Origin of the sequence: Streptosporangium sp. DT93 (assembly GCF_049844535.1) — a bacterium.
Taxonomy (GTDB): Bacteria; Actinomycetota; Actinomycetes; order Streptosporangiales; family Streptosporangiaceae; genus Streptosporangium.
Genome location: NZ_JBNCLF010000001.1, coordinates 465307 through 578822, shown reverse-complemented (window position 1 = coordinate 578822; position 113516 = coordinate 465307). Strand labels below are relative to the sequence as shown.

General features: G+C 72.0%; 98 protein-coding genes (1 of these 98 running past the window's edge). 43 read left to right on the top strand and 55 right to left on the bottom strand.

Translation table 11 applies throughout. From position 1 onward, the window contains the following. Together ACLQ2R_RS02685 and ACLQ2R_RS02680 are read right to left on the bottom strand one after the other, a co-directional pair. On the bottom strand, nt 1-666 hold the 5' portion of the coding sequence (locus tag ACLQ2R_RS02685) for a helix-turn-helix domain-containing protein (RefSeq protein ID WP_425957643.1). It extends 174 nt beyond the left edge of the window; 666 of the gene's 840 nt are visible here — the first part of the coding sequence; its start codon is at nt 664-666; its stop codon lies off the left edge, out of view. Between the two features lie 137 nt (nt 667-803). After that, nucleotides 804-2195: a PLP-dependent aminotransferase family protein gene (locus ACLQ2R_RS02680; protein WP_425957642.1), complete on the bottom strand. Its 1392-nt coding sequence runs from the start codon at nt 2193-2195 to the stop codon at nt 804-806. Between the two features lie 46 nt (nt 2196-2241). On the opposite strand from ACLQ2R_RS02680, the gene ACLQ2R_RS02675 reads away from it, so the two are divergent. After that, the gene (locus tag ACLQ2R_RS02675) at nt 2242-3384 is read left to right on the top strand and encodes an MFS transporter (protein WP_425957641.1); all 1143 of its coding nucleotides are present in this window, start codon (nt 2242-2244) and stop codon (nt 3382-3384) included. A 56-nt stretch (nt 3385-3440) separates the two neighbouring features. On the opposite strand, the gene ACLQ2R_RS02670 is transcribed toward ACLQ2R_RS02675, so the two are convergent. Both ACLQ2R_RS02670 and ACLQ2R_RS02665 read right to left on the bottom strand, forming a co-directional pair. After that, the gene (locus tag ACLQ2R_RS02670) at nt 3441-3644 is read right to left on the bottom strand and encodes a DUF397 domain-containing protein (RefSeq protein ID WP_425957640.1); all 204 of its coding nucleotides are present in this window, start codon (nt 3642-3644) and stop codon (nt 3441-3443) included. Then, a complete protein-coding gene (locus ACLQ2R_RS02665; protein WP_425958157.1) occupies nt 3631-4479 on the bottom strand; it encodes a helix-turn-helix domain-containing protein in 849 nt (282 codons plus the stop codon). Before ACLQ2R_RS02665 ends, ACLQ2R_RS02670 begins: the two co-directional genes overlap by 14 nt. A gap of 916 nt (nt 4480-5395) precedes the next feature. On the opposite strand from ACLQ2R_RS02665, the gene ACLQ2R_RS02660 reads away from it, so the two are divergent. Further along, nucleotides 5396-5716, top strand: coding sequence for a hypothetical protein (locus ACLQ2R_RS02660; protein WP_425957639.1), 321 nt, complete (start codon nt 5396-5398; stop codon nt 5714-5716). After that, nucleotides 5713-6030: a hypothetical protein gene (locus ACLQ2R_RS02655; protein ID WP_425957638.1), complete on the top strand. Its 318-nt coding sequence runs from the start codon at nt 5713-5715 to the stop codon at nt 6028-6030. Before ACLQ2R_RS02660 ends, ACLQ2R_RS02655 begins: the two co-directional genes overlap by 4 nt. Nucleotides 6031-6227: 197 nt before the next feature. Here ACLQ2R_RS02655 and ACLQ2R_RS02650 read toward each other — a convergent pair whose 3' ends face one another. Beyond that, nucleotides 6228-7175 (bottom strand): helix-turn-helix domain-containing protein, encoded by a 948-nt coding sequence (locus ACLQ2R_RS02650; RefSeq protein ID WP_425957637.1) that lies wholly within the window; start codon nt 7173-7175, stop codon nt 6228-6230. A 101-nt stretch (nt 7176-7276) separates the two neighbouring features. Between ACLQ2R_RS02650 and ACLQ2R_RS02645 the strand changes: the two genes are divergently transcribed. Continuing rightward, nucleotides 7277-8320, top strand: a complete 1044-nt coding sequence (locus ACLQ2R_RS02645; RefSeq protein WP_425957636.1) for a saccharopine dehydrogenase family protein — start codon at nt 7277-7279, stop codon at nt 8318-8320. Between the two features lie 98 nt (nt 8321-8418). Here ACLQ2R_RS02645 and ACLQ2R_RS02640 read toward each other — a convergent pair whose 3' ends face one another. Together ACLQ2R_RS02640 and ACLQ2R_RS02635 are read right to left on the bottom strand one after the other, a co-directional pair. Further along, nucleotides 8419-9324, bottom strand: a complete 906-nt coding sequence (locus tag ACLQ2R_RS02640; protein ID WP_425957635.1) for an alpha/beta hydrolase — start codon at nt 9322-9324, stop codon at nt 8419-8421. Continuing rightward, nucleotides 9321-10124 carry an alpha/beta fold hydrolase gene (locus tag ACLQ2R_RS02635; RefSeq protein ID WP_425957634.1) on the bottom strand — a complete coding sequence of 268 codons (804 nt, stop codon included), beginning with the start codon at nt 10122-10124 and terminating at the stop codon, nt 9321-9323. Before ACLQ2R_RS02635 ends, ACLQ2R_RS02640 begins: the two co-directional genes overlap by 4 nt. Before the next feature lie 92 nt (nt 10125-10216). Between ACLQ2R_RS02635 and ACLQ2R_RS02630 the strand changes: the two genes are divergently transcribed. Then, nucleotides 10217-10699, top strand: coding sequence for a MarR family winged helix-turn-helix transcriptional regulator (locus tag ACLQ2R_RS02630; RefSeq protein ID WP_425957633.1), 483 nt, complete (start codon nt 10217-10219; stop codon nt 10697-10699). Between the two features lie 127 nt (nt 10700-10826). Here the strand turns inward: ACLQ2R_RS02630 and ACLQ2R_RS02625 are convergent, their stop codons facing one another. The 6 genes from ACLQ2R_RS02625 to ACLQ2R_RS02600 all read right to left on the bottom strand — a co-directional run bounded on the left by ACLQ2R_RS02625 (nt 10827) and on the right by ACLQ2R_RS02600 (nt 16531). Beyond that, nucleotides 10827-11897 (bottom strand): VWA domain-containing protein, encoded by a 1071-nt coding sequence (locus ACLQ2R_RS02625; protein WP_425957632.1) that lies wholly within the window; start codon nt 11895-11897, stop codon nt 10827-10829. Continuing rightward, the gene (locus tag ACLQ2R_RS02620; protein ID WP_425957631.1) at nt 11898-12848 is read right to left on the bottom strand and encodes a VWA domain-containing protein; all 951 of its coding nucleotides are present in this window, start codon (nt 12846-12848) and stop codon (nt 11898-11900) included. Further along, nucleotides 12845-13843 carry a DUF58 domain-containing protein gene (locus tag ACLQ2R_RS02615; RefSeq protein WP_425957630.1) on the bottom strand — a complete coding sequence of 333 codons (999 nt, stop codon included), beginning with the start codon at nt 13841-13843 and terminating at the stop codon, nt 12845-12847. Before ACLQ2R_RS02615 ends, ACLQ2R_RS02620 begins: the two co-directional genes overlap by 4 nt. Nucleotides 13844-13848: 5 nt before the next feature. Next, the gene (locus tag ACLQ2R_RS02610) at nt 13849-14838 is read right to left on the bottom strand and encodes an AAA family ATPase (protein ID WP_425957629.1); all 990 of its coding nucleotides are present in this window, start codon (nt 14836-14838) and stop codon (nt 13849-13851) included. Between the two features lie 27 nt (nt 14839-14865). Continuing rightward, nucleotides 14866-15729: a S1C family serine protease gene (locus ACLQ2R_RS02605; protein ID WP_425957628.1), complete on the bottom strand. Its 864-nt coding sequence runs from the start codon at nt 15727-15729 to the stop codon at nt 14866-14868. A 211-nt stretch (nt 15730-15940) separates the two neighbouring features. Next, nucleotides 15941-16531 (bottom strand): hypothetical protein, encoded by a 591-nt coding sequence (locus ACLQ2R_RS02600; RefSeq protein WP_425957627.1) that lies wholly within the window; start codon nt 16529-16531, stop codon nt 15941-15943. A 168-nt stretch (nt 16532-16699) separates the two neighbouring features. Here ACLQ2R_RS02600 and ACLQ2R_RS02595 point away from each other — a divergent pair, with 168 nt between their 5' ends. The 3 genes from ACLQ2R_RS02595 to ACLQ2R_RS02585 all read left to right on the top strand — a co-directional run bounded on the left by ACLQ2R_RS02595 (nt 16700) and on the right by ACLQ2R_RS02585 (nt 19934). After that, nucleotides 16700-17800, top strand: a complete 1101-nt coding sequence (locus ACLQ2R_RS02595; protein ID WP_425957626.1) for an RDD family protein — start codon at nt 16700-16702, stop codon at nt 17798-17800. A gap of 170 nt (nt 17801-17970) precedes the next feature. Next, the gene (locus tag ACLQ2R_RS02590; RefSeq protein ID WP_425957625.1) at nt 17971-19101 is read left to right on the top strand and encodes an ATP-binding cassette domain-containing protein; all 1131 of its coding nucleotides are present in this window, start codon (nt 17971-17973) and stop codon (nt 19099-19101) included. Further along, a complete protein-coding gene (locus ACLQ2R_RS02585) occupies nt 19098-19934 on the top strand; it encodes an ABC transporter permease (protein WP_425957624.1) in 837 nt (278 codons plus the stop codon). The genes ACLQ2R_RS02590 and ACLQ2R_RS02585 overlap by 4 nt, the downstream gene beginning before the upstream one ends. A 47-nt stretch (nt 19935-19981) precedes the next feature. Here the strand turns inward: ACLQ2R_RS02585 and ACLQ2R_RS02580 are convergent, their stop codons facing one another. Further along, nucleotides 19982-20152, bottom strand: a complete 171-nt coding sequence (locus tag ACLQ2R_RS02580) for a hypothetical protein (RefSeq protein ID WP_425957623.1) — start codon at nt 20150-20152, stop codon at nt 19982-19984. A 34-nt stretch (nt 20153-20186) separates the two neighbouring features. On the opposite strand from ACLQ2R_RS02580, the gene ACLQ2R_RS02575 reads away from it, so the two are divergent. Next, nucleotides 20187-21383: an RNA-guided endonuclease InsQ/TnpB family protein gene (locus ACLQ2R_RS02575; RefSeq protein WP_425957622.1), complete on the top strand. Its 1197-nt coding sequence runs from the start codon at nt 20187-20189 to the stop codon at nt 21381-21383. A gap of 26 nt (nt 21384-21409) precedes the next feature. Here ACLQ2R_RS02575 and ACLQ2R_RS02570 read toward each other — a convergent pair whose 3' ends face one another. Further along, on the bottom strand, nt 21410-24622 hold the full coding sequence (locus tag ACLQ2R_RS02570; RefSeq protein ID WP_425957621.1) for an ATP-binding protein: 3213 nt from the start codon (nt 24620-24622) through the stop codon (nt 21410-21412). A gap of 488 nt (nt 24623-25110) precedes the next feature. Between ACLQ2R_RS02570 and ACLQ2R_RS02565 the strand changes: the two genes are divergently transcribed. Next, entirely contained in the window at nt 25111-26592 is a 1482-nt protein-coding gene (locus ACLQ2R_RS02565) for an MDR family MFS transporter (protein WP_425957620.1), read from the top strand. Nucleotides 26593-26702: 110 nt separating this feature from the next. On the opposite strand, the gene ACLQ2R_RS02560 is transcribed toward ACLQ2R_RS02565, so the two are convergent. The 8 genes from ACLQ2R_RS02560 to ACLQ2R_RS02525 form a co-directional block, all read right to left on the bottom strand. After that, nucleotides 26703-28331: an ABC-F family ATP-binding cassette domain-containing protein gene (locus tag ACLQ2R_RS02560; protein ID WP_425957619.1), complete on the bottom strand. Its 1629-nt coding sequence runs from the start codon at nt 28329-28331 to the stop codon at nt 26703-26705. Nucleotides 28332-28711: 380 nt separating this feature from the next. Beyond that, nucleotides 28712-30751 carry a cellulose binding domain-containing protein gene (locus ACLQ2R_RS02555; protein WP_425957618.1) on the bottom strand — a complete coding sequence of 680 codons (2040 nt, stop codon included), beginning with the start codon at nt 30749-30751 and terminating at the stop codon, nt 28712-28714. A 327-nt stretch (nt 30752-31078) separates the two neighbouring features. Continuing rightward, entirely contained in the window at nt 31079-32227 is a 1149-nt protein-coding gene (locus tag ACLQ2R_RS02550; protein WP_425957617.1) for a polysaccharide deacetylase family protein, read from the bottom strand. 453 nt (nt 32228-32680) lie between these two features. Further along, nucleotides 32681-33139 carry an SRPBCC family protein gene (locus tag ACLQ2R_RS02545; RefSeq protein WP_425957616.1) on the bottom strand — a complete coding sequence of 153 codons (459 nt, stop codon included), beginning with the start codon at nt 33137-33139 and terminating at the stop codon, nt 32681-32683. Then, entirely contained in the window at nt 33136-33471 is a 336-nt protein-coding gene (locus tag ACLQ2R_RS02540; protein WP_425957615.1) for an ArsR/SmtB family transcription factor, read from the bottom strand. Before ACLQ2R_RS02540 ends, ACLQ2R_RS02545 begins: the two co-directional genes overlap by 4 nt. Nucleotides 33472-33776: 305 nt before the next feature. Beyond that, nucleotides 33777-34349 (bottom strand): TetR/AcrR family transcriptional regulator, encoded by a 573-nt coding sequence (locus ACLQ2R_RS02535; RefSeq protein ID WP_425957614.1) that lies wholly within the window; start codon nt 34347-34349, stop codon nt 33777-33779. A 176-nt stretch (nt 34350-34525) separates the two neighbouring features. Beyond that, entirely contained in the window at nt 34526-35158 is a 633-nt protein-coding gene (locus ACLQ2R_RS02530) for a GNAT family N-acetyltransferase (RefSeq protein WP_425957613.1), read from the bottom strand. A gap of 11 nt (nt 35159-35169) precedes the next feature. Beyond that, nucleotides 35170-35712, bottom strand: a complete 543-nt coding sequence (locus ACLQ2R_RS02525) for a CGNR zinc finger domain-containing protein (RefSeq protein WP_425957612.1) — start codon at nt 35710-35712, stop codon at nt 35170-35172. Nucleotides 35713-35796: 84 nt separating this feature from the next. Between ACLQ2R_RS02525 and ACLQ2R_RS02520 the strand changes: the two genes are divergently transcribed. The 3 genes from ACLQ2R_RS02520 to ACLQ2R_RS02510 all read left to right on the top strand — a co-directional run bounded on the left by ACLQ2R_RS02520 (nt 35797) and on the right by ACLQ2R_RS02510 (nt 39979). Beyond that, nucleotides 35797-36693, top strand: coding sequence for an alpha/beta fold hydrolase (locus ACLQ2R_RS02520; protein WP_425957611.1), 897 nt, complete (start codon nt 35797-35799; stop codon nt 36691-36693). Between the two features lie 1186 nt (nt 36694-37879). Continuing rightward, the gene (locus ACLQ2R_RS02515; protein ID WP_425957610.1) at nt 37880-39055 is read left to right on the top strand and encodes an acyltransferase family protein; all 1176 of its coding nucleotides are present in this window, start codon (nt 37880-37882) and stop codon (nt 39053-39055) included. 102 nt (nt 39056-39157) lie between these two features. Beyond that, on the top strand, nt 39158-39979 hold the full coding sequence (locus tag ACLQ2R_RS02510) for an alpha/beta fold hydrolase (protein WP_425957609.1): 822 nt from the start codon (nt 39158-39160) through the stop codon (nt 39977-39979). Nucleotides 39980-39992: 13 nt separating this feature from the next. Here ACLQ2R_RS02510 and ACLQ2R_RS02505 read toward each other — a convergent pair whose 3' ends face one another. After that, complete coding sequence (locus tag ACLQ2R_RS02505; protein WP_425957608.1) at nt 39993-42434, bottom strand: SNF2-related protein; 2442 nt, start codon at nt 42432-42434, stop codon at nt 39993-39995. 510 nt (nt 42435-42944) lie between these two features. On the opposite strand from ACLQ2R_RS02505, the gene ACLQ2R_RS02500 reads away from it, so the two are divergent. Further along, nucleotides 42945-43418, top strand: coding sequence for a hypothetical protein (locus ACLQ2R_RS02500; protein WP_425957607.1), 474 nt, complete (start codon nt 42945-42947; stop codon nt 43416-43418). Between the two features lie 39 nt (nt 43419-43457). Here ACLQ2R_RS02500 and ACLQ2R_RS02495 read toward each other — a convergent pair whose 3' ends face one another. Continuing rightward, nucleotides 43458-44390 carry an NAD(P)-dependent oxidoreductase gene (locus ACLQ2R_RS02495; protein ID WP_425957606.1) on the bottom strand — a complete coding sequence of 311 codons (933 nt, stop codon included), beginning with the start codon at nt 44388-44390 and terminating at the stop codon, nt 43458-43460. A 166-nt stretch (nt 44391-44556) separates the two neighbouring features. Here ACLQ2R_RS02495 and ACLQ2R_RS02490 point away from each other — a divergent pair, with 166 nt between their 5' ends. Then, nucleotides 44557-44910, top strand: a complete 354-nt coding sequence (locus ACLQ2R_RS02490) for a winged helix-turn-helix transcriptional regulator (protein ID WP_425957605.1) — start codon at nt 44557-44559, stop codon at nt 44908-44910. 186 nt (nt 44911-45096) lie between these two features. Here ACLQ2R_RS02490 and ACLQ2R_RS02485 read toward each other — a convergent pair whose 3' ends face one another. After that, nucleotides 45097-48519 carry a BTAD domain-containing putative transcriptional regulator gene (locus ACLQ2R_RS02485; RefSeq protein ID WP_425957604.1) on the bottom strand — a complete coding sequence of 1141 codons (3423 nt, stop codon included), beginning with the start codon at nt 48517-48519 and terminating at the stop codon, nt 45097-45099. Between the two features lie 140 nt (nt 48520-48659). Here ACLQ2R_RS02485 and ACLQ2R_RS02480 point away from each other — a divergent pair, with 140 nt between their 5' ends. Both ACLQ2R_RS02480 and ACLQ2R_RS02475 read left to right on the top strand, forming a co-directional pair. Further along, a complete protein-coding gene (locus tag ACLQ2R_RS02480; RefSeq protein WP_425957603.1) occupies nt 48660-49256 on the top strand; it encodes an NADPH-dependent FMN reductase in 597 nt (198 codons plus the stop codon). A 154-nt stretch (nt 49257-49410) separates the two neighbouring features. Continuing rightward, nucleotides 49411-49986: a dihydrofolate reductase family protein gene (locus ACLQ2R_RS02475; RefSeq protein ID WP_425957602.1), complete on the top strand. Its 576-nt coding sequence runs from the start codon at nt 49411-49413 to the stop codon at nt 49984-49986. 139 nt (nt 49987-50125) lie between these two features. On the opposite strand, the gene ACLQ2R_RS02470 is transcribed toward ACLQ2R_RS02475, so the two are convergent. Continuing rightward, the gene (locus ACLQ2R_RS02470) at nt 50126-51667 is read right to left on the bottom strand and encodes an MFS transporter (protein ID WP_425957601.1); all 1542 of its coding nucleotides are present in this window, start codon (nt 51665-51667) and stop codon (nt 50126-50128) included. 105 nt (nt 51668-51772) lie between these two features. Between ACLQ2R_RS02470 and ACLQ2R_RS02465 the strand changes: the two genes are divergently transcribed. Together ACLQ2R_RS02465 and ACLQ2R_RS02460 are read left to right on the top strand one after the other, a co-directional pair. Then, complete coding sequence (locus tag ACLQ2R_RS02465) at nt 51773-52591, top strand: winged helix-turn-helix transcriptional regulator (protein WP_425957600.1); 819 nt, start codon at nt 51773-51775, stop codon at nt 52589-52591. Between the two features lie 250 nt (nt 52592-52841). Further along, nucleotides 52842-53351: a COG4315 family predicted lipoprotein gene (locus tag ACLQ2R_RS02460; RefSeq protein WP_425957599.1), complete on the top strand. Its 510-nt coding sequence runs from the start codon at nt 52842-52844 to the stop codon at nt 53349-53351. 206 nt (nt 53352-53557) lie between these two features. On the opposite strand, the gene ACLQ2R_RS02455 is transcribed toward ACLQ2R_RS02460, so the two are convergent. The 5 genes from ACLQ2R_RS02455 to ACLQ2R_RS02435 form a co-directional block, all read right to left on the bottom strand. Beyond that, nucleotides 53558-55966, bottom strand: a complete 2409-nt coding sequence (locus ACLQ2R_RS02455; RefSeq protein ID WP_425957598.1) for a GH1 family beta-glucosidase — start codon at nt 55964-55966, stop codon at nt 53558-53560. A gap of 373 nt (nt 55967-56339) precedes the next feature. Further along, a complete protein-coding gene (locus tag ACLQ2R_RS02450; RefSeq protein ID WP_425957597.1) occupies nt 56340-56969 on the bottom strand; it encodes a TetR/AcrR family transcriptional regulator in 630 nt (209 codons plus the stop codon). A gap of 109 nt (nt 56970-57078) precedes the next feature. Next, a complete protein-coding gene (locus tag ACLQ2R_RS02445) occupies nt 57079-57936 on the bottom strand; it encodes a DUF4097 family beta strand repeat-containing protein (RefSeq protein ID WP_425957596.1) in 858 nt (285 codons plus the stop codon). 6 nt (nt 57937-57942) lie between these two features. Continuing rightward, the gene (locus tag ACLQ2R_RS02440; RefSeq protein ID WP_386240066.1) at nt 57943-58584 is read right to left on the bottom strand and encodes a response regulator; all 642 of its coding nucleotides are present in this window, start codon (nt 58582-58584) and stop codon (nt 57943-57945) included. Continuing rightward, nucleotides 58575-59828: a histidine kinase gene (locus ACLQ2R_RS02435; RefSeq protein ID WP_425957595.1), complete on the bottom strand. Its 1254-nt coding sequence runs from the start codon at nt 59826-59828 to the stop codon at nt 58575-58577. The genes ACLQ2R_RS02440 and ACLQ2R_RS02435 overlap by 10 nt, the downstream gene beginning before the upstream one ends. Nucleotides 59829-60341: 513 nt before the next feature. Here ACLQ2R_RS02435 and ACLQ2R_RS02430 point away from each other — a divergent pair. Both ACLQ2R_RS02430 and ACLQ2R_RS02425 read left to right on the top strand, forming a co-directional pair. After that, nucleotides 60342-61124 carry a hypothetical protein gene (locus tag ACLQ2R_RS02430; protein WP_425957594.1) on the top strand — a complete coding sequence of 261 codons (783 nt, stop codon included), beginning with the start codon at nt 60342-60344 and terminating at the stop codon, nt 61122-61124. Nucleotides 61125-61439: 315 nt separating this feature from the next. Next, entirely contained in the window at nt 61440-62411 is a 972-nt protein-coding gene (locus tag ACLQ2R_RS02425; RefSeq protein ID WP_425957593.1) for an asparaginase, read from the top strand. A 176-nt stretch (nt 62412-62587) separates the two neighbouring features. On the opposite strand, the gene ACLQ2R_RS02420 is transcribed toward ACLQ2R_RS02425, so the two are convergent. Then, on the bottom strand, nt 62588-63097 hold the full coding sequence (locus ACLQ2R_RS02420; protein WP_425957592.1) for a VOC family protein: 510 nt from the start codon (nt 63095-63097) through the stop codon (nt 62588-62590). A gap of 70 nt (nt 63098-63167) precedes the next feature. Here ACLQ2R_RS02420 and ACLQ2R_RS02415 point away from each other — a divergent pair, with 70 nt between their 5' ends. Further along, nucleotides 63168-63638, top strand: a complete 471-nt coding sequence (locus ACLQ2R_RS02415; protein WP_425957591.1) for a MarR family winged helix-turn-helix transcriptional regulator — start codon at nt 63168-63170, stop codon at nt 63636-63638. Nucleotides 63639-63690: 52 nt separating this feature from the next. Then, the gene (locus ACLQ2R_RS02410) at nt 63691-64191 is read left to right on the top strand and encodes a GNAT family N-acetyltransferase (RefSeq protein WP_425958156.1); all 501 of its coding nucleotides are present in this window, start codon (nt 63691-63693) and stop codon (nt 64189-64191) included. A gap of 6 nt (nt 64192-64197) precedes the next feature. On the opposite strand, the gene ACLQ2R_RS02405 is transcribed toward ACLQ2R_RS02410, so the two are convergent. Next, nucleotides 64198-65349: an ROK family protein gene (locus ACLQ2R_RS02405; RefSeq protein WP_425957590.1), complete on the bottom strand. Its 1152-nt coding sequence runs from the start codon at nt 65347-65349 to the stop codon at nt 64198-64200. A gap of 79 nt (nt 65350-65428) precedes the next feature. Here ACLQ2R_RS02405 and xylA point away from each other — a divergent pair, with 79 nt between their 5' ends. The 6 genes from xylA to ACLQ2R_RS02375 all read left to right on the top strand — a co-directional run bounded on the left by xylA (nt 65429) and on the right by ACLQ2R_RS02375 (nt 72363). Further along, the gene (xylA, locus tag ACLQ2R_RS02400) at nt 65429-66580 is read left to right on the top strand and encodes a xylose isomerase (RefSeq protein WP_425957589.1); all 1152 of its coding nucleotides are present in this window, start codon (nt 65429-65431) and stop codon (nt 66578-66580) included. Beyond that, nucleotides 66577-67959, top strand: a complete 1383-nt coding sequence (gene xylB / locus ACLQ2R_RS02395) for a xylulokinase (protein WP_425957588.1) — start codon at nt 66577-66579, stop codon at nt 67957-67959. The genes xylA and xylB overlap by 4 nt, the downstream gene beginning before the upstream one ends. A 223-nt stretch (nt 67960-68182) precedes the next feature. After that, nucleotides 68183-68833, top strand: coding sequence for a DUF998 domain-containing protein (locus tag ACLQ2R_RS02390; protein ID WP_425957587.1), 651 nt, complete (start codon nt 68183-68185; stop codon nt 68831-68833). 288 nt (nt 68834-69121) lie between these two features. After that, nucleotides 69122-71437, top strand: a complete 2316-nt coding sequence (locus ACLQ2R_RS02385) for a nitrate- and nitrite sensing domain-containing protein (protein WP_425957586.1) — start codon at nt 69122-69124, stop codon at nt 71435-71437. A gap of 171 nt (nt 71438-71608) precedes the next feature. Further along, entirely contained in the window at nt 71609-71998 is a 390-nt protein-coding gene (locus ACLQ2R_RS02380; protein ID WP_386240055.1) for a roadblock/LC7 domain-containing protein, read from the top strand. Further along, the gene (locus ACLQ2R_RS02375; RefSeq protein ID WP_425957585.1) at nt 71995-72363 is read left to right on the top strand and encodes a DUF742 domain-containing protein; all 369 of its coding nucleotides are present in this window, start codon (nt 71995-71997) and stop codon (nt 72361-72363) included. The genes ACLQ2R_RS02380 and ACLQ2R_RS02375 overlap by 4 nt, the downstream gene beginning before the upstream one ends. A gap of 57 nt (nt 72364-72420) precedes the next feature. Here the strand turns inward: ACLQ2R_RS02375 and ACLQ2R_RS02370 are convergent, their stop codons facing one another. Genes ACLQ2R_RS02370 through ACLQ2R_RS02355 form a run of 4 tightly spaced genes read right to left on the bottom strand, consistent with a single transcriptional unit; the run spans nt 72421 to nt 76447 of the window. Then, on the bottom strand, nt 72421-72996 hold the full coding sequence (locus ACLQ2R_RS02370; RefSeq protein ID WP_386240053.1) for a GTP-binding protein: 576 nt from the start codon (nt 72994-72996) through the stop codon (nt 72421-72423). After that, nucleotides 72977-73324: a DUF742 domain-containing protein gene (locus ACLQ2R_RS02365; protein WP_425957584.1), complete on the bottom strand. Its 348-nt coding sequence runs from the start codon at nt 73322-73324 to the stop codon at nt 72977-72979. Before ACLQ2R_RS02365 ends, ACLQ2R_RS02370 begins: the two co-directional genes overlap by 20 nt. Before the next feature lie 58 nt (nt 73325-73382). Next, entirely contained in the window at nt 73383-73790 is a 408-nt protein-coding gene (locus ACLQ2R_RS02360) for a roadblock/LC7 domain-containing protein (RefSeq protein ID WP_425957583.1), read from the bottom strand. After that, nucleotides 73787-76447: a sensor histidine kinase gene (locus ACLQ2R_RS02355; RefSeq protein ID WP_425957582.1), complete on the bottom strand. Its 2661-nt coding sequence runs from the start codon at nt 76445-76447 to the stop codon at nt 73787-73789. The genes ACLQ2R_RS02360 and ACLQ2R_RS02355 overlap by 4 nt, the downstream gene beginning before the upstream one ends. Before the next feature lie 161 nt (nt 76448-76608). On the opposite strand from ACLQ2R_RS02355, the gene ACLQ2R_RS02350 reads away from it, so the two are divergent. After that, nucleotides 76609-77415, top strand: a complete 807-nt coding sequence (locus tag ACLQ2R_RS02350) for an SDR family NAD(P)-dependent oxidoreductase (protein WP_425957581.1) — start codon at nt 76609-76611, stop codon at nt 77413-77415. Nucleotides 77416-77567: 152 nt separating this feature from the next. Further along, nucleotides 77568-78596: an acyltransferase family protein gene (locus ACLQ2R_RS02345; protein WP_425957580.1), complete on the top strand. Its 1029-nt coding sequence runs from the start codon at nt 77568-77570 to the stop codon at nt 78594-78596. Between the two features lie 97 nt (nt 78597-78693). On the opposite strand, the gene ACLQ2R_RS02340 is transcribed toward ACLQ2R_RS02345, so the two are convergent. Beyond that, entirely contained in the window at nt 78694-80775 is a 2082-nt protein-coding gene (locus tag ACLQ2R_RS02340; RefSeq protein WP_425957579.1) for an NAD(P)-binding protein, read from the bottom strand. Nucleotides 80776-81158: 383 nt separating this feature from the next. Here ACLQ2R_RS02340 and ACLQ2R_RS02335 point away from each other — a divergent pair, with 383 nt between their 5' ends. Next, entirely contained in the window at nt 81159-81431 is a 273-nt protein-coding gene (locus ACLQ2R_RS02335; RefSeq protein WP_425957578.1) for a GlsB/YeaQ/YmgE family stress response membrane protein, read from the top strand. A 166-nt stretch (nt 81432-81597) separates the two neighbouring features. Here the strand turns inward: ACLQ2R_RS02335 and ACLQ2R_RS02330 are convergent, their stop codons facing one another. From ACLQ2R_RS02330 to ACLQ2R_RS02310, 5 genes are all read right to left on the bottom strand, one after another. Further along, a complete protein-coding gene (locus ACLQ2R_RS02330; protein ID WP_425957577.1) occupies nt 81598-82284 on the bottom strand; it encodes a hypothetical protein in 687 nt (228 codons plus the stop codon). Further along, nucleotides 82281-83012: an RNA polymerase sigma factor gene (locus tag ACLQ2R_RS02325; protein ID WP_425957576.1), complete on the bottom strand. Its 732-nt coding sequence runs from the start codon at nt 83010-83012 to the stop codon at nt 82281-82283. The genes ACLQ2R_RS02330 and ACLQ2R_RS02325 overlap by 4 nt, the downstream gene beginning before the upstream one ends. Nucleotides 83013-83218: 206 nt before the next feature. After that, nucleotides 83219-83842 carry an O-methyltransferase gene (locus tag ACLQ2R_RS02320; protein WP_425957575.1) on the bottom strand — a complete coding sequence of 208 codons (624 nt, stop codon included), beginning with the start codon at nt 83840-83842 and terminating at the stop codon, nt 83219-83221. Nucleotides 83843-83933: 91 nt separating this feature from the next. Next, the gene (locus tag ACLQ2R_RS02315) at nt 83934-84170 is read right to left on the bottom strand and encodes a DUF397 domain-containing protein (RefSeq protein WP_425957574.1); all 237 of its coding nucleotides are present in this window, start codon (nt 84168-84170) and stop codon (nt 83934-83936) included. Next, on the bottom strand, nt 84167-84982 hold the full coding sequence (locus ACLQ2R_RS02310; protein ID WP_425958155.1) for a helix-turn-helix domain-containing protein: 816 nt from the start codon (nt 84980-84982) through the stop codon (nt 84167-84169). Before ACLQ2R_RS02310 ends, ACLQ2R_RS02315 begins: the two co-directional genes overlap by 4 nt. Nucleotides 84983-85583: 601 nt before the next feature. Here ACLQ2R_RS02310 and ACLQ2R_RS02305 point away from each other — a divergent pair. The 5 genes from ACLQ2R_RS02305 to ACLQ2R_RS02285 all read left to right on the top strand — a co-directional run bounded on the left by ACLQ2R_RS02305 (nt 85584) and on the right by ACLQ2R_RS02285 (nt 91122). Next, nucleotides 85584-86009 (top strand): ATP-binding protein, encoded by a 426-nt coding sequence (locus ACLQ2R_RS02305; RefSeq protein WP_425957573.1) that lies wholly within the window; start codon nt 85584-85586, stop codon nt 86007-86009. A gap of 508 nt (nt 86010-86517) precedes the next feature. Continuing rightward, nucleotides 86518-87777, top strand: a complete 1260-nt coding sequence (locus ACLQ2R_RS02300; RefSeq protein WP_425957572.1) for an AAA family ATPase — start codon at nt 86518-86520, stop codon at nt 87775-87777. Further along, on the top strand, nt 87774-88439 hold the full coding sequence (locus tag ACLQ2R_RS02295; protein ID WP_425957571.1) for an RloB family protein: 666 nt from the start codon (nt 87774-87776) through the stop codon (nt 88437-88439). The genes ACLQ2R_RS02300 and ACLQ2R_RS02295 overlap by 4 nt, the downstream gene beginning before the upstream one ends. A gap of 468 nt (nt 88440-88907) precedes the next feature. Further along, a complete protein-coding gene (locus ACLQ2R_RS02290; protein ID WP_425957570.1) occupies nt 88908-90155 on the top strand; it encodes a hypothetical protein in 1248 nt (415 codons plus the stop codon). A gap of 649 nt (nt 90156-90804) precedes the next feature. Then, nucleotides 90805-91122, top strand: a complete 318-nt coding sequence (locus ACLQ2R_RS02285) for a helix-turn-helix domain-containing protein (RefSeq protein WP_425957569.1) — start codon at nt 90805-90807, stop codon at nt 91120-91122. A 101-nt stretch (nt 91123-91223) separates the two neighbouring features. On the opposite strand, the gene ACLQ2R_RS02280 is transcribed toward ACLQ2R_RS02285, so the two are convergent. Both ACLQ2R_RS02280 and wecB read right to left on the bottom strand, forming a co-directional pair. Then, nucleotides 91224-93281, bottom strand: a complete 2058-nt coding sequence (locus ACLQ2R_RS02280) for a glycosyltransferase family protein (protein WP_425957568.1) — start codon at nt 93279-93281, stop codon at nt 91224-91226. Between the two features lie 63 nt (nt 93282-93344). Beyond that, nucleotides 93345-94514 carry a non-hydrolyzing UDP-N-acetylglucosamine 2-epimerase gene (gene wecB / locus ACLQ2R_RS02275; RefSeq protein ID WP_425957567.1) on the bottom strand — a complete coding sequence of 390 codons (1170 nt, stop codon included), beginning with the start codon at nt 94512-94514 and terminating at the stop codon, nt 93345-93347. Nucleotides 94515-94681: 167 nt separating this feature from the next. On the opposite strand from wecB, the gene ACLQ2R_RS02270 reads away from it, so the two are divergent. The 3 genes from ACLQ2R_RS02270 (at nt 94682) to ACLQ2R_RS02260 (ending at nt 99200) form a co-directional block, all read left to right on the top strand. Beyond that, nucleotides 94682-96700, top strand: a complete 2019-nt coding sequence (locus ACLQ2R_RS02270; RefSeq protein WP_425957566.1) for a glycosyltransferase — start codon at nt 94682-94684, stop codon at nt 96698-96700. A 129-nt stretch (nt 96701-96829) separates the two neighbouring features. Further along, nucleotides 96830-98092 (top strand): nucleotide sugar dehydrogenase, encoded by a 1263-nt coding sequence (locus ACLQ2R_RS02265; RefSeq protein WP_425957565.1) that lies wholly within the window; start codon nt 96830-96832, stop codon nt 98090-98092. A gap of 19 nt (nt 98093-98111) precedes the next feature. Beyond that, nucleotides 98112-99200, top strand: coding sequence for a glycosyltransferase (locus tag ACLQ2R_RS02260; RefSeq protein WP_425957564.1), 1089 nt, complete (start codon nt 98112-98114; stop codon nt 99198-99200). Between the two features lie 38 nt (nt 99201-99238). Here ACLQ2R_RS02260 and ACLQ2R_RS02255 read toward each other — a convergent pair whose 3' ends face one another. After that, nucleotides 99239-99481 (bottom strand): hypothetical protein, encoded by a 243-nt coding sequence (locus ACLQ2R_RS02255; protein WP_425957563.1) that lies wholly within the window; start codon nt 99479-99481, stop codon nt 99239-99241. On the opposite strand from ACLQ2R_RS02255, the gene ACLQ2R_RS02250 reads away from it, so the two are divergent. Together ACLQ2R_RS02250 and ACLQ2R_RS02245 are read left to right on the top strand one after the other, a co-directional pair. Next, entirely contained in the window at nt 99459-101147 is a 1689-nt protein-coding gene (locus ACLQ2R_RS02250) for a DUF4434 domain-containing protein (protein WP_425957562.1), read from the top strand. The two genes, ACLQ2R_RS02255 and ACLQ2R_RS02250, sit on opposite strands and share 23 nt — an antisense overlap. Nucleotides 101148-101168: 21 nt before the next feature. Next, complete coding sequence (locus tag ACLQ2R_RS02245; RefSeq protein WP_425957561.1) at nt 101169-101837, top strand: NUDIX hydrolase; 669 nt, start codon at nt 101169-101171, stop codon at nt 101835-101837. A 234-nt stretch (nt 101838-102071) separates the two neighbouring features. On the opposite strand, the gene ACLQ2R_RS02240 is transcribed toward ACLQ2R_RS02245, so the two are convergent. After that, entirely contained in the window at nt 102072-102758 is a 687-nt protein-coding gene (locus tag ACLQ2R_RS02240) for a Uma2 family endonuclease (RefSeq protein WP_425957560.1), read from the bottom strand. 83 nt (nt 102759-102841) lie between these two features. Here ACLQ2R_RS02240 and hisC point away from each other — a divergent pair, with 83 nt between their 5' ends. Then, on the top strand, nt 102842-103903 hold the full coding sequence (hisC, locus tag ACLQ2R_RS02235; protein ID WP_425957559.1) for a histidinol-phosphate transaminase: 1062 nt from the start codon (nt 102842-102844) through the stop codon (nt 103901-103903). A 79-nt stretch (nt 103904-103982) separates the two neighbouring features. Here hisC and ACLQ2R_RS02230 read toward each other — a convergent pair whose 3' ends face one another. The 7 genes from ACLQ2R_RS02230 to purD all read right to left on the bottom strand — a co-directional run bounded on the left by ACLQ2R_RS02230 (nt 103983) and on the right by purD (nt 113369). Continuing rightward, the gene (locus ACLQ2R_RS02230; protein WP_425957558.1) at nt 103983-104939 is read right to left on the bottom strand and encodes an EamA family transporter; all 957 of its coding nucleotides are present in this window, start codon (nt 104937-104939) and stop codon (nt 103983-103985) included. Between the two features lie 144 nt (nt 104940-105083). Then, complete coding sequence (locus ACLQ2R_RS02225) at nt 105084-106316, bottom strand: GTP cyclohydrolase IIa (RefSeq protein WP_425958154.1); 1233 nt, start codon at nt 106314-106316, stop codon at nt 105084-105086. 282 nt (nt 106317-106598) lie between these two features. Next, entirely contained in the window at nt 106599-107867 is a 1269-nt protein-coding gene (gene murA, locus ACLQ2R_RS02220; RefSeq protein ID WP_425957557.1) for a UDP-N-acetylglucosamine 1-carboxyvinyltransferase, read from the bottom strand. 257 nt (nt 107868-108124) lie between these two features. Continuing rightward, on the bottom strand, nt 108125-109315 hold the full coding sequence (locus tag ACLQ2R_RS02215) for a type II toxin-antitoxin system HipA family toxin (protein WP_425957556.1): 1191 nt from the start codon (nt 109313-109315) through the stop codon (nt 108125-108127). Continuing rightward, nucleotides 109312-110925: a GmrSD restriction endonuclease domain-containing protein gene (locus tag ACLQ2R_RS02210; RefSeq protein ID WP_425957555.1), complete on the bottom strand. Its 1614-nt coding sequence runs from the start codon at nt 110923-110925 to the stop codon at nt 109312-109314. The genes ACLQ2R_RS02215 and ACLQ2R_RS02210 overlap by 4 nt, the downstream gene beginning before the upstream one ends. 57 nt (nt 110926-110982) lie before the next feature. Next, nucleotides 110983-112017, bottom strand: a complete 1035-nt coding sequence (locus ACLQ2R_RS02205; RefSeq protein WP_425957554.1) for a hypothetical protein — start codon at nt 112015-112017, stop codon at nt 110983-110985. Nucleotides 112018-112124: 107 nt separating this feature from the next. Next, nucleotides 112125-113369 carry a phosphoribosylamine--glycine ligase gene (gene purD, locus ACLQ2R_RS02200; RefSeq protein WP_425957553.1) on the bottom strand — a complete coding sequence of 415 codons (1245 nt, stop codon included), beginning with the start codon at nt 113367-113369 and terminating at the stop codon, nt 112125-112127. Between the last annotated feature and the right edge of the window lie 147 nt (nt 113370-113516).

Genomic DNA, 113516 nt, shown 5'->3' with positions numbered 1-113516 from the left:
CGGCCCGGCGGGGTCGATCCCGAACACGGTGGCGGTGAAGCGGTGGATGCGGGCCAGCCGCTTCGGCGTGACGCCGACGATCTCCTTGAACCGCTGCGCCAGATGAGTGCTGCTGACACCGGCCGCCACGCTCAGGTCGCCGATCGCCACCGCCCCGCCGGCCGCCGAGATGACGCCGCTGGTACGGCGGACCAGCCCCAGGCCGGCGGTCTCGCGCAGCCGTCGCATCAGCTCCTCCTCGAGCAGCGTCAGCATCTCCTGCGGCCCGGCCGCCGTGGCCAGCCGGTCCCGCAGCTCGGCGACGGCGGGCCGGCCCCAGACCTGCTCCACCGTCACCGGACGGTCACACAGCTCGGCCGCGGGCATCGGCAGGAACGACGCCGGCCCCCACGGCTTGAAGTGCACGCCGACGGACCGGGTCTCCGGCGGATAGCCGAACTCGAAGGCGCGGGTGGGCATGGTGACCACGCAGCCGTCGGCGTACTCGGCCGTCTCGATGCCGGTGCCGGCGCGGATGCGGAACGGCGCCCCGAGGTTGACGACGAGCAACGCCGACGGTGTCGGCGGCAGCGTCAGCCGGGCGTACGGCGACGCACCCTCCAGGTAGTAGAGGTCGTCGATCAGCCCGTCCAGCGGCGGTCGCGGCACTCTGGACACGTACTTCACGCGTCACAGCATCGCCGACACGCGGGCGGACCGCCAGGCCGCCGTACGCCGTCGGGGTCTTCCCCGATGCTCAGCTGTTCTCCCGGCCGCACGCGCCCGTGATCCCCATCGGAACCCGGACCGGCCGGGGAGGGGACTCAGCCGCCGATCAGGTCGGCGACGGTGGCGACGCCCTCGGAGATGGCGTCGGGGGTCACGTTCCCGAACCCCAGGACAAGCCGGGGACGACCGCTCCGGACCCGGTAGGGACCCATGCCGTACAGGCCGACCCCTCGATCCAGAGCCGTGTCGACGACGGATCGCTCGTCGGCTCCGGCGGGCAGGGGGACGACGGCGTGGAACCCGGCGGCGAGACCGAGGAGTTCCACCCCGGGCGCGTGACGCGCCAGGGCGCCCACGAGAGCCGCACGGCGGGCCGCGTACCGCTGCCGCATCCGGCGGAGGTGCCGGTCGTACTGCCCGGTCCGGACGAGGCTCGCCAGGGCCAGCTGGTCGAGGACCGGGGAGCCCAGGTCGGCGAGCCGCTTGTTCCGCGCGACCGCCGCGGACAGCCGGGGCGGAGCGACGATCCAGCCCAGCCGCAACGCCGGTGAGAGCGACTTGCTCACCGACCCCAGCAGCGCGACCCGATCGGGAGCGAGCCCCTGCAACGCGCCGACAGGCTCCCGGTCGTACCGGAACTCGGCGTCGTAGTCGTCCTCGACGATCGTCGCGTCACGGGCGGTCGCCCAGGTGATCAGCGCCTGCCGCCGGTCGGGTGCGAGGACCACGCCGGTCGGTGACTGGTGCGCGGGCGTGAGGACCACGGCACGCGCGCCGGTGGCGGCCAGGGCGCCGACGTCCATGCCGTGTTCGTCCACCGGTACGGGGACCACCTCCAGCCCGAGCATGTCCGCGATCGCGCGGTGGTCCGGGTCGCCGGGATCCTCGAAGGCCACGGTCCGCACGTCACACAGGGAGCCCAGGGAGCGCAGGACCAGCTGCAGGCCCTGCGTGTAGCCCGAGCTGACGATCGTGTGCGCCGGATCGGCGGCGGCACCCCTGACCCGTCGCAGGTAGGCGGCGAGGACCTCGCGAAGCGCCGGGCTGCCGTACGGGGACGAGTAGCCGAGCTCCTCGTTGGAGGCCTCCCGGCAGGCCCGGCGAAGCGCCCGGCTCCACTGTTCGCGGGGGAAGCTCGCCAGGTCGGGGACGCCGGGACGGAAGTCGACGCGGATCGCGGGCGGCACCGCCGGACGGGCGGGAGCCGCCGGGGACGCGTGCCCGGCTCCGGCGACCCGGGTGCCGGAGCCGGGCCGGGTGACCAGGTAGCTCTCGGCCTGGAGCTGCGCGTAGGACTCGACGACCAGGCCGCGCGAGACGCCGAGCACGCGGGCCAGCGCGCGGGACGAGGGCAGCTGCTCGCCCGCGGTCAGCCGGCCGGTGCGGATGCCCTCGCGCAGGGCCAGTTCGAGCTGTACGCGCAGCGGCCTGCCCCGGTCCAGCGGAACGAGGAGTTCGGGACCGGAACCGGTCCACTCGACAGGCATCGAACTGGACCTCCTCTCCGGACCGGTCGGATTCTAGGCTCACGCCATGACCACCGTCGAGACGCCGCGGCAACCGATCGTCACCCGCCCGATAGCCATGCTCCTGGTCTTCTCCGTCGGTTCCATGGCGGGCTTCTACCTGCTGATGCCCGTCGTCCCGCTGTACGCGGCGGGCGTCGGCGCGGGCGACGTCGGCGCGGGTCTGGCCACCGGCACCCTGATGCTGGGGACGGTGCTCGCCGAGTTCGCGGTCGTCCGGCTGCTGGCCAGGTTCGGCTACCGTACGGTCGTCGGGCTCGGCCTGCTGCTCCTCGGGGTGCCCGCCCTCCTGCTCGCGGCCCATCCACCGCTCGCCGTCGTCCTGGTCGTCTGCCTGTTCAGGGGTGCGGGGCTGGGGATCGTGGTCGTGTGCGGCGCCGCGCTGATCGGTGAACTCGTCCCGGCCGAGCGCAGAAGCGAGGGCCTGGGCCTGTACGGCCTGGCGGTCGGGATTCCGTCGATCGCCTGCCTGCCGACCGGGCTGTGGCTGCAGGAGCGGATCGGCTTCACGCCCGTGTTCCTCCTCGGCGCGGGGCTGGCCCTGGTCGTGCTGCCCGCGGTTACCGGCCTGCCCGCCAGGAGCGCGCGGCAGGAACGGCACGGCGGCATCCTCGCGGCCCTGCGTGACACCGATCTGGTCAGGCCCGCGTTCGTCTTCGCCACCATCACGATGGCGAGCGGGGTCCTGCTGACCTTCCTGCCGCTGGCGGCGGGCTCGGTGGCCACGGCCCTGCTCGTGCAGTCCTGCGTGACCCCCCTGGCCCGCTGGTGCGCGGGCTGGTTCGGTGACAGGTACGACCAGGGCGTCCTCCTCCTGCCGGCGGTCCTGTCCACCGCCGTCGGCACCGCCCTGATGGTCCTCGTCCCGCACCAGGGGGCCCTGCTCGCCGGGATGGTCCTGTTCGGGCTGGGCTTCGGCGCGGCCCAGAACGTCACGCTGTCGCTGATGTTCGCACGGGCCTCGCCCGCGAACTTCGGCCAGGTCAGCGTCGTGTGGAACCTCGCCTACGACGCCGGGATCGGGATCGGCGCCATCGGATTCGGCCTGCTGGTCCACCCGCTCGGCTACCCGGCGTCCTTCGCGCTCATGGCCGCCGTACTGTTCGTCTCGCTCGTTCCCGCCTTCAGGGACAGGAAGAGAAACCGATGACGGTCGTCACGCGGTGCCTGCCGGGAGATTCCGACCGTGGGGCATTCGTGGGCGGGTCAGATCTCTCCGCTGCGGATGCCTGTCAGGAAGGTGTTCCAGGTCGTCGGGGAGAAGGTCAGCATCGGGCCGGCGGGGTCCTTGCTGTCGCGTACAGCAATGAGGCCCGGCAGGTTCGTGGCTACTTCCACACAGTTGTCGCTGCTTCCGCCGCTGTAGCTGCTCTTACGCCACGCGGCGCCGTTCAGGTCAGAGGGAAGCATGATCACTCCTTGCCGCAGCAATGAACGCCGCAGACTTCTCGGGGGACAAGCACGCACCAGCAAGACGTTCGAATGTCAGCTTAAGGTTCTCCACCTGATCCGTCGCCTCCACATAGACGTCTCCGCCTGGACAGCCGATGTAGCCCACCTCTGGGTCTTCAGCATCGAACGCCAGCAGAGAGAAAGCGCCCTCCAGTCCACAATGTGCACCGACCTGAAGCGGAAGAACCTGAACGGTGATGTTGGACCAGTCCATGACCTGAAGAATGTCTTCGAGTTGGTGGGCCATGATGGTGGGTGAGCCGACAGGGCGGCGCAGTGCGCATTCGTCCATGAGGACGTGCAACGAAGGCGCCTGTGAGCTGAGAAGGCTGATTTTGCGTGCCATCCGAGCTGCCACATACCGCTTCAACTCTGTTGTGGCCAGTCCCGGACGTGATGTGCGGATAAGTTCACGCGCGTAATTTTCGTTCTGCAGAAGACCCGGCACCAGCAGCGGTTCCCAGGTGCGAATGGCCGTGGCCTCGGATTCCAGGCTGACGTAGGCGCCGGCGAACACATCGCTGTAGGCGGTCCACCAGCCACGTTGACCGGCATCCTGGCCGAGTTGGATCAGCCCGGCCTTCGTGGGCGGGTCTACCGCGTACAGATCGCAGAGGTCCGCGACGTCCGTGCTGCTGGGCATGGTCCGAGCGTTCTCGATGCGGCTCAGCTTGGCCGTGGACCAGCGGAGCGGTGTGGCAACGTCTTCCAGCGTGAGATCCGCTTTCTCTCGAAGTCTTCGCAGCTCACGGCCAAGACGGCGGTGTCGGACGGTAGGACTCGCGGAAGCCATGCCGACCAGCATGCCTGATCGCCGTCGCTGTACGCCGAGCAAATTTATACAAGGCACTTGTGATCATGTAACTTGCACATCACACTGCAAGGAGTCATTCAGCTACCGAGAGTGACAGAGTGGCGGGGTGTTCGACTGTCGCCGCACATCGGTAGTTGCCCACGGCCTGGTTCGTTGACTCAAGGTGAGGATGCCATGACATCTGCGGACCGATCCGTGCAACGGAGGCCGATAAAGCGGACCCGCCCGGTGCTGGAACACCGTGACGGGTCCTTGATCAGGAAGGTGATCCTGACCCGTGAGCAACCCTAGTGCTCCCGTTCTCGACCGGCAGGCGGTCGGTGAGTGCGGCTGTTTCGCCGACGCGCCGCCGATGCCGATGGGCTGTGCCGCCTGCGGGCACGCCCCGTACGCGCACGGTTGTCCCGACCGGTCCGCCGACCACGAGTACGCCCAGCCGTCCGCCGCCCTGCTGGATGTCCGGCTGCTGGTCCGCCGGACCGGGGATCGCTCGCTGCCCTGCTTCGAGCCGCTCGCTCCCGTGGAACCGGCCGAGGAAATCCCGCCGGTGCCCGTCCAGCGCGGTCCCGAGCAGGTACCGCCTGCCGTGCATGTGCCGCCGCCCGCGCGGGCGCACTGCCGCCCGCGATCGGCGCGCCCGTCCCGGTCCGCCCTCCACGGCAGGCCCCGGCCCGCTCGCACCGATCTGTCCCGGCTTGACCACCGGCGCCACCTCGCGTCCCGTCCGAGACGGGCGACCATCTGCGCACCGAACCGAGCCTCGCTCGCCCCGTCTCCGCACCGGCCTCCCGGCAGGTGCGGCGTACCCCTCCAGATCCTTCCCTGCTTCACAGAGCGGGCCCGTCCACCGCTACCAACGTCCGGACGGGCCCTTGATCGGATGGAGGTCCAATCAATGAACGATGGTAGGTCCATCGACCCGGAGCCGACCAGGCCCGAGACCACGATTCCCGGTTGGCGGCTGATCCTCAGTGACGCCGGGCGGCTGTGGGCCAGTCGCGAGGAGCCCTTCTCCGAGGCCGCCTGCGACGCCGGAGCCGACCGTACCGTCGACGGTGACAGCCTGGAGGAGCTGCGAGCCGCGACCGACCGGCAGGAGACCTTCGCCCGTGAGATCCAGGAACGGGAGGTTCAGGAACGGGAGGTTCAGGAACGGACGGCACGAGAGCGGGAGACTCCGGTCCGGCAGGAGCAGGCCGGGCAGGTGAGCTCGTGATCCGCCGCTGCCTGAGCGCCGCACGCGGGCGTCACCGCGACGGCCGGAGCGTCACCCCGGTCCCGAGCTACACCTGGGACCACGAGGCCCGCGCCGAGGCCGCGATGCTGGAGATCGCCCGGCCGGGATGGGCCGTCCTCTACGGCACCGGCAGCCGCCTCTTCCACGCCATCGCCACCTGGTCCACCCCCGAACCGCTGATCATCTGTGACCGGACCGTCGAGGGCCTGAAAGCACAGATGCGCGAGGCGGAGGAGACCGCGCTGTACCGCTGGTCGCTGACCTCCACCTCGGTCACCGTCGGCCACTTCTGAGCGAGCACGATGGTCTCGCCCCGCCCCTGGTCCGGGACCATCGTGCCGTCACGACAAGGCCGTCACACCGATCTGGCACCTCCGCCACCCACGGACGCGGGTGTACCAAATCCTCCCCCTCGGAGGGGGTGAGGGGGAGGATTTGGTACACGAGTCCTTGAGCGGGGGCGACGTGTCAGGCGCCTTGGGCCGCTGTCTCACGCACGGAACGTGCGGCGGTAGGTGTCCGGTGGGACGCCGATCGTGCGGTGGAAGTGGCGGCGGAGCGTCGTCGCCGTGCCCATGCCCGAGGCCGAGGCGATGGCCTCGACGCTGTCGTCGGTGGTCTCCAGCAGCTCCTGCGCGCGGCGGATCCGCTGCGTCAGCAGCCACTGCAGCGGGGTGGTTCCGGCGAACGAGCGGAAGTGGCGGGCCAGGTGGCGTGAGCTCATGTTCGCCTGGCGGGCCAGGTCCTCCACGGTGAGCGGCCGGTCCAGCCGCCGCATCGTCCAGGCGAGCAGTTCGGCCAGCGGGTGCCCGTCCTGCGCGGGGACCGGCGTGGTGACGAACTGGGCCTGGCCGCCGGCCCGGTGGGGCGGCACGACCAGGCGGCGGGCGACCACGTTGGCGACCGCCGAGCCGTGGTCGCGGCGTACCAGGTGCAGGCACAGGTCCATCGCCGCGGCCTTGCCCGCCGACGTGAGCACGCTGCCGTTGTCGACGTACAGCACGTCGGGGTCGACCCTCACCCGGGGATGACGCGCGGCCAGTTCGCCGGTGTGGGCCCAGTGCGTGGTCGCGCGCAGCCCGTCCAGCAGGCCGGCGGCGGCGAGCACGAACGCGCCCGTGCACAGGGAGACCACCCGCGCGCCCGCCTGGTGGGCCGCGCGCACCGCCTCGACCAGCTCGGCCGGCGGGTCCTCGTCGACGTCCGCCAGGGCGGGGACGATCACGGTGCCGGCGTGCGCCAGATGGTCGAGCCCGTGGTCGGGCTCCAGCAGGAACCGGCCGATCCGGACGGGGTGCGTGCCGCACACACCGACGTCGTACCAGGGGCCCGGAACGGCGGCCGGGGCGGAGCCGAAGACCTCGTAGGCCAGGGCCAGCTCGAAGTGCAGCATCCCGTCGACGGCGGCGACCGCGACGGAACGCGGGTCAGGGCTCATGTCGGAAATTGTACGAGGCATGTCGTTCCGGACACTGGGCGTGGGCGGGCCGGCGGGACAGGATTCACCCGGTGAAGCACTTCGAGCACACGGGGGCAGGCATGGGATCGGGTCCGATCGTGGCGGTGTTCGGCGCCTACGGGCACACCGGGCGGTTCGTGGTCGCGGAGTCGCGGGAGCGCGGGCACGTCCCGCTGCTCCTCGGCCGCGACCGGGAGAGGCTGGCGGCGCTGGCGGAGGCCCACCCCGGGCTGGAGGCGCGGCGGGCGTCGGTGGACGACCCGGCCTCGCTCGACCGCGCGCTGGACGGCGCGGACGCCGTGGTCAACTGTGCCGGGCCCTTCGCCGCGACCGCCGCCCCGCTGATCGAGGCGGCGCTGCGCGCCCGCATCCCGTACGTCGACGTGTCGGCCGAGATCGAGGCGAACGCCGACACGTTCGCGCAGTTCGCGGAGCGCGCCCGCTCCGCGGGCACTGTGGTGGTCCCGGCGATGGCCTTCTTCGGCGGCCTGGGCGACCTCCTGGTGACCGCCGCGATGGATGAGTGGACGACGGCGGACGAGGTGCACGTCGCCTACGGCCTGAGCGGCTGGCACCCCACCGCCGGAACGCTCGCCTCGGGCGCGGTCTCGGGGCGGCGGCGGGGTGGCCGCCGCGTCCGCTTCACCGGCGGGCGGCTGGAGTACCACGACGACGCCCTGCCGACCCTGGAGTGGCCCTTCCTCGCCCCGCTCGGCCCGCAGAGCGTCATCGGGGAGTTCACCATGGCCGACGTCGTCACCGTCCCCAGCCACCTGGCCGTCCCGGAGGTGCGCACCTACATGACCGCCACGGCGGCCGCGGACCTGTCGGCTCCCGGCACCCCGGCGCCGACCGCCGTCGACGAGCGCGGCCGCTCCGCGCAGACCTTCGTCGTCGACGTCCTCGTCCGCTCCGGCGGCACCGAACGCCGCGTGACCGCCGCCGGCCAGGACATCTACGCCGTCAGCGCGCCGCTCGCGGTGGAGGCCGCCGACCGCGTTCTCACCGGGCGGGCCAGGACCGTCGGCGTCGCCTCCGCCGGCGCGGCCTTCGACGCCCCGGACTTCCTGCGTGCCCTGTCCCGGCACCTGTCGCTGCACGTCCCGGACGGCACGCGCGGCTGAGCGCGTGTTCCGCACGGTACGCACGGATGAACGGCTCGATGACCGTCCGGCGCTGCGCGGCGTGCCGTTCGTGCCGCACGCCGGTGGCACTCTTCCGCTCAGGTCGTCGCCGACAGGTGCTCCACCAGGAACCCGATGGTGGCGTCGACGCACGCCTCGCGGACGGACGGCAGGTCGTACACGTCGTAATGCCCGCCGACGAGCTCGAGGAGTTGCTTGGGCTCTTTCGCGCGGTCATAGACCTCCCGGGCGACCTCGGACGGGGTCGTGGTGTCGGCGTCCATGAGGATCATCAGCAGCGGGACGGGGCTGATGTCCTCGACGAACGCGCCCGGGTCGTAGGGCACGATCCGGTCGAGCGAGTGCCCGGTGATCCAGTTGTGGAACGTGTCGTGCTCCCGCTCGTTGCGCCGGTGCCAGTCGAGCCCGTCCGGGCCGAGAATCGACTCGATGCCCTCCTCGGCTGTGATCGCCAGCGGGCGGGGCTCACCGGTGCGCGCGTATGCCAGCCGGTCGGCGAGGGCGGAGGCCAGGAAGCGTTCCCGTACCGCCGGCTCGTTCCGCCGGAAGTACCGCCACAGGCCGATCGCCGGCACCTGGGCCACCACCGCCGCGACCCGGCGGTCGAGAGCGGCCACGCGCATGGCGTGGCCGCCGCCGAACGAGGTGCCCCACAGCCCCATCCGTCCGGCGTCGACCTCGGGTCGCTCCGACAGCCACGTCAGGGCGTTACGCAGATCGTCACACTGGGCCTCGGGAAGTACCTGCTGGCGCGGACGGCCGCCTGACTCGCCGAGGTAGCGGTAATCGACGGTGAGCACGGACATCCCGGCCGCGGCGAACGCGGCGGCGTAGGCCGGTAGGTACATCCGGCGGACGTTGGCGAACCCGTTGCCCATCACCAGGCCGGGCAGCGGGCCGGTGGTGTCGGCCGGCATGAACAGGGTCCCGGCACAGTCGACGCCCTCGCTGCCGAAGACGACCTCCTCGACCCGTACGTTCATGCCGGCGTCCCGGCCTGTGCGGCGGTCTGCTGGGCGTCGACGAACCCGGTGATGATCGAGAAGAACCGGTCCGGATCCTCGAACGGCAACCCGTGCCCGCCCGGGACCTCCAGATACCGGCTGTCGTCGATCGCCTCCGCCAGCTCCCGCTGGTGGTGCGGTGGGACGATCTGGTCATCGGCGCCGGCGAGCACCAGCGTGGGCGCCACGACCCGCCCGACGCTGTCGCTCAGGTCGATCCGGCCGTCCAGGTCGATCTGCGGCAGGACACGCTCGTCGAGCGACGCCGTGAACCCGGCGGCCAACTCGGCGAACTGCTGGTCGTCGAGCGCGCCCAGCAGGCCGGGACCCATCGCGGTCAAGACCAGGTGCCGGGCCAGCAACGCCGGGTCGGTGCGCAGCAGCCGCGCCCACAGGTCGAACATGAACGCCTCCCGGGGGCCGGTCGTCACCCAGCCGGCGTGCAGCAGCAGGGAGTCGACCGCACTCGGTTCGCGAGCCGCGACGGCGGTGGCGATCACCGCGCCGATCGAGTGCCCGACCAGGTGGAACCGCTCCAGGCCGGCGGCACGGGCGGTGGCGAGGACCTGCCCGGCCAGCTCATCGAGATCGAGCGGGCCGTCCGGCGCGGGAGTGGCGCCCGCACCGGGCAGGTTCATCGCGACGACCGTGTACCGATCGCTCGCCGCCTCGACGAGGGGTCCCCAGTTCGACGCCGCGTCGGCGCCGGTGCCGTGGATCAGGACGAGTCCCGGACCGGTGCCGGCGGTGATGTGATCGAGAACGGTGGAATTGATCATGAGAGCCTCCATGGCCATCTAGTTGCCAGGGATCATATAGATGACAGAACTCTGTTAACAAGTGGAGGTCTGGCTGCTCGTAGAATCGGTACATGGACATGCCGCCTCAAGAACGCCTCGGTCTGCACATCAAGCGCGTCGAGCAGGAGTTGATGGCGGCCAAGCACGCGGCGCTACGCCCGATCGGCCTGACCGTGCCTCAATACGTGGTCCTGTACACGCTCGCCGGGCACCCGGGCATCTCCGCCGCGGCACTGGCCCGGACCTGCCTGGTCACCCCGCAGACCATCGCCACCGTGCTCACCAATCTCCAGGCCAAGGCGCTGATCACCCGCCGTCCCCATCCCTGGCACCGCAAGGTCGCCGAGGTGCAGCTCACCGACGAGGGGCGTCGTGTACTCGGGCGGGCCGACGCCGAGGCGGTGGCCATCGAGAGCGAGCTCGCCGACGCCTACACCCCCGAGGAGCGTGCGCGGCTCATCGAGTTGCTGGCCCGAGCGTCCGGCCGGTTGGCCGGATCGGACCGCTCATCGCCGGCGGACCCGTCCTCGCCGGCCGGGGAGGTGCCGGCCTAGCTTCGCCCTTGACCCGGTGACGGGTGGTTCTCGGCGCCGGAACGGCCACCGCGCGATGCCTCGAGTACGACCAGGTGCCCGGAGGCGTGTGGTGGCCGTCGTTTCGAGTTCCCGCCGTTCGTCCCCGTCAGCGGGCCGGGTTCCGGGGGCGGTTCCACCACAGGGACAGCGACAGGGCCGCGGCGACGAGGACGGCGCCGCCGGCGGCGAAGGCGGCGGCCGTGTCGACCCGCCGCTGGACGACGGTGAAGCTGGCGGGGAGGGCGTCGAGGGCGCTCTGGAGCTGGTCGGCGTTCTCGGCGCGGTGGTAGGAGCCGCCGGTGGTCTGGGCCATCTGCTTGAGCGCGGGCTCGTCGATGGTGCGGGGGCTGCGGCCCCTGTCGAACCCGCCGCGACCGCCGGAGCCGCCCCAGCGGCCGAAGCCCTGGCCGTCGAACTGCGAGTTCTCGCAGACCATCGGGGACGGGGTCGTGGTGCCGAAGCCGATGGGGAAGACGCGGACGCGGCGCAGGGCCGCCTCCTGGGCGGCGATCTTCGGGTCGACGCCCTGGGTGTTGGCGCCGTCGGTGAGCACGACGATCGCGGCACCGGCGTAACCGGGCCCGCCGCCGACGGGGCCGCCGCCGACGGGGTTCGCCCCGGTGGAGGCGACCGACGGGTCGACCTCCGCGATCGCGTCGATCGAGGTGAGCACGGCCTGTCCGATCGCGGTGCCGCGGGCGACGCTGAGGCCGTCCAGCGCCTTGATCAGCGCGTCGGTGTCGTCGGTGGGCGGGACGAGCAGTCCCGCGCTGCCCGCGAAGGTGACCAGGCCGATGCGCGGCCCGTCCCGCTGCGACTCGATGAACTCGGCGGCGGCCTTCCTCGCGGCGGTGAGACGGTTGGGGGCGACGTCCGTGGAGCACATGGAGCCGGAGGTGTCGAGCGCCAGCAGGATCGTCACCGCCGTCTGCGGCACCGGGACCGACGCCTGCGGTCGCGCGGCCCCGACCGCGAGCAGCGCGAGCCCGGCGACGAACAGCGCCGCGGGGATCCTCCGCGTCCAGCGCGTACGGCCGGGCAGGGCGACGCGTACGAGCGCGATCGAGGTGACGCGCACGGCGGCCCGCCGGCGGCGGCGCCGCGACCACTCGCGGACGGCGAGGATCAGCGGGACGACCAGGATGGACAGCAGGGCCCACGGCCATGAGAAGGACATTCAGATCACCCGTCCTGACCGGAGCACGGTGAGCACCGCGCCCGCGGTGAGCAGCGCCAGGGCGAGCCCGATCAGCCCGCCGGCGAGGGGCAGCGGCTCGTCGGAGACGGTGAGCCGCAGGTCGATCGTGTCGGCGACCCCGTCGAGCCGCGCGGTGTCGGAGGCGGGGTGGTAGGCGCCGCCGGTGGTGCGCGCGATCGAGGTGAGGGTGTCCTCCTCCAGGGCGGTCCGCAGGCGGTAGCCGTCGACCTTCACCGTCGCCCCGGCCGTGGTGCCGACCCCGACGGTGTGGACGTGGACGCCCGCCCGCTGGGCCACGCCGGCGGCCTCCTCGACGTCCGCGCCCTGGTTCTGGCCGTCGGAGAACATCACGATCGTCGCGGACGGCCAGTAGCCGATGTCGGGCGCGTTACCGTCGCGGCCGACGACCACCTGCCTGCCGGTGATCGCCGACAGGGAGGCCGTGATGGCCGTCCCCAGCGAGGTGCCGCCGGTGATCCTCAACCGGTCGATGGCCTTGAGCGCGACGGAGTGGTCGGCGTCGGGCCGCGCCGTGGTGAGCGCGCCCCGCTCGAACGCGACGACCCCGATGTCGACGCTGTCGGGCTGCGCCTCCACGAACGCGCGGGCCGCCCGCTGCGCGCCGGCCAGCCGGGTGGGCGCGACGTCGTCGGCACCCATGCTGTTGGAGACGTCGACGGCGAGGATGACGGTGCCCGCGGTGCGCGGGACCGGCACCATGGCCGCCGGTCCGGCGACGGCGACCGCGAGCACCCCGACTCCGGCGATCGTCAGGCCGACCCCGAGGTACGCCCGACGGCCCCCCGGCACGGCGACCCCGGCCGCGGTGAGGGCGGCCGTCCTGCGGCGCGCCGAGACGACGGCCGCCCAGGCGAGCACCGCCGTGACGAGCAGCCCGACGACCAGCAGAAACGGGGAGGACAGGGTCACGGCGACCGGTCCCGGGTCCGGGCGACGACCTCGACGAGCGCCTCGGCCACGTCGCGGCCGGTGTCGACGCGGTGGACGGGCACCCCGGCCCGGCGCATGCCCGCCTCGATCCGGGCGTCGCGGTCCTCGACGGCGGCGCGCAGGCGGGCCCGCAGCAGCGGGTCGGCGGAGTCGACGACGAGCTGCTCGCCGGTCTCGGCGTCCTCGACCACGATCAGCCCGGCCTCGGGCAGCACGTCGTCGGCCGTGTCCACGATCCGCAGGGCGACCACCTCGTGCCGCCGGGACAGGCGCTGCAGCGAGCGTTCCCAGTCGCCCTCGCCGATGAAGTCCGACAGCACGATGACGAGCGCGCGGCGGCGCGCGAGCCGTCCGGCCGCGTCCAGCATCTCCGCCAGGTCGGTGGTGGTGCCGCGTGCCCCGGAGGTGCGGCCGTCGCGTGCCCTGAAGAGGGCGCCGCGTGCCCCGAAGACACGGCCGCGGCGTGCTCCGGAGGGGGCGCCGCCGCGCGCTCCCGACACGGCGCCGTCGCGTGCTCCCGAGGTGCGTTCCAGCTCGGCGCCGATCCGCAGCGCGTGCCGCCGGGAGGTGCCGGGCGGCACGACGCGCGGCGTCCCGGTGTCGAACAGCAGGGCGCCGACGCGGTTGCCGCCCCGGCCGAACAGCCGGGCGAGGACGAGCGCGAGCTCGGAGAGCACGTCGTGCTTGCCGCGTCCCGGCCGGCCAGCCGTCATCGACGCCGACCGGTCGAGGACGAGCCACACCGTCAGCTCGCGGTCCTCGGTGAACACGCGCAGGTACGGCTCGTCCAGCCGCGCGGTGACGTTCCAGTCGATGTTCCGGGCGTCGTCGCCGTCGCCGTAGGCGCGCAATCCGGTGAAGTCGATCCCGGCGCCACGGTGCGCGGTGCGGTGGGCGCCCTGGAGCCGGCCGTCCAGCCTGCGGACGACCTTCCACTCCAGGCGGAGCAGCAGCCTCTCGGGGGTGGTGGCCACGGCGCTCAGCGTCTCTGCAGGACGACGTCGGGCACGCGGACGGCCCCGAGCACCCCGGCGACGATCGTGTCGGCGTCGACGTCGTCCGCGAGGGCCTCGTAGGACAGCACGAGACGGTGGCGCAACACGTCGAGCGCGAGCTCGGACAGGTCGTGCGGCAGGACGTAGTCGCGGCCGCGCAGGAACGCCAGCGCCTGGGCGCCCGTGACGAGCGCGATGGACGCCCGCGGGCTCGCCCCGTGGGTGACGTACCGCTCCAGCTCGCCCAGCCCGGCCGTCGCGGGGGAACGCGTCACGGAGACCAGCCGTACCGCGTAGTCGATGATCGCCGGGTCGACGTACACCTGCCGGGCGCGGGCCCGCATCGCGAGCAGGTCCTCGGCCGTCACCATCGGCTGCGGCGGCTCGGGCGGGCGCAGCGCCCGTGCGACGATCGCCTGCTCCTCGGTCTGCGTCGGGTAGCCGACGACCACCTTCATCATGAAACGGTCGACCTGCGCCTCGGGCAGCGGGTAGGTGCCCTCCGACTCGATCGGGTTCTCCGTCGCCATGACGAGGAACGGCTCGGGCACCCGGAACGTCTCGCGGCCGATCGTCACCTGGTGCTCCTGCATCACCTCCAGCAGGGCGCTCTGCACCTTGGCGGGAGCGCGGTTGATCTCGTCGGCCAGCAGCAGGTTCGCGAACACCGGGCCGAGCTCGGTCCTGAACTCCCCGGAGTGCTGGTGGTAGACCCGCGTGCCCACGAGGTCGGCGGGCACCAGGTCGGGGGTGAACTGGACGCGCTGGAAGCTCCCGTCGATCGCGGCGGCCAGCGACCTCACCGCGAGCGTCTTGGCCAGGCCGGGGACGCCCTCGACGAGCAGGTGGCCGTCGGCGACCAGCGCGACGGCCATGCGCTCCAGCAGGACGTCCTGCCCGACGATCGTGCGTTTGACCTCGAACAGCACCTGTTCGAGCGGGTGGGCCGACTCGGGGGACGTGGTCGAGGTCATGTGGTCTTCCTTCGCGTGGCGCTTCGGTCAGATCTGGGGTCCGTCGCCCGGTGGTCCGTCGCCGTCACCGCCGCCCAGGGCCGCGCCGATCGGCACCGCGAACGCGATGCCGGCGAACGCCTCGTCGCCCCCCGGGTCGGCGATCGAGACGACGATCCCGATGACCAGGCCGCGGGCGTCCAGGAGGGGGCCGCCGGAGCTGCCCGGGTTGGCGGAGGCGTCGAACTGGATGAGCCCGCTCAGGCCGCGGCCCTTGGCGGTACGGGTGGCGCTGCGGTTCAGGCCCGACACGACGCCGGTGGAGACGCTGTAGGTCAGGCCCAGCGGATTGCCGATCGCCACGACGGGCGCGCCCACGGTCGCGGCGCCGCCGAGCGTCGCCGGGACGAGGATCTCCGGCAGCTTCGCGGGCTTGAGGGTGGCGATGTCGCGCTCGGGGTCCGACGACGCCACGACGGCCTTGGCCCTGGTGCCGTCGGCGAACGTCACGGTGACGTCCTCCGCGTCCTTTGTGTCCTTCGCGTCCTTGTCCGACGTCCCCTTGCCCGGCGCGTCCTTGCCGGAGGCGCCTTCGACGACGTGGTGCGCCGTCAGGATCGTCCCGTCCTCGGCCGCGATGACCCCGGTCCCGAGGGACTTCCCGGCCTGGACGACCACCACCGACGGCCCGACCCTCTCGAAGACGTCGGGCACCGTGAGCGCCGCACTGGGCGTCGGCGTCGCGCTCGGCGCGGGCGCGGCCTCCCCGCCGTTCCCGCCCCCGCCTCCCAGCCAGTACGCGAGCAGCGCCACGACGACGAGCGCGCCACCCCCGGCGGCGAGGCGCCGGGCCTTCCCGGGCACGGCTTCCCGAACCTCGGCCGCCTCGGCCCCCTGCGGCGCGCCTTCCATCACCCCATACTCGTAAATCTAAGCCGAAAGTGCTACAAACTTCGCCTGAAAACTCCCTGAGAACCGGTTCCCGAAGCCCGCCCGCGCGACGGGCCGCTCATCAGGCATCGGCGGCCTGGTTCTTCCACGGACCGGGCGGTGTGCTCCCCGGCTTTTTGGTTCTCCGGTGTCGCGAGGCTCACCAGCTCCGTGGCTCCTCGGGGTCGCGCGGCTACTCGGGCTCACCGACGACGACGGCCGGATGAGGGCGCTCGAACCAGTCCTGGTCCAGGCGCGCACCGGTACGGCCCTCCACGATGGCCATGGCCATGGCCTGCGAGGCCGGCCAGGGCGCGTCGACGACCGACCCCAGGGCCGCCAGCTCGGCTTCGATGGCGGCGGGGTCCTCTCCCCTGACGTCGGCGGGATCCAGATGCGGGACCTCTGCCAGAACCTGCCCGTGCGCGGCGTGGATCAGCCGGGAGTTCCTCGTCACCTCCCACGCCAGATGCCAGACCCGCGCGTTCGCACTGAGACGCCCGAGAGCGTCCGATTCCCAGACGTGGTTCTTTCCGAAGGTCTGGACGATCATCGTCGCGTTCCCCGTCCGTTCCAGCAGGACGGTGCCCTCCTCGTACGCCTCCTCGTCCTCCATCTCGACCAACGGCGGCCGCTCGCCGCCGACCAGGCGGGACACCGTCTCCTCCAGCGACAGCGGGCCGCCGACCGGCAGGACGGCGGTCCAGGCCAGTCCTTCACCCAGCCAGGCCGAACGCGCCCGGAGGACCGTCTCGTAGTGCCGTGTCAGATGCTGGAATTCCACGTCGTTCTCCGTCGAGGTCGTGAACATGACACCGGTCGCCGCGGACGGCGCGCCCGTCACCCGCGACGACCGGTCGTCTCGGCCGCGGGGCCCGTGCGGCTTCGCTGGGCCCGTGCGGCTTCGCCGGGACGTCGGTAGGGTGTCGCTCCGCAGGGCGAAAGGATCATCGTGCCGCAGTTCTCCCGATTGTCGTGGTCGGTATGGGGGGCGGCCGCGGTCGTCGCGGCCTTCCCGACGTGGGAGATGCGGCGCGAACGGCTCGATCTCGACAAGCCCGGCCAGGCCGGTGGAGGGCCCGACCTGGTCTACGGGTACGTGTGCCGGTTCGACAGCGGAACGACGACGTCCCCGCTCGCCACGCTGCGCAGTGATCTCGAGACGGTCGGGGAGATCACCCTCGGGTGGGCGGTCCCGACGCTGGTGATCCTTCTCGGCCTCCTCGCGTGTCTTCGTCGCGGGGATCCCGGGGTGACGGGCCGGCGGGTGGCGGGCCTTGTCGTCCTGATCGCGGCCGTCGATCCCCTCGCGGCGTTGTACGGATATGGGGGAATCTGCTGGGAGACGATCCCGCTGTTCAGTGCCGAATGGTTCAGCGGGGCGGCCGAAGGGTGGGGGGTCACCCAGCTGTGCCTCCTGGCGGCCGCGGCGCTGGTGCTCGCCGCGTCACGGGCGACGCGGGTGACGCGGGCGACGCGGGTGACGCGGGTGACGCGGCCCGTCACCGCGGACGAGCCGGACGGGTCGCGGGCCGGGACGGCACGGCGTCGGCCGGAGCCGCCAGAATCGCAGGCCGGGATGACGTGGCGCCGGCCTGTGGCGGCCCTGGCCGACTATCTGATCATCGCCTCGGTTCCCGGTGCCGTCATGGGACTGGCATGGCTTCTCGGCCTCAGGATCGGCACCGGCTTCAGGATGGGTACGGGGGCCGGATTCCTGGAGCGGACCGAGGCACTGCTCTCCGGGGGCGCCATGAGGCCCGCGCCCCTGGTCACCGTGGCCGGGGTGTTCCTCTACTTCTGGGTGCAGCACACCCTGTGGGGACGGACTCCCGGCAAGCGGCTGCTGGGCGTCCGCGTCGTCGCCGCGCGAACGGGCGGGCGGCCGGGGGCGGGAAGGACGGCTCTTCGCACGCTGGCCTTCCCCGTGCTCGTCCTCGTTCCCGGTGCCGGGTTGTGGTGGCTTCTGGTGACCGGGGCGTGGACGCTCCTCGATCCGCAGGGCCGGGTTCTCCACGACCGCCTGCTGGGCGTCGCGGTGGTGCGCGCGTAGGGCCACTTCCTACCCTCGGGGACGGCGACCGGCTTGAGCGGTCCGGAGCGCAGTCGTCACGGCCGACGTCGATCGCCCGGAAGCGACCCGGCCGTACGCGCGCGGTCTCCCTGAAACCGGTGAAACCCGGTCGAGGGCAGCGTGAAACCCGTCTCACCGACAGTGAGGTCATGAGCATCACAGAACTCGGACGCCGCGAGGGTGGACCGATCACCGGCGGGGACACCCATCCGGCCGTACGCGCGCAAGGACTCGTGAAGACGTTCGGCGAGCACCGTGCCGTCGACGGGATCGACCTGGAGGTACGCCCGGGCGAGATCTTCGGTGTCCTCGGCCCGAACGGCGCCGGCAAGACCACCATGTTGCGGATGCTGGCCACCCTGTCGGGGATCGACGCGGGCCGCGCCGAGATCTTCGGGGTCGACGTGGCCCGCGACCCGCACGTGATCCGGCAACTGGTCGGCGTCACCGGGCAGTACGCGTCGGTCGACGAGAACCTGACCGCCCGCGAGAACCTCTGGCTCTTCAGCCGCCTGCAGGGCGTCGCCGCGCCGCGCGCCCGGCGCGTCTGCACGGAGCTGCTGGGCCGGTTCGGCCTGGAGGACGCCGCCGACAAGCCGATCGCGCAGTTCTCCGGCGGCATGCGCCGGCGCCTCGACCTGGCGGCCAGCCTGATCACCACGCCACCGCTGATCTTCCTCGACGAGCCGACCACCGGTCTCGATCCGCGCACGCGCGGTCAGATGTGGGACACCATCCGGGACCTGGTCGCCGACGGCTGCACGGTGCTGCTGACCACGCAGTACCTGGACGAGGCCGACCAGCTCGCCGATCGCGTCGCCGTCATCGACCACGGCCGCAAGGTCGCCGAGGGCACCCCCGACGAGCTGAAGACCGCGGTCGGCGACTCCACCCTCCAGGTGCTGCTCGCCGAACCGGACGAGGTGCCGGCCGCCGCGGAGGTCGTGCGGCGCGTCCTCGGCTCCGACCCGGTCCTCAGCCCGGAGCGGGGCCGCCTCACCGTCGCCCTCGACCGGGCCGACCTGGCCGCGGACGTACTGATCGCGCTGCGCACCGCCGGGGTGTCGATCTCCTCGGTGAGCGTGGCCAAGCCCAGCCTGGACGAGGTCTTCCTCGCCCTCACCGGCCACGGCACGGGCGGGAACGGGACCGGCGGGAACGGGACCGGTGCGAACCGAACCGGTGCGAACGGGGCCGGCGAGAACGGGACCGGTGTGAACGGGACCGGTGTGAACGGGACCCGCGGGAACGACGAGACCGGCACGAAGGAGAACCGATGAGCACCCTGACCGCACCCGCCCGCGAGGTGATCCGTACCGCCGACCGCGTGGCGGCCGCCCGGCGGCGCGTCTCCGCGGGGGAGACCCTGGGCCAGACCCTGATGATGGCGTGGCGGGCGCTCAAGAAGATGCGCCGCAACCCCGAGCAGTTCTTCGACGTGGCGCTGCAACCGCTCCTGTTCACCGCGATGTTCGCCTTCCTCTTCGGCGGCGCCATCTCCGGGGACGTGCAGAGCTACCTCCCCCTGATGATCCCCGGCATCCTCGCCCAGACCGTGCTGACGACGTGCATGGCCACGGGCATCCAGCTCCGCGAGGACCTGGAGAAGGGCGTCTTCGACCGGTTCAAGTCGCTGCCGATCGCCCGGGTCGCACCGCTCGCCGGCCCGATGGTGGCCGACCTGCTGCGGTACGCGATCGCGGCCACCCTGACCTTCGGCATGGGCCTGGTGATGGGCTACCGTCCCGGCGGCGGGGTGGGCGGCGTGCTCGCCGCGATCCTGCTGGCGATCTTCACGGGCTGGTCGCTGGCGTGGGTGTTCACCTGGGTCGGCACGATCGCCCGGAGCGCCCAGGCCGTGCAGGGCATCTCGATGATGATCCTGTTCCCGCTGACGTTCCTGTCGAACGCGTTCGTCCCCGTCGAGACCCTGCCCGGCTGGCTGGCCGCGTTCGTACGGGTCAACCCGGTCTCACACCTGGTCACGGCCGCCCGCGACCTCGCCAACGGGGGCGTCGTCAGCGGGGAGGTGGCCTGGACGCTCCTGGCGGGCCTGATCGTCATCGCGATCTTCGCGCCGCTGTCGGTGCGCAGCTACCGAAATGCGGGCTAGTGCTCCGGCCTTCAGGCCGGGGGTGAAGGCCCGCGCGGGAGTGCCCGCTAGGGCGCGAGCGTGCCGTGACCTTTCGGGTCTTGCCGTTCGGCCCACCAGATGTAGGACACCAGAACGGCGCGGGGGTCGCCGTGGCGTTCTGCGACGGTGGGTTCGCCGGTGAAGTGGGCGACGTCGATGCGGCGGCCCAGTTGGTCTCGGAGTTGTCGGACACTCATACGCTCAGCCATAAGGCAGGGCACCATTGGTGCCGTGCGGCTTCGTTACCGGTACCGGGTCTACCCCGACGCCATCCAGCGCCATGCGCTGGCACGGGCGTTCGGGTGCGCGCGGACGGTGTTCAACGACGGGCTGCGCGCACGCCGGGATGCCCACGAGGCGGGCCTGCCGTACATCTGCGACGGTGACCTGTCCAAGCAGGTCATCACACAAGCGAAACTGACGCCGGAACGGGCCTGGCTGGGCGAGGTGTCGGCCGTGGTGTTGCAGCAGGCGCTCGCGGACCTGCACACCGCTTACCGCACCTTCTTCGCCTCCCTGTCCGGGAAGCGAAGAGGCCGCAAGGTCGCTGCCCCCCGGTTCCGGTCGAAGAAGGACAACCAGCAGGCGGTTCGCTTCACCAAGAACGCCCGCTTCGCCGTCACAGCGAGCCGGAAGCTGCGCCTGCCGAAGATCGGGGACGTGCCGGTGCGCTGGTCACGCGCTCTGCCGTCGGACCCGTCGTCGGTCACCGTGATCAAGGACGCGGCCGGGCGGTACTTCGCGTCGTTCGTGGTCGAGACGGCCGACGAGCCTTTTGCGTCGGTCGCGTCCGAGGTCGGTATCGACCTGGGGCTCACGCACTTCGCGGTGCTGTCGGACGGCCGGAAGATCAGCAACCCGCGCATTCTGCGGCGCGCCGCGAAGAAGCTCCGCACAGCGCAAAAGGCGCTGAGCCGCACGCAGAAGGGTTCGGCGAACCGGGTCAAGGCGCGGGTGAGGGTCGCCCGCGCACACGCCCGCGTGGCCGATACGCGCCGGGACTGGGCACACAAGCTCTCCACCATGGTGATCAGCGACAACCAAGCTGTGTACGTGGAGAACCTGGCCGTGTCGGGCCTGGCCCGCACGAAGCTGGCCAAGAGTGTGCACGACGCGGGCTGGTCGCAGTTCGTCGCGATGCTGGAGTACAAGGCCGTCCGGTATGGGCGGATCTTCGCGAAGATCGACCGGTGGTTCCCGTCGTCGAAGCTGTGCTCGGCGTGCGGCACCGTCGCCGGGTCGATGCCGTTGAACGTCCGGTCGTGGATCTGCGCCTGCGGCGCGTCCCACGACCGGGACGTCAACGCCGCGATCAACGTTCTCGCCGCCGGACGGGCGGAGAGGTTAAACGCCTGTGGAGGTGACGTAGGACCACCGCTCGCGGTGGCGGACACCGACGAAGCAGGAAGCCACAGAGGTGCCGCATGACGCGGCACGGGCTGAACCCCCGGCCTTCAGTCCGGGGAGCGCGTCAAAAGCGCCACCTGTGACCCCCGCCCGGCACGGCCGCGGACCCGTTCGACGAGGTCCCACGCCTCGTCGAGCAGGTCGGGGCCGTTACGGTCGCCGTACCCGGCCCGCAGGGCGGCGACCAGCCCGGGTGCGGCCCGCTCGGCGTGCGGTTCGATCCGCTCGAAGGTCATGCTGGGAAGACTGTTGTGGTACGCGAACCGCTCGGCCAGCACCAGCAGCCCGATCGCGTCACGAGGGGGCACGGCCCCGCGCAGCAGCCCCCAGGAACCGAGCGCGAACATGATCGAGCCGCACAGGGGGTAGTCCAGGACCGGGTTCTCCACGGCCAGCAGGTCGTGACCCAGGATGCCGGAGAACAGCTCCTCGCCGTACCGGGCGTCCTCGGGCGGGGCGTGGTGCGCGTACGCCGTCAGGGTGACCGACATCGCGGCGATCGACCACGGTGTGAGCTGCGTGTGCGGCACGCCCGGCAGGCGCAGGGCGTGCGCCCGCTGGACGGCCAGGCGGTACTGCGCGAGCGCGGCGGCCGTCTCGCCGCGGGCGAGGGCGATCTCGGCCGCGCACAGCGAGCCGATCGCCACCCCGCTGAGCACCGCCTCGTTGTCGTTGTTCCGCGTGATCTCGGCGAGCTCGGCCTCGGCGGTGGCGAGATCGCCGTCGGCGAGCGCGGAGATCAGCAGCACCGAGCGGAGCTGGGTCTCGTCGTCGCCGGCGCCGAGCCGGCTCAGCACCGGGAGGGCGGTCCGCGCGTGCCCGACCGCCCGGCGGCGGTCGCCGAGCTGCATGGTCAGGTGGGCCAGCACGGCGTGCGTGATCGCCGCGGCCCACGGCCCCTCGCCCTCGCGGAGCATCGTCAGGGTCCGCTCGGCGGCCTCGATCGCCCCGTTCACGTCCCCCGCGTTCTCCAGGACGTGGGTGCTCATCTGTACCGCCGCCAGGGCCACGTCACGGTCGGTGCTGCGGCACAGCTCCGCCAGCCGCCGGCGCATGTCGTCGCGGCCGGCCTCGTCGCACGCGAGCAGCACCGTGGCCATCGCCGTCACCCGGGTGTCCGCCGTGTCGTCGGCGGGCAGCCTTCGCAGGAGGTCGTACAGCGGGCCGGCACGGCGTTCGGTGGTGATCGTGACGTTCATGAGCGTGATGATCGCGGCGGCCCTGGTCGGCCCGACGAGATCCGGGGGCGGCGTCCAGCCGGTGATCACCTGGATGATCGCGTCCTGGTGGACGAGGACGCGGGAGTGGTCGCCCCGGATCGACCACAGCGCGCCGACGCCGGTCAGCAGCTGGACCGTGGTGACCGGATCGTTCTCGCCGAGAGCCTGGCGGAGCAGGTCGGCGAGGTTGCCCTCCTCGGCGCGCAGCGCGTCGGCCGCCGCGAACTGCTCCGGGCCGAACAGCGCGAAGGCGTGCCCGAGGACGTACGCCGTCGCCCAGGCCCGCTGCGCCTCCCGGGCGGCCTCCTCCTCCCCGGCCTCCCCCAGCCGCATCCGCCCGAACTCCCTGACGGTCTCCAGCATCCGGTAACGCAGTCCGTACGCCGTCTCGCGGACGCCCAGGATCGACTGCTCGGTCAGCGCGTCCACGGCGTGCGGGGCGTCCTGGCCGAGGACGTGCTCGGCCGCGGCCAGCGTGAAACCGTCGCCGAACAGCGACAGCCACCGCCACGCCCGCCGCTCCGGCTCCCGGAGCAGGTTCCACGACCAGTCGATGACCGCGAGCAGCGTCCGGTGCCGGTCGGGGGCCGTACGGTTCCCGCCGCGCAGCAGGGCGAACCGGTCCGCCAGGCGCCGCGCGATCTCCTCCACCGACATCGTCCGCACCTTGGCCGCGGCCAGCTCGATCGCGAGCGGCAGCCCGTCGAGGCGGGCGACGACCCTCTGAACCGCTCCCTCGTCGATCAGCGCGTCCGGGCGGGCGGCCGTGGCGCGCTGGCGGAACAACGCGGCCGCGTCGCCCGCGGGCAGCTCCCCGAGCGGGTAGACGCGCTCGGCGGGGATCGACAGCGGGGCGCGCGAGGTGACGAGCACCCGCAGGTCGCGGGTCGTCACGGTCAGGAACGACACCAGGGCGGCGACGGCCTCGATCACGTGCTCGCAGTTGTCCAGGATCAGCAGCGCCGGAGCCTGGTCGAGATGCTCGGCGATCCGGGCGCGCACGTCGGAGCGCCGCCCGGCGGTCATGACACGGCGCGCGCCGACCGAGTCCCGGACCCCGAGCGCCGAGCCCACCTCGCCCACCACGCTCTCCGGCGAGGAGACGCCGACGAGCTCGACGAAGTGGGCGACGGGCTGTGCGGCGTTCCTGCCGACGACGTGGGCCAGCCGCGTCTTGCCCAGCCCGCCGGGGCCGACGACGGAGACCACCCGGTTCGTCTGCAGCAGGGCGTGCACCGCGCGGATGTCGTCGTCGCGGCCGAGCAGCGGGGAGGCGTCGAACAGGATGCCCTCGCGCACCGGCCGGTCGGCGACCAGGAGTCCGGCGTGCACGCGGGTCAGCTCTGGCCCCGGCCCGGTGCCGAGCCGCGCGGCCACGCCCGTGCGGTAGCGCTCGTAGCGTTCCAGGGCGGTGGCGGCGCCTCGTACGGCGGCCTCGCTGCGCAGCAGGCAGGCGAGCAGTTCCTCGTCGTGCGGCCGGTCGGCCGCGACCTCCTCCAGCAGCGGCAGCGCGCTCTCGTGGGCGCCGCTCCGGCCTCGCGCGATCGCCGCCACCCGTCGCGCCTCGGCCGCCCACCCCGCCGCGGCGTCCCTCAGCTCGGCGAGCGGGCCCGTGGCGCCGTCCGGCCCGCCGCCCGAGCCGCCGTCCGGGCCGCCGGCCACCAGGCCCATCGCCTCCTCGGCGCGGCGGCGCGCGAGCGCCGTGTCGTCCTCGCCCAGCGCGGCCCGTGCCCGCTCCACCAGCGCGCCGAGCAGCAGCGCGTCCACCTGGTCGGCGGGCAGCCCCAGCCGGTAACCACGCGGGGTCCGCACCACGACGTCGCCGCGGGTCGCCGCCCTGGTCCGCGAGACGACCACCTGCAGCGCCTTCGCCGGGTTGGCCGGGGCCTCGTCGGGCCACAGCTCCTCGATCAGGTGCCCCTCACCGGCTCCCGCGCGCCCGTGCAGGGCGAGCACGGCCAGCAGGGTGCGCGCGCGATCGCCGACCACGCGCGCACCCTGCCAGCGGACGCCGTCGAGCAGGACCAGGGCGGGGGACACACCCCCAGCTTACGGACAGGTCGCGGCGGAACCCGGGAATCCCCCTGCGGCACCGTCCGCGGGGGCCGTCGTGGCCGGGGCGTCCTCCGCGCGGCTCGCCGCCTGCCCCCGGGCGGGGTGCCGCGGCCGGGCGGGGAGTCCTCCAGGTCCTCCCGGCGGCCGTACGCCCGAGCGCGGGCGGTCCCTCACCGTCGGAGTCCTTTTACCGGTTCGTGGCGCTCGTCACCGTGGCGATCCGTGCCCGGATGTGATGCGCGCGGTGTTCGCGCAGGTCACGGGACGATCCGGATCGCCTAGCGCGCGCCGGGGGTGTCGTCCGCCGGGAAAAACCTGATGACATTCCTCGCCGCCCACCGAAATGCTGAGGAAGGGCGATGAATTCTGTCGGTGCCGTCCGTCACTCTTACGGGACGACGACTTCTTCCGAGCCCCGCGGCTGGAACCCCGGCCATGACCGTGCCGTGATCGACGACCCCGATTGAGGAGCCGTGCACATCCCGCAGTCCGACTCACCCGCCACGCCCGCGACCGCCGTCCCGGGTCGCACCCCGCCCGTGATCCGGTTGCTGGTGCTCGCCACCTTCGTGGTCATCCTCAACGAGACGATCATGATCAACGCGATCCCACGGCTGATGGAAGCGTTGAAGATCACCGAGCAGACCGCGCAGTGGCTCTCGACCGCGTTCATGCTGACCATGGCCGCCGTCATCCCGATCACCGGGTGGTTCCTGCAGCGGGTGTCCACCCGCACCGCGTACGCCACCGCGATGGGCCTGTTCCTGGCCGGCACGGCGCTGGCCGGCGTCGCACCGTCGTTCGAGGTGCTGCTGGGCGCGCGCATCGTCCAGGCGTCCGGGACGGCCGTGATGATGCCGCTGCTGATGACCACGCTGATGCAGGTGGTGCCGGAGAGGGACCGGGGCCGCGTGATGGGCACCCTGTCGCTGGCCATCTCGGTCGCGCCCGCCATGGGCCCGACGGTCTCGGGGGTGATCCTGCAGTTCGGGTCCTGGCGGCTGCTGTTCGCCGTGGTGTTCCCCATCGCCGCCGTGATCACCTGGTTCGGCCTGAAGCAGCTCAAGAACGTCGGCGAGGCCAAGTACAGCACCGTCGACTGGCTGAGCGTGGTGACCGCCGCCGCGGGCTTCGGCGGCCTGGTCTACGGGCTCAGCCGGTTCGAGGGCGGCGACACCGGCACCGCCGTCGCGATCGTGGTGGCCGGCCTGGCCGCCATCGTCGTCTTCGTGCTGCGCCAGCTGTCGCTGCAGAAGCGCGACGTGCCGCTGCTGGACCTGCGCACCCTGCGGTACCGCACCTACACGGTCGCGCTGATCCTGATGTCGGTGGCCTTCATGGCGATGCTGGGATCCATGATCCTGCTGCCGCTGTACCTGCAGAACGTGCGCGGGCTCAGTGCCCTGCAGACCGGGCTCCTCGTGATGCCGGGCGGCCTCGCGATGGGACTGCTCGGGCCGACCATCGGCCGCCTGTTTGACCGGTTCGGCGGCCGCGTCCTGGTCGTCCCCGGCGCGATCGGCATCACGCTCGCGCTCACCGGCTTCACCCAGATCACGATGACCATGCCGATCTGGCAGCTCCTCGGCCTGCACGCGCTGCTGATGGTGAGCCTGGCCGCGACCTTCACCCCGGTGTTCACCCTCGGGCTCGGAGCGGTTCCCTCACCGCTCTACTCCCACGCCAGCTCGATCCTGAGCACGCTGCAGCAGGTCGCCGCCGCCATCGGCACCGCGCTCGTCGTCACCGTGATGAGCGCGCGATCCGAGACCCTGGCGTCCGCGGGGGTCACGAAGGTGCTCGCCGACCTCGACGGCATGCGGCTGGCCTTCATCATCGGCGCGGCGCTGTCCGTGATCGTGGTCGTCACCGCCCTCCTCCTGCCCGCCCGCGCGGCCGCCGCCGACGACGTGGAAGAGGACGAGGCGGAGACCCAGCCGATGGTGCCGGCCTGACGACGACACCACGAAAGCCCGAAGGCGCCTTTCCCGAGCCGGATCGGCCGGTGCGCCCACCCCGGTGAGCGGGCGGCCGGTCCTCCGGGGGAGGACCGGCCGTTCGGGGTTCAGAGGGTCAGGCGGCGGGTGATGCCGATCGAGTCCAGGAACGGCACGTCGTGGCTCGCGACGATCAGCGCGCCCTCGTACGCCTCCAGCGCCGCGGTGAGCCGTCTGACGCTCGCCAGATCCAGGTTGTTGGTCGGCTCGTCCAGCAGGAGCAGCTGTGGCGCGGGTTCCGCCAGCAGCAGCGCCGCCAGTGAGGCGCGGAAACGCTCCCCGCCCGAGAGCGTGCCGACCGGCCGGTCGGCGCCCGCCCCCCGGAAGAGGAAACGCGCGAGCCGGGCACGGATCGCGTTGTTCGTCGCCGCCGGCGCGAAACGGGCCACGTTCTCGACCACGCTCAGGGAGTCGTCCAGGATGTCGAGCCGCTGCGGCAGGAAACGCAGCGGGACGTGGACCCGCACCTCGCCGGAGAGCGGCTCCAGCTCTCCCGCGATCGTGCGCAGCAGGGTCGTCTTGCCCGAGCCGTTGCGCCCGGTCAGGGAGATCCGTTCCGGACCGTGGACGTCCAGCCCGCCGCCCGCCTTCTCGAAGGTTCCGCCGCCTGCCTCCCCCACGGTCGCGCCGGCCGCGGACCCGTACCGCAGGCGCGGGTCGCGCAGGGTCAGGACCGCCCGGTCCGCCGGGACGACGGTGCGCGGCAGCTCGATCCTGATCTCGTCGTCGTCGCGTACGGCCTCCACCGCCTCGTCGAGGCGCTCCCTGGCCTCCGCGAGCTTCTCGGTGTGCATGATCCTGTGCTTGCCCGCGGACACCTGCGCGGCACGCCTGCGCGCCTTCATGATGGTCCGCGGCTCCCGTTTCGTGTCGTACATCTTCTGGCCGTACCGCACCCGTCTGGCCAGTTTCACGTGGGCGTCGGCCAGTTCCCGCTTCTGCCGCTGCACGTCGGCCTCGGCGACCCGCACCATCCGCTCGGCGGCCTCCTGCTCCTGGGCCAGCGCCTCCTCGTAGGCGGAGTAGGTCCCGCCGTACCACCGCACCTCGCCGTCGCGCAGGTCGGCGATCCGGTCGACGCGCTCCAGCAGGGCGCGGTCGTGGCTCACCACGACCATCACGCCGGACCAGGATTCCACGGTCGCGTACAGCCGCTCCCTGGCGAACAGGTCGAGATCGTTGGTCGGCTCGTCCAGCAGGAGGACGGCGGGGCGCGCCAGCAGCAGCGCGGCGAGCCGGAGCAGGACGCACTCGCCGCCCGACAGCTCGCCGACGGTGCGGTCGAGGCCGATGTGCCCGAGCCCGAGCTGGTCGAGGGTGGCGCGGGCCCGTTCCTCGACGTCCCAGTCGTCGCCGACCGCGGCGAAGTGCTCCTCGCCCGGGTCACCCGCCTCGATGGCGAGCAGCCCGGCCCGTGCGGCGGCGACGCCGAGGACCTCGTCCACCCGCAGGCCGGTGTCGAGGACGACCGTCTGCGGGAGGTAGCCGATGTCGCCGGAGGCCCTGACCGTGCCCGCGGAGGGGGTGAGCTCACCGGCCAGCAGCCGCAACAGGGTCGACTTGCCCGAGCCGTTGAGCCCGATCAGGCCGGTCCTGCCGGGGCCGACGGCCAGCTGGAGATCGTCGAAGACGGTCGTCCCGTCGGGCCAGGCGAAGGAGAGGGACGCGCAGGTGAGAAAGGTGGGGGTATGAGACATGGGGGCCTCCGGTCGCTGCGAGGAGAACAGGGCGACGGATGGAGACACCGCGAAGGGAGGGATCCCTGCCGGGCGGACGGCGCTGCGGCCGAGGTCGCACACGGGCACGCGGACAGCGACGGACGGGCGCTGCGCGGCACGGTGTCTCAACCTCAGACGTACAACGTCCACTCCGATCGACGACGACAGGGACCTTTGAACGGTACGAGCGGGACGCGGGGGGTGTCAACACGATGACGCGGACGGGCGCGTGTCGTGACCGGCACGCGCGGGGGGTGCGGGTCTGCGGGAAGGGCGCCGGGGGCGTTCGGGAGGGTGCGGGGCCGGGGTTCGTGCGGAAAGGACGGGGCCGTCCGGGGGGAGGGACGGCCCCGTCGTCGTTAGCGGGTCGTGCAGACGGTTCCGTTGAGGGTGAAGACGGCGGGCAGCGTGTTCGGGCCGCTGTAGTTGCCGACGAAGCCGACCGTGGCCGTCGCGCCGGTGGCCAGCGAGCCGTTGCCGGGCTCGTTGACGACCTTGACGTTCTGCCCGGTCTGCGTCCAGACGGCGCTCCAGCCGCTGCCCAGGCTCTGCCACGTCCTGGGCCAGGCGAAGGCCAGGGTCCAGCCGTTGATCGGCGCGCCGTTGTTGGTGATGTCGATGGCGCCGACGTAGCCGCTGGACCAGTCGGACTGCTTGGTCAGGCGTACCGAGCACCCGCTGGAGGCGGGCGTGCCGGTCGTGAACGTCAGCGGCAGGGACGGCGCCGAGGTGCCGCCGCCGCCGTCACGCGCGATCACGTTGACCGTGTACCGCGTGCCCGGCTTCAGGTTGTGCACGGTGAGGGAGGTGCCGCCCGTCTCGCCGATCTGCTCGCTGACGGCCCCGTTCTGGCGGCTGACCTCGTACTTCACGACCGGGCGCGTGCCGGCGGAGGCGGCGGGCCAGGAGATCGTGGCGGTGGTGTCCGTCACGGCCGAGACCGCGGGCTGTCCCGGCGCGCCCGGCAGGCCGGGCTGGACCGAGGAGGGACGCAGGACGATCGTGGTCATCGACAGCGGCGGCAGCGTCTGGGCGGTCGCGCTGCCCGTGGTCGCGGTGGTGATGCTCGTGGCGCCGTTGGTGTGGGTCAGCACGGTGGGTGCCCCGGACGCCGGGCTGAAGCCGGTGTAGTCGATCTCGACCGGGTAGGACGTGTCGGACGAGGAGTTGATCAGCAGGACGGCCAGGTCGCCGTTGGGCCGGCGCACGGCGTGCGCGGCGACCTTCGCCTGGTCGGTCGCGGCCCGGACGAACCGGTCGTCGGGACGGGCGAACCTGCTCACCATCTGCAGCGCGTAGTACGGCGCGAAGGGCGTGTTCACCGCCGGTTCGCAGACGCTGTTGTCGGCGGTGCACGTCCCGCTCGACAGCAGGCCGAAGTCGCCGTAGTCGGTGTGCCCCTCGACCTGCGTGACGGTGCCGATGCCGTTGCGGACGTTCCACCAGTCGACCGTGAACACCCCGTTGGCGAGCAGCGTCGCGTAGGTGTCGGCGGCGGCCAGCGCGCCGGGCTGGGTCGTCGTGCCGCCGCTGTTCGACCCGGTGTTGAACTCGGTCATCGCGATGCCGATCCGCTCCGAGCCCGCCCCGACGTGCCTGGCGATCTGCCGGCGAGTGAGTTCGATCATGTCGGGGATGTGCCCGGCCTTGTCGAAGGCGGCGGGGTACCAGTGCAGGATCACGAAGTCGATCTTCGATCCGGCGGCGGCCAGGACGACGTCGTTCCAGCTCCCGGCGTCGCCGTCGGCGACGATGGCGTCGGGCCAGTTGGCCGGCGTGGTCAGCACGGCGCCGATCTTGATGGTCGGGTCGACGGCCTTCATCGCGTCGGAGTAGGCCACGACGTGGCGCGCGTACTCGGCGGGGCTCTTGTCGGCGTGGTTGTCGGCCTCCCAGGGCTCGCCGTAGCGGCCGTTGCCGTAGTTCTCGTTGCCGATCTCCCAGTACTTGACGCCGTAGTCCTTGGTGACGTTGGCGTACCGGACCCAGGCCGCGGCCTCCTGCGCCGTACCGGTGCCGTAGTTGGCGGTCACCATCGGCTGCGCCCCGGTGCGCCGGACGCCGCGCATGAAGGTGTCGAAGTCGGTGTTGGGGGCCACGTAGCCGCCGGGAGCGGTATGGTCGGCCCAGTGGTAGATGTCGGAGTACGAGCCGCCGGGGTAGCGCAGCACCTTCACGCCCGCGTCCTTGAGCAGGTCGGCGGTCGTGTCGTTGCCCAGTTGCGTGTCCCAGATCGCGTGGTTGGTGCCGATGCCGGTCTCGGGGACGGTGGCGAGCGCGGCACGGGCGTTGACGGTCACCTCGACCGGGGGGACATCTTCGGCATGCGCCGCGGGGACGTTCAGGGCGGCCAGCGTCAGCAGTACGGCGGACGCGGCTCGTAACAGGGTTCTTGGCATCGGTGCACCTCGGGCAACGGATAGTGGCATTCACACGACACCCCCTCCTGACCCGGAGGCAACATGATCATGAGCGGTCGCCTCACATCCGTCAACCGTCGGTGAAAGTTTCACATCGGCGGGTCGGTACGGGGAGAGGGTGCCGGTGCGGGCCTCGGCCGTTGCGGGCCTCAAGCGTTGCGGGCCTCAAGCGGTGCGGACCTGAGGCGGTGCGGGTCCCAAGTTTTGCGGGTCTCAGGGGTGCGGACCTGAGGCGGTGCGGGTCTCAGGTGGTGCGGGTCTCAGGGGTGCGGGTCTCAGAGGGCCGGGCCTGAGGTGGTGCGGGTCTCAGGCGACGCGGCAGGAGACGGAGGGCCAGGTCCGGTTCCCGCCGTGCTGGATCGTGAAGCCGAAGGTGTTGCCGTTGCCGTTCGGCCTCATCGTCATGACGTTGCCACTCGCGTCCCAGCTCGGGGTGCCGTTCCAGGTGGCGATGACCCTCTGCGGGCTGCGCACGGTCACCGTGACGACCCACGCGCTGCTGCCCGAGACGGTGACCGACAGGTTGAACCGGTCACCCCACTGCTGTCCCGGGGAGATCGTGGCCGTGCAACCACCGGGCGGGGTCACCGTGGGCGTAGGGGTGGGGGTGGGGGTCGGGCCGGTGCCGCCGCCCGGGGCGACCGCCCTGCCGGTCGACGGTGAGATCATGCCCGCGCACAGGTTCCGGCTCCTGAGGTCCGCGGCGATCTGCGGGATCGCGGCGATCGTCGTCGCGTAGGTGTCGTGCATGAGGATGATCTGGCCGTTCTGGAGGGTGCGCGCGGCCTGCACGATCTGGGCGGTGCTCGCGCCGTTCCAGTCCTGGGAGTCGACGTCCCAGAGGACCTCGGTGAGACCGAGCTGCTGTTCGACCGACCGGACGGTGGCGTCGGTCTCCCCGTACGGGGGCCGGAAGAGCCTCGGCGCGGTCCCGGTGACCTGCTGGAGGGCCTGCTGGGTCCGCTGGAGCTCGGACTGTATCTGCGGGACGCTCATCCGGGTCAGGTGCGGGTGGGTCCAGCTGTGGTTGCCGATCCACATGCCGGCGTCCTGCTGTGCCCTGACCAGCGAGGCGTTGTTCTGGGCGTTCTGGCCGACGTTGAACATCGTGGCCCGCACCCCGTTCGCGGTGAGCGCGTTCAGCAGGGCGGTGGTGGTGCCGGGGTTGGGGCCGTCGTCGAAGGTCAGGCCGACGTATCCGGCGGTGCAGTCGCCGGGACCCGCGGCGCGCGCGTCGCTCGCGGACGACGGGTCACCGACCCGGCCGGTGGTTACGTCGGTGCCGATGTGGCGGTCCTTTCCCGCCGCGCCGAGGGTGACGGTGGCGTCGGCCGGTGCTGACAGGGGCACGGCGAACGCCGCGCCGAGGATTCCCGCGAGGCCGGTGACGAGCGCGTTCCGGATGCCCGTACGGCGTTTCCGGAACCCGCCGGGGGCGGGAAAGTGGTCGATCATGTCTGTTCCTCCACTGGAACACCGATCGGAGAGGGGGATGCGCGTGCACCGGCCGTGGCGGACCAGGGCCGGTACACGCAGGTCACAGGGCCGCGTTGAGCTCGCGGTCTGTCGTCGGTCACCCGGGTGAAGGTGTGAAGAACTCCACTCGGGACTTATTCTGTGAATGCCTATGAAATGTGTCAATAGATTGCCGGAATGTTTCGGCAAAATGAATGTTTCATAGGTTTGTCGTGTGTGCAGACCTGCTGATAAGCAGTCGAAAGTTTCGGAAATCGATATCCGGATCGTCGACGGCTGCGGTCGCCGCGCAGGTGGGCGGGGACGTGCGAGCTTCCTCGGATGCTCCGGGCGCGCCGCACCTGCCGTGCAGGTGCTTCAGTCGTCCGGCCGGTGGCCGGGCCCGCGCGGCGCCAGGAGTCCCGCGACCGTGGCGGGCGCGAGCGGCCACCACTACGGGCGGAGGAGGTAGGCCTCGATGCGAGCGAACGCCCCGTTCCAGACGTGCTGGGTGAAGAAGTCGAGCGTCTCGGCGTCGGGGAACCCGCTCTGCACCACGGTGAGGAGCGTTCCCTTCTCGTGCTCCTCGAAGGTGACCTCGACCGTCGTCGTCATGGTCGACCCGTCCGGGCTGCTGCCGGTGGACTCGGTGACGAGGCGGTGCGGGGGGTCGATGACCACGAAGGTCTGCGTCTCGCGGAACAGGGTGTCGCGGTCCGGCCCCCAGACGGCGGTCTGCCGGCCGCCGACCCGCAGGTCGACCTCGATCTCGACGACGCCGGGGGTCTCGTCGAGAATGCTGAACCAGATCTTCTGCTTCTCCGCGTCGGTGTAGGCGTCGAAGACCTCCTTGGGGGTGGCGGGGAGCAGGCGTGTCATCCGCAGCTGCGCGGTGCTGGTCTGTCCGGTCATTGTTCGGTTCCCTTCTCAAGGGTGAAGTAGGCGTCGAGGCCGTCGAGCCTGCGTTCCCACAGGCGTTGGTAGAAGGAGATCCAGGCCATGGCGTCCTCCAGTCGTTCGGCTCCCAGGCGGCACTGCCGTGACCGGCCGACCTTCTCGGTGACGACCAGGCCGGCGTTCTCCAGGACGAGCACGTGTTTCTTCATGCCGGTCAGTGACATGCCGAACGGCTCGGCCAGCTCGCCGATCGAGGCGGGCCCTTCGGCCAGGCGGGTCAGGATCTGCCGTCGGGTCGCGTCCGCCAGCGCCGAGAACGCCCGATCGAGCGCCAAATGCTGAACCATGTGGTTCAGCTTATGACACTGAACCGAAAGGTGCAATAACGAGGACCGCCGATCCGGTACGCCCTTTTCCTGGACGGGACACATCCACGGCCGGCCGGACCGGACGGCCGGGAGGCGGCTTGACGCGGGTGGGCCGACGTGACGACCGGGGACGGGACCTTGTGAGCGGGCCGGCGTGATGGCCGGGTGTGGTTTCTCGCGAGGGGGCCGATGCGTCGATCGGGGGACGGAACCTCGTGAGCGGGCCGACGCGACGATCGGGTGTGGTTCCTCGCGAGGGGGCCGGCGTGGCGGCCGGGGGCGGGTCAGCGGGAGAAGCGGCCGACCAGCAGTTCCAGCCGTCGCTTGTGCTCCTCGGGTCCGAGCCTGCCGGAGCGCACGAGTGCGAGGAGCCCGTGCAGCCCGCTCCAGAAGGTCTCGGCGAACGTCTCCGGATCGTCGTCTCCCGCGTGCGGTCGCAGGGTCTCGCACAGCTCGGCGAAGACCTCCCGCGCGGGGGACTGCGCGTCGGGGCCGGAGAACGACGAACCGGCGCGGTGGGCGAACATCGCGTCGTACAGGGCGGATCGGCGTTCGGTGAACGCGCAGTACGTCGCGGCGACGTCGGCGACGGCCCGTCGCGGGTCGGCCGCGGACGCGCGGGCCGTGCGCAACTCGGCGGCGAGATCGGTGAAGCCCTCGGCCGCGACCGCCGCCATGATGGCGTCCTTGCCCGCGAAGTGGCTGTAGAGGACCGGCTGGCTGTACTCGATCCTGTCGGCCAGCCGTCGCGTGGTCACCGCGTCCCACCCCTGCGACTCGGCCAGCTCCCGCGCGGCGGTGACGATCAGCCGCTCCCGCTCCGCTCGCTCGCGTTCCCTGCGGGCCCTGATCGACATGACGGCGATTCTAGCGCGGCTAGCGGAGCTGTCGTGGCTATGCCGAACTCCTCCGTCGCGGCGGGGCCGGCCGCTCCCGGGTCCTGTCCGTTCCCGGGAGGACCTGCGGTGAAGCCGTCACGGAGACGTGCGGCGAAGGCTCACCGAGACCCGCCGTGGAGGACGATCGATATCCGTCACGAGGTGATCCTGTCATCCCCTCCGGAATGTTCGTCGGCCGGCCCGGCGTACCGCAGCCACACGTAGTCGATCGGCTGGGGAAGGTTCCACGTCGCGGCCAGGGCGGGGTCGACCGGCAGGAAGCCGGCCCCCCGGTAGCAGCGCAGGGCGCGGTCGTTGTCCGGGTGGACCCGCATGAAGACGTCCGCCAGACCCGTCTCCCCGGCCTGGCGGGTCAGCGCCCGCACCAGCTCCCGGCCGACGCCCCTGCCCCGGGCGCCGGGTGCCACGATGATCCGGGCGAGCTCGACCTCGTTCTCCTCGATGTCCAGCCAGAGCTCCCCGTAGCCGATCGGGCCCGCGGCGGGGAGTCCACCGGAGACGTCACCGGACGGGACGCCGGCGAGACCACCGGACGGATCACGGGAGAGGCCGTCGGTGAGGTCACCGGGGAGGCCGTGCGTGAAGTCGCCGGGGAGATCGTCGAAGAGCAGGTGGGAGCGGACGTCCGGCTCCCCCTGCCAGCCGGTGACGACCCCCGGCGGCAGCGGGAACTCCTTCCGCGCGCACCACATCTCGACCTCGCTCGGTGAGGCGGGCCAGCCGGCGACCGTGGCCGCATGGGCCTCGTCGAAGGGCAGCAGGCGCATGTCCGTTCCTTTCACTCCGGTCGTGAGGTGGGCGCGGAGGCGTTGTGACGCCGGTAGTAGCGGGCGACGCGTACCCGGTTGCCGCACAGGGCGGGTGAGCACCAGCGGCGGCCGGGGTGGGCCGGAAGGAAGAGCAGGGTGCACTCCGGCCCCGCGCAGCCGCGGACCCTGCCGAGATCGGGACCGGTGAGCAGGTCGACGGCGGCCTCGGCGAGCTCGGCGAGCAACCTCTCGGTGACGTCGCCACCGCGTCTGACGAGAACGTCCGGCCAGACCAGCTCGCGGCGGGCGGGCGCGCGCCGCAGTGCCTCGTTGAGCGCGCGCAGCGCCGCGGCCGGGGGTGTCCCGCCCGCGCGGGCGTGCTCGACGCACTCCTGGACGGCCTGGCGCAGCCGCCGTACCGCGTCGAGGTCGACCTCGGTCACCGGCGCGGTCAGGCGGTCCCGCTGGGCGGCCAGCCAGTCGCGGAACAGGGCGCCGGACTCCAGCAGGTCACCGTCACGCCACCGGGTGTTGAGCAGGTCGAGCGCGAGCGGCTCACCGACCAGGATCATGCTGCTAATGCTACATCCGACGATTGACGCATTAGAACGAGTGCGGTTATAACTAATGCCTCATTACCCTTGAAAGGCATGTGAATGATCGTTCCCTCCGTGACCCACCGCTTCCTGGACGTCGACGGGGTCCGCGTCTTCTACCGGCAGGCCGGCCCGCCCGAGACGCCCGGGACGCCGGGGGCGCCAGTGCTGCTCCTGCTGCACGGCTTCCCGTCGGCCTCGCACCAGTTCCGGCGGCTGATGGACGCCCTCGGCCACCGGTACCGGTTGATCGCCCCGGACCTGCCGGGCTTCGGGTACACCGAGGTGCCCGAGGGCTTCACCTACTCCTTCGACCGGCTGGCCGACGTCCTGGAGGGGTTCGTGTCGGCACTGGGGCTCGACAGGTTCGTGATGTACACCTTCGACTTCGGGGGACCGGTCGGCTTCCGGCTGGCCACCCGGCGTCCCGGGCGGATCGCCGGGCTGATCGTGCAGAACGCCAACGCCTACGAGGACGGCCTGTCGGACCTGGCCCGGGAGACGATCGCCAACCGGCCCGGCGTCCCCGGGGCCGAGGAGAACGTCCGGCGGCTGTTCGACCTGGAGGTCACCCGCGCCCAGTACGAGGAGGGCACCTCCGACGCGGAGCGCGTCGCCCCGGACGGCTGGACGCTGGACCAGCACTTCCTGGACCTTCCCGGACGCGGGGACGCGCAGGCCGACCTGGCGCTGGACTACCACTCGAACCTCGCCCGCTACCCCGAGTGGCAGCGCTGGCTGCGCGAGCACCGGCCGCCCACCCTCGTCGTGTGGGGCCGCAGAGACCTGTTCTTCACCGAGGCGGGTGCCCGTGCCTATCTGCGCGACCTGCCGGACGCGAGGCTCCACCTCTTCGAGACCGGCCACTTCGCCCTTGAGGAGAACCTCCCCGAGATCGCGCCGCTCATCGCGGACTTCGCGGACCGCGTCGCCGAGCGCCTCACCGCCGCCCCCTGACGACCCGCCCGGCCTCCCGCGTCCCGTACGCCCGGCCTCCGTCCCGTACGCCCGGCCTCCGTCCCGTACGCCCGCCGCCCCCTGACGACCCGGCCTCCCGCGTCCGTACGGGGGCCGGGGACGCCCGGCTCCCGGCGCGGGCGGGCCTCCCGGGGAGGACGACGGATCCGACCCGGACGCGACCCGCGCGGCACCCGTCCCGATCGGGGAGCGGGCCCTGCCGCGAGGAGCGCTCCCGGGGCGGTCCGTCATCGGCCTACTGCCCCACGTAGTGAGGCCGCGGCACGGGGCCGGGGTACGGCGGACGCGGTCCCGGGTACGGAGGCTGCGGTGCCGGGTGCGGAGGCTGCCACTGGCCCGGGTACGGCGGACGCGGTGCCGGGTACGGGGGCCGCGGTGCCGGGTACGGGGGCCGCCACTGGCTCGGATACGGCGGACGCCACCCCGGGTACGGCGGTCGCCACTGGCTCGGATACGGCGGACGCCACCCCGGGTACGGGGGACGCCACTGGCTCGGGTACGGCGGACGCCACCCCGGATGGGGGTACCCCGACGGGTGGGAAGGCCAGCGTCCCGGCGACGAGACCGGCACGCAGTCGTACTGCGGGCACGGCGTGGTGATGCACTGCTTGGGCGAGGGCACGCAGACACGGCCAGGACCGCAGTTGACCAGCGCGCACGGTGATCCGGGACTGCACGTACCGGTCCCCTGCCCGGCCGAACCGGCGCCACCCGCCCGCACCGCCGACGTTCCCTCCGCCCACGCCGCGGTCACGGTGGCCGGTGACCCGGCGGCCGCGACCACGATCAGGGCCGGGATCAGTTTTCGGAGCATTTTTCCCCCAGTTATCATGATCAGTTCTGGCTCTCCGGCGATGCTCGCACCGGCCGTTCCTGCTGACGGCAAAAGGACTCTCAGCAGGGTGGATGGCTTGCCGAAAGGCCGTCGGGAGCTGCCGTCGATCTACAGACACAGGCGGATATGTCTGGCATCGAGGAAAAGGTGCGTCACCGGTGCGGGTGAGTGGCGGGGTGGTCTACGGGGCCGGACGGGGACGAGCAGGGACGAGCGGGGACGAGCGGGGACGAGCGGGGACGGGGCCGGAGCGGAGCCGGAGCGGAGCCGGGGAGGGATCGGGGAGGGATTCAAGGCCGGGCACGCGGCGGATCGCCTAAAGTCGGGCAAATGCCCCCGACCTCCTCTCGGCTGGCCTGGCTGGACGCCCTGCGCGGACCCGCCGCCCTGGCCGTCGCGCTGCACCACTCCGGCTGGGCCTTCATCCCGGACCTCTGGGCCCAGGTGGACAGCAGGGTCGACGTCGGCACCTGGGGTGTCTTCGTGTTCTTCCTGGTCAGCGGCTACATCATCCCCGCCTCCCTGGAGCGGCGCGGTGACCTGCGGGTCTTCTGGATCGGGCGGGCCTTCCGGTTGCTCCCCCTGCTGCTCGTCGCGTTCGGTGTGGCGCTCCTGTTCGCGTACACCGGTGCGGTCGCCCTCAATCCCGGTCTGGGGACGCGTCCTCCGTCGCTCGTCGTGCTCGCGAACGTGACGATGCTGCAGGAACTGCTCGGCGTGCCCGCCGTCATCGACGTGATGTGGACGCTCTCCTACGAGATGGCGTTCTACCTGATGGCGGTCGCCCTGTTCACCACCGGGCAGGCGCACCGGTCGGCCGCCGTCGCGACCGTACTGGCGGTGGCGGCCGTACCCCTGGGGGTGCTGATGACGGGCCCGGTCATCAGCGGCCGTGCCGATGTGGTCGCCGGGCTCCTCGCCGTCGCGGTCGTCACGGCCGTCGTGGTGTCGGCCGGGGCTCGCGGCGCGGCGCGTACGGCCGCCGCGGTGACCGGTGGCGTCCTCGGCCTGGCCCTGGTGGTCCTGGGCAGCCGGATCGGCCCGTGGCAGGGGGTGACGATCCTGGCCCTGATGTTCGCCGGCACCGCCGTGTACCGCGCGGAACAGGGGACGATCCGGTGGCGCACCGCCGTGGCCGCCGTCGCGGTGGTGACGGCCTGCGGGTTCCTCGCCAGGGACGACCCGGGCTGGGCGCCGGCGATCGTGCTGGCCGTGGCCTTCTTCGGGGGCGCGTTCCTGCTGCGGCACCGGCGGTTCCCCCGCCCGCTCGCCCACCTCGGAGTGATCAGCTTCTCCCTCTACCTGCTCCACCCGCTGCTGCTCCGGGTGAGCCCCAACCTCGTGATGTTCTTCCTCGTCCTGGTGCCGTTCTGCTACGTGACCCACGGCGTGATCGAGGCCCCCGCGCAGCGCCTGGGCAGACGCCTGGCCCGGCGGGAGGTCCCGGAACGAAGCCGGGAGCGGGACCCGGAACCGGGCCCAGGTCAAAAGCCGGTAAGTATGTAATTGAATTTCGCCCTATGCGGTCATCTGGCCGATTGCCGGAGCCCGTCCGTTGCCTAGCGTTCGGAGCATGTCCGGTCCGTCCAGCGTTCCGAGGTAGGCACCATGAGCTTCATCACCGTCGACGACGGCACCGAGATCTTCTACAAGGAGTGGGGAAGCGGCCGGCCGGTCGTCTTCAGTCACGGCTGGCCGCTCAACGCCGACACCTGGGACGACCAGATGATGCTGGTCGCGGAGAACGGCTTCCGTGCCGTCGCCCACGACCGCCGCGGGCACGGCCGCTCCTCGCAGCCCTGGCACGGCAACGACATGGACACCTACGCCGACGACCTCGCCACGCTCATCGAGACCCTCGACCTGCGGGACGCGATCCTGGTCGGTCACTCCACCGGCGGCGGCGAGGTGGCCCGCTACATCGGACGGCACGGCACCTCCCGCGTGTCCAAGGCCGTCCTGCTGAGCGCGGTGCCGCCGATCATGGTCAGGACGGACGCCAACCCCGACGGCCTGCCGATCGACGTCTTCGACGACATCCGCGCGGGGATCGTCGCCGACCGCTCGCAGTTCTACCGGGACCTCAGCATGTCCTTCTACGGCTTCAACCGGCCCGGCGCGCAGGTGTCCCAGGGCGCGCGCGACGCCTTCTGGATGTGGAGCATGCAGGTCGGCCTCAAGGGCGCGTACGACTGCGTCAAGCAGTTCTCCGAGACCGACTTCACCGAGGACCTCAGGCGCTTCGACGTCCCGACGTTCATCGGGCACGGCGACGACGACCAGATCGTGCCCATCGGCGCCGCCGGCCTGAAGTCGGCGGAGATCGTCAGGGACGCCACCCTGAAGGTCTACCCGGGCGGTCCGCACGGCCTGGTCGGCGCCCACAAGGACGAGTTCGACGCCGACCTGCTGGCCTTCGTCACCTCCTGAGTCACCTCCCGAGTCATCTCCTGAGCGGATCCCGCGCGGCCGGGCCGCCCGCCGCCTCGCCCGCCGGGCCGAGGGCGAGGCGCCGCTGCTCCTCCTCGACGATGTGGCGGGCCAGGGCCTGGTCGGAGATGTCGATCGCGTCGGGGGTGGACTCGGCCAGGTCGCTGCGGCGGGCGTACACGTCGAAGAGCCCGGCCTTGCCGCGGAGGATGTCGAGCATGCGCTGGTCGACGCTGTCGGCCGTCAGCAGGCGGTGCACCTGGACCTTGCGGACCTGACCCATGCGGTGCGCCCTGGCCACGGCCTGGCTCTCCATGGTCGGCTTGACCTGCGGCTCACAGATGATCACGACGGACGCGGCCTGCAGGTTGACGCCGACCCCGCCCGCCTGGATCTGGCCGAGCAGGACGGCGTGGCCGGGGGCGGCGGTGAACTCGTCGACGATCCGCTGGCGGTCCACGGCGCTCACGTCACCGGAGATCGGCCCGTGCGCCCGGCCGCCGAGGGCGTCCTGGACGGCGGCGACGACGTCGCGGAAGTAGGAGAAGACCACGACCTTGAGGTCGTTGCCCGCGGCCTCGTCCACCAGTTCCAGCAGCCGGTGCAGCTTGGCCGACGTCCGCGGCACGGCGTAGGCGGCACGGCGCATCGCCATGAAGTTCCCCCCGGCCACCGCCCTGCGGTAGGCGGCCAGGTCCGCCGGGCTGAACTCCTCCCACTCGTCCACGTGGACGAGGTCGGGCAGCTCGGTCAGCACGTCCTCCTGGTTGCGGCGCAGGTAGACCGGGGCCACGGCCCTGCGGAAGGCCCGCGCGCCCGCCGCCGCGTCGCTGCCCCTGATGGAGGGGACCAGGTCGGGCCGCAGCAGGCCGACGAGGTTGCGGAACTCCTCGACGCGGTTCTCCATCGGCGTCCCGGTCAGGAAGAGCACCCGGTCGCTGCGGCCGCACCACGCGGCGACGGCCTTGGACCGGCGGGTCTCCGGGTTCTTGACGTAGTGCGCCTCGTCGACCACGAGCATCCCGACCCTGAGGTCGGCGGGGATCTCCAGGCGGTGCAGCGTGTCCAGCGTGGTCACCGCGACGTCGCCGGCGCCGATCCAGCCGGTCAGCGCCGCGTCCCTGCCGGGACCGTGCAGCGGGTGCGCGCCGAGCGTGCTGCGCGCCTCGATCTCGCGTACCCAGTTGAGCAGGACGCTGGCCGGGCAGGCGACCAGGAAGTGCCGCTCGCCCTCCGCCTTGAGGTGCGCGAACGCGGCGATGGCCTCGATGGTCTTGCCGAGACCCATCTCGTCCCCCAGGATCACCCGGCGCTGGGCGAGGGCGAAACGGGCTCCGAACGACTGGTAGCCGCGCAGCGACACCCGGCGGTGGGTGTCGTCGAGGTCCTGGGCCTTGACCCGCGCCGAGACGTCGTCGGGCAGGAAGCCCTCGGAGGCGACGCGGTCGGGTTTGAGGGCGGCGAGCTCGGCGAGCAGGTTGTAGTACTCGGACGCGCGGATCTCGAAGTCGACCCACGCCTCAATGTCGGAGACCGGCGGGCGGAGCAGGTCCACCGAGGCCTGGTCGAACAGCAGCGACAGCTCGGACGCGTTCGCCTCCGCGAGCACCTCCGCGATCCGCGCGACGGCCTCGCGGGCCCGGTCGCGTCCCCTGCGGCCCGCGAGCAGCATCCGCAGCCGCCCGCCGGCCGGTTGCGCGGCGGGGAGCAGCGAGGAGAGGCTCTCGTCGACCCGGCCGGCGGCGGCGCGGGCGCGCGGCAGGTCGGGACCGGCGGTCACCAGCCGGTTCATGGCGACCAGCAGGGCCGTGGTCTCCCGGTCCTGGGCCTCGACGTCGATCCGCAGCGTGACCGTCTCCTCCGCGGCCCGGGCGATCTGCCCGGCGGCGGCGTGCACCTGCCCCGCGGTCCGCGCCCCGATCCCGGGAAGGAGCTGGAGCGCGTACGGCGTGCTGTCCAGGATGTCGAGGACCGTCGTGTACCCGGCCTGCTCGAAGGTGCCCAGCCGCAGCCGCCCGCCGGTGACGTCCTTCAGGCGCGTCAGCGGGATGGAGCCCAGCTCCGCGCGGGCCAGGCGGGAACGGAGCGCGGACAGCGCGTGCCGGACGTCGGCGTGGGCCCGCGCGTCGTCGGCGAGCAGGGCCCGCGCGTGCGCCAGCAGGCGGTCCGCCCGCAGGAAGAGGGCCCTGGCCTGACGCGGCGAGGGCGTCTCGCCCGGTCCGGACGGCTGCCACGGCGGTCCTCCCTGCCCGGCCGCCGGTGCCCGTCCCGCCGGGGAGGTCCCCCGGGACGTCTCCCGGCCGGCGGGGGAGGGCGTCTCCCGGCCCGCGTACCCCGCTTTGGCGGGGGTCTTGCGCGCCTCGGGCGCCCTGCGGGGCGCGGGCGGTTTCCGGGACGCCGGTGTCCTGCGGGGCGCGGGTGCCGCGTCCTTACGCCCGCTCTCGCCCACGCGCACCCTCTCCCCTCCGTCGCGGCCGGATCGCAGGCTTCACCGTGGCCAACGGCCGGGCGGGTTGTCAACGACCGGCCCGGCGGGGCACGGAGACGCCGCCACAGCATTTGCCCATCGGCAGACCGTTTATAGGTATTTCGTCCTTTGGGTATCGGCCTTCCTGGCAGGCGCTGTCGGTGCCCCCTGGCAGACTCGGCGCGCGCGCGCCCAGGCGACCGGTCCGCGAGGAGGAGACATGCCCGAGCGGGCGAAGGGAGCGCGGCGCCGGGACCTCACCGGCACGGACGTCGCGGGGGCATGACCCACCGGGCGGGACTCGCCGGGCCGGAGCTCACCGGGTCAGGGCTCACGGAACGGGTGAGGCGGCGGCCGTCCCCGTCCCGTGGAACCGCCGAACGGGTAATAGGGCACGTTCGGTCAGATGTGTGTATTCCTGCGCAGAAGGGTTCGCCGGATCTTCCTAGTGTTCGAGGTGTCCGAACGGCAACACCTCCACCGCACAGGAGCATGACGATGAGCACGATGCGCACCCTTCTCGCCGGAGCCGCCCTCGCCGGTTCGCTGGCCGCCGCCGTGGCCACCGCCCCCGCGGCGAGCGCCTCCGCCGCCCCGGCCACGGCCACCGCCGTCCAGGAGACCCAGGCCTCCGGCAAGCACTTCTTCGGCCCCTACCACTCCGGCTTCGGCAAGGGCGAGGGCTTCGGCAGGCGCTCGTACTTCAAGGGGTACTGGACCAAGGACAGCGGCCGCTACTGGTTCTACGGCGACCTGTTCGACCGCGACCGTGACCGCGACCGCAGCTACGTGTGGTTCAAGTGGCACGACCGCTTCGGCTCCCACACCAAGGTCTTCAGCACCTTCGGCCGCTCGCACCTCGACCGGTTCGGCGGCTTCAAGAAGAGCAACGGCTTCGACGACTTCAAGATCCGGGTCTGCGAGGGCGACAACAAGTTCGACGACTGCGGCCGCTGGGGCGACGCCTTCTAAGGCGGCGACGAACGACGAGGCCGGCTCCCCGGGAGCCGGTCACCGGGCCCGCGCGTCCCCGGCGGGACCGGTACGCAGCAGGTCGGCCACGCCGGAGACGCCGCCGTCGCCCCGGCCCGCGGCGACCCCCCGGTCCAGCAGCGCCCGCATGGGTTCCACCAGTTCGTTGCTGACCCCCTGGTCCCTGCCGGCGTCCAGCAGGTTGACGAAGCCCACCGCCTGCATCCGAAGGTTCGAGCCGCTGCCGGAGTGGTCGCCGGAGTCGATCGCCTTCGCCATCCCGGGGAGGGAGGTCGTCATGGCGCCGAGCCACGAGACCACCAGGGGGGTGAACTCCGCCGCCGGGACCCCTTCCGACCCGGCCAGGGCGACGGCGTGGAAGAACCCGCCGAACATCCCGTACATCGCGCTCAGCAGCGCGACGTCGTACAGCGGGGCCCGGCCGGGGTCGGGGCCCAGGTACATCGCGGTGCCCAGCGCCTCGAAGGCGCGCTCGTGGGCGTGGAAGGACTCCCGCGACCCGCTGTAGAGGACGAGCGATCCGGGGGTCCCGATCATCGCGGGCACCGCCATGATGCCGCCGTCCAGGTACTCCCCGCCGTGCCCGGTGACCCGCAGGGCCGTCTCGCGGGCCTGGGCGGGCGTGCCGTTGGTGAGGTTCACCACCGACCGGCCGGCCAGGACACCGGCTCCGGCTCCGGAGTCGGAGCCGGGAACGTCCAGGGCGGCGTCGAGGACGGTGTGCACGGAGTGGTGGTCGAGCACGCAGACGACCACGAGCGGGCTCGCGGCGATCGCCTCGGCGACGGTGGCGGCGACGGCGGCCCCCCGCGCGGCGAGCTCGTCGCTCCTGGCGGCCGTGCGGTTCCACACGGTCGTGGGACGGCCGTCGTCCAGGAAGGCCGTGGCCAGCGCGCTTCCCATGGCGCCCAGGCCGATGACCGTCACGGGCGGGCGGTTGTCGGTGGTCAATGTGATCCCCGGTTCGTTCGACGTCGGCGGGTGGGCGTCCGGACCCGGGCCCATCCCTCGTGACCCGGCCGGTACGGTCACGATGCTGGGGTCACGCTGGAGTTTCCTCAAGTACCTACTATTTTGTCTGGTACTTACCTTTTGGTATGTGAGGAAGGCGGGCGGGATGAAGAAGCGGACGTACTCGTGCGGGCTCGACGCCGCGGTCGACGTGGTGGGCGGCAAGTGGAAGGCGCTGATCCTGTGGGCGCTCCACCACGGGCCCCTCCGGTTCGGGGAGCTCAGGCGGTCGGTCTCGGGCATCAGCGAGAAGATGCTGATCCAGCAACTGCGCGAGATGGAGTCCTACGGCCTGGTGCACCGCGAGGTGTACCACCAGGTCCCGCCGAAGGTGGAGTACTCGCTGACCGGGTTCGGTCACTCGCTCAACGAGGCCCTGCTCCCGCTGGGCGAGTGGGGCGAGCGGAACATGGAGACCATCGAGGCCCTTCCCCGGCCCGAGAGCCCGGCCGGCGCCTGACCGGTCGGAACCTGACCGGTCGGAACCTGACCGGTCGGAACCTGACCGGCCGGAACCTGACCGGCCGGAACCTGACCGGCCGGAACCTGGTCGGGTGGAGCCGGACCGGGGCCGGTCTGGCGGTATCTGACGCCAGGACCGGATCTGATCTGGCGGGACCTGAACGGGCGGAGTTCGCGGGCGGGGTCAGGTGACGACCGGCGGGCCGGCGAGGGACTCGATCTCGCCGGGGGCGAGGCCGCCGCCGCGTTCCAGCCCGGCCGCGAGGCCGTCCTCGCCCAGCGCGTCACGTACCCGGTCGGTGATCCGGTCCACGTCGTCCTGTTCGGCGGGTGCCGGCGGCATGGCCGTGGACCGGCGGGCCGCGGCGGCCGCCCCCAGCAGCCGGGCGGCCCGGTCGTGGGACCCGGCCAGGGAGAGCGCGCCGGCCAGGCCCTCCAGGGCCCGCGTCACGTCCCGGGAGGCGTCGAGCCCGCGCGCCACGGTGAGTCCTTCCAGATGCAGGGCTCGCGCGGCCTCGGCGTCGCCGAGCTGCTCGGCCACGAACCCCAGCTCGGCCAGGATCATCGGCTCGTGCATGGCGTGGTCGGTCCCGTCGTCCCGCCGGGGGGTCCACGCCAGCACGGTGCGCAGGTGCGTCGTCGCGGCGTCGAACCTGCCCTCCTTGCGGGCGGCGTACCCGAGCACCGTCTCGGCGAAGATCTGCGTGCTCCGGTGGCACTGCTCGGCGGCCAGCCGCGCCGCCCGCTCGCCGCAGGTACGGGCACGGGCGTGGTCGCCGCGCTGCAGGGCGATCCAGCCCAGCCAGGCCAGCCGGCCGGCCACCTCGGGCCAGAGCTCCAGCTCCTCGGCCATGCGCAACCCCTCGTCCTGCAGCCGTTCGGCCCGCTCGTGGTCGCCGGTCATCTCCGCCAGCCCGCCGAGCCACTCGGTCGCCTGCAACCGGCCCCAGCGGTCGCCCAGCTCGTCGAAGAGCTCCGCCCCCCGCTCGCTGTCGCGCTCCAGGGCGGCCAGGTCACCCCGCACGTGCGCGTACTGGGCCCGGGCGACCAGGGTCGCGGCCGTCCCCCACCGGTCGCCGAGGGCGTCGAAGGCCGTCAGCGCCCGGTCGAGGAGGTCCTCGCAGAGCGCGAGGTCACCCGCTCCCATCCCGCAGAAGGCCAGGAACCACTGGGCCCGGGCACGCTCGGCCGGGTCGCCGACGTCCTCGTACAGCCGCATGGCGGCGGCGCGGTCGGTGGTCCGGCCGCGCAACAGGGCGATGCCCGCCTGCCAGACCAGGACGCGGGGACGGAGCGCGGCGGCACGGCCCGCGGGCGTGTCGGCAGACGTCGCGTCGGGACGCGCGGACGTCTTCCCGAGGGCGACGGGCGTCTCCCCCGCGGGGACGCTGGGTGCCCCCGCGGGGACGCTGGGTGCCCCCGCGGGGGCGGTGGGTGTCCCTGGGGAAACGGTGGGTGTCCCTGGGGGAAGGGCGGGGACGGCCAGTGCCGCGGCCAGGGACCGTTCCGCCTCGCCGGTCCGGCCGCGCAGGAACCAGTACCAGGCCAGCGCGTTCACCAGCCGCAGGGCCTGCTCGGCGTCCCCGGCGGCGACCGCACCGTCGAGGGCCACCTGGAGGTTGGCGTTCTCGGCGTCCAGGCGGCGAAGCCACCGCTGCTGGTCGTGCCCGTACAGCCGGGGCGCGGCGTGCTCGGCGAGGGCGGTGTAGTGGCGCCGGTGGCGCTCCCGCAGCCGCGCGGTCTCGCCCGCCTCGCGCAGGCGCAGCAGGCAGTAGGCGGACACCGACTCCAGCAGGCGGTAGCGGGGGCCGTCGGCGCCGTGCACGACGGTCACGAGCGAGCGGTCCACCAGGCGCGCCAGCGGGTCGGCCACGTCCGCCTCGGGGAGGTCGTCCGCGCCGCAGACGGCCTCGGCGCCGTCCAGGGAGCACCCGTCGGCGTGTACGGCCAACCGGCGCAGGACCAGCCGTTCGGGATCGCCCAGCAGGTCCCAGCTCCAGTCGATCATCGCCTGGAGGGTCCGCTGACGGGGCGGGGCGCCGCGGTGCCCGGTGGCCAGCAGCCGGAAACGGTCGTCCAGGCGTTCGGCAAGGCCGGTGACGCCCAGCGAGCGAACCCTGGTCGCGGCCAGCTCCAGGGCCAGCGGGATGCCGTCGAGGCGGCGGCAGAGCGTGGCGACCGCCGGGGCGGTGGCGGCGTCGAGGGTGAACCCGCGGTCCGCCGCGCGGGCACGGGCGACGAAGAGCCGTACCGAACCGAGCCGTTCCAGCGAGGCCGGGTCGGTGGCGGCGGCGGGCGTCTCCAGCGGCGGGACGTTCCAGACCACCTCGCCGGTCAGCGCGAGGGGTTCCTGGCTGGTGGCCAGGACGCGCAGGCCGGGGGCGGCGCGCAGCAGGACCTCCACCAGTTCCGCGACGGGGTCGACGAGGTGCTCGCAGTTGTCCAGCACCAGCAGCAGCCGCCGGGGACGCAGCGCGCCGGCCAGGTGGTCCGGTGGCGTTCCCCCGGCGGAGGCGGTGTCGCGGACGCCCAGCACCCGCATGACCTCGCCGGCCGTCGAGTCCACGCCGTCCTTCGGGCCCGCGGCGTCCCCCGAGCCCGGACGGCCGAGCGCGGCCAGTTCGACCAGCCACACCCCGTCGGGGAAGTCGCCGGCCCGCAGCCGCGCGACCTCGACGGCGAGGCGGGTCTTGCCCACCCCGCCGGGACCGGTGAGGGTGACCAGGCGATCGGTGCGCAGCAGGTCGCCGATCCCGGCCGTGGCCTCGTCCCTGCCGATCAGCGGGCCGAGCGGCGCGGGCAGGTTCGTGGCGGGCCCGGCCATCGGGTCCCGGGGCGCGGCGGGCGGGTCGAGCGCCGGGTCCCGGACGAGGATCGCCCGGTGCAGGGCCACCAGATCGGCGCCCGGATCCAGGCCGAGCTCGTCGGCCAGGTGGGCGCGCAGCTCCTCGTAGCCGTCGAGCGCCTCGCTCTGCCGCCCGGACCGGTACAGGGCGGTCATGTACGCGGCGCGCAGCCTCTCCCGCAGCGGGTACCGGCCGACCAGCTCGCCCAGCTCGGCGACGACGCCGTGGTGCTCGCCGAGGACCAGGCGCGTCTCGGCGAGGTCCTCGCAGGCGGTGAGCCACCGCTCGTTCAGGAGGGTGATCACGGACCGGGCGAACGGCTCGTCGGCGAAGTCGGCCAGCGCGGGGCCGCGCCACAGGGCGAGGGCGCCGGTGAGCAGCGCCGCGCGCGACCGCGGATCACCGGCCCGGCCGGCCTTGTCGGCCTCGTCGGCCAGGGACCGGAACCGGTGGGCGTCCACGGCGTCGGCGCCGGCGCGCAGCACGTACCCCGGCGGGGGCGACACGACCGTCTCCCGGGCACCGGGCTCGGCGTCCTCCAGGACCCGGCGCAACTGCGAGACCTTGGCCGACAGCGCCCCTGCCGGGTTGCCGGGCGGGCTCTCGCCCCACAGGTCGTCGATCAGCCGGTCGGCCGGGACCGGACGTCCCTCGTGGACGAGCAGGACGGCGAGAAGGGTGCGGACCTTCACGCCGGGGACGGTCACGGGCGTGCCGTCCGCCGTCCACACCGCCAGCGGACCCAGCACCCCGAAACGCATGAACGCACCATACGGGACCGGCCGGTACGCGACCCGGGAGAGTGCCGTAAGCCCGCCGGAGGCCGGCCGTAAACATGTCGTAAACACCCTCCGGCATGGTTGGACCCATCAGCCGGACACGAGAACGAGGGAGGTGGCAGATGTCCGAAAGGCAGAACGAAGACCGGTTGCGGGTGGCGGTGATCGTCGGCAGCACCCGCGTCGGCCGGTTCGGGCCCACGGTGGCGGAATGGTTCGTGGCGCGGGCGCGCAGGCGGGCGGAGCTGGAGATCGACCTGATCGATCTGGCCGAGGTCGCGCTTCCGCAGACGCTCACGGACCAGGACGAGCCGCCTCCCGCCCCGGTGGCCGCCCTGGCGCCGCGCCTGGCCGGTGCCGACGCGTTCGTGGTGGTGACCCCCGAGTACAACCGGAGCTTCCCGGCCCCGCTGAAGAGCGCCGTCGACTGGTTCTACCGGGAGTGGCAGGCCAAGCCGGTGGCGTTCGTCTCCTACGGCAACGACTCCGGTGGCCTGTTCGCCGCCGCGCAGCTCCGCCAGGTCTTCGGCGAGGTGCACGCGGTGGCCGTCCACGCGGGGGTGACGCTGCCCCGCTCCTGGGAGCAGTTCGCCGCCGACGGCGGCTGGCCCCGGGCGGGCACGGAGTACGACGCCGCCGCCACGACCACGCTGGACCAGCTGACCTGGTGGGCCCGCGCGCTGCGCGACGCCAGAGCCGGGCATCCCTACCCCTGCTGACCCGCTCCAACGGCACGAGTCGGTACAAATCAACACGAACGAGCACGGAACCATAAGCGATCCGGGCCTGTAAGGGCCGGTGCGGGCCGACGCACGACCACGGCACCACCCCTCACGAACGTCCCCTCGAACACGAGAATCCACGGAGATCCCCATGCGAAAGATCATTTCTTCGACCTACGTGTCCCTCGACGGCTACATCGGCGACCCCGGTGGCTGGGCCATGCCCTACTTCGACGAGGACGCGGGCCGGTTCGCCCGCGAGCAGCTCTTCGCCAGCGACGCCCTGCTGATGGGCCGGCTCACCTACGAGGGCTTCGCCGGGGCCTGGCCCGCCATGACCGACGAGGACGGCTTCGCCGACCGGATGAACTCCCTGCCCAAGTACGTCGCCTCCCGCACCCTGGAGAAGGCCGGGTGGAACAACTCGACCGTCATCGCGGGCGACCTCGTCGAGGAGATGACCGCGCTCAAGCGGCAGCCCGGCCAGGACATCCTGATGTACGGCTACGGGCCGGTCGCGCTCACCCTGCTGGAGCACGGCCTCCTCGACGAACTCCGCCTCTGGGTGCACCCGATCGTCGTGGGCGACGGCGACCCCGGGGACCTGATGTTCAAGAAGACCGGCAGGTTCCCCTTCGAGCTCGCCGGGACGACGACGTTCGGCAGCGGCGTGGTCGTCCTCTCCTACCGGGCCGTGGCGCGGACGACGGGGCCGGACGCCGGGTGACGGGTGCCCGGGGCTCGGCGCCGGGTGCCCGTCACCGGGACGAGCGACCGGGGACGGGCGGCCGGCGACCGGCACCCGGCGACGAGCGGCCGGACGGTGATCACCCGTCGACGGGCCCGCCCCGCCCACCGGGACCCGCCTACCGGGTCCCGGTGGCGGGGCTCCCGGGACGGGACCCGGTGACCGTTCCGGCGCGCCCGCGCAGGCCCGAGGCGATGACGGCCACCCCGGCGACCGCCATCGCGACCGGGACGAGCAGGGCCGTGCGGAAACCGCCGAGCGCGGCCTCCGGTGATCCGGCCGGCCCGGTGGCGGCGACGTACACGGCGGTCGCCGCCGCCAGGCCGAGCGCCGCGCCGAACTGGAACGAGGTGTACAGCAGGCCACCGGCGATCCCCTGCTCCTCCTCGCCCACCCCGTCGGTCCCGGCGATGGTGAACGGCCCGTACGCCAGCGAGAAGGCCAGGCCGAGGATGACCATGGTGGGGAACATCGCCGCGTAGGTCCAGTCGAGGCCGACCGGCAGGAACAGCAGGTAGGCCACGGCCGCCAGGCAGAGCCCGCACAGGATCACCCGGACATTGCCGAAGCGGTTCACCAGCCAGGGGGTGAGGGTCGGCGCGAGCACGGCGTCGATGCCGATGACCAGCAGGGCCAGGGCCGCCTGCAACGACGACCACCCGCGCAGTTCCTGCAGGTAGAGGACGACGAGGAACTGGAATCCGAAGAACGACCCCGAGAACAGCAGGAATCCCAGGTTGGCCCGCACCAGGGGACCCGAGCGCAGGAGACCCAGGCGCACCAGGGGCGCCGCCGAGCGCCGCTCGATCGCGGGGAAGACCGCGAGCAGCGCGAACCCGGCGGCGAACGCGCCGGCCGTCCAGCCCCACCCGGTGGCCGGTGCCTCCAGCCGGACGACCCCGAACACGAGCGCGAGCATCGCGCAGGTCACGGTGACCGTACCGGCCAGGTCGAAGCCCCGGACGGAGCCGCGCGGGCGTCCGTCGTCCGTGCGTCCGTCGTCCGTGCGTTCGCCGTCCGTGCGTCCGTCGTCCGGGATCAGGACGAGGGCGGCGGCGAGGATCAGGGAGGCCATGATCACCGGCGCGAAGAACACCCACCGCCAGTCGATCGCGGCCAACAGGCCGCCGACGACCAGGCCGACGGAGAAGCCGGCCGACGCCGTCCCCGCGTAGACCAGGAGGGCACGGTTGCGCCGGGGGCCCTCGGTGAAGCCGGTGGTGATGATGGAGAGACCGGCGGGCGCCATGAACGCGGAGGCCACCCCCGTCACGAAACGCGCGACGACGAGCATCCACTCCTCGGTCGCGAAACCGCCCAGCCCGGAGAAGACGACGAACACGCCGAGCCAGAGCACGAACATCCGCCGCCGGCCGAGCAGGTCGGCGGCCCGGCCGCCCAGCAGCATGAAACCGCCGTACCCGAGCACGTAGGAGCTCATCACCCAGCTCAGCGAGCCGGTGCTCAGCCCCAGGTCGGAGCGGATCGCGGGCAGGGCGACGTTCAGCATCGCCACGTCGATCCCCTCCAGGAAGATCGCGCCGCACAGCACGAACAACACGCCCCAGGCACGCCCGCCCATACGGTCGGCGCGGCCGGGACGATCGGCGGGCGCCGGAGAGGGTGTCAGGGAGGGTGGTGAGGACGACGATGTGGACACGGGACGACTCCTTGGGGACGGGGAACCGCGAAGACCGCCGCCGTTTCCCCGTGGCGGCCGGTTCCCTCTTGTAAGTAATCGCATCCTGAGGCAGCATCGACAGGCATGGAAGAAGGCACTTCGAAGTCACCGAGTCGCTGCGCGGACACCGGCGACGCCTACGTCGACGCGCGCCAGTGGGACACCCGGGAGGACTGCGAGGTCCGCCAGATCCTGGACCGCGTGGCGGACAAGTGGTCGCTGCTCGTCATCGCGCTCCTCGACCGGCGCTCCCTGCGGTTCACCGAGCTGAGCCGCGAGATCGACGGCGTCAGCCAGCGCATGCTCACCGTCACCCTGCGCCACCTGGAGCGGGACGGCCTGGTGCGCCGCACCGTGCACCCCGTCGTGCCACCGAGGGTCGACTACGAGCTCACCCCCCTCGGCATGACCCTGCACGACACGATCCAGTCGCTCGTCACCTGGACCGAACGGCACCAGAACGAGATCGCCGCGGCCCGCGCGGGCTACGACACCCACCGGGAGACCGCGCCGGCCGGACCGGACCCGCGGGTCGTGGCGCAACCCGGCGACGCGACGAAACCCGGCGACGCGACGGAATCCGGCGGTGCGACGGAAGTCAACGGCAAGACGAAACCCGGCGAGGCGACGAAACCTGGCAGCGCGGCAGGACTCGGTGGTGCGACGAAACACCGTGTCGTGGTCGCCAACCGTAACGAAACTCCGGCCGTGTCGTCGCCGCGTGAGGAATCGACGGCACCTCGTGAGGAAGGCGTCGACGGGGGCGATCCCCCGGGGTGCGAGATGTGCGGTGCCCCGCTCCGTGAGGCGCGCACGGGCCGTCCCGCGCGGTTCTGCGGCACGGCATGCCGCCAGAAGGCACACCGCCACCGTTCCCGCGCCGCCTCCCGTCCCACCGGCTGAGCCCACCCCTCCCGGCCGGCTCTTTCCACGAGCCGGTTCCTTCCCGCGAGCCCAGCACTTCCGCGAGCCCGCCCCTCCCGCGAACCCGGCTTCCCCGGAGAGCCCGGTCCTCCTGCGGAGCCGGGGGCGGGAGCGGTCCCGCAAAAGAGGGCAAAGGCCTGTCCAAGGGTTCCGTGTCCTGGCCGCCCGCCGACGCCGCAGCGTGTCTGCTGGACAGCGGTAATGTCACCGCTCACCTGGAGGGTCGGAGATGAGGAAGTTGCTTCGTACCGGCGTGCTCGCGCTCTGCGTGTTCACGGCCGGATGCGGCGCCGCCGACGACGGGAGCACGACCGAACCGTTGGTCGCGGACCAGATCAAGGCGTCACCCACCTCGCCCGCGGACCCCTCGGCGGCCACCAAGGCCAGGGTCGAGCTGCGCGAGACGCGGATCGGCAGGGTCCTGGCCGGGGAGGGGGGCCGCACGCTCTACGCCTTCGAGAAGGACAGGAACGGCAAGTCGTCGTGCTCGGACGCCTGCGCGCGGGCCTGGCCGCCGTACGTCACGGACGGCGAGCCGCAGGCCGGCAAGGGGGTGAAGGCGGACCTGCTCGCCACCACCGCCCGGGACGACGGCACGACACAGGTGACCTACGCGGGCCACCCGCTCTACTACTTCGCCAGGGACACCGCGGCCGCGGAGGTCAAGGGGCACGACGACGAGGGTTTCGGCGACGACTGGTACGCGCTGAGGGCCGACGGGAAGAAGGTCGACGACTGAGCCGCCCCGCCGACGTCACCGGCTGATCCGGTCCGTCGTCACCGGCCGATCCGGCCCGGCGGGAGTCGCGTCCCGGCCCGCCGGGTAGGGACAGGAGTGATCCCGCCCGGCGGAGGCCCGTACACCCGGGGCGTGAAGCGTGAAGGGTCCGTCGTCACCGCGGCGGACCCTTCCCCTGTCCCCGTGGAGACCCCTTGACCTCGGGGTCAGGTGGACTCGCGGACGATCAGCTCCGTGGGCAGGATCGCCGACGAGGCGGGGCCGCCGTCGAGGCGGCGCAGGAGGAGACGTACCGCGGTCCGGCCCTGCTCCGTCCCCGGGACGCGCACCGTGGTGAGCGCGGGCACCGTGTGGGAGGCGGCCGCGATGTCGCCGAAACCCGCGACCGCGACGTCCTCGGGCACCCGCCGCCCGGATTCGGCCAGCGCCCGCAGGGCCCCGATCGCCATCGCGTCACCGGCCACGAACACCGCGTCGAGCGCAGGGTCGTCCCGCAGGAGCTGGCGCATCGCGTCCGCGCCCGAGGCGATGGTGAGATCGCCGACGGCGATGATCGACCGGTGCCCGGTGTCGCGCAGCGCCTCCCGGTACCCCTCCAGCCGTGCCCGCGAGGCCATGCAGTCCGGCGGCCCGGCGATGGCGGCGATCCGCCGCCGTCCCCGCACCAGCAGGTGCGCCACCGCCGCCGCGGCCCCGCCCACGTCGTCGACGCCGGTGTACGGGGTGTGCGCCGCCACCGGCCTGCCCAGGACGACGAAGGGAACGCCCGTGCGGGCCAGCTCGGCCTGGAGCGGGTCGGCGGCGTGGCCGGACACGAGCACCACCCCGTCCACGTATCCGGAGGCGGCGTGGCGCTCCACCCGCAGGCGGCCGTCCGCCGAGTCGGCGAGCATCAGGGTGACCCGCTTGCCCGCCTCCTCCAGCTCCCGGGTGACCGAGCGGACGGTCGCCGAGAACGCCACGTCGTCGGCGCCCGCCGCGGCGGCCGGGTCGGAGACGACCAGCGCGATCGAGTCGGTGCGCCGCGTCACCAGGCTGCGCGCCGCCGAGTTGGGGACGTACCCCAGCTCGTCGACGGCGTTCATGACGATCGCGCGGAACTCGTCGCTGACCGTGCCCTCACCGTTGATCACCCTGGAGACCGTGGACCTGGACACCCCGGCGCGGGCGGCGACGGCCTCCAGGGTGGGCCGTCTGGCGCGTTCGCGGTGCAGCCCGTTGTGGCGGATCACCTCGCGGTACCACAGCGCGCTGTCCTTGGGCAGCCGACGCTGCGTCTCGAAGTCGACGTGCACGATCCCGAAGCGCTTGCGGTAGCCCTCGGCCCACTCGAAGTTGTCCAGCAGCGACCAGACCAGGAAGCCGCGCAGGTCCGCCCCGGCCTCGATCGCGGCGTGCGCGGCCCGCAGGTGACCCTCGAAGAAGGCGGTCCTGTCGGTGTCGTGCACGCGGTCGCCGTTCACCACGTCGTCGAACGCGGCGCCGTTCTCGGTGACCAGCAGGCCGACCTCGGGGTAGTCGCGCGAGAGCCGGGTGAGCACCTGGGTGAGGCCGGTGGGCACGATCGCCCAGCCCATCGCGGTCGTCGGGGCGTGGGCCCCGCTGAAGCGGATGTCCTCGGTCCCCGGGTAGGCGGCGTTGGCCGGCTCGCCCGGCTCGGAGCGTACGACGCAGGGCGTGTAGTAGTTGATCCCCAGCAGGTCGACGGGCTGGTTGATCGTCTCGAGGTCGCCGTCGCGGATGTGGTCCAGGCCGCCGGTCCTGTCCATGATCTCCAGCACCGGGCGGGGGTACTCCCCGCGCAGGGCGGGGTCGAGGAACTGGCGGTTGATCAGGCAGTCGACCCGGTTCACGGCCTCGGCGTCCTCGGCGGACAGGGGAAGGTCCGGGTCGGTCAGCCGGCCGGGCGTGAGGACGGGCGCCAGGTTCAGGGTGAGGGCGATCTCGCGGGCGCCGCCCTCGCGCAGCACCCGGGCGCTCAGCCCGTGGGCGAGCAGGAGGTGGTGGGAGGCGCGGAACGCCTCCTCGGACGAGGCGCGGCCCGGCGCGTGCACGCCGATGCCGTATCCCAGCACGGCGTTCACCCACGGCTCGTTGACCGTCATCCACGTCCCGACCCGGTCACCGAGCCGGTCGTGCACGATCCGCGCGTAGTCGGCGAAACGGTAGGCCGTGTCGCGGGCGGTCCACCCGCCGAGATCCTCCAGCGTCTGGGGGAGATCCCAGTGGTAGAGGGTCGCGTACGGCGCGATGTCGGCCGCCAGCAGCTCGTCCACCAGCCGGTCGTAGAAGTCCAGCCCTCCGGCGTTGACCGGGCCGGACCCCGCCGGCTGGATCCGGGGCCAGGCGACGGAGAACCGGTAGGCCCTCAGGCCCAGGTCCGCCATGAGGCGGACGTCGTCGGCGTGGCGGTGGTAGTGGTCGCACGCGACGTCCCCGGTGTGGCCGTCGGCGATCCTGCCCGGCGTGTGGGAGAAGGTGTCCCAGACGGACGTGCCGCGCCCGTCCACGTGTGCCGCGCCCTCGATCTGGTACGCGGCGGTGGCCGCGCCCCAGACGAAACCGGGGGGAAAGGCCAGGGTCTCGCCCCGGGGCGAGACGGTCGTTGCGGTCATGCTCCGAAAACCCCCGTCGGCTCTCGCGACTGCCGAGATGCGCGGGGCGGTGGCGGGTCGCCATCGTCCCGGACGGTGAGGCACCTCACCGTCATCATGGGCGCGGGTGTCCCGGGTGTCGAGAGGACCGCCGGAGCCGGCGTCGCCGCGCTTCCCGCGTCCGTGATCGGCGACACAGTAACCGATCACACCGACAAAAGGGATAGGACGCCACCGGACGACCCAGGGCGCCACCGGACGGCTTCGCGCGTCCGAGGGGCTCCGGGCTGACTCGGGTGCCACCGGAGGACCCAGGGCTCCACCGGACGGCTTCGCGTGTCTCGACGGCTCCGGGTATCCGAGCGGCTTCGGGCATCCGGACCGCGCCGGAGTCTCAGGCGCCGGGAAGTCTCAGCACGCGGTCGAGCAACTGGCGGTGATGGGCCAGGAAACGCCGCCGCGTCTGCGGGTCGGCGGAGACCGATTCGCCCGCCTCGGCGATCATCTCGCCGTGCAGGAACCCGTACACGCTCCAGACCAGCGTCCGCACCAGCAGGTCCTCGTCCACCTCGCCGTCGACGAAACCGGCTCTCGCGGCCGAGCGGATCGCGTCGGCGGTGAGGCTCATGAGCGGGATCGAGTGGGTCCGCTCCACCTCGGGGATGTCCGCGGCGTCACCCAGCCAGCGGTGGATCCACAGCGCGGGGATCTGCGGATTGGCGACGCAGAAGTCCAGGTAGCTCTCGGACAGTCCGTACAGGGCGGCGGCGGTCCCCCTGGCGTCGGTCCCGGGGAGCGCGGCGAGCGCGCCCTCCACGACGGCCCGTTCCGCCCGGCTGGCGTGGTCGACGACGGCGAGGTAGAGGTCGCGCTTCTCACCGAACCGCTCCTGGATCCACGCCGGGTCCTCGCCGGTGGCCTCGGCCATCGCCTGGAGCGAGGTGCCGTCGTAGCCGAGCGCGGAGAAGAGCCGCATCGCGGTGGTGATGACCGCCTGGCCCCGCGGGTCCTCGTGGGGAGTCATACCTCCGATTCAAGTCCCCGGTACGTGCGCGGGCGGCCGAGCGTTGGTCTCGACGCGGTCAAACCTGTGTTCGCAATACCTCGCCCCCGACGAACCGGCGGGCCGCGGGTCAGGAGGGCAGGATCCGCAGTTCGCCCGTCAGGGTCAGGGCGGTGATCCGGCGCGGCGCCGAGGGGTCGAGCCGTACCTCGACGGTCGCGTCGCCGGAGTCGGTCCGCACGTCGTACCCCCTCCCGCCGGCCTCGTCCGGAACCCTGATCTCGATGTTCCCGGCCGTCCTCACCACCGCCCTGACGCCGGCGGGTGCGGCCGTGAACCCCAGGATGACGTCTCCGTAGCCGGTCTCGACGTCGGATTCGGCGGACCTCAGGTCGTTGCCGATCACGTCGCCCCTGTGCACCCTCACCCGCAACGTGCGCGGTGAGCCGTTCACGATCACGTCACCGGCGTCGGCCGCGAGGCGCAGGTCGCCCCGGAGGCCGGTCGCCGACACGGTCCCGTCACCGTTCGCCGCCTCGACGCCGGTGGTCGCGGGCAGGGTCAGGACGTAGTGCGTCCGGCAGGCAGGGTCGCGGGTGCCGCGGGTGCCGCGGGTGCCGCGGGTGTCACGGGTGTCGTCGGGGGTGGCGGGGGTGGCGCCGGTCTCGCCGGGGCAGCGGGAGTCGACGGTGAGCGTCCGGCCGTCCCACCGCTCGGTGACCACGGGCCGGTTCCTCGTCCACAGGAGCTCGCGCCTGACGTCCAGCCGGCTCTCGCGACCGGCGACGATCGAGAGATCGACGGGACCCGTGGCCCGCACCACGACCTTCGGCGAGGTGAGCGCGTGGGACCTGGAGGTGGTCTCGACGATCCGGCCGGGCTCGTTGATCTCCGCCAGCGCCGCCAGCGTGGTGAAGGCCACGGCGAGCGCGGTGAGCGCCCCGCCCAGGGCGAGCCAGAGGATCCGGACGGTGTTTCGTGTCGGCATGTTCTCTCAGACCTTGAGGAAGCGCAGGACGGCGAGTACCCGGCGGTGGTCCTTGTCGGCGCCGGAGAGGTCGAGCTTGGCGAAGATGTTGTTGATGTGCTTTCCCACCGCGCTCTCGGAGACCACCAGGGCCTCGGCGATCCCGGTGTTGGACCGGCCCTCCGCGATGAGCGACAGCACCTCGTACTCCCTGCGGGTCAGCCGGTCCAGCGGGTCGCTGCGCCCCCGCAGCAGCAACTGGGCGACCACCTCGGGGTCCAGGGCGGTGCCGCCCGCGGCGATCCGGCGTACCGCGTCGAGGAACTCCTCGACATCGGCCACCCGGTCCTTCAGCAGGTAGCCGATCCCCCCGGTCGCGGTGGACAGCAGCCGGGTGGCGTAGCGCTCCTCGACGTACTGGGAGAGCACGAGGATCGCCAGCGCGGGCCGCTGCCGGCGCAGCACGAGCGCGGCGCGCAGCCCCTCGTCGGTGTGCGAGGGCGGCATCCGCACGTCGGTCACGACGAGGTCGGGGTCGTGCTCGTCCACCGCGCGGAGCAGCCCGTCGGCGTCGGCCACGGAGGCCACCACCTCGATGCCCGCCGAGCCGAGCAGGCGGACCAGTCCCTCGCGCAGCAACACGGAGTCCTCGGCGAGCACTACACGCACGGCAGCTCCACTCTGATCGTCGTCGGCCCGCCCGGCGGGCTGTGGACGTCCAGGATGCCGTCCACCGACGCCACCCGCCCCGCCAGTCCGCGCAGGCCGGTCCCCAGGTCCGGATCCGCCCCGCCGACGCCGTCGTCGTGCACGGACAGGTGGAGGCGGTCGCCGTCGCTGCCGACGACGACCTCGGCGCCGGACGCCCGCGCGTGCTTGGCGATGTTGGTCAGCGCCTCGGAGACGACGAAGAAGGCCACCGCCTCGATCGTGGGGGCGACCCGCCCGGCCAGGTCGGCCCGCACCCTCACCGGGAAGGGGGCCCGCGCGGCGAGACCGGACAGCGCCGCGTCCAGGCCCTGCTCGTCCAGCACCGCCGGGTGCAGCCCGCGGACGACGTCGCGCAGCTCCCGCAGGGCCAGCTTGGCCTCCTCGTGCGCCCGCACGATCACCTCGCGGGCGGGCTCCGGCAGGTCGGTGAGGGTGGCGCGGGCCATCCCCAGGTTCATCGCCAGCGACACCAGCCGCTGCTGGGTGCCGTCGTGCAGGTCGCGCTCGATGCGACGGCGTTCGGCGTCGGCCGCGTCCACCACCCCGGCGCGGCTCTCCCGCAGCGTCTCCACCCGCAGCACGAGCTGGTCGCTGAGGCTGGGGCCGAGCAGGGCCTCGGCGGCGATCACGTCCAGCGTGGTGAACCCGCGCGCCACCCACGGCGCGGCGACGAACAGGATCCCGGAGAGGAAGACGTACGCCACGCTCTCCCAGGTCTCCGCCAGCGCCCAGTGCCGCACGGCGAGAACGGCCGTGACCAGGGCGCCCGACCACGCCCCGACGACGGACAGGGCGCCGACGCCGTTGATCAGCGCGGTCAGCAGGTGGTACCCGATCCGGCGCCAGGTGCTCCAGGTCCGCGTCTCCTGCAGCAGCCGCCGCAGCGGGTTCCTGCTCAGCGGGCGGCACGGGACCGGCGCGATGCCGACGTCGAGGAAGGCGGCGAACCGGGACCGCTGTACCCGGGTGAGCAGCCGCACGACCACGAAGAACAGCAGCAGCGCCGCCACCGGCACGACCACGGTCCACACCAGCAGCACCGCGGCCGCCACCAGGGCCGAGAGCACCGTGACACCCGCCAGGGCCAGCGGCACCCCCGAGACCAGGTGGGCGGTACGCAGCCAGGTCCGCGCCGACCAGTGAGCGCTGATCCTCGTCCAGGGAGTGGGCAGCTCGACGGCGGGCATCTCGACGGTGGTCATGACACCACCGTAAGGATCTCGGCGTTCCGGGCACATGGGCGAGAGGCCCGGGAAAAAGGTGAGGCAGGCCCCACCGTCCCCGCGCGTGCCGGAGCGCCACGGATCACGGTCGACGGTCACGACCCGCGTGACGACCGTCCCCGCGCGTGCCGGGGTGCCCGCACGGGCCTTCTCGGCCCCGCCTACCCTTGGGGGATGGGTGCCGCGCGTGACGACCGCCCCCGTCCGGGGCCGGCGATGAGGCGGCCCCCTCCCGCTCGCGGAGTCCCACCCGGCCCACCGGACCCGTCCGCATCGGACGACCCGTCCGTTCCGCCCGGCTCATCCGCTCATGAGAACGCCTCCTACGACTCCACTGGCTCCCCTGGCTCCACTGGCTCCCCTGGCTCCCCTGGCTCCGCGGGTTCCGCGGACTCTCATGGTTCCGCGGGCCCCTCCGGCTCCCACGGTTCCTCGGGCTTCTGCGGCCCCTGTGACTCCTCCGGTTCCTCCCGGCTCTTCGCCGACGATCCGATGTCCGCACCGCTGACCTACCCCGGCCGTCTCCCCTCGGCCGCCGGGCTGCTCGCCGACGACCGTTTCCTGCCGATGACGGAGGTGCCCGGAGCCCTCGCCGGCGGGCTGGTCCGGTCCGGCGACCGGACCGCGACGCTCGCCGACCACCTGGCCGACCTCGGCGCGGCACCGCTGGAGGCGCGCCGGCCGGTGATCGCGGTGGGCTCCAACGCCGCCCCCGGCCAGCTGCGCCGCAAGTTCGCCGCCGCCGGGATCCGGCCCGTCGCCCCGCTGACCCCGGCCGCCGTGCACGGTGTCACCCCGGGGGTCTCGGCGCACGTCAGCCGGTACGCCTACCTGCCGGCCACGCCCGTCGAGGCACAGGGGGCCTCGCTGCTGTTCGTGGTCTGGGTGGACGACACCCAGCTCGGGGTCCTGGACGCGACGGAGCCGAACTACCTCCGGCTGGTGCTGCCCGACGACTCCTTCCCGGCCACCCTCCCCTCGGGCGAGACGCTCCCGTCGTGCCACGTCTACGTGAGCAGGCACGGATGCCTGGTGGACGAGGAGGGCGTGCCACTGCCGCTCGCCCCCCAGCGCGAGCTGATCGGGCACCTGCTGGGGCGGTCGGCGGCGCTCCGGCGGCTGTTCGGGCGGACCCCGGAGGAGTTCGTGCTTGGCGCCGGGGAGGAGGGGACCCGGGAGGTCGCCCGCGCGCTGTTCGTGAGCGACGGTCTCGCGGACCCCGGCGCGGTCGGGCTCCACCGCCTTCTGCTCCCGCCCCCCGAACCGCGCACCTGACGCGGGGAGAACCGCTTCCCCGACCGTGTTCTCCGCCGCCGATCCGGCGAGCGGAGCCTGAACCGCGCATCCGACCTCCGTGGGCCGTGCGCCCCGGGACGGCCGATCCCCGGAGGCGTGATCCCTCGAAGATAACCCCAATAGGGGTAGCGATGGGTTATAAAGGGGAAGGCGCGTCCGGGGTGTCCTCCGTCCCCATGGCGAGGGTCCCGTCGGGGAGCGGTCACGGGCTGCCGGGAACCGTGCCCCACCGCCGCGCGCCCGCCCGTTCGTCCGCGGACCGGACGCGTCATCGGCCGTCGAAGGGTTGTGTCCGTGAAGCGTGTGCTGCTGCTGGCGACCGGTGACACCATCGCCCACTCCTACGACCCCGACCGGCCGGGGGCCGCGTCCGGGGCGGAACTGCTGGCGGCCCTGCCGTCCGGCGCGATCACCGCGGACGTGGTGGCCGAGGACGTGATGGCGGGGCCCAGCTGGGACATGTCACCCTCGACGATGCTGGAGCTGGCCCGCAGGACGCGCTCGGCCATCCTGGAGCGCGGGTTCGACGGCGTGGTGGTCACTCACGGCGCCGACGGGCTGGAGGAGACCGCCTACCTCGCGGACCTGCTCGCGGGCCGGGCGGCCGAGCGCGGCGCCATCGTGCTGACCTGCGCCGTCCGCTCCAGGGACGAACCGTCCGCGGACGGGCCGCGCAACCTCGCCTCCTCCGTCACCGCCGCGGCCGACGAGGCGCTGCGCGGTGCCGGGGCGGTGGTGTGCGTCAACGACGAGATCCACGCCGCCCGCTGGGTGAGCATGACCGACGCCACGGGCGTCGCGGCGTTCTCCTCGGCGCCCTTCCCGCCGCTGGGACGCCTGTCCGGCGGGCGGGTGGAGACGATGATCCCGCCTCCGCCGAGGCCACCGGCGTTCGGGGGGGACCCCGCCTCGGACGTCGCCCTGATCAAGACCTATCCGGGGATCGAGGCCGGACTGCTCACCGCGGCCGTGGACGCCGGAGCCCAGGGCATCGTGCTGGAGGGGACCGGGACGGGCAACGTGCCGGTCGGCCTGTTCTCGGCGATCGCCGAGCTGACGGAGTGGGGGATCCCGGTGGTCGTCGCGTCACGCTGCCGTACCGGCCGGGGGCCGCTGGGCGAGGTCGGTCCCGTGGGAGGGCTCGCCGCCACGGTGGGGGCGATCGGCGCCCGCGGGCTGGCACCCCAGAAGGCGCGGTACGCGCTGATGGTGGCCCTCGGAACGGGGGGTATCGACGCGGTCCGCGCGTGGTTCGATCGGCTGTGACACCGGCGAGGTGTTTATGGATAGGTAAAAAATAGGGGGACCGGGGAGTATCTCTCGTCTGACGGGGCACGTCGGGAGAGTCCGTGACCCGGTGGAGGGCTGGGGAGGCCTCCACCGGGTCACTTCTTTCCGAATATTTCGGTCCATGCCCCCGACGCGTCCCGCCGCGCCCGCGCTCAGGCGGGGATCGAGACGCCGACACCGCCGCGGGTCCCGGCGCCGTAGCGCTCCTTCTCCCGCGCGATGTCCAGGGGCCTGATCGTCGTGCGCCCCTCCAGCGCCTCCTCGGTCAGCAGGTCGGCGGGGACCAGCCAGGAGACCTCGAACTCCAGCCCGTCGGGGTCCTTGGCGTACAGCGCCTTGGTGGTGGAGTGGTCGGAGGTGCCGACCAGGGCGTCGAGTTCGCCGAGCTTGAGGGCGATCCGCTCCAGCTCCTCCAGGGTGTCGACCTCCCAGGCGAGGTGGTAGAGGCCGACGGTCGCCCGTCCGGCGCCGGACGGGCCGGCCTGCGCGCCCATCTCGAAGAGGCCGAGGTCGTGGTCGTTGGTGGATCCCGAGGCCTGCAGGAACGCGGCCCGTGGCGTGCCCATGACCACCGTGAAGCCGAGGGCCTCCCGATAGAAGGCGACGCTCCGCTCCACGTCACGGACGAAGAGAACGGCGTGGTTGAGACGCTGGACCGGCATGGTTCCTCCTAAAGCTTGAACTCTCAAGTATGTTACCTCATTTCCTTGAGAGTTCAAGTAAGATACGAGGGTGACGCGATGGCTTGACGATGACGAGCAACGTGCCTGGCGTACGTTCCAGGCCGCCTCGCAGCTCGTCCATGAGGAGCTGGACCGGCAGCTGCAGCGCGACGCCGGCATGCCGCACGCCTACTACGCGGTGCTGGTGAAACTGTCGGAGGCGCCCGGCCGCACGATGCGGATGAGCGAGCTGGCGGCGGAGGTCAACGCCTCGCAGAGCCGCCTGTCGCACGCGGTGAAACGGCTGGAGGAACGCGGCTGGGTCCGCCGCCGGCCCTGCGCGTCCGACAGGCGCGTGAGCTGGGCCGTCCTCACCGACGAGGGGTTCGCGGCCCTGGCCGCCGCCGCCCCCGGTCACGTCGAGGCGGTACGGCAGACCTTCCTCGACCGCCTCGACCCCGAACAGCTCCGCCACCTGACCGCCCTGTGCGCGGCCATCCTCCCCGCCCCGGGTGCCTCCACCGTCCCCGACCAGCACTGATTCGGCACGACATCCTCCCGCTCGGGCCGCTTCCCCCTAATCTGGGCGGGTGATGATTCGCGACGGCGGCCCCGGCGACGCCGGGGCCGTGCTCACGATGTTCGACAGTGCCGTGCGGTTCCTCGTGAGCCAGGGGCGCATCGGCCAGTGGGGCGGCGAGCCGTTCAGCGGCGACCCCCAGCGGATCGAGCAGGTCCGGCAGTGGGCGGCGGGCGGCGGGATGCGCATCGCCGAGATCGACGGCGAGCCGGCCGGGTGCGTCGTGGTGGGGCCGCCGAACCCGTACGTCATGCCGGCGACCGAGCCCGAGCTGTACGTGCGGGCACTGGTGATCGACCAGCGCTTCTCCGGCCGCCGGGTGGGCCGGACCCTGCTCGACCGGGCGGCCGAGGAGGCCGTCCGGCACGGGGTGGGGCTGCTGCGCGTCGACTGCTACGCCGGTGACGACGGCCGCCTGGTCGGCTACTACGAACGATGTGGCTTCACCCGGTCGATGCCGTTCTACGTGGGCACATGGCCCGGCATGATCCTGCAACGCCGCCTGCTCCCGTAACGCCTGTCAGCACAGCGCCATCGGGTCGGCTATTACGCGGTGGATGATTCGTCCGGCGGCTCCCAGGGTCGCCGCGTCGCCGCCCAGGTGGGAGACGGTCAGCTCGGGCACGGTGTGCCGCATCGCCGACAGCCGGGCGGTCATCGTCCGGTGCGCCGGTTCCCTGATCCACTCGAACAGCGGCGCGAAGACGCCGCCCAGCACGATGGTCCCCGGGTCCATCAGGTGAACCGCCGAGGTCAGGGCGATGCCGAGGGCCCGGCCGGCGCGATCGCAGGCCTCCAGCGGGCGCCGTTCGCCCGCGCGCAGGCGCTCCAGCAGCTCCGGCACCCCTCCGGTGGCCCCGCCGAGTCCCGCGGCCCGCAGCAGCGCGTCCTGCCCGGCGTACTGTTCCAGGCAGCCGCGGCCGCCGCAGCGGCAGGCGGGCCCGTCGGGGGCGACGACCACGTGTCCCAGCTCTCCCGCCAGGCCGTGGGCGCCGCGGAAGAGGGCGCCGCCGACGACCAGGCCCGCGCCGATGCCGATCTCCCCGGACACGTGCAGGAAGTCCTCGGGGGCCGAGCCGAACCAGAGTTCGCCCAGGGCGGCGAGGTTGGCCTCGTTGTCCACCTCCACGGGCAGGTCGAGCAGGTCGGGCACGCGGACGTCGTGCCAGCCCAGGTTGGGGGCGGCGTGCACCAGGCCCCCGTCCACGGGGCCGGGCACGGCGACGGTCGTACCGGCGATGAAGAGTCCCTGCGCCCGCGCTTCATCCACAGCTTTCTGGGCAAGTTCCCGCAGGTGAGAGAGGGTTTCCACAGGTGGGGCCATGCGGTTGTCCACAGCCTGTGCATATCGCGTCCGCACGGTCAGCGTCAGATCGACGACGCAGGCCGACAGGTAGTCGACGTTGATCTCCAGGCCGAGCGCGGCCACCCGCCCGCCGCTGAGCGTGACGGCGGTGCCGGGCCGTCCCCGCTCGCCGTCCCTGACCGCGCCGGACTCGGCGACCATGCCCGCCGTGATCAGGTCGCCGACCATCTTGGAGACCGTCGTCTTGGTCAGCCCGGTGATCTCGGCGAGCGCCGCACGGCTGACGGGACCGCTCCTGCGGACCTCGGCGAGGACCACGCCGAGGTTGCGCGCGCGCATCGCGTCATGGCGCAGGGCCTGTGTCATGGAACAACCACCTCTTGACGATCCCACCAGCTCGATACATATTAAGTCCATAACGTGGATTAATTCGGAGGAAACACAGATGAGCGCCTATACCCCCACGCCCGAGGACCGCTTCACCTTCGGACTGTGGACCGTCGGCTGGCAGGCCCGCGACCAGTTCGGCGACGCCTCCCGGGCGGCGCTGGACCCGGTGGAGAGCGTCCACCGCCTCGCCGAGCTCGGCGCCTACGGCGTCACCTTCCACGACGACGACCTGCTCGCCGTCGAGTCCGACCGGGACAAGGCGATCGCCGCCTTCAAGAAGGCGCTGGCCGAGACCGGGATGAAGGTCCCGATGGCCACCACGAACCTGTTCACCCACCCGGTCTTCAAGGACGGCGGGTTCACCAGCAACGACCGCGAGGTCCGCCGCTACGCGCTGCGCAAGGTCATCCGCAACATCGACCTCGCCGCCGAGCTCGGCGCGACCACCTACGTCTGCTGGGGCGGGCGCGAGGGCTCGGAGTCCGGTGCCGCCAAGGACGTCCGCGCCGCGCTCAGCCGCTACAAGGAGGGCATGGACGCGCTCACCTCGTACGTGATCGACAAGGGCTACGACATCCGGTTCGCGCTGGAGCCCAAGCCGAACGAGCCGCGCGGCGACATCCTCCTCCCGACCGTCGGCCACGCCCTGGCGTTCATCAACGAGCTGGAGCACCCCGAGCGCGTCGGCCTCAACCCCGAGGTGGGCCACGAGGAGATGGCCGGGCTCAACTTCGCGCACGGCATCGCCCAGGCCCTGTGGCAGGGCAAGCTCTTCCACATCGACCTCAACGGCCAGCACGGCCCCAAGTTCGACCAGGACCTGATCTTCGGCCACGGCGACATCAAGAACTCCTTCTTCCTGGTGGACCTGCTGGAGAACGGCGGCTACGACGGCCCCCGGCACTTCGACTACAAGCCGCTGCGCACCGAGGACGCCGACGACGTCTGGGTCTCGGCCGCGGCCAACATGCGCACGTACCTGATCCTGAAGGAGAAGGTGAAGGCGTTCCGGGCCGACCCGGAGGTCGCCGAGGCGCTCGCCGCGAGCAAGGTCGCCGAGCTGTCCGAGCCCACGCTCGCCCCCGGCGAGACGCTCGCCGACCTGGACCGCGACGACTTCGACCTGGAGGCGGTGGCCGCGCGCGGCTTCCACTTCACCCGCCTGAACCAGCTCGCCGTCGAGCACCTCCTCGGGGTCCGCGGATGACGCTGGTGGCCGGGGTCGACTCCTCGACCCAGAGCTGCAAGGTGGTGATCAGGGACGCCCGTACGGGCGCCCTGGTCCGCCAGGGCCGCGCGGCCCACCCCGACGGCACCGAGGTGGACCCGGCCGCCTGGTGGGAGGCGCTGCGCGAGGCGCTGGAGCGGGCCGGCGGGCTGGACGGCGTCGAGGCGATGAGCGTCGGCGCCCAGCAGCACGGCATGGTCTGCCTGGACGCCGACGGCGAGGTGGTCAGGAAGGCGCTGCTGTGGAACGACACCCGTTCCGCGGGGGCCGCCGCCGACCTGGTCGGCGAGCTGGGCGGCCCGGAGCGGTGGGCCGAGGCGGTGGGCAGCGTGCCGGTCGCCTCGTTCACCGTGACCAAGCTCCGCTGGCTGGCCGAGCACGAGCCGGACTCCGCCCGCCGCACCGAGCGTGTCTGCCTGCCGCACGACTGGCTCACCTGGCGGCTGGGCGGCGAGTTCGTCACCGACAGGGGCGACGCCTCGGGCACGGGCTACTGGTCGCCCGCGACCGGTGCCTACCGGACGGACCTGCTCCAGAAGGCCTTCGGCGCGCTCCCGGAGCTTCCGGCCGTGCTGGGCCCCCGCGATCCTGCGGGGGAGGTACGGCCCGCCTCGGGGATACCCGCCGCCGGAACGGTGCGGCTGGCCCCGGGGACGGGCGACAACATGGCCGCGGCACTCGGGGTCGGCGCGCTGCCCGGCGACGTGGTGGTCTCGATCGGCACCTCGGGGACGGCCTTCGCGGTCGCCGAGAGCCCGAGCGCGGACCCGAGCGGTTCGGTGGCCGGGTTCGCCGACGCCACCGGCCGGTACCTGCCGCTGGTGGCCACCCTCAACGCGGCCAGGGTCCTCGACGCGACCGCGCGGATGCTCGGGGTGGGCCTGGCCGACCTCGACCGGCTGGCCCTGTCGGCGCCTCCGGGCGCGGGCGGCCTCGTGTACGTGCCGTACCTGGAGGGCGAGCGCACCCCGAACCTGCCCACCGCCACCGGCTCGCTGCACGGCCTGACCCTCGCCACCTCCACCCCGGAACATCTGGCCAGGGCGGCGGTCGAGGGCCTGCTCTGCCACCTCGCCGACGCCTTCGACGCCCTCGGGCTGGACCCGGCCAGGGTGCTGCTCATCGGCGGCGGCGCCCGGTCCGAGGCGGTACGGCGGATCGCCCCGGCCGTCTTCGGGCGGCCGGTGGTCGTCCCCGAACCCGGGGAGTACGTGGCCGACGGGGCGGCGCGGCAGGCCGCCTGGCTGCTCGGCGGCGACGAGCCCCCGGCCTGGGAGGCGGGCGGGGCCGAGCACCACGAGGCCGACCCCGTCCCCGAGGTCAGGGCCCGCTACGCCGAGGCCCGCGCCCTGCGCTGAACCGCCCGCCCCGGACCTCCCCGCCCCCGCACCTTCGACCCCGGCCCCCCGGAGCTTCGCCACCTCGACCCGATCCTCCTCCCCGGCTCCGGGGGCGACGCCGGGCCGAGGGGGCGGACCCCGGACGGGGTCGGCGATCCCGGGCCGTCTCAGGGGCGCCTCAGGGTCGGATCAGGGGTGCCGCCGGATGTCTGAAACGCTCTCCGGCGGACAGTCTTGACCCATGCTCGCGTCGAAGAGGCTCTACCCCCTGATCGCATGCGCCGCCCTCGTGACGGCCGCGCTGGCCGCCGTCGTCGGACAGATCGGCCCGGCCTCGTACACCGGTCCGCTGAACCTGCCGATCAGCGCGTACGCGGTGCTGGACCGCGGAGGGGCGACCTCGCTCATGCTGGCGTCGCTCGGGGTCGCGGCCCTCGCCGTGGTGGCCGGGCTGCGGGCGGCGAAGGCGCGGGCAGGCCTGCCGGCCGAGCGGCTGATGCTCGTCTGGGGCGCGGGCCTGATCGTCGTCGCGACGCTGCCCGCCGTCCTGCCCGCGACCGCCATGGAGAGCGTCGCCCAGGTCCACCACCTCGTGGCGGTCGTCGCCCTGGTCGCGATGTCCGCGGCCGGTGGCCTGATGGCGGCGCGGTTCAACGCCGACGAGCGGTGGCGGCCGGTGGCCAGACCGGTGGAGTGGCTGGCGCTGGCCGGCGGGTTCGGCCTGCTGGCCCTCACCTACGTGGCGCTTCCCGGCCAGGGCGTGCTCATCGGCCTCGTCGAGTGGGGTCTGGTCGGGATCGGGGCCGTGCTGACCGGCGTTCCCGCCGTCCTGCTGGCGCGGCCGAGCCGCGTGCGGAGCGCCGCCCCGGCCTCACACGCCGTCCTGAGCTGACCCGGACGTCCCGGGCGGCCCGAAGCCGATCCCGGCGTCGTGCGCCGTCCTGAGCCGATCCAGGCGCCGCACGCCGTCCCGAGCCGATCCCGGCGTCCGTACACCGTCCCGAGCCGGCCCCGGCGTCACACGCCGCCCTGGGTCGGCTTTTTCTCTTCCCTATAGCTATTTCCTGACATGTCACAAATGGAATACAAATAAGAGAAGCCGCCAGTGCTATTCTCGTCGGCGATCTAGAGATCGCCCGGGGCCTTCCCCGGCGATCCCAGAGCGAGCCGTTGAGGTGACATGGCATCGAGCACATCCATCCGGTTCAAGATCTCGGTGCTGCTGGTCATTCCGCTGACCTCACTCGTGGCGATCTGGGGCTTCGCGGCGGTCGTCACCGTCGGCGACTCGGTGAGCATGCTCTCGATCGGCACGCTGTACGCGACCGTGGGCAAGCCCGCCGGTGAGCTGGGCAGCGAGGTCCAGCGCGAGCACATCCTGTCCGCCGAGTTCCTGGCCACCCGCTCCGACGCCGACCGCCGCACCATGGCGGAACAGCGCGCCGTCACCGACCGGGCGCGTTCCCGCTTCCGCCGCGAGACGGCAGGGGAGGCGGCGCGCTCGGAGATGTCCGACGAGATGCGGACCCACCACGCCGAGCTGCTGCGGCAGGCGGAGACGCTGGACGCGATCCGCGCCAGGATCGACGACGGGCGGATCGGCCCGGTGGGGCTGTCGGAGGAGTTCTCCCGGCTGCCGGACGCCCTGAGCAGGCTCTTCAACACCCTGAGCCTCACCAACGACCTCCCGCTCTACCGCCAGTCCCGCGGCGTCACGATGATGAACCAGGCCGCGGACCTGCTCAGCCGCGAGCGGGCGCTGGCCGCCGGGGTGCTGGCGCTCAAGGGGCCGATGACGGAGACCGAGGCCCGGCTGTTCGACCGGCTCGCCGCCAACCGGATCTTCCTGATGGAACAGGCGATGCCGGAGCTCGACTCCTCGCTGCGCGGTCCCTTCTCGGAGATGATCGCCTCCTCCACGTACGCCCGCTTCACCGCGCTGGAGAACCGGCTGCTGTCCGGCGATCGCGTGTCGTCCGCCGACTGGCGCAGCGCGGGTGACGCGCTGGACACCACCTACCGGCGGTCCCTGGCGGTCGCGGCCCCCGAGCTCGTCGACCGGGCCGCGCCCGTGGCGACCGCCGCCTTCGTCCGCGCGGGTGTCGTCGGCCTGATCGGCCTCGTCGCGGTCATCGCGTCGCTGCTCGTCTCCTACCGGATCGGCAGCGGGATCACCCGTGAGCTCGCCGCCGTGCGCGGGGCCGCCGCGGAACTGGCCGAGGCCCGGCTCCCGCGGGTGATGAGCAGGCTGCGCCGTGGCGAGAAGGTGGACGTGGCGGCCGAGGCGCCCCCGCTGGAGCCGGTGGGCAGCACCTCCGAGATCCACGACGTCGCCGCCGCGTTCGACAGCGTGCAGCGCAGCGCGGTGAACGCCGCCGTGGAGCAGGCCAGGCTGCGCGAGGGCGTCTCCCACGCGTTCCGCAACCTGGCCCGGCGGAGCCAGTCGCTCCTGCAGCGCCAGCTCAAGCTGCTCGACGGCATGCAGCAGCGGGCCGAGGACCCCGAGGCGCTGGAGAACCTCTTCCGGCTCGATCACCTGACCACCCGGATGCGCCGTCACGCCGAGGGCCTGGTGATCCTGTCCGGCGGGGCGGCGGGCCGCAGGTGGCGCTCGCCGGTGCCGATGGAGGACGTGCTGCGCGGCTCGGCCGCCCAGGTCGAGAGCTACACCCGGGTACGGATCCACCCCATGGGCGGCACCACCCTGGCCGGCAACGCCGTCGCCGACATGATGCACCTGTTCGCCGAGATCCTGGAGAACGCCACCGTCTTCTCCCCGCCGGACAGCCAGGTCTCGGTCCGTGGCGAGCCGGTGCCCGGGGGCTTCGCCGTCGAGATCGAGGACAGGGGACTCGGGCTGACCGACGCCGAGCGCGCCGCCGTCAACGAGCGCCTGGCCAGCCCGCCGGAGTTCGACCCGGCCGAGACCGACCGCCTGGGTTTCACCGTGGTCGGGATGCTGGCCGCCCGGTACGACGTCAAGGTGACGCTGGGCCCCTCCCCGTACGGGGGGACCGGGGTGGTCGTCGTCCTCCCGGCCGTACTGCTCGGCGCCCCCGACCCCGAACCCGTGGAGCCGCAGCGGCCGGAGCCGCCGGTTCTCACCGTCCTGCCGACGCGTACCGGACGGGCCGAGCCCGCCGGATCGGCCCGGCGGGCCGGTCTCGCGGAGCGGCCGGCGTGGGCGACGGCACCGACCCGGACGAGCGAGCCGGGCGAGCCCGGGGCGCCGAACGGGGAGCCGGGCGGGCCGGGGGAGCAGGCGGTGCCGATCCCCGCGGACCTGTGGAAGCCGGTGCGGCGCACCGGCGGAGGTCTGCCCCGCAGGGCACGGCGCGCGGACACGCCGCCACGGCCGGACGTCCCCTCGGGCGCCCCGTCCGAGGCGGAGGCCGGGGCGCGTTCCCCGGAGGAGGCGAGGGCGCTGATGAGCGCCCTGCAGTCGGGCTGGCGGCGCGGCCGGGCCGAGGACGGGAACGGCGGTACCACGCGGTGAGCCGGAACCACGACGCCGACCGCGCGAACGGGCCGTCGGGAACAGCCGGAACGACGGAAACCACGCGAACGGCCGGAACGACGGGCACGACGGGAACGATGGGAACGGAGCCGCCGGACCGGAGGGGACCGGCGGCCAACGAGATCATCAGACAGGAAGGGGTTTCATCACGTGCCGGGTGAGCTGCATTGGCTTCTGGATGACTTCGTCACGAGCGTGGCGGACGTCTCGCACGCGCTGATCCTGTCCAACGACGGGCTGATGATGGCCTCGTCCCGAGAGCTGTCCAAGGAGGACGCCGATCACCTGTCGGCGGTGGCCTCCGGGTTCCAGAGCCTCGCCAAGGGCACGAGCCTGCAGTTCGGTGGCGGGGCGGTACGGCAGACGATGGTGGAGATGGACTCCGCCTTCCTCTTCGTCACCTCCGCCGGGCAGGGCAGCTGCCTGTCGGTCATGACCACCGGCGCCGCCGACGTGGGCCTGATCGCGTACGAGATGGCCCGCCTGGTCACGCGTGTCGGCCAGCATCTGGCCACAGGGCCGAGGATGGCCGGGCAGTGACCGACGACGTGGAGTGGATCGACGAGGAGGCCGGTCCCGTCGTCCGCCCCTACGCGATGACCGGAGGGCGCACCAGCACGTCCTCCTCCTCGCTCGACCTGCTCTCGACGGTGACGGTGACGGGGGCGCAGGTCTCCTCAGGGGCGAACCTGGGACTGCAGCACCGCAGGCTGCTCGGCCTGTCCGGGCGGTCCCGGCCGATCGTGGAGATCGCGTCGGACTCGGGCCTGCCGCTCGGCGTGGTCAAGGTCCTGCTGGGGGACCTGCTCGACCAGGGACTCATCCTGGTACGGCCGCCCGCCCCCGCGGCGTTGCCCACGGACAGCCTGCTGAGGGAGCTCATCAGCGGCCTGCGGGCGCTCTGACCCCCCGGCCCGGCCCCCGGCTTCCTGGCGCCGAGGGCTCGGCTCCGCCTCCGGCGGTCAGCTCTGGCTGGCCGTCAGCACCTTCAGCGAGTGCTCCACCAGCGTCACCAGCACCGTCTTCGCCGACACCCGGCGCCGCACGTCGCACAGGAGCACCGGCACGTCCACGTCGAGGTCCAGTGCCACCCGGACGTCCTCGGCCTCGTGCCGGTCGGCGCCGTCGAAGCAGTTGACGGCCACGATGAACGGCGTGCCGCGCTGCTCGAAGTAGTCGATGGACGGGAAGCAGTCGGTCAGCCGCCGGGTGTCGGCCAGCACCACGGCACCCAGCGCGCCGTAGGACAGCTCGTCCCACATGAACCAGAACCGTTCCTGGCCGGGCGTGCCGAACAGGTAGACGACCAGGCCGTCCCTGATGGTGATGCGGCCGAAGTCCATCGCGACCGTGGTGGTGGTCTTGCCCTCGACACCGTCGACGTCGTCGATGCCGATGCCGCGGTCGGAGAGCACCTCCTCGGTGCGCAGCGGGCGGATCTCGCTGATGGCGCCCACGAGCGTGGTCTTGCCGACCCCGAAACCGCCCGCGATGAGAATCTTGAGGGCGACGGGTTCGTCAGAGGGCCCGAAGTCCATTGATCACTTCCTTGAGAATGCGCTCGCTCGCGGAGGCGCGCCCGATCGAGATGAGCCTTTGGTCCTTCAGGTCGCCGAGGAGGACCTTGACCACGCCGAGCGGCAGGTTCAGGTCCGAGGCGACGTCGGCGACCGAGGTGGGGGTGGTGACCATGGCGAGGATGCGTTCCTGTTCCGGTCCGGGGACGAACCCCCCGGACGAGACGGAGCGGGTCGAGGTGACCATCGCGACCAGGTCCAGCGTGTCGCCGGAGGAGCGGGTGCGACCCCCGATGAGCGCGTACGGCCGGACGACGGGCCCGGCCTCCTCGTCCATCCAGTGCGTCATCCGGACCTCCCGCACCGGGCCCGGCGGTCCAGCGGTCCCTGGGGGTCGCGCCCGCCGCTCACGAGAGACCTTGGCGCGGGTTGGCGGAGATGTGCTGGCCGACCCGCTTGACCAGCATCGCCATCTCGTACGCCACGTGGCCGACGTCGGCGTCGGCGCTGCTCAGCACGGCCAGGCAGGTGCCCTGCCCGGCGGCGGTGACGAACAGGAACGCCGACTCCATCTCCACGATGGTCTGGCGCACCTCCCCGCCGCCGAAGTGGCGTCCCGCGCCGCGCGCCAGGCTCTGGAACCCCGCGGCGACCGCGGACAGATGTTCGGCGTCCTCGCGGCTGAGACCCTGGGAGAAACCGACGGCCAGCCCGTCGGTGGAGAGGATCACGGCCTGGCGCACCGCGCCCACCCTGCCGGTCAGGTCGTCGAGGAGCCAGTTCAGCTCGCCGGTGTTATTCAATTTTCCGGTCACTTGTCCTCCTTGTCGCCTGTGGTGTGGTGTGGCGATTCATTGTTCTGCTCCTCGCGTCCGCGCCGGGCGCCCGCCTGGAAGGCGGAGAACATCGCGCGGATCTCCTCGGGTGAACGTTCCTCGCACGGTTCCGCCTTCGGTGCCGGTGCGGCCGACGCCTCGCCCTCCTGGCGGAGTTGAGGCGCCAGGTTCGCCTGGCGTACCCGGCGGGGCAGGCCGCCGGGTCCGGCGGGAGGTTGTACGGCCGACGGGCGCGCCGCCGGGCAGCCGGTCACGGCGCCGCCGCCCTTGGCGGGCGCCTCCCGCGTCTCGGGGGGCGCCGGGGACGTCCTCGGAGCCCTCGTGCCCAGGGCCGCCCCGGCCGGGGACGGCACCGGCCGCGACGGATCGGCGGGGGAGGACATCGGCCGCGAGGGGGCCGCCGGGGAGGACGACGGCGATGAGGGATCGGCGGGGGAGGTCACGGGACGGGACGGGCCGGCCGGGGACGACCCCCGGCGGGGGAGTGCTCCGGGAGGGGGGGAGGACGCCGGGCCGGGGGGCGTCCCCCGGACCGTCTCGCGCCCGCCGTCCTGGCCGGGCCGCTCCCGGAGGCCGGGCACCGGCGACCGGGCGGGCAGGTCGGTGACGACGCTGAGCGAGGGGGCGGCCGCGGGCTGGGCGGGCTGGGCGGCCGGGGCGGCGGCACGCGTCCTGCGGGGCAGGCCGCCTCCGCCCGGCGCGGACGGGAGCGCCTCGCGCTGGGAGGGCAACAGCCCCTCCGGACGCTCGTCCACGCGCTCGGCGGTGTACGACGCCCGCTGCGCCGTGAGGGTGAGGGGCACGCCCTGGGCCATCAACGTCCGGGGCAGGAGCACGATGGCCGTGGTGCCGCCGTACGGCGAGCCGCGCAGGATGACCTGGATGTCGTGCCGGGAGGCGAGCTGACCCACCACGAACAGGCCCAGCCGGTCGCTGTCGGCGAGGTCGAACTCCGGCGGGTCGGCCAGCCGCGCGTTGACGGCCTCGTACTCGGCGGGGGTCAGGCCCAGGCCGCGGTCCTCCACCTCGATGGCGAACCCGTTGGCCACGACGTCGCCGCGGACGGTGACCGTGGTCTGCGGCGGCGAGTAGATCGTGGCGTTCTCGATCAGCTCGGCCACCAGGTGGGTGATGTCGGCGACCGCGGTTCCGTCGAGCGAGACGTCGGCCACCGGCAGCACGTTGACCCGGGTGTAGTCCTCGACCTCGGCGATCGCGGCCCGCAGCGCGTCGATCACCGGCACCGGCCTGCGCCACGACCGGCCGGGGGCCGCGCCGGACAGGATGATCAGGCTTTCCGCGTGCCGCCGCATGCGGGTGGTCAGGTGGTCCAGCCGGAACAGGTCGTGCAGGCTGTCGGGGTCGGTCGCCCGGCGCTGCATGCTGTCGAGCAGGGCGAGCTGGCGGTGCAGCAGGCCCTGCTTGCGGCGGGCCAGGTTCACGAAGACCTGGCTGACGCCGCGCCGCAGGTTGGCCTGGCCGACGGCGGCCTCGACGGCGGTGCGCTGCACCGAGCCGAAGGCGTGGGCCACGTCGTGCACCTCGGTCGAGCCGCCCGCCTGGATCGGCGGCGCCTCGGAACGCACGTCGACCTCCTCGCCGCGCCGCAGGCGCTCCACGACCCGGGGGAGCCGCACGTCCGCCAGCTCCAGCGCGGCCGAACGCAGCCCGGCCAGCTCGGAGGCGAGGCGACGGCCGAAGCGGACCGAGATGATGATCGACGCGACCACCGCGATCAGGCCGACGCCGCCGGCGATCACGATCCGGATCAGGACGTCGGTGGCCACCCCCTGGGCGCGGTCCGCCAGCATGCGGGCGGCGGCGGCGTTGACCTTGTCGAGCCGGGCCGAGACCTCGCTCACGGACGCCTTCCAGGCGGCGGCCTCGGGGGGCAGGAAGTCGCCGGTCCCCCCGGCGACGGCCCGCTCCAGCTCGGTGAACCTCTCGAAGACCGAGGAGCGGAACGTGTCGCGGTAGGGACCGCTCAGCTCGGCGTCGAGCGAGGCCACGCCGCGGTTGTGCAGGAAGCGCCGGGTGGTGACGTACTCGCCGAAGGCCCTGCGCTCCTCCTGTGACATCCGGTTGTCGACCAGCGCGCCGCTGACCAGCGCGTTCTCCCGGGCGATCATCTCGTGGGCGTTGCCCATCCCCTGCATGGCCGCGGCCTGCTGGAAGATCGGCAGGTCGGGCACCGCGGTCATCTGGGTGTACACGAGGAAGACCGAGTCGAGGATCTGGTTGTAGCTCGACACCACGTTCAGCCGCGACTGCTGTCCGCCGTCGACGCCGGAGCGGACGCTCGGCAGGCCGTCGAGCCGGCGCAGCAGCTCGTCCAGGGAGTTGCGCAGTTCCGGGGTGACGGCCTCGTCGCCGGCGGCCGCCTTCTTGAACGCCTCGACCGAGCGGTCGGTGCGGGCGCGCTGCTCGCCCATCCCGCTGGTGATGACCCGGGAGCTGACCACCATCGACGACCGCGTCCGCTCGGCCTGCAACTGGAGACCGAGGTCGGTGGAGGTGAGACCCACCGTCTGGTAGAGGGTGTTGGCGCGCAACAGCGCCATCCCGTCGCCGACGGTCAGGTTGAGGGCGAATCCCCACAGCGCGCTGAGGGAGAGCAACGGCAGGAGCAGCAGCAAGAAAATCTTGAACCGAATCGAGCGGTTCCTAGAGCCCATGTCCACTCGTCCCAACCCCTGAGCGTGTGGAGGCTCGTGCCGCTTTGGGATGGATTACGCCTCCGGAAGATCGCACAGGAGACTAGCACCGAATAAGGTTTCCGCGCAGGGGGAGAGATCTGATGATTAACGTGATTACGGGGGCCAGTGCCGGAATCGGGGAGGCGGCCGCCGTGGAACTCGCCCGGCGCGGGCGGAACGTCGTCCTGGTCGGCCGCGACCCCGGCAGGACGGCCCGGGCGGCGGAGCGGGTGCGGGCGGTGAGCGACCGGATCCCCGACACCTTCACCTGTGACTACACCCGCCTGGACGACGTGCGCGAGCTGGCCGCGAGGCTGCGTTCCCGCTACGGGCGGATCGACGTCCTGGTCAACAACGCGGGGGTGATGACCACCGAGCGCACGCTCACCCCCGACGGTCACGAGACGATGATCCAGGTCAACCACCTGGCCCCCTTCCTGCTGACGACCCTGCTGCTCGACCGGATCGGGAGCCGGGTGATCACCACCTCCTCCCGGGCGGCCAGGACCGGGCGGCTGGACCCCTCCGACCTCGACCGCGAGCGCCGCCGCTGGAGCGGCTGGCTGCAGTACGGCGACTCCAAGCAGGCGGGAGCCCTCTTCACGGTCGAGCTGGCCCGGCGCCTGGCGGGCACCGGGGTCACCGCGACCTGCTTCCACCCCGGGGTGATCAAGACGGAGTTCGCCCCGGCGACGCTCGTGATGTGGATGGTGAAGCACGTTCCCGGCATGGGCCGGAGCGTGGAGGAGGGGGCGAGCACCATGGTCCACCTGGCCACGCACCCGGACGGCGCCGCCCATCCGGGCCGGTACTTCGCCAGGAGCGCCCCGGCCGCCGTCCCCTCCAGGATGCGCGACCCCGCCCTGGCCCGCGCCCTCTGGGAGGCCAGCGCCGCCGCGGTCGCCTGACCGGTGCCGCGACCGGACGGCCACCGCCGCGACCGGCCGGCCGGCACCGCGACCGCGACCGGTGCCCGGTGCCCGGCGGTCGCGCACCGGCCGTCCGGGGGTCACCGGCCGTTCGCCGTGCGTTGGGCGGGCGCGGCTACGGTCCGAGGGTTGTGAGCGCCCCAACCCCCCTGCGGGTCGTCCTTCCGCCCGCCGCGCACAGGGACCCCTTCTTCGACAACGCCAAGTTCCTGGCGATCACGCTGGTCGTCTCGGGTCACCTGATCGAGGACCTGCGGGACGTCCCGGTCGCGCACGCGGCCTACCTCTACGTGTACACGTTCCACATGCCGCTGTTCATCGTGCTCAGCGGCTACCTGTCGCGGAACTTCACCTTCTCGTCGGGCAAGGCGCGCAAGCTGATCAGCACCCTCGCCGTGCCGTACGTGATCTTCGAGCTGCTCTACTCGCTGCCCCGCCTCGTCCTGTACGGCACGCTCGACATCAGCCTCCTGGACCCGTACTACCTGACCTGGTTCCTGATGTCGCTGTTCCTGTGGCGGCTCTCCACGCCGGTGTGGCAGCAGCTGCGGTGGCCGCTCGTGGTGGCGGTCGGGCTGTCGCTGCTGTCGGGCACGAGCAGGCTCCCCGACGAGCTGTCGATGAACCGCACCCTCGGCCTGCTCCCGTTCTACGTGCTCGGGCTCATGCTGCGTCCCGAGCACTTCGCGTTGCTGCGCCGGGGACCGGTGCGGATCGCGGGGGCCGTCACGCTCGCCGCCGGGGCGGTGGCGGCGCTCCTCCTGCACACCCACGTCAGGACCGAGTGGATCCGCTGGCGGCACGCCAACGACGTGATCGGCGTCGACGACGTCACCGGCAGCCTGATCCGTCTCGGCATGCTGGCGGCGGGCGCGCTTCTCGTCGCCGCCTTCCTGGCGGTCACCCCCTCCCGGCACACCCGCTACTCCGGGCTCGGCACGGCCACCATGTACGCCTACCTGCTGCACGGCCTGGTGGTGAAGGTCGCCGAGCGGTTCTACGGGGACTGGGCCCAGACCGTGCCGGGGGTGGCGGTCGTGGCGCTCCTGGGGGTCGGTCTCGCCGCCCTGCTGTGCACCGCGCCGGTGCGGCGCGCCACCCGCTGGGCGGTCGAACCGGACATGAGCTGGGCCTTCACCCGGCTGAGAAGACCGGCCTGACCCGCCCCGCCCACGACCTCCCGCCCGCAACCGGCCGACCCGACCCGACCGTCCGCCCCCGACCCGGTCCGGCCGTCGATTCCCCTGCTCCCTCCGCTCAGCCCTGAAGCTCCGCGACCGCGCGGTAGGCGGCGGTGACGGCCGCGTCCGTGCGGGCGGCCGGGACGGAGTCGGAGTTGGCGATCGCGATCCGGCCGTGCGTCCTGCGGGCGACGGCCGCGGGCGGGTCGCCGTCGGGATAGAACGCCAGGTCCCACGGGGTGGCGTACTCGGGCGCGTAGCCGTGCCCCCAGCGGTCGACGGTGATCGCCTCGATGTCGAGGGCCGGGTCGAACCCGGCCGGGCCGAGGAGCCGGGCGAGCTGGTCGCGGATGCCGTACTCCAGACGGTGGTACGGCGTCGCCATCAGGGCGTACCGTCCCGAGATCGAGCCCAGCGCGGGGGACATGCCGGGCGTGACGGGGGCGCCGGTCATGTGCACGGTGATCGGCTCGTCCGGTCCTGCCGGGCCCTCCCCGCGCCGGTCGCCGCCGGGCCCGGACGGGGCGGCGAGCCCGGCCGCGCACCAGTAGGCGCCGGTGAAACGGGTGTGCCCGATGCCGAGTTCCCTCCAGGCCCGCCAGTGGCGGAGCCGGACCCGCGCGCGCACCAGCGGGACCTTGACCGCCCGGTGCAGCGCCACCCGCTGCGCGGGCGGCAGGTCGCCGACCAGGTGGGGGATCAGCGCGTTCCAGCAGGCCATGATCACGCCCCCGGCCCGTACGGTCCGCACCCGCTCGCCGTCGACGTAGCCGACCGTGGCCGAGGCGGCCGTCCCGGCGGGACCGTCGTTGGCCGCCGAGACCACCGGGCTGCGCAGGCGCACGCGGACCCGGTTGCCCGGCCGGTCGAGCACGGCGTGGTCGAAGGCGGCGGTGGTGATGCCCTCCGCGCCGGTGGCGGTGGCGAAACCGGGGATCATCCTGGCGAGCATCATCTGGACGATCACCCGGTCGTCCCCGGGGAAGGGGCGGGCGGCGGACCCGCCCGCCCTCCACTCCTTGATCATGGTGGGGGAGTTGTACCGGGACGGCTTGGACCCGTCGAGCCCCAGGCCCGCGAACCCGGCGTACCGGTACTCGTCGGCCTCCCCCCAGGCGTCGATCGCGCCCAGCGCGTCGGACCCGTAGCCCCATCTCTCGACGGGCATGGTCCTGACGAACTTCAGCACGTCAGGGTGGACCCCGCAGACGGTGCGGAGGAAACCCGAGTAGGTCAGCCGGGCCAGCCGTTCCTGCTTCTCCTCGGCGGACAGGCCGGGGAACCAGTCGGGCGGGTCGCCGTACAGCGTCAGCAGGTCCCTCCTGGCCCGGTCGGCCACCGGGAGCTCGGCGATCCACCGCCCGGCCCGCCCCCCGGCCCTGAACACGACCAGTTTCTCGGAGGAGAACGTCTCCCGGTCGCAGAAGACGCTGTCGTGCATCGGCGTTCCCGGGTACGGGCCGTGATCGGCGTGCCTGCCGGGTCTCCAGGAGCGGATGTCCAGCCTGCCGAGCAGATCCCTCGCCTCCGGGGTCCACGCCGGCGGCCGCTCGACGCACCGCGCCCCGCCGTACGCCGCCGGCGACCCCTCCCCGCCGCCCGGGTGGAGCCCGTGGCGCAGGGCGTGCCCGCCGACGTCGTCATGATCGTCCAGGATCAGGATCCGCGCCTTCGGGGCGCGCTCCAGCCACCGGTACGCCGCGCTGACCCCGCTGACCCCGGCACCGACCACGACCAGGTCGTAGCGCTCGCCGGTGGGCTCGGGGGTGCTCGACGGCGACCGGAACCGCGGGTCGCGCAGGACCCGCGCGAGCCCGGCCGGCCGTGCGACCCCGGGGAACGGCGGTCGCAGGGAGTCGACACCCACCGGCCAGTGCGCGCGGGTGAGGCCGTCCCGCCCACCGAGATCCCGCCCGCCGGGACCGTCCCGCCTACCGAGACCGTCTCGCCCACCGGGACCGTCCCGCTTGCCGAGGCCCTTCCGTTCGCCGGGACCGTTTCGTTCGCCGGGACCGTCCAGCTCGCCGGGGCGGAACGGAGCGCTCGCCGCGATCCCGTCGGTCACGATGACCCCGTCGACGATGTCTCGACGGGAGATGAGCCGGTCCATACCGAGTTCCAGGGCCTTACGGGGATTGATCTCGTGAGGATCGGTCATGGGGTGATCCTCCCGATCTGAAGAGATCGTGCCGACCGCCGCGCTGTGCCTCCGAGAAGTTTTTACCCATACCATTAGCTCTCTTTTATGACATATCTCCAATAGGTCGCATTAACTGATATCCATCGAATAAAGCGGACATGGAACGACGTGTGTCCTCGAAGGATCGCGACGCCTTACGGTCATGTGCCCGGCGGCATCGACGCCGGCGTCCCGGCGTCCCGGCGTCCCGGCGTCCTGGCTCGACGGCGACGCTGGGACGCGGCGGACCGCTCCGTGAGGATTCCGTGACCGCGGGCTACCGATTGAGATCACTCCGTTATGTGTTGTTCCTCTTATCCAGGGCATACGCCTGGCAGCTGAGCAGACAGGGAGCGTGGAGCATGACAGTAACCGGCATCATCACCGCCATCGTCATCGGTGCCATCATCGGTTTCCTGGGCCGGCTCGTCGTGCCCGGCAAGCAGGGCATCCCGATCTGGCTGACCATCGTCGTCGGTATCGTCGCCGCCCTCATCGGCACCGCGATCGCCAGGGCCCTCGGCGTCTCCAGCACGTCGGGCATCGACTGGATCGAGATCATCATCCAGATCGCCGTCGCCGCCGTCGGCGTCATCCTGGCGGCGAACCTGTACGGCAGGCGCGGAGTCCGCTAGTTCGTGCCCGGGGGTGGCCGGTTCCCGAGGGGAGATCCCGAGGGATTCCGGAGACCACCACCCCCGGCACCGCGACGCCCCCGCCCGGAGTCATCCGGGCGGGGGCGTCGTCGCGTTCCGCACCGTCCGCACGGTGACCACGACCCGGCCGAGGGGCGTCCGCGGCCTACCCCGACGCGCTGGGTACCGCCGAGGTACCGACGGGGTGCCCGGTGGTGTCGACCATGACGCACGGCTTCACCGGCCCGTTCGCGATCTTCGCCCAGATGTGCACGGTGGGATCACCGATGTTGAACTCCAGCACCGCGGTCTGTCCCTCCTCCAGAGCCGCGGGGTTGAAGAGGAAGCCCTTCTCCGATATGGGCCCCCTGTCGATGATGACCAGTGGGTCGTCGGCGGCGGGTCCGTAGGACCTCTCGCTCGGCAGGAAGTCGCCGCGCGGATCCTCACACTGCTTTCCCTGGGGCACGTAGTCCACGACCGCCCTGAAGCCCAGGGCGTTCAGGTCGGCCTCCAGCTTCTTGGAGTCCCTGACCTCGTTGATCTGGACCGAGATCGTGCCGTCGGGATTCCGCGCCACGGCGTAGGCCGGTGTGCCCCCGGAGACGAGCACCGGCACCGCCACGGCCACCGCCACGGCGGCGGCCAGGACGGGTGCCAGCAGCGCCGGACGCCGCAACAGGCGACGGCGCACTCGCTCCTCGGGCCGGGTGTCCCGTTGGATCTCCTGCATCATGAACTCCTTGAGCGGCCGACGGCGGTCCGCCGGAAGGTCCCGCTCCGCCGGGACCGGCAGCAGCCGGGCCAGCTCCTCGATCCGACCAGGATCGGGCTGGGGCTTGGCGGTATTCACAGCGTCTTCTCCCGAACGAACCGGACCGCGTTCTCGCGGTCACCATTTACCTGTCTGGACCAAGCCCGCGGTTCCCGTATCTCTCCCGTCCCGATGCCGGTCCCCGTCCCGATGCCGGTCCCCGTCCCGATGCCGGTCCCCGTCCCGATGCCGGTCCCGGACCCCGTTCCGGTTCCCGCCCCCCTCCCCGCCGCGTCCACGGCGAGCCTCCGTAACCGCTTCCTCGCCCGCGAGAGCCGGGAGCGGACCGTCCCCACCGGCACCCCCAGCGCCTCGGCCGCCTCGGCGTACCCGAGGCCGGCCCACACGCACAGCGCGATCACCTCCCGCTCCGGACGGCGCAGCGCGTCCAGGGCCACCCGGACCGACGCCAGCAACGCGTCGTCGGCGACGCGACTTGTCACCTCCTCGGCGATGTCCGGCACCGCCTCGCCCGGAGGCAGCCGGGCCAGCGCCCCCTCGTGCCGCCGGGCGGCGCGGTTGACGTTGCGCGCGACGTTGGTCGCGACGCCGAGCAGCCAGGGCCGTAACGAGCCGCCGTCGACGTCGACCCTGCCACGCAGGCGCCACGCCTCCAGAAAGGTCACGGAGACCACGTCCTCCGCGGTCGACCAGTCACCGGTCAGCCGGAAGGCGTGGTTGTAGACCGAGCGCGCGTAGTCGTCGAACAGCCGGGCGAAGGCGTCCGGATCCCCGGCGCGCACCCGGGCACGCATAGTCGTTTCCACACACATCTACTGTCCGCTCGAACCCACCGGTTCCAATGATCACGGACATCACGGTCATGGGCGGCAGGGCACCCAGGGGACGAGGGCCGCCCACACGCGCCGCGCCGTACGGATGGAAGGTCAAAGGCGCAGCGACGACGGGCGAGGGGGCGGGGACCGTTCGCGCGCGCCGCGCCGTACGTCACCCCGGCCGGGATCGTGGCGCGTCATCCGCTCCGGTCCTCCGTCGCGCCGGGGAAACGACGGGTGGCCACGAGCGTGGCCAGGCCGGGCGCGAGCCGGAGCTCCGCCGCGTCCAGCCCCGGGTGATCGAACCAGTGCATCCGGGCCCTGTCGACGTCCTCGCCGAACCGCGGTGGCCAGTGCCGGGCCGGGGTCAGGTCGTCGACGACCAGCGTCCCTCCCGGCCTGAGCAGCAGGTACGGATCGGCAGCGGGCTCACCATGCTTCCCCTGCCCGCCACCGTCGAGCACGAGCAGGTCGTACGGCCCCTCCCGGTGGATCTCCCGCCAGTCACCGTGAACCACCGTCACCCACGGATGGTCGACGAACACCTGAGCAGCCGTCGCCGCCCACCGCGCGTCCCGTTCGACACTCACCACCCGCGTGCCCGGCCGGGCTCCCGAGACCAGCCAGGCGAGCCCCACCCCGCACCCCGTCCCGGTCTCCCCGATCACCTCGGCACCGCCCGCCAGCGCGTGCAGCAACCGCCCCTGCTCGGGACGACAGGACGGCCCGAACCCCGCCTCCCGCGCGACCTCGACCGCCCGCCCCACCAGCGGCGGCACTCCCGCCAACCCGTCGTACGCCGCCGTGCCATCGACCGACATCGTCCCAGGCTAGAACGACCAGCCCTCAGGAGTACCCCGAGCGCTCGTGTCCTCCTCCACGCCCGAGAACGCCTTCGGGTCGATCCCCTGATCAGGGGCGCGCGTCGAAGTCTCCGGTCTTGACGCGCCCGAGGAAAGCGGTCCAGTCACCCGACGAGAAGAGGAGCGCGACGCCACCGGGGTCCTTGGAGTCACGAACGGCCACCGAGCCCGGAAGGGATGCGACCTCTACACAGTCGGCTCCTCCGTTACCGCTGAGGCTGCTCTTTCGCCAGGCGGCGTGAGACAGGTCGTCGAGAGCTTGCGGTTCACGCTCTTCCACGGTCATGAAGTCATCTCCTCTATGACCGAGCTCATCAGCGCAGCGGACTTGTTGGGCGGTAAGGCAGCCGCGCGAATATGGTCAAAAACGAGTCTATACCTGCGTACTTCCTCGGGTTTTTCCAGATACATGGAGCCTGTTAGGTACTCAACGTAAACGACACGGGTGTCTGAGGGTTGAGGGAACTCCAGGAGATGGAAGGGGCCGAGCATGCCTGGATGGGCGCCTCCGGCGAAAGGCAGTATCTGGAGAGTGACGTTGGCGAGGTGTCGCGTTTCGTGAAGTTTGAGGAGCTGCTCCCGCATGATCGCGGAGTTGCCGACGACATGACGCAGGACTGCTTCGCTCATCACCGCCCACAGCTCCGGTGGGTTCGATCGAATAAGAAGTTTCTGTCTCGCCAGGCGGAGGTCGACAAGCCTGTCGACCTCCTGCGGGGGAGTACCGGGCCTGTCGGCCTCGACGACGGCACGGGCATACGCCTCGGTCTGAAGAATGCCAGGAACCAGTTGGGGCTGGTAGGTCTGTATCGACGCAGCTTCGGCCTCAAGCCCGATGAAGATCTCAAACCAGGGCGGTACCGCGTCGCCGTGGGCATGCCACCATCCCCGTTTGCCGGCCTCGCGTGCGAGATCGAGCACGATCTGAGTCTCGTCATCGGCCGCGTCGTACAGATCGAGAAGTTGCACAAGGACCTTCTGGCGGATGGTCACCTTGCCTGTCTCGAAGCGACTGATCGTCGAGTCGGATCGACCGATGTGTTCGCCCGCTTCGACAGCGGACACATTCGCCCGTTCTCGTAACCGACGTAGCTCCATCCCGAGCTGGCGTCGACGGACTGTCGGACTCTGGCCATCCGTCACGTGTCCGCCTTCATCGACTTGGTGGTGTTTTGGCTGTTCTCCAGGGTGCACTCTCCATAAGCATCTCCGTCATGCATATGCATTTGGGGTTGCATTTGAGGTTGCATGAGTTGCATGCTCTGAGCATACGGCCGGTCACCGACGGTGAACGTCGGAGTTTTCGAAAGTGCCGGTAAGTCGATGCGACGACAGCGGAAGGGCGAGTTGTGAAGCCACGCGATCCACAAGAGGAGTTCGTTCATCTGGTGCGGCTGGGCTGGGATCTGCGGAGGCTGGGAGTGGGCACCTCGCTGGTGCTCCCCCGGGCGGGGCGGCCGATCCTGGAGGTGCTGTCCGGGAGTGAGACTCGCGTCCGCATCACGGTCATCCGTCGCGACCGCGGATGGGTGTTCGTCTGGCGCCCCTGGTGGGCCAGGGTGTGGCGGCCCGGCGAAGCGGTGTGGGCCGAAGCCGACAACGCGGCCGACGTCATCGTCTCGGCGGCGATCGCATTAGCACGCCCGCACAAGCCGCCTGCCGGTACGAACGGCAACGCACGACCTCGGGACGCTGGGCCGTGCTGCACCCGCTGGGGCACGCCGAGTTCGCGGGAACCCCCTGCTCGGTCGCGACGATGCGCGCCTGGGCGCGTCACCTCCTGAACGGAAAAGTCGCGAATACCGCCCTCGACGACGTGGTGCTGCTGCTCAGCGAGGTCGTGACGAACTCCGTCGTCCACTCCGACTCCGGCCGTACGGCAGGAGGATCGGTGACGGTCTGCCTGGGCCTCGGTGGCGGCATGGTGCACGCCGAAGTGATCGACGACGGTTCGGAGGCGAGCCTTCCGTTCGTCCGCGCGACCGGACTCGACAGCGACGGCGGGCGCGGCCTGTTCCTGGTGGAGGCCATGGCCGCCGGCTGGGGCGTCCACCACGACACCGAGGCGGGCACCGCCGTCTGGTTCCGCGTCGCGGCCGACGGCGCCGGCACCTTTCCCACCTGAATGGCCACCACTTTCTGGGAATCCCCGGCCACAACCAGCGCGACGGCGCACCGAGCAGGCGAGCATGCCGCGACGGTGAGCGACATCGGTGCGACGAGCCGGGGCGAGTCACGGCGAGTGGCCGCGCACTCTCCCGCACGGAGGCGTCAGTTACAAGCGACGGCCGCCCATCGGAGCACGAATCCTCCAAGCACGGAAGTTATCCACAGAACGCGATTCGGGCCCGAATTGCGCCTCCCCGATCATCCATTCTGCTTCCAGGGCAGGAGGGGGAAACCAAGGACCAGGCACTTCACGATGGCGGACGCCAGGAACGCGGCTGGAGTCCGGCCATGATCCGGACCTTCTCGGTCCGGGGCGGGTTCCTTGTCGTCCCGGACCAAGGCGCGGGACATGTCCGGCACCGCTGCCGTGCTTCTCGAAACTCATCGAAGTGTGATCGTTGCTGGAGCGCGCCACTCGAAGATCGGACAGTTACCCTGACCATGGGGTGGAAAGGAGGGACAGCGTGCTGCTCCGGTTCCGTGTCGCCAACGTGCGGTCGTTACGCGACGAGCAGGAGCTGTCCTTCGTCGTCTCCGAACACGAGTCGAGCGCGGTGGCGCGGGAGACCGCACTCGGCGGGAGCCGCTCCGCCGGCGTTCTCCCGCTGGTCGGCATCTTCGGCGCCAACGCCTCGGGAAAATCGAATGTTCTGGCCGCACTGACCGATATGCGGGCGGCAGTCCTCGACTCCTATGCCCAATGGGCCTCGTTCGAGGGAACCCCGCGCAAGCCCTATGGGCTCGATTCCGAGAGCGAGAGCGAGCCGAGCTTCTTCGAGGCCGACCTCGTGCTGGACAAGGTGCGCTGGACGTACGGATTCGAGCTGAGCTCAAGACGCGTCGAGGCTGAGTGGATCCACAGCTACCCCCGAGGCCACCGTCAGGTGTGGCTCGACCGTGACGCCTCGCGAGCCGGGGTGTACGAATGGCCGGGCAATCGCATCAAGGACCGGGCCCAGTTGGCCAAGCGCACACGCCCCAACACACTGTTGCTGTCCACAGCCGGTACTGACAACCACCCGCAACTCTCGGCGCTCTTCCACTGGTTCCGTCGCAACCTACGGGTCGTCAACCCGGAGGAGGAGCGGGAGCAGCGAGAGCAGTTCACCCTGCGGGAGCTCTCCGGCAGCCGCGCAGGCCGGATCAACGAACTGCTGAGGGTCGCGGATCTGGGGATCACCGGCGCAGAGGTCGTCCAGGAGGGCAAGAACCGGCCGACGGTGCGACTGACCCATCGGTCGGCCGCCAAGGACGTCGCCTTCGACTGGCGAAGTGAGTCGTTCGGTACCCGATCCTGGTTCGCGCTGCTCGGCCCCTTGCTGCTGGCGCTCGACGAAGGGGCTGTACTGCTCGTCGACGAACTGGACGCGAGCCTGCACCCGCGATTCGCCGCCGAGGTCGTCCGGCTCTTCCATGATCCGCACGCCAACCCCGAGGGTGCGCAGCTCGTCTTCACCTCGCACGACCCGTCGCTGCTCATCACCCCAAGCGGGGAGCGGCTGTTGGAACCGGGCCAGGTGTGGCTGACGGAGAAGGACAAGGACGGCGCCACGGAACTGTATCCCCTGACGGCAGCCGAGCCGGGAGAGGACGAGAACCTCATGGAGTCCTACCTCGCCGGAGCTTTCGGAGGGGTCCCCTCCGTCGTGGAGGGACAGTTCGCCCGGCGGTTGTCCGCCGTGAGCGCGCGCGGGCACCGGTACACCGCAGAGCAGGCTCAATGACGCGTACGCGAGGGAAGGACGTGCTGGGGCCGTCCGGACAGCGGCGCGACAAGCGCAACCGGGTCGTTCACGTCTTCACCGAAGGCAGGCTCACCGAGCCTTCGTACATCGACATCATGAAACAACTTCTCAGCGAGCAGAGGTTACCTGTCGAGGTGCACATCGCGAACGCCGGTGCACGGGGTTCCCAGCGCAAGCCGATCGACCTGGTCGAGGCGGCGGTACCGCTTATGGAGAGACTGACCCGCGAGGCGGAGCGCAACCGGCTGCGGGAGGAGACCCGCCCTCAGGTCTGGTGCCTGTTCGACCGGGACGACCACCAGGAGCTCGACCGAGCCTTCAAGCAGGCCCGCCACGGAAAGGTCCGCATCGCCTTCTCGCACCCCTGCTTCGAGGTATGGAGGCTTCTGCACCACAAGGATGTGGCCGGCACCTTCAACCAGGTGTGTGACCTGGTGATCGATCGCCTCCCTTTCAGGAACGAGGTGGAAAAGATCAAGGAGGTGCACATAGAACAGATCATGGGCCGCTACAACGAGGCGAAGCGACGCGCCCTCCGGATGAACGCCCAGCACGGCGACCACGTGACCCTGCCGAACCGCGACCCGTACACCGACGTCTTCCACTTCGTCGAGCAGGGCCTCGGGATCACCTCCTACTGAAGCCGATGCGGCGACCGTTTCCTCTTCAACGCGCTGCCACCGTGGGGTCCCTACGTCATATCGGAGTCGTACGGTGGCCAAGCTCACGCTCGCCCAGCCGGAGCGGGCGGGTGTTCCGGACGTGAGGCCTTCATCGGCCACCGCTCTCCCGGCGCCGGTGGGGCAAAACAAGCGCAATTCTCCTGTTAGATCTTGTTGTATGACGCTTAGGTGTCATATGTACTACTGGCAGTATTCGTGCGGTGAGCGGACGCTGAGCCAGGACCAGGACGGGGCGGCGGACCTCCGGGACGCGCCCGCCCCCGGCCGGTACTCGTGGTGTCGTGACGAGCGTGGTCCAGGTAGGGCCGCGTCGCTCGCGGATGGACAGGGGCCCGGCCGGGGTCCCGGCCGGAGCGGTGCGGAGAGACCGAACTGGAGACCCCTTTCGTGAGTTCCCGTTCCCCTCTGTCTTCGCGCGTCCGCCGTGTGTGCGTGCTCCTGGCCGCGCTCGTGCTACCCGTGCTGGGTCCGCAGGTCATCACCCCACCGGCGGCGCATGCCGCGTTCCCCGGTGTCAACGGCAAGATCTACATCACCGATCAGGGCAGCGAACCGGACAAGGAGATCTACTCGATCAACCCCGACGGGACCGGCCTGGCCAAGGTCATCGACAATGCCGTCGACGACGGCAACGCGGTCGTGAACGCCACCAACACCACGATCGCCTTCACCCGGTTCACCGACACCCAGCATCTGTGGACGATGAACGTCGACGGCACCGGAGAGGTCCAGATCAGCCCCGAGGGCATTTTCGACAGCAGGATCGACTGGTCCCCGGACGGCACGAAAATCGTCTACGGCACCTTCGGCGGGCTGAAGGTGATCAACGCTGACGGGACCGGCGCGACCGCCCTGGGCGTCGACGGCTCGTTCCCCGCCTGGTCCCCGGACGGCACCAAGATCGCCTACGGTTCGAACAGAAACCTGTACACCGTCAACCCCGACGGTACCGGCGTGACCCAGCTGACGAGCGTTCCCTCCGGCAGCGACGCGTTCGGGCCCGACTGGTCCCCGGACGGCACCAAGATCGCCTTCGGGTTAGGGCCGATCATGGGAGGCATCGGGCAGATCCACACGATCAACGCCAACGGCAGCGGGCTGACCAACATCTCCAACGACGCCGTCAGCGCCGACACCCCGCAGTGGTCACCCGACGGCGCCAAGATCGCCTACAACTCCAACGGCGACATCTACACGATGAACGCCAACGGTACCGGCAAGACCCTGCTGTCGGGTGTGCCCGGCTTCCAGTTCGCCACCGACTGGGCCCCCGCCGGCGTCCCGCCGACGGCCGACATCGACGTCGACCTGGCCGCTCAGCCCAACCTCGGCATCCTGATCCCCTACCTGCGCTACACCCTGACCGCCCGCAACAACGGCCCCGACGCGGTCACCTCCGCCACCGTGAAGGCCATCCTGCCCCCCGGCGCGTCCGCCACGAACCTGTCGGCCGGCTGCACCGTCGCGGCATCCACGGTCACCTGTACCTACGGCGCCATCCCCCAGGGGACCTCTGTGAACAAGACGTTCCGGGTGCCGCTGTCACTGCTGTCGCTCGGCAACGTCACCGTCACCGGAACCCGCACCACCAGCGCCCCGGCCGACCCCAACCCGGCCAACGACAACGCCTCGGCCAACTGCACCGTCGTCTCCCTCGTCCTGGTCATCTGCTGACCACCCAGGCCCGACTCATCGCCCCTGAGTAAACCGCGCATCATGGTCACCGGCAGCCGACCGACTGCCGGTGACCCCCTCCGGCAGGACGAGTCTTCGCCTCCGACCCGAGGGCCGCGCCACCGCTGCGCGGATACGTGCGCTGGAAGGACATCCGGGCGGAACATGTCCAGCGAGCCGATGGCGAGGAGGCCGTCCAGGCTGGCAAGCGGGAATTTCTGGCCGAGGTTCAAGGACATCGGCTGGACGAGACGTGACGGTCACGGCGAGCACGCTGCGCTCCTTCCCGTACGGGCGCGTCAGCTACGGCGACGAACCCTGGACGACCCGTACGGATCGCTTCAGCGTCGCAGAGCCCGACGGGCGGCCCGTGAGAAATCCGCTACGGACCGCATGTGTACGGCGAGGGAAGGCGTGCGCGGAGGTGGGTGGGTGCTCCGGGCGGCTTGTAAGAGCCCGCAACCGGCGCGCCCGCCAGGCCGGAGGCCTGAACCCACCGGACCGCCACCAACGACGGCCGCCCGGAGCACCCACCCACCGGAGCGCGAACACCTCTCAAGTGGAAGAGCTGGTATGAGGAGGCCATCCCGTTGGCCGAGCACCGATACGAGGTCTACTTGAAGGAACGCGCCCGACAGGAGGATGGCAGATGAGCGGATATGTGCGCTGGAAGGACATCCGGGCGGAACATGTCCAGCGAGCCGGTGGCGAGGAGGCCGTCCAGGCCGGTAAGCGGGAACTCCTGGCTGAGGTCCAGGGGCACCGGCTGGCGGAAATCCGCCGCGGGCGCGGCCTGACCCAGCAACACGTCGCAGATCGCATGGGAGTCACCAAGGGACGCGTCTCCCAGATCGAGCAGGGCAAGATCTCCGGGCAGGAGATCCTGGCCCGCTATGCCGCTGCCCTCGGCGGTCGACTCCACCAGTCGATCTACTTCGACGACGGCGACATCGCCGCCATCGCCTGACAACTCCTGCGCAAGGCCGGCTCACACACCACTTTGCTGGATCTGGCCCCGGCGGTTCGGAGCACTCGGCCGCCGGAACAGGGACACCCCCCGGAGCGAGGTCAGATCATGACGTGGTCGTCGGGACGTCCCGCGAAGGAGAACTGCGCGTTGCGGGTGAGCTTGATGTCGTCGGCCTGCCAGGTGTGCATCCCCGCGTCGCCGCTGCGCCAGTAGACGAAGTTGAACCGGTCGGCGGAATAGATCTTCACCCGATCCTCCTTCAACCGGCGCACCAGCCGCGTGTCCTCGCCCCGCGTGACGTCCTCGAACCCGTAGTGCCGGAACATGTCCGCCTTGCCGAGGAAGGTGCCGCCCTGCACCAGGAAGGCGTAGCGGTGCTCCAGCCCCGGCAGGCGCAGCATGGTGGCGTTGCTGCCCTCGAAGTAGGCGTAGTGCGCGCCCTTGCCCACCAGCTCGGCGTCGGAGTAGTCGAAGGCACGCGCCAGGTCCGACAGGTAGTGCTCGCCGTAGAGGTTGTCGTCGTCCATCTTGGCGATCAGGTCGCCCTCGGCGGCGGCGATGCCCATGTTCAGGCAGGCGCCCAGCGACAGCGACCGGTCGGCGGGCAGCACCACGACGTCGGTGATCCCGGCCATCCGCGCCTTGTCGGCGACCACCACGGGGTCGATGTCCAACCCGTGCAGCACCATGACGAGCTGGACGGGCCGGTGGACCTGCCGGGCCACCGAGGAGATCGCGTGCTCGATCTGGGAGGCACGGTTGGTGGGCAGCACCACCGAGATCGACCGGGTCCGCTGCCGCACGGGCCTGCCGAGGACCGTCAGGATCTGGTCCACCCGGTGCGAGAACAGGTGCTTGTCGAAGACCTCGCGCATGGCCAGGTGCCCCTGCCGGGCCCGCAGCTCGGGGCTGTTGATCAGGTGCAGGACCTGGTTGTAGGACTCCAGCTCGTCACGGGCGATCGGGATCAGCGACCCGAACGTCTCCTCGATGGCCCGGGACCAGCCCGAGACGATCGACGTCGAGCAGGCCGACAGCTCGAAGACCCGGCGGGCGCACATGGTCGGCGAGTCGAGCACGGAGTTCACGTTCAGGAAGACCTTGTACATCTTGTACGCGGCCAGCATCCGGTCGTACGGGAGCTCGCCCACGATGTGCGGGACGTACTCCTTGGGCCAGGCGTACTTCTCGTCCACGGTTCCGTTGCGGGCGAAGATGTGCAGGCCGAGCTCGCGGATCGGGGCGAGCACCGTCTCCATCTGCTCGCGCCGCTCGGGGTGCTTGTCCCGGAAGTACATGCCCGCGAAGACGACGTCGTGCACACGCCCGCGCCTGTCCTGGATCGGATTGTGCACCCGGGGCTGCGCGGCGAACTGCAGCACGTCCACCCGATCGTGCCCCAGCACCTCGCGGTAGCGGGGCACCATGTCGCCGTCGCAGGTGAAGACGTAGTCGAACAGCTTGGCCGTGTCGATGAAGAAGTCGAAGTTCGGCGGGTCCTCCTTGTTCCAGAAGACCGTGGGGACCCCCTCGGCGCGGCACCAGTCGATCAGGGCGAGCAGCTCCGGCTTGGGGGCGTTCGTCCCGGTCATCTGGTAGCGCCAGCGGCCCTGGTTGCCGTGCCAGGCCGACTCCACGAACAGCAGCTCCGGCCGCCGCTCGGCGAAGATCTCCGGCCAGTCGCGGAGCCCGAACTCGATCTGGTCCCACTCGTAGCGGAACGCCATCCGGGAGAAGTCGTCCAGGATGACCGCGACCTTCAAGTCAGAACGGACGATCGGCCCGACAGGCCATTTGACCTCGGGAACGTCCACCGACGGCCCCCGCCGATCGAGCTCCTCGATCACCTCGGTCACCGGCCGGGGAGCCTTGGGCCCGCGCCGCGCCTGCATGGCCGAGCGCAGCTTGCCCGGCAGCGCGGTGACCCCCGACCCCTTGGCCGCGGTGAGCGCCTCGGCCACCCGGTAGGGGCGCTGTACCTTGGTCGACTCCAGCTTCCACTGGGCGTACTCGGCCTTGGCCTCGGCGATGGCGAGGCGCCGCTCCAGGTCCCGGACACGCTCCTCGAAGCGTTCGACGGTCTTGCGCTCCTCGGGCAGCCAGTTGATCGGCCCGAGACGCTGGAACTTCGGCTCTTCGGGGGTCTCTTCGCTCATGGGGGATCGCCTTTGTCCGGGGTCGTGCCAGGGTACGACTTCCGCCGTACCTGAATAGACGCTTCAGAGGGATTTGGGCGATACGGATTGCCCGGCAGGGGAGAGGTTGCCGCCGCGCAGCCAGGTCTCGATCACCCGGGCGATCCGGGGACCGGCCTTGCCGTCCCAGAGCGGGGGCAGCTCGCCCGAGGGTGTCGCGGCCCCGTCGGCCAGTGCCCGGTCGGCGGCGGCGGGGAGCTGCGCGGGGGTGACGAGCCGGTTGGTGCCGTGCGTTATGGTGATCGGCCGTTCGGTGTTGGGCCGCACGGTCAGGCAGGGGACGCCCAGCATGGTCGTCTCCTCCTGCACGCCACCGGAGTCGGTGACGACCAGGGTCGCGCCCCGTACCAGCGACAGGAAGTCCACGTATCCCAGCGGGTCGACGATGCGCAGGTTCTCCGAGTCGACCAGCCCGGCCTCGGCCAGACGAGTACGCCCGCGCGGGTGCAGCGGCACCACCAGCGGCAGGCGCGCGCTCACCTCCAGCACGGCGTCGACCAGCTCCTTCGCGGAGGCGGGGTCGTCGACGTTGCCGGGACGGTGCAGGGTGGCGACCCCGTACCGCTCGGGAAGGCCGAGCCGGGAGCGGACCGGCGCGGGGTCGAGGCGGTCCAGCGCCGAGAAGAGACTGTCGATCATCGGGTTGCCGACGAGGTGCACCTTCGCGGGGTCGACGCCCTCGGCGGCCAGGTGGGAGAGCGCGTCCGGCGAGGTGGCGAAGAGGATGTCGGACAGGGCGTCGGTGACGATCCGGTTGACCTCCTCGGGCATGTCCCGGTCGAAGGAGCGCAGCCCCGCCTCCACGTGCGCGGTCGGCACGTGCAGCTTGGCGCAGACGAGGATCGCGGCCAGCGTCGAGTTCACGTCGCCGTAGACGACGACCAGCGCCGGGTGCTGCGCCGTCATCACGTCCTCAAGCCCGACCAGCAGGGCCGCCGTCTGGCGGGCGTGCGAGCCGGAACCGACGGCGAGGTTGGCGATCGGCTCGGGGAGGCCGAGGTCGGCGAAGAAGACGTCCGACATCAGCGCGTCGTAGTGCTGACCGGTGTGCACGATGCCCTGCCGCACGCCCGCCTCGGCGAGCGCGCGGACCACCGGGGCGGCTTTCACGAAGTTGGGGCGTGCGCCGAGCACGTGCAGGACGAGGGGATCGCCGGGGTCCTGAGCAGCGCCCGAATGGGCAGAGTCCCTCATTGACCTCGCCTTTCATGCGGCAGTGGGGCAAACCTTGCCTATGGTACGGTCACCGCGTGGTATCCGATGCCAGCAGGCCAGACTCCCCCTCGGTTCCGGCGAACTCGGCCCCGGCGAAGCCACCGGGCCGGACGACGTCCTCGGTTCCGTCGAGCCCGTACCCGCCGGTGACGCCCTCGGCAGTCGAGGCGACGTCTCCCCCCGAGGGTGAGGCGACGTCCCTTCCTGAGGCCACGGCACCCACCGAGGCGACATCCCCGGCCGTAGAACCGCCCACGGGTGCCGAGACGGACGCCGCCACCCCGAACGCGGACGAGCCCACCCCGAACGCGGACGCGCCGCAGATCCCGAAGACGGACACGGACCCGCCGCACACCCCGGACGCGGACCCGCCGCAGGCCACGGACACGGACCCGCCGCAGGACCCCGAAGACCACGCCCCCGGCACCCCCACCCCCTCCGAGACCCCCCTCGACGACGCCGACCCCGGCAAGGTCACCGTCGAACCGGTCTCCCCCGTGGCGGACGCCTCGCAGGTGACCGGCGTCCCCTCGGTGTCGGCCAAGTCGTCCCGCGCCGGCCTGCGCGGCCTGCTCAAGGGCTTCGTCCAGCACCCGGTGATCGTCTCCCGCGTCGTGGCGACGAAGGTCAAGTCCGACCCGGTACGGGTGGCGCAGGCCGCCGCCGAGACGCTGCCGCCGCGCGTCCGCCCGATCGTGGGCCGGTTCGCCTGGCCGGTCGCGCGCCAGGCCAGGATCGTCGTCCGCAAGCTCGGCATGCGCATGGTGAAGGGCCCCTGGGCCGAGGCGAAGGAGCACTTCGACTCCGGCCGGATGAGCGAGGCCGTCACGGTGCTGCAGGGGCACACCCGTTACCCGTTCATCAAGCGCCGGGCCGCCTACTACGCGGGCGAGCTGGCCGCGATCCAGCCGAACCCGATCCCGCCCAAGGGCAAGGTGATCGTGGGAGAGCGGTTCCCCGGCCGGGTACTGCACTGCGTGACCAACGCGCTGCCGTACACGCAGGCCGGGTACACCGTCCGCACGCACCGGATCGTCACCTCGCAGAAGGCCGCCGGCCTGGACCCGCACGTGGTGACGAGCTGGGGCTGGCCGATGATGCAGGGCCACGCCGACGCGACGCCGTACGAGGAGATCGACGGCATCCCCTACCACCGGCTGATCCCCAGCGGCGAGGTGCCCTTCGAGAGCCACGGGCGCATGATCCGGGGCGCCGGGGAGGTGACCGAGCTGGTGCGGACCCTGCGGCCGCAGGTGCTGCACGCCGCGACCGACCACCGCAACGGCTCGGTGGCGCTGGCGGTGCGCGAGCGGACCGGCACCCCCATGGTGTACGAGGTCCGGGGCTTCCTGGAGGAGACCTGGGCCTCCCGCGACCCCAAGCGGGTCGGCAGCCAGCGGCACCTGCTCCAGCGTGACCGCGAGGCGTTCATCATGCGCTCGGCCGACGCGGTCGTCACCCTGGCGGAGACGATGGCCACGGAGATCGCCGAACGCGGCGTGCCCCGGGAGAAGATCTATCTCGCGCCGAACGCGGTGGACGACGCGCTGCTCGCCGCCGAGTACGACGGCGCGGCCTTCCGTGCGGCGTACGGCATCGAGCCCGGTGAGATCGTGATGGGCTCGGTCTCCAGCATCGTGGCCTACGAGGGCTTCGCCACCATGATCAACGCAGCCGCGCTGCTGCGCGACGAGGGGGCGCCGGTCAGGGTGCTGCTCGTCGGGGACGGCGCCGAGCGCCCGGCCCTGCTGGAGCAGATCGAGGAGCTCGGTCTGGGCGACGTCGCGATCCTGCCCGGTCGCGTCGGCCCGGACGAGGCGCTGCAGGCCCAGGCGGCCATCGACATCTTCGTCTGTCCCCGCGAGGACCTGCGGGTGTGCCGTCTGGTCACGCCGCTGAAGCCGGTCGAGGCGATGGCCCTGGGCAAGCCGGTGGTGCTCAGCGACCTGCCGGCGCTGTCGGAGCTGGTCGGCTCGGAGGGCGCCGGGCTGCTGGTGCCCGCGGGGGACCCGGAGGCGCTGGCCAAGGCCATCGCCGGGCTCCGGGACGACCCCGCGCGCAGGGCCGAGATGGGCGAGGCCGGACGGGCCGAGGTCGCGGCCAAGCGGACGTGGAGCCGCATCGCAGCCACGTACCGTGACATTTACCAATCGATCGCCGGTTGATGGTCTCATGTTGGTAACGGGGATGCCGTCCGTTTGCGATGGGTTCAATCGCATTAGGCGTGGCTCGTTCGTACTTGAGATAGCCTTTGCGACCATGAAGTGTTGTTTCCGGCTTTCCAAGGTCATCCTGTGACTGCCTACGACCTGGCAGTCATCGGTCTGGGCTACGTCGGCATGCCCCTGGCCAAGGAGGCCACGGCGGCGGGTCTGCGGGTCGTCGGCCTGGACCTCGACCCCGACAAGGTCGAGGCTCTCAACGCCGGCAGGTCCTACATCGACGACCTGACCGACGCCGACCTGGAGCACATGCTGGCGGCCGGGTTCACCGCCACGCTGGACGAGACCGTGCTGTCCGACAGCGCGGCCGTCGTCATCTGCGTGCCGACCCCGCTGGACGAGGACCACCGCCCCGACCTGTCGTCGGTCGAGGGTGCCACCGGCACCGTCGCCCGCAACCTGCGCGCGGGCACGCTGGTCGTCCTGGAGTCCACCACCTGGCCCGGCACCACCGACGAGGTCGCCCGTCCCATCCTGGAGACCTCCGGCCTGACCGCGGGCACCGACTTCCACCTCGCCTTCTCGCCCGAGCGCATCGACCCGGGCAACCCCAAGTACGGCCTGCGCAACACCCCCAAGGTCGTCGGCGGCTACACCCCCGCCTGCAGGGAGCGCGCGGTCGCGTTCTACGCCCGCTTCGTCGAGCAGGTCGTGCCGGTCAGCGGCACCCGCGAGGCCGAGATGGCCAAGCTGCTGGAGAACACCTACCGGCACGTCAACATCGCCCTGGTCAACGAGATGGCCATCTTCTGCGACGAGCTGGGCGTCGACCTGTGGGAGTCCATCGAGGCCGCGGCCACCAAGCCGTTCGGCTTCCAGAAGTTCCTCCCCGGCCCCGGCGTCGGCGGGCACTGCATCCCGGTCGACCCGTCCTACCTCTCCTACACGGTCCGCAAGCTCGGCTACCCGTTCCGGTTCGTCGAGCTGGCCCAGGAGATCAACGAGCGGATGCCGTCGTACGTGGTGGCCCGCGTGCAGCGCCTGCTCAACCGGCAGCGCAAGCCCGTCAACGGCTCGCGCGTGGTGCTGCTCGGTGTGACCTACAAGCCCGACATCGCCGACGAGCGTGAGACCCCGGCGCTGCCGGTCGCTCGGGCGCTGCTGGAACTGGGCGCGGAACTGGTCTTCGTCGACCCCTACGTCAAGGAGTGGCGGGTCGACGACGTTCAGGTGACGCGCGAGGAAGACCTCGCGACGGCGGTCGCCGAAGCCGACGTGACGCTGTTGCTCCAGCAGCACGCCGCCTTCGACCTGTCCGTCGTCGAGGACCACGGCAAGCTCGTGCTCGACACCCGCGGCGTGCTCGCCGAGGGTGAACGCGTCGAGCGGCTCTAGCGACGGAGGGCTGCGCGCAGTGCACGTGCTCGTCATGACGGTGGTGCATCACCCCGAGGACGCCCGGATCCTGCACCGGCAGATCCGCGCGCTCGTGGACGCCGGTCATGAGGTCACGTACGCGGCCCCGTACACGGCGCGGGGCGTGATGGCCCGCTCCTGGGTCAACGGCGTCGACCTCCCCCGCGCCGCGGAGCGCAAGCGGCTGTCGGCCGTCCGCGCCGCCCGCAAGGTCTTCAAGAGGATGCGCGGCGAGGTCGACCTCGTGGTCGTCCACGACCCCGAGCTGCTGCTCGCGGTCGTGGGCGTGCGCGGGCGGCCCCCGGTGGTCTGGGACGTCCACGAGGACACCCCGGCCACGCTCTCGCTGAAGCCCTGGCTCCCGGCGTTCCTGCGACCGCCGGTGCGTTTCCTGGCCCGGCTGCTGGAGGGCACGGCCGAGCGGCACCTGCACCTGCTGCTGGCCGAGACCGCCTACGCCGGGCGGTTCCGCCGGGCGCACCTGGTGGTCCCCAACGAGACCTGGGTGCCCGACGAGGTGACCCCGCCCGGCGACGACCGCGTCGTCTACCTGGGGTGGCTGTCGGAGGCGCGCGGGGTGCGCGAGGCCATCGAGGTGGGCCGGCTGCTCCAGCCGTACCGGGTGGCGGTCGAGCTGATCGGCTACGCCGACCCGCAGTCCCGGCCGGCGCTGAACGAGGCGGTGGCCGAGGGCGTGCTGGAGTGGCGCGACTTCATGCCCAACGACGAGGCGCTCAAGCGGCTCGACGGCGCGCTGGCCGGCCTGTCGCTGCTGCACGACGAGCCCAACTACCGGCACTCCATGCCCACGAAGATCATGGAGTACATGGCCCACGGCATCCCGGTGATCACCACCCCGTCGCCGCGCGCGGTGGAACTGGTGGAGCGCTACGACAGCGGCCTGGTCGTGCCCTGGCGCGATCCCAAGGCGGTGGCCCAGGCCGTGCTCTCCCTGCGCGACGACGTCCGGGATCGGCATGCGCGGGGCGCCCGCGGGTATGCGGCGGCCCGTGCGAACCACCACTGGCCCAACTCGGCCCGCCGTTTCGTCGCCCAGCTGGAGGCGTGGGCGGGCGTCAAGAGCTGACGGCGTCCCGCACGACCGAACTCCTTATGTCTGCCTGATCACGAGAACGGTAGTGTCCTGAACGTGCGCTGGCTCATCGCTTTCCTGGGCGCGGCGATCCTCGTCGCCGTGGCGGCGTTCGTGATGATCACGCCGTCCGGGGACGGCTCCCCGGACGGCCGGAGCACGTCGGCGGCCTCCTCCCGGTCTGCGTCCTCGGCGTCCTCGGCGTCCTCGGCACCCTCACCGTCCTCGTCGTCCGTGTCCCCCTCCGCGCCGGTGCCCGACACGACGGAGTTCACCGACCCGTGTGGAACGTTCGACACGGCCACCCGGGCGCCGTACGCGGTCACCGGGTACTGGCTGATCCCCACCGCCGACCACTGCACCTGGCGGCGGCAGTTCCGGGCCATCCACGAGGTGGGCGGCGACACCGTGATCCGGATCGGCTGGGGGCTGCAGGCCCGCAGGCTCGACGGCGACGGCCGGGTGCTGAACGGCGACGGCGACGAGGTCGACGCGCGCTACGAGCCCTGCGAGGAGGACGGGGTGCCGTGCGCGCTGGCGGCAGAGAACGACCTCAAGGCCGCCAACCCGGGCAACCGGGTGAGCTGGACGTTCGTCTACCGGACCGACGAGGCGTTCGGCCCCGGCCTGTTCCGCTGCCCCGAGTTCGAACGGAAGATCGTCACCGATAAGACCGTGTTCTACCGGCTCGTCGCCACCGACGACGGCACCGACGACGCGAACTGCGCGAACATCGGTGCCAAGGGGCGCGGCTACCACGTGATCCTGATCGCCGCCGCGCACGAGGACAGCCTCACCGAGCTGCTCGACCTCGGCGACAGGTTCGGGGTGAAGGTCTTCCCCGCGCTGCCGCTCGCCCCCCGCGACCCGGCGCAGAAGACCCGCGCCGCCAAGCAGGGCACCGACACGCTCACCACCCTCACCCGGCGCATCCTGCAGGACTACGGCGCCCGCTTCCAGGACCGCGCGTCGCTGGGCGGCTTCTACCAGCCGTTCGAGCTGCAGATGCGCGACATGACCTACTCCGGCGACGACGAGAAGGACCACCCCACGCTCAAGGTGTACGCCTCCCAGCACGGCATCGTCGAGCAGGAGATGCCCGGCAGGCCCGTCCTGGTCAGCCCCTACCTCGACGCGCGCAAGAAGCGGCCGTTCAGCGCCACCCCCAAGCAGGTCGCCCGGGGATTCGAGGCCCTGGCCAGGACCGGCGTCGGGATCGTCGCGCCGCAGGACAGCCGGGGCACCGGGAAGGTCGGGCTGTTCTGGCCGGACGAGCGCGACGAGAAGGTCGACGCGCGGCTGCGGACGGTCGTCGACGGGCAGACCAACGGCGACGCCTACCACGGCTCGACCCGCGACTACTACCGGGAGATGTTCCTGGCCCGCAACAGGATGATCGAGCAGGGCTACGACGTGCAGCTCTGGGCCAACGTCGAGTCGTTCGAGCCCTCCGGCGGCGAGGAGGAGCCGTGCGCCGCCGGTTCCGGCCGGGGACGCACCGACAAGGAACGGCTGGACACGGCCGTCACCCAGGTCGGGCGCTACGTCTCCAAGGTCGTCTCCTACATGTGGAGCGACTTCTACACCTGCGGCTCGCCGTCCCTGGCCGAGGAGATCGCCCGCGACCACGACCGGCCCATCGCGGCCGACGCGGTCCGCGTGCGGCGCGACATCCAGGACGGCGTGGAGATCCGCGGGTACGGCATCCCGATGGGCTCCACGGTCTCGATCACCTGGGAGGGGCGCGAGGAGCCGCAGGTCGTCGCCGTGGCCGGGGTGGACCTGACCGCGCCGCCGCCGGACCTGCCGCTGGGGATGCGGACGGCGTGGATCCCGTTCGACTGGTCCCGGGTGCCCGAGGGCACCTGGATCCACATCACGGTCATCTCGCCCGACGGACGTGCCGCCGCCGGGCCGCTGCACGTCCGCGCGCAGGCATGACCGGGGTGTAACGTGCCTGCCATGGTTCCGCGCATTCCCGTCAGCGTGGACCTGGTCGTCCTCACGGTGCGCTGCCAGGTGCTGAGCGCACTCGTCTGGCGGCGCGACAACCCGCCGTACGAGGGACGCTGGGCCCTGTCAGGCGGCTTCATCCAGCTCGACGAGGACCTGCCGGCCGCCGCGGCCCGGGTGCTCGCCGAACGGGCGGGCCTGCCCGGCGCCCCCGTGCACCTGGAGCAGTTGCAGACCTACGGCTACCCCGACCGGGACCCGCGCCAGCGCGTGCTGAGCGTGGCCTACCTGGGCCTGGCCCCGGACCTGCCGGCCTCCACCGAGGCGCACATGAGCTGGCAGCCGGTCTCGGCGCTGCTGCGCGAGATGGCCTTCGACCACCGGCGGATCATGGTCGACGGGATCGAGCGGGCCCGCGCCAAGCTGGAGTACACCCCGCTGGGCGCCGCCTTCTGCCCGCCCGAGTTCACCGTCGCCGAGCTGCGCCGGGTCTACGAGATCGTGTGGGGCCGGGTCCTGGACCCGCGCAACTTCCACCGCAAGGTCACCAAGGCCGAGGGTTTCCTGATCACCACCGGCGCCACCACCACCCGCGACGGAGGCCGCCCGGCCAAGCTCTACCGCCGCGGCCCCGCGGTGATGCTCCATCCCCCGATGCTGCGCTCCCTGAGGGAGTGACCGGGAGAGCCGGGCGGGTGGGGAAGGTTTCCCCACGCGAGGGTCCTGGAAGGTGTGACCCTGACCTGCCGACCTGCTGGGCCTCTGACCTTCTGGGCCTCTGGGCCCGAGGGGGGAGCCCCGCCCCGATGCCCGGGGAGTGACCGGGACCGAAAGCATCCGGGCGACGACCGACGCGGAGCGGGACTCTCTCACGGTGAGCCGGGGAGTCCCTCGACGGACGGGGAGCGCCGCTCAGAGGTCGTCGATCTCCGTCAGGTCGACGTCGACGTCGAACGGGACGCTGACCTTCAGCCGGTCGTGGTGGATGCTCATGAGCGCGTAGGTCCGGGTCGCCGGGTCGAGCTCGTAGACGTAGACGGTCGGGCGGTCGTCCTGTTCCTCGACCCGCCAGAAGTGGGTGATGCCCGCCTGGGCGTAGATGACGGGCTTGCGCTCACGGTCGCGGACCTCCGACTCGGCGGAGACGACCTCGACGGCGAGGACGACGTCCTCCGGCCGGTAGGTGGTCTGCTTCCGGTCCCGGTCACCGTCGGCCCGGGTCACCATGATGTCGGGCTCGGGGCGTTGACGCTTTCCGAGCGTCACGGTCATCTCCCTACGAGCACGCAGGCCGGACGGGATCGCTTGGCGTAGCGCGTAAATGAGGAGATCCACGATCAGCGAGTGGAAACGGGTCTGGGGGCTCACGAAGACGAGAGTGCCATCGACGAGTTCCGTGTGCGGAGGGATCCCCCGAAGTCGGTCGAGGTCACCGGCCACGAAGCCCCTTTTGGGGGGGAACACCCAGGCGGGAAGCGGCTCACGCTCGGGTGAGCTCGCCTCGGGCGACTCCGCCCCGGCGTCCGGCTCCCCGGCGTCCGGCGCCTCGGCCTCGGGCGCCTCGGAGCTTGGCCTCTCGGCCAGTGGTGCGATGCTCATGTCGTCCTCCCGGTCGGGCATGCCTCTCACCTCCAGTGTTACAGGATGATGCCCCATCCGCCCGCTGCTCCTAAAGTAAGGCCATGCCTCGTTTCCGTGCGATCCTGGACACGATGCCCGCCTACCGGGCGGGTAAGGCCGTGGTGTCAGCCGACGGCCGCTCCTACAAGCTCTCCTCCAACGAGTCCCCCTACGAGCCCCTGCCCTCGGTCGTCGAGGCGGTCGCCCGGGCCGCGACCACGATGCACCGCTACCCCGATCCTGCGGCGACGGCGCTGACCGAGGCGCTCGCCGAGCACCACGGGGTGCCGGCGGAGCACGTGGCGCTGGGCGCGGGCTCGGTGACGGTGGCCCAGCAGCTCTTCGAGACCGTCAGCGAGCCGGGCGCCGAGGTGATCTACGCGTGGCGTTCCTTCGAGGCGTACCCGCTCCTGGCCGACCTGGCGGGGGCGACCTCGGTGCGGGTCCCGCTGCTGGGCGAGACGCACCACCTGGACGCCATGGCCGACGCGATCACCCCGCACACCAGGATGATCTTCGTGTGCAACCCGAACAACCCCACCGGCACGGTCGTCCAGGCGGCGGAGCTGGAGGCGTTCCTGGAGCGGGTGCCCGAGGGCGTGCTCGTCGTGCTGGACGAGGCCTACCGCGAGTACGTCAGGGACCCCGGGGTCACCGACGGGCTCACCGTCTACCGCGAGCGGCCGAACGTGGCCGTGCTGCGCACCTTCTCCAAGGCGTACGGGCTGGCCGGGCTGCGGGTGGGGTATCTGATCGGCGGTGAGCCGATCGCCGCCGCGGTCCGCAAGACGACCGTCCCGTTCGCGGTGAACCACCTCGCCCAGGCCGCCGCGATCGCCTCGCTGGCCGCCGGGGACGAGCTGATGGAGCGGGTCGACGCCGTGGTCAAGGAGCGCGGCCGGGTCGGTGAGACGCTGATCTCCCAGGGCTGGGAGGTGCCGGTGAGCGAGGCCAACTTCGTCTGGCTCCGGCTGGGCGAGCGTACGCTCGACTTCGCCGAGGCGTGCGCCGCCGAGGGGGTCGCGGTGCGGCCCTTCGCCGGCGAGGGTGCCCGGGTGTCCATCGGCGACCCCGAGGCCAACGACACCTTCCTGGCCGTCGCCGCGGCCTTCCGCAACGCCTGACCGCGTCCGCGACGCCCGGTGTGACCCCGCCCGGAGGCCGTGTGGTCCCGCTCCCGGCCCGCGCGGCCCCGGGGCGGGGTCACACGGCGGCGGGCTCCTGCAGGGGCTTCTCGGGCGTTTCGGGCGGCCCGGCCTTCCCGCGGCGCTCTGTGGAGACCACCAGGGCGACCCCGATGACGATCACCACGCCGGCCGCGACCATCGAACCGGTGACCGGCTCGCTCAGCACCAGGGCGCCCAGCAGCACCGCCACGACGGGGTTGACGTAGGCGTAGGTGGACACCAGCGAGATCGGGGCGTTGCCCAGCAGCCACACGTACGCGGTGAAGCCGATCAGCGATCCGACCAGGATCAGGTAGGCCAGCGCGACCCACGAGCGGGAGGAGACGGCGGCGAGGTCCACGTGCTCTCCCAGGAGGGCCGCGCTCAGCGCGAGCCCGGCGCCGCCCACGGCCATCTCGACGGTGCTCGCGGCGAAGGGGTCGGCGGGCATGGGGATGCGCGACGACAGGAACGAGCCGACCGACCAGGACAGCGACGCCAGCAGGATGATCGCGATGCCGGTGCCGTCGGCCGCGCTGCCGCCGCCGTTCAGCGAGAGCGCCGCCACCCCGCCGAACCCGACGAGCACCCCGGCGAGCGTCAGGATCTTGGGCCGGTCCCGGGTCAGCAGCCTGAGGATCACCAGCCAGAGCGGCACCGACGCCACCAGCAGGGCCGCCAGCCCGCTGGAGATGTGCTGCTCGGCCACGGCGACCATGCCGTTGCCGCCGTTCAGCAGCAGCAGGCCGACCAGGGCGGCCCCGCCCGCCTGCCTCCAGGTCATCCGGAAGGCCTCGCGGCCCTTCAGCAGGCGTACCGCGACGCCGAGCACGAGCGCGGCCGTGAGGAACCGGCCGGCCCCGCTGAGCAGCGGCGGGATCGTCTCGATGGTGATCCTGATCGCCAGGTAGGTGGAACCCCACACCACGTACACGATCGCCAGGGCACCCCAGACGAGGAGCCTCTTGCGGCTGTCAGCACTGTCTTGACCCATGGCTCATGACAATAGCGGCTCGTCGCGGCGACCCCTGTGGCGGGTTTCGGTCCTCGAATCCGCGACGAGATCCCGACCAGGGAGGTTCCGCCTGCCGGACGCGGCGGAATCCTCCCGGTCGTGAGAACCGGCGGTACGAGCAGCTCAGCGGGTGCCGAGCTTCTCCACGATCAGCCGGTAGAGCTGCCGGGGGCGTCCCGGCTGCGGTGTGCGGTTCGGCGGGAGCGGCCACGCGAGTCCCTCGTCTACCAGCGTGCGCAGCAACCGCCGTGCCGTACGCGGGGTGACGCCCAGCATCTTGCCGGCGCCCTCCGCGTCCACCACCGTGTCCCCGCCCTCCAGCTTGGCCGCCAGCCGGGCGAGCACCTCCACGCCCTTGGGCTTGAGCGGGCCCGTGCCCTGGGGAGGCATCCTGGGCGCGGGGATAAGAGCCCTGCCCTCCCGGTCGACCGCGAACCCCTGGGCCTGCTTGCCCGCCTGGGTGCGCGCCAGCGCGGCCCTGGCGTGCGACTCGGCGTCGTGGGTGGTACGGCCCATGCCGACCCCGACCTCGACCGCCAGGCCGAGCTCGTCACGGACCCGCGCCGCGAACGGCAGGACCCGGAACCCCTCGGTGGCCGCGGCCACCGCGCCGCGGGTGGCGGTGACCATGTAGCTGTGGTCGTCCACCGCGGTGACCGACGCGTTGATCCGGTTCGCCTCCTGCACCAGCAGGCGGTGCAGGGAGAGCCGGAGCTCGTCGCGCCAGTAGCGCGGCGCGGCCCGGCGGACCGGTTCGCGCAGCGTGGGCACCTCCACCAGGACCACGGTGAGCTGCGACTCCTCCAGCCGGTGGTGGGCGCCCAGCAGGGCCGCCGTGTGCAGAGCCGTGCGCACCGCGGCGGAGGTCGGGCGGATCCTGACCACGGGCACCCCGGCGGTCTGGAGGCGGTCGGCGACCGCGGGCAGGCAGGTGAGCGCCCCGCTCGTACTGCCCTGGCGGGCGAGGCGTTCGTGGAAGGCCGCGATCGTGCCGGTGGCTCCCGGCTCGTCGCGGCTCTGTACGTCCCCGGAGGGAAGGTTCAGATCGTTGTAGGCCTCCTCGACCTCGGCTCTGCTCAGCACGTCGATGCTGACCCTGCGCGGATCCATCCGCTCGTCCAGTGCCGCCCTCGCCAGCGCGGCGATCAGTGCCGCGCCGCCGAGCTGGACGTACGTCGCGGGCATCGTCAGCACTCCTGATCGCCGGGCCAGGTCGTAGGGGACCGGGCTGGCGAACAGGCACGCGTCCACCCCGGCTCCCAGCCGGGTGACCTTGTCCGCGGCCTCCTGCTCGTCACGGTACGCCGCCGCCACCAGGCGGCAGGGTAACGGGGCGGCCGCGTGCCCCATCAACATCACCCGTTCGACGAGGTCATGGGGGCCCACCACACCGATGGTGAGATCCGGTGTGAGGGCACCCGGGCGTGACACTCGTGGCGCTTCTTCGCCCCGCTCGACCAATGTTCGTCCCATCATGCCGTCCGTTTGTTTTCGGCTCTCTTTTGGAACGATCGCTCGCGAGGGCCGTAATGTCACGCCCGTTTTGCGGCCAATTCCGGAAGGTACTTCCGGGTTAAAGCCATGACTGGCACCGTTTACACAGGTCAGAGCGGTTTTTGAGCGGCTCAAACCCGAGGATTACGATGCAGAAATCTCTCGCCGCACGTCGGCCCCCAGGGACTGCATACGCTCGGCCAGATAAGAGTGCCCCCGGTCGATGAGATATCCCGACTCGATCACGGTCTCCCCTTCGGCGGCGAGCCCGGCGAGCACGAGGGCGATTCCCGAGCGCAGATCGTGGGCGGTCACCTGCGTTCCGGTGAGTGGAGTGGCGCCGCGAACGACCGCGCTGTTCTCTTTCACTTCAATATCGGCGCCCATCTTGTTCAGTTCTGAGGCCAGGGCGAAACGGCCGTCGAAGATGCGTTCATGAATGTAGCTGGCGCCGTCGGCGAGGCAGGCGACCGTCATGATCGGGGACTGCAGGTCGGTGGCGAACCCGGGGTAGGTGTCGGTGATGACGTTGATCGGCCGCAGCGGGCGGTCCCTGCGCACGTGGAGCACGGCGCCGTGCTCGGCGAACTCCACGCCCATCTGCTCCAGCTTGTAGCGGACCACGCCGAGGTGGTCGAGGTCGGCGCCGACCAGGTTGACCTCACCGCCGGTGATGGCGGCGGCCATCGCGAACACGCCCGCGTCGAGACGGTCCGGCATCACGGTGTGCTCGACGGCCTGGAGCTCCTCGACGCCCTCCACGGTGATGAAGCCGGTGCCGCCACCACTGATCCTCGCGCCCATCCGGGAGAGCATCTCGATCACGTCGAGCACCTCGGGCTCCAGCGCCGCGTTCTCGATCACGGTGGTGCCGCGCCCCAGGGCGGCGGCCATGATCAGGTTCTCGGTGCCGGTGTGCGAGGGGGTGTCCAGGTACAGGGTGGCGCCGGTCAGGCCCGCCGACTTGACGTGGATGACCGAGTCGCCCTCGTCCACGATCGCGCCCAGGCGCTTGTAGCCCAGGTAGTGGAAGTCGAGGTTGCGGCTGCCGAGATTGCAGCCGCCCACGCCCTCGATGATCGCCTCACCGAGGCGGTGCAGCAGGGCGGGCACGAACAGCACCGAGCCGCGGAAGCGGCGGGCGATCTCCGCGGGCAGCACCGGGCTGCTCAGCGTCGAGGCGTCGATCACCAGGGTGCGCTCCGCCTCGTGGAGCTCGACGGTGGCGCCGACGATCTGGGCCAGCTCGACCGCGCGCCGCACGTCCTCGATGATGGGGACGTTGCGCAGGACCGTGCGCCCCCTGGACGCCAGCAGCGCGGCGCCGATCATGGGAAGAACGGCGTTCTTGGCACCCTGGATGAAGGCGGTTCCACGAAGTGGGTTGCCACCGCGCACGCGGTAACGGACCATGCGTAATGCTCCTTGGGAGTGATTTCTGGTGATTCGTGTGGCGCGGGGCGGCAGCCGAAGGTATCGGCCAACAGTAGCCGTTGGATGCCCCCTAACCGGCCACTTCGGTGGTGAACTACCCCTTGAGCGGCCGATGAGTCCCTCTCTCCCTCCGCGCGATGATCGCCGCCCGCCCGCAGGTCACGCCGGGCCCAGGCCTTTCCTGTGCTCCGGGAGCCCGTCCGGCCCGGGGAGGAGACCGCCGTTCGCCGGCGTTCTCAGGCCTCTCCGACCAGGGGAAGGATTCGTAGCCGCTCGTCGATGTGCGCGGCGACGAACGGTGGCACCGGGCACTCCCGCCTGACCTTCGGCCACGAGTCGGCCAGAGCGTGAACGGTCCGCCGTACGGTCTCCGCGACCACGGCCGGATCGGCCTCGACCGCTTCGGCGAAGGCGCGGAAGTGGTCCAGTGTGATGTACCTGGTGTCGGGCTGCCCGGCCACGGGCAGGGTCAGCACGTCCCTCCTGAAGGCCTGGTAGGAGGTCACGCAGACGAGGTCGTAGGCGGGGGACAACCGGCGCCGGCGTCCGTCCGGATACTGCAGCGACCAGTTCTTGAGGTGCTCGTCGGTGTTTCCCATCACCACGCACGCCGTCACCCGTCGGACGTATTCCTCGAGATGCTCGGGACACTCGCGCTGGATGACCTTGCCGACGTCCTCGGCCCGACCTCGTTCCTTCTCCTGTGGAAGCATCCCGAAGACCTGGGCGAAGTCCTCCTGGTGGACACGCAGGCCGTCGTCGCGGTCGAATCGCCGGATCGCGAAGGCCCGCTGCCCGGGGACGTCAAGCTCGGGGGGCACGTTCTCGAGATCGTTCACCGGTACCAGCGTGTGATCCGGCACCTCGACGCCGGCGAGCGCCGCCCAGGTCATCATGGAGTGTTCGTTCTCCGGAAGGAGATCGTGACGCGAGCTCGGGAACTTGACGATCCAGTCACCGCCGACACCGACGTACCGGAAACCTCGCGGTGTACGCGCCATCGAGAGCTTCACCTGCATTCCGGCGAGGGAGAAGCTCATCTTCTGCGCGTCCGTGCGGAGGCCCTCGTGTCCGGGCACGCTCTCGGCGATCGCCGTGTCGCCGATCACCCGCACGGCTCCCGGCAGGTCACGGCCGAGATGGACCAGCAGGGTGAAGTCACTGACGGACTTGAGCCCGAGCTGGGCCGTGACGAGACGGCGCAGCCCCGACTCCGGTTCCGGCAGGAGGTTTCCGAACCAGGGTGGCAACCGCCCCCCGACGGCCTTCTCGATCTTCCGCGGGTTGTACTCGTAGTGCAGTCCGAGTACGGGCCTGTCCGCCGCACGGTCCAGATACTGGAACCGGACCTTCCCCGCTCTTTGCTCCAGCACGCCGACAGGCCTGTCTCCGAGCAGCACATAAGCGGTCGTGATGCCCTCAGTCATCCGATGTTTCCGATGGTGGTCAGTACGGTCGGGTCGGGACCGTCGGGAAAGCCGAACAGCGCGTTGTCCTGAACGTGCTCGGCGATGGCCACGCGGACGAGTTCCGCCCGGTGGGCCACGAAGCCCTGCCGGTCACGCCTCTGCCAGAGTCCCAGCCCTTCGTCGTCGATGAAGTGGCTTTCAAGGATCTCGGGATCGGACGACCCGTGGAACAGAGCTCGGTGAAGGTCTTCGACGGAGATGTTCCGGGGGTGGACAAGGCGGTTGGCCACGGTGTCGAAGATCCCGCCGCGTTCGGTCACGATCGGAAGCAGCGGGTTGCCACGTTGTTCCACGAGCCCGCTCAGGTCTGCGATCGTGCCGACCGCGTCGTCGGGGTCCTCCGGCGCGGCGAGAATCCGGGGGCGACGGGACGACATCCCAAGGATATTGATCTTCGTCCGTGCCTGATCACGTCGTATCGCGGTGAGGTCCGGTTCCCAGCCGTTGTCGGGCGGAAGCAGGCCGAGCAGGCGATCCGCACTGGCCAGGGGGTCGTCCTCGACGGCCTGGCCATACCGTCGCATCGCCGCGGCGGCACTCCGTGGTGCCGGATCGAGAACGGCGCCGCGCCAGATCCAACGGCGGAGAAGTTCGGCCGCTCGTCCTTCCGGGGGACCGAACCGTGCGGCGAAGCGCACCAGGACCGGCAGGAAGGACGGTCGGGGCAGAAGCCGGATGTGCGGGATCCCCGCCTCGTCCCGCAGGAAGTCGATGACCGTCCCGAGCGCCCGCGTGGCGACGTGGAGGGAGTCGGGGCGGGTTTCATCGCCGCCCAGATCGGCGGGACGGGCCTCGTCCCGCCGTGCGCCGAGGACCATCTGCGTCAAGAGGTCGTCGGGAATCGTGCCGAAGCCCGCCCGCTTCGCCGCCGACGCGGGCATGCTCAGGTCGGAGGTGCCGCCCTCCTCGGAGGCGGCCCGGCGGGCGTTGTCGAGCTCGTCGCGTCGCAGTGAGACGCCGGAGCTGTTGATCCTCTGGAAGACCAGGCTGTACTGCGTCGTGTCGCCGTCGCCCTCGATGACGTACATGGCGATGGGATGATCCCGTATCGCCGTCGTCATGGCATGGCACCGCGCCAGTTCCGCGTCGGTGAGCCAGGGACGTTCGCGCTGCCACGCGAGCGTTTCGGCCGTGCTCAACGCCTTCGGCAACGGAAACCAGTGCTCGGGCACCGGCCGGTGCCGGTCGCCGGAGACGAACACGTTCTCCCTGGGATCGAAGAAGATCCGGAACCGCGGGTCGGACGTCTCCGCCGGAGCGGCGAGCGCCCCGACCAGGCTGGTGAGGCGCTGCTGGCCGTCCACCACCCAGAACGCGTCCGGTCTCGCGTCCGCTGTGATCGTCAAAGGGCCCACCCGGAGGGTGTCCGCGTCGGCGGGGCGTCGCAGAACGATCAGGTTCCCGATGGGATAGCCATGAAGGAGGCTGTCGAAGACCTTCAGGACGAAGTCACGCTCCGAGCGGTAGGAGCGCTGGAAGGGAGGGAAGCGGATGCGCCCGGAGAGCGTCCATCCGACGAGCTCCCTCGGCGTCGTCTGCTCCACCAGTGGTCGAGCGACCGTGGCCATGTCCACCTCCCGGCTTCCTGATCAATGGTAGGCGGAAGGCACGGGTTCTACCTGCTGCTACCTGTTCCTCGCGCCTCCCGCGGCGGTGAGCGGGGAGGCGGCAGACAGGAGGCTGTCGGCCCGCTGGTCCACGAAGCGGGTCACCACCTGCTGCCCGTACCCGAAGGCCATCGCCCAGACCAGGATCGCGGGCTGCGAGCCGAGCCCCGCGAAACCCGGCACGAAGCCCGAGTTCAGGATCAGCAGCCCGAGCACGGCGGTGGCCACCCCGGCCGGGGCCTTGAGGAGGTTCTGCACGACGGCCAGCGAGTAGCGGGTGGACAGCTCCGAGCGGGTGGACAGCGACGCGGCGGTGGCCAGCGCCGCGCCCAGCATGCCGATCAGGGCCACCAGCGGGACGTCGCCGTGGCCGGGCTCCAGGCCGCCGGTGGGGCAGATCTGGGCCGGCATCAGCCCCTGGGCGCGGATCACCGACCGGTCGCCGCACATCGGGATGACGTGCGGCCAGATCGCGCCGACGACCACCACGCCCAGCACGATCAGGCTCAGCATGAACACCCCGCCGAGCAGCAGGTTGCGGAAGCTGCGGACCCGCCCGGTCTCCATCGCCTGCGCGGTGTACGCCGCCCGCAGCACCGACTGCATCAGCGGCCGGTCGTCCTCCCCGAGGTCCCCGACGGCCAGCCTGGCCTGGAGGTGGACCAGCCGCGGGTCGTCGCCGGGCAGGTAGGCCCGGCCGATCGCGGCCACCTCCGGTGCCCGCCCGCGCAGTTCGGCCGTCGGCAGCACGCCGTAGAGCATCACGGTCGCGCTGTTGACGTTGGACCAGGCGCCCTCGACGGCCTGGCCGGTCAGCCAGCGCCGGATGCCGTGCCTGCTGCGCGCGTAGGTCTCCGCGCGGGCCAGGTGCGTGCCGATGCCCTCGCCCACCGAGACGAGCTGGCCCGCCTCGTCGCGCATGGTCAGCGCCCGCTCGGCGTCGGCCCTGATCTCCTCGCTCCTGGTGGCCACGTACACCCTCCAGGTGCCGGGCCAGCGGAGCACGCCGGTGTCGCCGATCCGCTCGGGGGGTAACGCGGGGTCGAGCGACATCGTTCCTCCGGGGGGGCGGGGGCGGTGAGGAGGGCGGGGCGGGCACCGACTGCCCCGGGCGTGCCGGGGCATGCGGACCGGGCGCCACGCCCGGCTCGTCCCGGGCGCTACGCCTGGCTCGTCAGGCCGCCGGCCGCGATGTCGGTGCGGTGGTGCGCGCCGCGCAGGCGGACGCTCCCCACGGCCTCGTAGGCCGCCGCCCGCGCCGCGGTCAGGTCGGGGCCGGTGCCGACCACGCTGAGGACCCGGCCGCCGGCGGAGACGAGGCGGTCGCCGTCGAGGGCGGTGCCCGAGTGCAGCACGTAGGCGTTCCCGGCCGGGGCGGGCACCCCTTCGACCACGTCCCCGCGCACCGGCTCGCCGGGGTAGTTCTCCGCCGCGATCACCACGGTCACCGCGGCGCCGTCGTGCCAGGAGAGCGGGTCCTCCTGCGCGAGCGTCCCGTTCGCGCAGGCGAGCAGCAGGGAGGCCAGGGGCGTGCGGAGCCGGTCCAGGACGACCTGGGTCTCGGGGTCGCCGAACCGGGCGTTGAACTCGATCACCTTGGGGCCCTTGGACGTGAGGGCCAGCCCCACGTAGAGCACGCCCGCGTACGGCGTGCCCCGCGCGGCCAGCTCGGCCATCGTCGGCAGGACGGTCTCGGCCATCACCTGCTCGGCCAGGCCGTCGGGGGCCCAGGGCAGGGGGGTGTAGGCGCCCATCCCGCCGGTGTTGGGCCCCCGGTCGCCGTCGTAGGCGCGTTTGTGGTCCTGGGCCGGCTGCAGCGCCACGGCCGTGGCGCCGTCGCAGAGCGCGAACAGCGACACCTCGGGGCCGTCGAGGAACTCCTCGATCACGACCCGGCCGCAGGCGGCGGCGTGCCGGAGCGCCTCGTCGCGGTCGCCGGTGACCACCACGCCCTTGCCGGCCGCCAGGCCGTCGTCCTTGACCACGTACGGGGTGCCGAACTCCTCCAGCGCGGCGGCGGCCTCGCCGGGGGTGACGCAGGTGCGCGACCGCGCGGTGGGCACGCCCGCCGCGACCATGACCTCCTTGGCGAAGGCCTTGGAGCCCTCGAGCCGCGCCGCCTCGCGCGAGGGCCCGAAGCAGGGCACGCCCGCCCGCCTGACGGCGTCGGCGACCCCGGCGACCAGGGGGGCCTCGGGGCCGATCACGACCAGGTCGGCACCGAGCTCCAGGGCCAGGCCGGTGACCGAGGCCGGATCGGCCGGGGCGACCGGGTGCAGGGTCGCGACCTGCGCGACACCCGCGTTTCCCGGGGCACAGTGGACCTCGGTGACCTGGGGGTCGGCCGCCAGCGACCGGCACAGGGCATGCTCTCGCCCGCCGGATCCAATCACAAGAACGCGCACCCGGCAGAGCCTATCGTCTGGCCGGGCCGTCCTCCGGATCCGTGCCGGTCGCCGGGGGGGGGGGGGGGGGGGGGGGGGGGGGGGGGGGGGGGGCGCCCGCGCCCGGGGGGGGGGGGGGGGGGGCGGGGGCGGGGGGGGGCGCGGCGG

Coding starts and splice junctions, on each gene's coding strand:
- ACLQ2R_RS02510 (WP_425957609.1), top strand. CDS start 39,158: ATGAGCTTCATCACCGTCGACGACGGCACCGAGATCTTCTACAAGGAG.
- ACLQ2R_RS02545 (WP_425957616.1), bottom strand. CDS start 33,139: ATGACCGGACAGACCAGCACCGCGCAGCTGCGGATGACACGCCTGCTC.
- ACLQ2R_RS02460 (WP_425957599.1), top strand. CDS start 52,842: ATGAGGAAGTTGCTTCGTACCGGCGTGCTCGCGCTCTGCGTGTTCACG.
- ACLQ2R_RS02215 (WP_425957556.1), bottom strand. CDS start 109,315: ATGACTGAGGGCATCACGACCGCTTATGTGCTGCTCGGAGACAGGCCT.
- ACLQ2R_RS02525 (WP_425957612.1), bottom strand. CDS start 35,712: ATGATCCTGGTCGGTGAGCCGCTCGCGCTCGACCTGCTCAACACCCGG.
- wecB (WP_425957567.1), bottom strand. CDS start 94,514: ATGAGGGACTCTGCCCATTCGGGCGCTGCTCAGGACCCCGGCGATCCC.
- ACLQ2R_RS02605 (WP_425957628.1), bottom strand. CDS start 15,729: ATGGAAGGCGCGCCGCAGGGGGCCGAGGCGGCCGAGGTTCGGGAAGCC.
- ACLQ2R_RS02640 (WP_425957635.1), bottom strand. CDS start 9,324: ATGAACGTACGGGTCGAGGAGGTCGTCTTCGGCAGCGAGGGCGTCGAC.
- ACLQ2R_RS02500 (WP_425957607.1), top strand. CDS start 42,945: ATGAGCACGATGCGCACCCTTCTCGCCGGAGCCGCCCTCGCCGGTTCG.
- ACLQ2R_RS02645 (WP_425957636.1), top strand. CDS start 7,277: ATGGGATCGGGTCCGATCGTGGCGGTGTTCGGCGCCTACGGGCACACC.
- ACLQ2R_RS02230 (WP_425957558.1), bottom strand. CDS start 104,939: ATGGGTCAAGACAGTGCTGACAGCCGCAAGAGGCTCCTCGTCTGGGGT.
- ACLQ2R_RS02370 (WP_386240053.1), bottom strand. CDS start 72,996: ATGGACTTCGGGCCCTCTGACGAACCCGTCGCCCTCAAGATTCTCATC.
- ACLQ2R_RS02410 (WP_425958156.1), top strand. CDS start 63,691: ATGATTCGCGACGGCGGCCCCGGCGACGCCGGGGCCGTGCTCACGATG.
- ACLQ2R_RS02445 (WP_425957596.1), bottom strand. CDS start 57,936: ATGCCGACACGAAACACCGTCCGGATCCTCTGGCTCGCCCTGGGCGGG.
- ACLQ2R_RS02315 (WP_425957574.1), bottom strand. CDS start 84,170: ATGACCGTGGAAGAGCGTGAACCGCAAGCTCTCGACGACCTGTCTCAC.
- ACLQ2R_RS02205 (WP_425957554.1), bottom strand. CDS start 112,017: ATGTCGCTCGACCCCGCGTTACCCCCCGAGCGGATCGGCGACACCGGC.
- ACLQ2R_RS02555 (WP_425957618.1), bottom strand. CDS start 30,751: ATGCCAAGAACCCTGTTACGAGCCGCGTCCGCCGTACTGCTGACGCTG.
- ACLQ2R_RS02580 (WP_425957623.1), bottom strand. CDS start 20,152: ATGAGTGTCCGACAACTCCGAGACCAACTGGGCCGCCGCATCGACGTC.
- ACLQ2R_RS02490 (WP_425957605.1), top strand. CDS start 44,557: ATGAAGAAGCGGACGTACTCGTGCGGGCTCGACGCCGCGGTCGACGTG.
- ACLQ2R_RS02520 (WP_425957611.1), top strand. CDS start 35,797: ATGATCGTTCCCTCCGTGACCCACCGCTTCCTGGACGTCGACGGGGTC.
- ACLQ2R_RS02285 (WP_425957569.1), top strand. CDS start 90,805: ATGAGCGGATATGTGCGCTGGAAGGACATCCGGGCGGAACATGTCCAG.
- ACLQ2R_RS02295 (WP_425957571.1), top strand. CDS start 87,774: ATGACGCGTACGCGAGGGAAGGACGTGCTGGGGCCGTCCGGACAGCGG.
- ACLQ2R_RS02680 (WP_425957642.1), bottom strand. CDS start 2,195: ATGCCTGTCGAGTGGACCGGTTCCGGTCCCGAACTCCTCGTTCCGCTG.
- ACLQ2R_RS02350 (WP_425957581.1), top strand. CDS start 76,609: ATGATTAACGTGATTACGGGGGCCAGTGCCGGAATCGGGGAGGCGGCC.
- ACLQ2R_RS02535 (WP_425957614.1), bottom strand. CDS start 34,349: ATGTCGATCAGGGCCCGCAGGGAACGCGAGCGAGCGGAGCGGGAGCGG.
- ACLQ2R_RS02670 (WP_425957640.1), bottom strand. CDS start 3,644: ATGCTTCCCTCTGACCTGAACGGCGCCGCGTGGCGTAAGAGCAGCTAC.
- ACLQ2R_RS02625 (WP_425957632.1), bottom strand. CDS start 11,897: ATGTCCTTCTCATGGCCGTGGGCCCTGCTGTCCATCCTGGTCGTCCCG.
- ACLQ2R_RS02245 (WP_425957561.1), top strand. CDS start 101,169: ATGGTTCCGCGCATTCCCGTCAGCGTGGACCTGGTCGTCCTCACGGTG.
- ACLQ2R_RS02530 (WP_425957613.1), bottom strand. CDS start 35,158: ATGCGCCTGCTGCCCTTCGACGAGGCCCATGCGGCCACGGTCGCCGGC.
- ACLQ2R_RS02550 (WP_425957617.1), bottom strand. CDS start 32,227: ATGATCGACCACTTTCCCGCCCCCGGCGGGTTCCGGAAACGCCGTACG.
- murA (WP_425957557.1), bottom strand. CDS start 107,867: ATGGTCCGTTACCGCGTGCGCGGTGGCAACCCACTTCGTGGAACCGCC.
- ACLQ2R_RS02630 (WP_425957633.1), top strand. CDS start 10,217: ATGGACATGCCGCCTCAAGAACGCCTCGGTCTGCACATCAAGCGCGTC.
- ACLQ2R_RS02280 (WP_425957568.1), bottom strand. CDS start 93,281: ATGAGCGAAGAGACCCCCGAAGAGCCGAAGTTCCAGCGTCTCGGGCCG.
- ACLQ2R_RS02435 (WP_425957595.1), bottom strand. CDS start 59,828: ATGACCACCGTCGAGATGCCCGCCGTCGAGCTGCCCACTCCCTGGACG.
- ACLQ2R_RS02420 (WP_425957592.1), bottom strand. CDS start 63,097: ATGCCGGTCCAGCGTCTCAACCACGCCGTTCTCTTCGTCCGTGACGTG.
- ACLQ2R_RS02210 (WP_425957555.1), bottom strand. CDS start 110,925: ATGGCCACGGTCGCTCGACCACTGGTGGAGCAGACGACGCCGAGGGAG.
- ACLQ2R_RS02455 (WP_425957598.1), bottom strand. CDS start 55,966: ATGACCGCAACGACCGTCTCGCCCCGGGGCGAGACCCTGGCCTTTCCC.
- hisC (WP_425957559.1), top strand. CDS start 102,842: ATGCCTCGTTTCCGTGCGATCCTGGACACGATGCCCGCCTACCGGGCG.
- xylA (WP_425957589.1), top strand. CDS start 65,429: ATGAGCGCCTATACCCCCACGCCCGAGGACCGCTTCACCTTCGGACTG.
- ACLQ2R_RS02430 (WP_425957594.1), top strand. CDS start 60,342: ATGTCCGCACCGCTGACCTACCCCGGCCGTCTCCCCTCGGCCGCCGGG.
- ACLQ2R_RS02485 (WP_425957604.1), bottom strand. CDS start 48,519: ATGCGTTTCGGGGTGCTGGGTCCGCTGGCGGTGTGGACGGCGGACGGC.
- ACLQ2R_RS02480 (WP_425957603.1), top strand. CDS start 48,660: ATGTCCGAAAGGCAGAACGAAGACCGGTTGCGGGTGGCGGTGATCGTC.
- ACLQ2R_RS02660 (WP_425957639.1), top strand. CDS start 5,396: ATGAACGATGGTAGGTCCATCGACCCGGAGCCGACCAGGCCCGAGACC.
- ACLQ2R_RS02450 (WP_425957597.1), bottom strand. CDS start 56,969: ATGACTCCCCACGAGGACCCGCGGGGCCAGGCGGTCATCACCACCGCG.
- ACLQ2R_RS02675 (WP_425957641.1), top strand. CDS start 2,242: ATGACCACCGTCGAGACGCCGCGGCAACCGATCGTCACCCGCCCGATA.
- ACLQ2R_RS02650 (WP_425957637.1), bottom strand. CDS start 7,175: ATGAGCCCTGACCCGCGTTCCGTCGCGGTCGCCGCCGTCGACGGGATG.
- ACLQ2R_RS02560 (WP_425957619.1), bottom strand. CDS start 28,331: ATGTCTCATACCCCCACCTTTCTCACCTGCGCGTCCCTCTCCTTCGCC.
- ACLQ2R_RS02225 (WP_425958154.1), bottom strand. CDS start 106,316: ATGTTGATGGGGCACGCGGCCGCCCCGTTACCCTGCCGCCTGGTGGCG.
- xylB (WP_425957588.1), top strand. CDS start 66,577: ATGACGCTGGTGGCCGGGGTCGACTCCTCGACCCAGAGCTGCAAGGTG.
- ACLQ2R_RS02365 (WP_425957584.1), bottom strand. CDS start 73,324: ATGACGCACTGGATGGACGAGGAGGCCGGGCCCGTCGTCCGGCCGTAC.
- ACLQ2R_RS02610 (WP_425957629.1), bottom strand. CDS start 14,838: ATGACCTCGACCACGTCCCCCGAGTCGGCCCACCCGCTCGAACAGGTG.
- ACLQ2R_RS02475 (WP_425957602.1), top strand. CDS start 49,411: ATGCGAAAGATCATTTCTTCGACCTACGTGTCCCTCGACGGCTACATC.
- ACLQ2R_RS02465 (WP_425957600.1), top strand. CDS start 51,773: ATGGAAGAAGGCACTTCGAAGTCACCGAGTCGCTGCGCGGACACCGGC.
- ACLQ2R_RS02320 (WP_425957575.1), bottom strand. CDS start 83,842: ATGTCGGTCGATGGCACGGCGGCGTACGACGGGTTGGCGGGAGTGCCG.
- ACLQ2R_RS02385 (WP_425957586.1), top strand. CDS start 69,122: ATGGCATCGAGCACATCCATCCGGTTCAAGATCTCGGTGCTGCTGGTC.
- ACLQ2R_RS02590 (WP_425957625.1), top strand. CDS start 17,971: ATGAGCATCACAGAACTCGGACGCCGCGAGGGTGGACCGATCACCGGC.
- ACLQ2R_RS02310 (WP_425958155.1), bottom strand. CDS start 84,982: ATGGAGCTACGTCGGTTACGAGAACGGGCGAATGTGTCCGCTGTCGAA.
- ACLQ2R_RS02585 (WP_425957624.1), top strand. CDS start 19,098: ATGAGCACCCTGACCGCACCCGCCCGCGAGGTGATCCGTACCGCCGAC.
- ACLQ2R_RS02665 (WP_425958157.1), bottom strand. CDS start 4,479: ATGGCTTCCGCGAGTCCTACCGTCCGACACCGCCGTCTTGGCCGTGAG.
- ACLQ2R_RS02540 (WP_425957615.1), bottom strand. CDS start 33,471: ATGGTTCAGCATTTGGCGCTCGATCGGGCGTTCTCGGCGCTGGCGGAC.
- ACLQ2R_RS02240 (WP_425957560.1), bottom strand. CDS start 102,758: ATGAGCATCGCACCACTGGCCGAGAGGCCAAGCTCCGAGGCGCCCGAG.
- ACLQ2R_RS02340 (WP_425957579.1), bottom strand. CDS start 80,775: ATGACCGATCCTCACGAGATCAATCCCCGTAAGGCCCTGGAACTCGGT.
- ACLQ2R_RS02390 (WP_425957587.1), top strand. CDS start 68,183: ATGCTCGCGTCGAAGAGGCTCTACCCCCTGATCGCATGCGCCGCCCTC.
- ACLQ2R_RS02335 (WP_425957578.1), top strand. CDS start 81,159: ATGACAGTAACCGGCATCATCACCGCCATCGTCATCGGTGCCATCATC.
- ACLQ2R_RS02635 (WP_425957634.1), bottom strand. CDS start 10,124: ATGATCAATTCCACCGTTCTCGATCACATCACCGCCGGCACCGGTCCG.
- ACLQ2R_RS02405 (WP_425957590.1), bottom strand. CDS start 65,349: ATGACACAGGCCCTGCGCCATGACGCGATGCGCGCGCGCAACCTCGGC.
- ACLQ2R_RS02515 (WP_425957610.1), top strand. CDS start 37,880: ATGCCCCCGACCTCCTCTCGGCTGGCCTGGCTGGACGCCCTGCGCGGA.